This is a genomic window from Neobacillus sp. PS3-12 (assembly GCF_030915385.1).
Classification (GTDB): domain Bacteria; phylum Bacillota; class Bacilli; order Bacillales; family Cytobacillaceae; genus JAEVLT01.
Genome location: NZ_CP133268.1, coordinates 3,389,727 through 3,505,069 on the forward strand (window position 1 = coordinate 3,389,727; position 115,343 = coordinate 3,505,069).

At 37.1% G+C, this 115,343-nt stretch carries 96 protein-coding genes, 4 pseudogenes and 3 riboswitches (2 of these 103 cut by a window edge); of the genes and pseudogenes, 68 read left to right on the top strand and 32 right to left on the bottom strand.

All coding sequences use genetic code 11. The features are described from left to right. Nucleotides 1-98 carry the beginning of a helix-turn-helix domain-containing protein gene (locus RCG17_RS17215; RefSeq protein ID WP_308171359.1) on the bottom strand. The gene continues 229 nt to the left of window position 1, outside the view, so only the first 98 of its 327 coding nucleotides appear in the window; its start codon is at nucleotides 96-98; its stop codon lies off the left edge, out of view. A gap of 409 nt (nucleotides 99-507) precedes the next feature. On the opposite strand from RCG17_RS17215, the gene map reads away from it, so the two are divergent. Then, nucleotides 508-1,263, top strand: a complete 756-nt coding sequence (map, locus tag RCG17_RS17220; RefSeq protein WP_308171360.1) for a type I methionyl aminopeptidase — start codon at nucleotides 508-510, stop codon at nucleotides 1,261-1,263. 61 nt (nucleotides 1,264-1,324) lie between these two features. Here map and RCG17_RS17225 read toward each other — a convergent pair whose 3' ends face one another. After that, on the bottom strand, nucleotides 1,325-1,549 hold the full coding sequence (locus RCG17_RS17225; protein ID WP_308171361.1) for a DUF1128 domain-containing protein: 225 nt from the start codon (nucleotides 1,547-1,549) through the stop codon (nucleotides 1,325-1,327). Between the two features lie 184 nt (nucleotides 1,550-1,733). Here RCG17_RS17225 and RCG17_RS17230 point away from each other — a divergent pair, with 184 nt between their 5' ends. Together RCG17_RS17230 and RCG17_RS17235 are read left to right on the top strand one after the other, a co-directional pair. After that, a complete protein-coding gene (locus RCG17_RS17230; RefSeq protein ID WP_308171362.1) occupies nucleotides 1,734-2,096 on the top strand; it encodes a YtxH domain-containing protein in 363 nt (120 codons plus the stop codon). Between the two features lie 35 nt (nucleotides 2,097-2,131). Next, entirely contained in the window at nucleotides 2,132-2,950 is an 819-nt protein-coding gene (locus RCG17_RS17235; RefSeq protein ID WP_308175872.1) for a YihY/virulence factor BrkB family protein, read from the top strand. A 244-nt stretch (nucleotides 2,951-3,194) separates the two neighbouring features. Here RCG17_RS17235 and RCG17_RS17240 read toward each other — a convergent pair whose 3' ends face one another. Continuing rightward, nucleotides 3,195-5,108 carry a heavy metal translocating P-type ATPase gene (locus RCG17_RS17240; protein WP_308171363.1) on the bottom strand — a complete coding sequence of 638 codons (1,914 nt, stop codon included), beginning with the start codon at nucleotides 5,106-5,108 and terminating at the stop codon, nucleotides 3,195-3,197. A 290-nt stretch (nucleotides 5,109-5,398) separates the two neighbouring features. Here RCG17_RS17240 and cax point away from each other — a divergent pair, with 290 nt between their 5' ends. The 10 genes from cax to RCG17_RS17290 all read left to right on the top strand — a co-directional run bounded on the left by cax (nucleotide 5,399) and on the right by RCG17_RS17290 (nucleotide 18,186). Then, nucleotides 5,399-6,457, top strand: coding sequence for a calcium/proton exchanger (gene cax, locus RCG17_RS17245; RefSeq protein WP_308171364.1), 1,059 nt, complete (start codon nucleotides 5,399-5,401; stop codon nucleotides 6,455-6,457). A 438-nt stretch (nucleotides 6,458-6,895) separates the two neighbouring features. Further along, entirely contained in the window at nucleotides 6,896-7,660 is a 765-nt protein-coding gene (locus tag RCG17_RS17250) for a YfkD famly protein (protein ID WP_374120966.1), read from the top strand. 114 nt (nucleotides 7,661-7,774) lie between these two features. Then, nucleotides 7,775-7,972 carry an SE1561 family protein gene (locus tag RCG17_RS17255; protein WP_308171366.1) on the top strand — a complete coding sequence of 66 codons (198 nt, stop codon included), beginning with the start codon at nucleotides 7,775-7,777 and terminating at the stop codon, nucleotides 7,970-7,972. 195 nt (nucleotides 7,973-8,167) lie between these two features. Further along, nucleotides 8,168-9,712 (top strand): fumarate hydratase, encoded by a 1,545-nt coding sequence (locus tag RCG17_RS17260; RefSeq protein ID WP_308171367.1) that lies wholly within the window; start codon nucleotides 8,168-8,170, stop codon nucleotides 9,710-9,712. 147 nt (nucleotides 9,713-9,859) lie between these two features. Beyond that, complete coding sequence (pdaA, locus tag RCG17_RS17265) at nucleotides 9,860-10,627, top strand: delta-lactam-biosynthetic de-N-acetylase (protein WP_308171368.1); 768 nt, start codon at nucleotides 9,860-9,862, stop codon at nucleotides 10,625-10,627. 84 nt (nucleotides 10,628-10,711) lie between these two features. Then, a complete protein-coding gene (locus RCG17_RS17270) occupies nucleotides 10,712-11,590 on the top strand; it encodes a DNA-3-methyladenine glycosylase family protein (protein ID WP_308171369.1) in 879 nt (292 codons plus the stop codon). Between the two features lie 15 nt (nucleotides 11,591-11,605). Then, nucleotides 11,606-12,988 carry a 23S rRNA (uracil(1939)-C(5))-methyltransferase RlmD gene (rlmD, locus tag RCG17_RS17275; protein ID WP_308171370.1) on the top strand — a complete coding sequence of 461 codons (1,383 nt, stop codon included), beginning with the start codon at nucleotides 11,606-11,608 and terminating at the stop codon, nucleotides 12,986-12,988. Nucleotides 12,989-14,262: 1,274 nt separating this feature from the next. Beyond that, nucleotides 14,263-14,535, top strand: coding sequence for a chemotaxis protein CheX (locus RCG17_RS17280; RefSeq protein WP_308171371.1), 273 nt, complete (start codon nucleotides 14,263-14,265; stop codon nucleotides 14,533-14,535). A 343-nt stretch (nucleotides 14,536-14,878) separates the two neighbouring features. Beyond that, complete coding sequence (locus RCG17_RS17285) at nucleotides 14,879-16,453, top strand: EAL domain-containing protein (RefSeq protein WP_308171372.1); 1,575 nt, start codon at nucleotides 14,879-14,881, stop codon at nucleotides 16,451-16,453. A gap of 95 nt (nucleotides 16,454-16,548) precedes the next feature. After that, the gene (locus RCG17_RS17290) at nucleotides 16,549-18,186 is read left to right on the top strand and encodes a PAS domain S-box protein (protein ID WP_308171373.1); all 1,638 of its coding nucleotides are present in this window, start codon (nucleotides 16,549-16,551) and stop codon (nucleotides 18,184-18,186) included. 860 nt (nucleotides 18,187-19,046) lie between these two features. On the opposite strand, the gene RCG17_RS17295 is transcribed toward RCG17_RS17290, so the two are convergent. Both RCG17_RS17295 and RCG17_RS17300 read right to left on the bottom strand, forming a co-directional pair. Beyond that, the gene (locus tag RCG17_RS17295; RefSeq protein ID WP_308171374.1) at nucleotides 19,047-19,952 is read right to left on the bottom strand and encodes a chemotaxis protein; all 906 of its coding nucleotides are present in this window, start codon (nucleotides 19,950-19,952) and stop codon (nucleotides 19,047-19,049) included. A 3-nt stretch (nucleotides 19,953-19,955) separates the two neighbouring features. Next, complete coding sequence (locus RCG17_RS17300) at nucleotides 19,956-20,888, bottom strand: methyl-accepting chemotaxis protein (protein WP_308171375.1); 933 nt, start codon at nucleotides 20,886-20,888, stop codon at nucleotides 19,956-19,958. 250 nt (nucleotides 20,889-21,138) lie between these two features. Here RCG17_RS17300 and RCG17_RS17305 point away from each other — a divergent pair, with 250 nt between their 5' ends. The 4 genes and pseudogenes from RCG17_RS17305 to RCG17_RS28375 all read left to right on the top strand — a co-directional run bounded on the left by RCG17_RS17305 (nucleotide 21,139) and on the right by RCG17_RS28375 (nucleotide 25,787). Next, entirely contained in the window at nucleotides 21,139-22,827 is a 1,689-nt protein-coding gene (locus RCG17_RS17305; RefSeq protein ID WP_308171376.1) for a methyl-accepting chemotaxis protein, read from the top strand. Between the two features lie 844 nt (nucleotides 22,828-23,671). Further along, entirely contained in the window at nucleotides 23,672-25,276 is a 1,605-nt protein-coding gene (locus RCG17_RS17310; RefSeq protein ID WP_308175873.1) for an EAL domain-containing protein, read from the top strand. Nucleotides 25,277-25,300: 24 nt separating this feature from the next. Then, on the top strand, nucleotides 25,301-25,483 hold the full coding sequence (locus RCG17_RS28370; protein ID WP_374120839.1) for a histidine kinase dimerization/phospho-acceptor domain-containing protein: 183 nt from the start codon (nucleotides 25,301-25,303) through the stop codon (nucleotides 25,481-25,483). Beyond that, nucleotides 25,480-25,787: pseudogene (locus RCG17_RS28375) on the top strand (ATP-binding protein). Before RCG17_RS28370 ends, RCG17_RS28375 begins: the two are co-directional and overlap by 4 nt. Before the next feature lie 414 nt (nucleotides 25,788-26,201). Here the strand turns inward: RCG17_RS28375 and RCG17_RS17315 are convergent. The 6 genes from RCG17_RS17315 to RCG17_RS17340 all read right to left on the bottom strand — a co-directional run bounded on the left by RCG17_RS17315 (nucleotide 26,202) and on the right by RCG17_RS17340 (nucleotide 31,058). Next, complete coding sequence (locus RCG17_RS17315; RefSeq protein WP_308175808.1) at nucleotides 26,202-27,758, bottom strand: IS66 family transposase; 1,557 nt, start codon at nucleotides 27,756-27,758, stop codon at nucleotides 26,202-26,204. Nucleotides 27,759-27,871: 113 nt separating this feature from the next. Continuing rightward, entirely contained in the window at nucleotides 27,872-28,228 is a 357-nt protein-coding gene (gene tnpB, locus RCG17_RS17320; protein WP_308171377.1) for an IS66 family insertion sequence element accessory protein TnpB, read from the bottom strand. Next, on the bottom strand, nucleotides 28,222-28,548 hold the full coding sequence (locus RCG17_RS17325) for an IS66 family insertion sequence element accessory protein TnpA (RefSeq protein ID WP_308171378.1): 327 nt from the start codon (nucleotides 28,546-28,548) through the stop codon (nucleotides 28,222-28,224). The genes tnpB and RCG17_RS17325 overlap by 7 nt, the downstream gene beginning before the upstream one ends. Nucleotides 28,549-28,807: 259 nt before the next feature. Further along, nucleotides 28,808-29,332 carry a lecithin retinol acyltransferase family protein gene (locus RCG17_RS17330; protein WP_308171379.1) on the bottom strand — a complete coding sequence of 175 codons (525 nt, stop codon included), beginning with the start codon at nucleotides 29,330-29,332 and terminating at the stop codon, nucleotides 28,808-28,810. A gap of 544 nt (nucleotides 29,333-29,876) precedes the next feature. Beyond that, nucleotides 29,877-30,035, bottom strand: coding sequence for a Spo0E family sporulation regulatory protein-aspartic acid phosphatase (locus RCG17_RS17335; protein ID WP_308171380.1), 159 nt, complete (start codon nucleotides 30,033-30,035; stop codon nucleotides 29,877-29,879). 65 nt (nucleotides 30,036-30,100) lie between these two features. Continuing rightward, nucleotides 30,101-30,187, bottom strand: a riboswitch (cyclic di-GMP riboswitch). Between the two features lie 517 nt (nucleotides 30,188-30,704). Continuing rightward, nucleotides 30,705-31,058, bottom strand: coding sequence for a response regulator (locus RCG17_RS17340; RefSeq protein WP_308171381.1), 354 nt, complete (start codon nucleotides 31,056-31,058; stop codon nucleotides 30,705-30,707). 66 nt (nucleotides 31,059-31,124) lie between these two features. Then, nucleotides 31,125-31,211, bottom strand: a riboswitch (cyclic di-GMP riboswitch). A 216-nt stretch (nucleotides 31,212-31,427) separates the two neighbouring features. On the opposite strand from RCG17_RS17340, the gene RCG17_RS17345 reads away from it, so the two are divergent. Then, on the top strand, nucleotides 31,428-33,704 hold the full coding sequence (locus RCG17_RS17345; RefSeq protein WP_308175874.1) for an EAL domain-containing protein: 2,277 nt from the start codon (nucleotides 31,428-31,430) through the stop codon (nucleotides 33,702-33,704). A 552-nt stretch (nucleotides 33,705-34,256) separates the two neighbouring features. On the opposite strand, the gene RCG17_RS17350 is transcribed toward RCG17_RS17345, so the two are convergent. Beyond that, entirely contained in the window at nucleotides 34,257-34,610 is a 354-nt protein-coding gene (locus RCG17_RS17350) for a hypothetical protein (RefSeq protein ID WP_308171382.1), read from the bottom strand. Nucleotides 34,611-35,168: 558 nt separating this feature from the next. Here RCG17_RS17350 and RCG17_RS17355 point away from each other — a divergent pair. Further along, a complete protein-coding gene (locus RCG17_RS17355) occupies nucleotides 35,169-35,414 on the top strand; it encodes a hypothetical protein (protein ID WP_308171383.1) in 246 nt (81 codons plus the stop codon). A 678-nt stretch (nucleotides 35,415-36,092) separates the two neighbouring features. Here RCG17_RS17355 and RCG17_RS17360 read toward each other — a convergent pair. Then, entirely contained in the window at nucleotides 36,093-37,010 is a 918-nt protein-coding gene (locus RCG17_RS17360; protein WP_308171384.1) for a class I SAM-dependent methyltransferase, read from the bottom strand. 599 nt (nucleotides 37,011-37,609) lie between these two features. On the opposite strand from RCG17_RS17360, the gene RCG17_RS17365 reads away from it, so the two are divergent. From RCG17_RS17365 to RCG17_RS17445, 17 genes and pseudogenes are all read left to right on the top strand, one after another. Next, on the top strand, nucleotides 37,610-38,776 hold the full coding sequence (locus tag RCG17_RS17365; protein ID WP_308171385.1) for a Gfo/Idh/MocA family protein: 1,167 nt from the start codon (nucleotides 37,610-37,612) through the stop codon (nucleotides 38,774-38,776). Nucleotides 38,777-38,833: 57 nt separating this feature from the next. After that, on the top strand, nucleotides 38,834-39,931 hold the full coding sequence (locus RCG17_RS17370; RefSeq protein WP_308171386.1) for a Gfo/Idh/MocA family protein: 1,098 nt from the start codon (nucleotides 38,834-38,836) through the stop codon (nucleotides 39,929-39,931). Between the two features lie 192 nt (nucleotides 39,932-40,123). Next, entirely contained in the window at nucleotides 40,124-40,816 is a 693-nt protein-coding gene (locus tag RCG17_RS17375) for a GntR family transcriptional regulator (RefSeq protein ID WP_308171387.1), read from the top strand. A gap of 15 nt (nucleotides 40,817-40,831) precedes the next feature. Next, nucleotides 40,832-41,920: a mannonate dehydratase gene (gene uxuA, locus RCG17_RS17380; protein ID WP_308171388.1), complete on the top strand. Its 1,089-nt coding sequence runs from the start codon at nucleotides 40,832-40,834 to the stop codon at nucleotides 41,918-41,920. Nucleotides 41,921-42,068: 148 nt separating this feature from the next. Next, nucleotides 42,069-43,112, top strand: coding sequence for an MFS transporter (locus RCG17_RS17385; RefSeq protein WP_308171389.1), 1,044 nt, complete (start codon nucleotides 42,069-42,071; stop codon nucleotides 43,110-43,112). After that, complete coding sequence (locus tag RCG17_RS17390; RefSeq protein WP_308171390.1) at nucleotides 43,066-43,596, top strand: MFS transporter; 531 nt, start codon at nucleotides 43,066-43,068, stop codon at nucleotides 43,594-43,596. Before RCG17_RS17385 ends, RCG17_RS17390 begins: the two co-directional genes overlap by 47 nt. Nucleotides 43,597-43,659: 63 nt before the next feature. Then, nucleotides 43,660-44,664, top strand: coding sequence for a Gfo/Idh/MocA family protein (locus RCG17_RS17395; protein ID WP_308171391.1), 1,005 nt, complete (start codon nucleotides 43,660-43,662; stop codon nucleotides 44,662-44,664). A gap of 344 nt (nucleotides 44,665-45,008) precedes the next feature. Then, on the top strand, nucleotides 45,009-46,631 hold the full coding sequence (locus tag RCG17_RS17400) for a mannitol dehydrogenase family protein (RefSeq protein ID WP_308171392.1): 1,623 nt from the start codon (nucleotides 45,009-45,011) through the stop codon (nucleotides 46,629-46,631). Between the two features lie 36 nt (nucleotides 46,632-46,667). Then, nucleotides 46,668-47,723 (top strand): glycoside hydrolase family 31 protein, encoded by a 1,056-nt coding sequence (locus RCG17_RS17405; RefSeq protein ID WP_308171393.1) that lies wholly within the window; start codon nucleotides 46,668-46,670, stop codon nucleotides 47,721-47,723. Next, on the top strand, nucleotides 47,717-49,156 hold the full coding sequence (locus RCG17_RS17410; protein ID WP_308171394.1) for a glycoside hydrolase family 31 protein: 1,440 nt from the start codon (nucleotides 47,717-47,719) through the stop codon (nucleotides 49,154-49,156). Before RCG17_RS17405 ends, RCG17_RS17410 begins: the two co-directional genes overlap by 7 nt. 238 nt (nucleotides 49,157-49,394) lie before the next feature. Beyond that, nucleotides 49,395-50,453 (top strand): FAD-dependent oxidoreductase, encoded by a 1,059-nt coding sequence (locus tag RCG17_RS17415; RefSeq protein WP_308171395.1) that lies wholly within the window; start codon nucleotides 49,395-49,397, stop codon nucleotides 50,451-50,453. Between the two features lie 23 nt (nucleotides 50,454-50,476). Then, complete coding sequence (locus RCG17_RS17420; RefSeq protein WP_308171396.1) at nucleotides 50,477-51,013, top strand: (2Fe-2S)-binding protein; 537 nt, start codon at nucleotides 50,477-50,479, stop codon at nucleotides 51,011-51,013. Next, nucleotides 51,006-52,169 carry an FAD-binding protein gene (locus tag RCG17_RS17425; RefSeq protein ID WP_308171397.1) on the top strand — a complete coding sequence of 388 codons (1,164 nt, stop codon included), beginning with the start codon at nucleotides 51,006-51,008 and terminating at the stop codon, nucleotides 52,167-52,169. Before RCG17_RS17420 ends, RCG17_RS17425 begins: the two co-directional genes overlap by 8 nt. Next, nucleotides 52,147-53,364: an anaerobic glycerol-3-phosphate dehydrogenase subunit C gene (locus RCG17_RS17430; RefSeq protein ID WP_308171398.1), complete on the top strand. Its 1,218-nt coding sequence runs from the start codon at nucleotides 52,147-52,149 to the stop codon at nucleotides 53,362-53,364. The genes RCG17_RS17425 and RCG17_RS17430 overlap by 23 nt, the downstream gene beginning before the upstream one ends. A gap of 117 nt (nucleotides 53,365-53,481) precedes the next feature. Continuing rightward, the gene (locus RCG17_RS17435; RefSeq protein ID WP_308171399.1) at nucleotides 53,482-54,033 is read left to right on the top strand and encodes a glycerol-3-phosphate responsive antiterminator; all 552 of its coding nucleotides are present in this window, start codon (nucleotides 53,482-53,484) and stop codon (nucleotides 54,031-54,033) included. Between the two features lie 228 nt (nucleotides 54,034-54,261). After that, nucleotides 54,262-55,751 (top strand): annotated as a pseudogene (gene glpK / locus RCG17_RS17440) (glycerol kinase GlpK). Nucleotides 55,752-55,893: 142 nt separating this feature from the next. Next, a complete protein-coding gene (locus RCG17_RS17445; protein WP_308175875.1) occupies nucleotides 55,894-57,576 on the top strand; it encodes a glycerol-3-phosphate dehydrogenase/oxidase in 1,683 nt (560 codons plus the stop codon). 93 nt (nucleotides 57,577-57,669) lie between these two features. On the opposite strand, the gene RCG17_RS17450 is transcribed toward RCG17_RS17445, so the two are convergent. After that, complete coding sequence (locus tag RCG17_RS17450; RefSeq protein WP_308171400.1) at nucleotides 57,670-58,383, bottom strand: GntR family transcriptional regulator; 714 nt, start codon at nucleotides 58,381-58,383, stop codon at nucleotides 57,670-57,672. A gap of 307 nt (nucleotides 58,384-58,690) precedes the next feature. Between RCG17_RS17450 and RCG17_RS17455 the strand changes: the two genes are divergently transcribed. Both RCG17_RS17455 and RCG17_RS17460 read left to right on the top strand, forming a co-directional pair. Next, nucleotides 58,691-59,086, top strand: a complete 396-nt coding sequence (locus RCG17_RS17455; protein WP_308171401.1) for a VOC family protein — start codon at nucleotides 58,691-58,693, stop codon at nucleotides 59,084-59,086. Between the two features lie 106 nt (nucleotides 59,087-59,192). Next, nucleotides 59,193-60,041, top strand: coding sequence for a DUF72 domain-containing protein (locus tag RCG17_RS17460; protein WP_308171402.1), 849 nt, complete (start codon nucleotides 59,193-59,195; stop codon nucleotides 60,039-60,041). A gap of 46 nt (nucleotides 60,042-60,087) precedes the next feature. Here RCG17_RS17460 and RCG17_RS17465 read toward each other — a convergent pair whose 3' ends face one another. Beyond that, the gene (locus tag RCG17_RS17465; RefSeq protein ID WP_308171403.1) at nucleotides 60,088-61,050 is read right to left on the bottom strand and encodes a 3-hydroxyacyl-CoA dehydrogenase family protein; all 963 of its coding nucleotides are present in this window, start codon (nucleotides 61,048-61,050) and stop codon (nucleotides 60,088-60,090) included. Nucleotides 61,051-61,193: 143 nt separating this feature from the next. Here RCG17_RS17465 and RCG17_RS17470 point away from each other — a divergent pair, with 143 nt between their 5' ends. From RCG17_RS17470 to RCG17_RS17505, 8 genes are all read left to right on the top strand, one after another. Then, the gene (locus RCG17_RS17470; RefSeq protein ID WP_308171404.1) at nucleotides 61,194-61,853 is read left to right on the top strand and encodes a Crp/Fnr family transcriptional regulator; all 660 of its coding nucleotides are present in this window, start codon (nucleotides 61,194-61,196) and stop codon (nucleotides 61,851-61,853) included. A 128-nt stretch (nucleotides 61,854-61,981) separates the two neighbouring features. Beyond that, nucleotides 61,982-62,950: an NAD(P)-dependent alcohol dehydrogenase gene (locus tag RCG17_RS17475; RefSeq protein WP_308171405.1), complete on the top strand. Its 969-nt coding sequence runs from the start codon at nucleotides 61,982-61,984 to the stop codon at nucleotides 62,948-62,950. 207 nt (nucleotides 62,951-63,157) lie between these two features. Further along, nucleotides 63,158-65,539 carry a polyprenyl synthetase family protein gene (locus RCG17_RS17480; RefSeq protein ID WP_308171406.1) on the top strand — a complete coding sequence of 794 codons (2,382 nt, stop codon included), beginning with the start codon at nucleotides 63,158-63,160 and terminating at the stop codon, nucleotides 65,537-65,539. 139 nt (nucleotides 65,540-65,678) lie between these two features. Further along, entirely contained in the window at nucleotides 65,679-67,073 is a 1,395-nt protein-coding gene (locus RCG17_RS17485) for an MATE family efflux transporter (RefSeq protein ID WP_308171407.1), read from the top strand. A 397-nt stretch (nucleotides 67,074-67,470) separates the two neighbouring features. Then, nucleotides 67,471-68,775: an aromatic ring-hydroxylating oxygenase subunit alpha gene (locus RCG17_RS17490; protein WP_308171408.1), complete on the top strand. Its 1,305-nt coding sequence runs from the start codon at nucleotides 67,471-67,473 to the stop codon at nucleotides 68,773-68,775. Next, entirely contained in the window at nucleotides 68,772-69,251 is a 480-nt protein-coding gene (locus tag RCG17_RS17495; RefSeq protein WP_308171409.1) for an aromatic-ring-hydroxylating dioxygenase subunit beta, read from the top strand. Before RCG17_RS17490 ends, RCG17_RS17495 begins: the two co-directional genes overlap by 4 nt. A 113-nt stretch (nucleotides 69,252-69,364) precedes the next feature. Continuing rightward, nucleotides 69,365-70,279: a VOC family protein gene (locus RCG17_RS17500; RefSeq protein WP_308171410.1), complete on the top strand. Its 915-nt coding sequence runs from the start codon at nucleotides 69,365-69,367 to the stop codon at nucleotides 70,277-70,279. 21 nt (nucleotides 70,280-70,300) lie between these two features. Then, nucleotides 70,301-71,338 carry an amidohydrolase family protein gene (locus RCG17_RS17505; RefSeq protein WP_308171411.1) on the top strand — a complete coding sequence of 346 codons (1,038 nt, stop codon included), beginning with the start codon at nucleotides 70,301-70,303 and terminating at the stop codon, nucleotides 71,336-71,338. Between the two features lie 62 nt (nucleotides 71,339-71,400). On the opposite strand, the gene RCG17_RS17510 is transcribed toward RCG17_RS17505, so the two are convergent. From RCG17_RS17510 to RCG17_RS17520, 3 genes are all read right to left on the bottom strand, one after another. Then, nucleotides 71,401-72,294 (bottom strand): LysR family transcriptional regulator, encoded by an 894-nt coding sequence (locus RCG17_RS17510; protein WP_308171412.1) that lies wholly within the window; start codon nucleotides 72,292-72,294, stop codon nucleotides 71,401-71,403. 907 nt (nucleotides 72,295-73,201) lie between these two features. Next, nucleotides 73,202-73,738, bottom strand: a complete 537-nt coding sequence (locus tag RCG17_RS17515) for a chromate efflux transporter ChrA (RefSeq protein WP_308175876.1) — start codon at nucleotides 73,736-73,738, stop codon at nucleotides 73,202-73,204. Nucleotides 73,739-73,753: 15 nt separating this feature from the next. Then, nucleotides 73,754-74,317, bottom strand: coding sequence for a chromate efflux transporter ChrB (locus RCG17_RS17520; protein WP_308171413.1), 564 nt, complete (start codon nucleotides 74,315-74,317; stop codon nucleotides 73,754-73,756). A 343-nt stretch (nucleotides 74,318-74,660) separates the two neighbouring features. Here RCG17_RS17520 and RCG17_RS17525 point away from each other — a divergent pair, with 343 nt between their 5' ends. After that, nucleotides 74,661-76,220, top strand: coding sequence for an ATP-binding protein (locus tag RCG17_RS17525; protein ID WP_308171414.1), 1,560 nt, complete (start codon nucleotides 74,661-74,663; stop codon nucleotides 76,218-76,220). A gap of 71 nt (nucleotides 76,221-76,291) precedes the next feature. On the opposite strand, the gene RCG17_RS17530 is transcribed toward RCG17_RS17525, so the two are convergent. The 6 genes from RCG17_RS17530 to RCG17_RS17555 form a co-directional block, all read right to left on the bottom strand. After that, nucleotides 76,292-76,624, bottom strand: coding sequence for an STAS domain-containing protein (locus RCG17_RS17530; protein WP_308171415.1), 333 nt, complete (start codon nucleotides 76,622-76,624; stop codon nucleotides 76,292-76,294). Further along, entirely contained in the window at nucleotides 76,540-78,168 is a 1,629-nt protein-coding gene (locus RCG17_RS17535; RefSeq protein ID WP_308171416.1) for an ATP-binding protein, read from the bottom strand. The genes RCG17_RS17530 and RCG17_RS17535 overlap by 85 nt, the downstream gene beginning before the upstream one ends. Further along, the gene (locus RCG17_RS17540) at nucleotides 78,161-78,568 is read right to left on the bottom strand and encodes an ATP-binding protein (protein WP_308171417.1); all 408 of its coding nucleotides are present in this window, start codon (nucleotides 78,566-78,568) and stop codon (nucleotides 78,161-78,163) included. Before RCG17_RS17540 ends, RCG17_RS17535 begins: the two co-directional genes overlap by 8 nt. Before the next feature lie 138 nt (nucleotides 78,569-78,706). Then, a complete protein-coding gene (locus tag RCG17_RS17545; protein ID WP_308171418.1) occupies nucleotides 78,707-81,220 on the bottom strand; it encodes an EAL domain-containing protein in 2,514 nt (837 codons plus the stop codon). Then, nucleotides 81,204-82,628 (bottom strand): ABC transporter substrate-binding protein, encoded by a 1,425-nt coding sequence (locus RCG17_RS17550; RefSeq protein ID WP_308171419.1) that lies wholly within the window; start codon nucleotides 82,626-82,628, stop codon nucleotides 81,204-81,206. The genes RCG17_RS17545 and RCG17_RS17550 overlap by 17 nt, the downstream gene beginning before the upstream one ends. Before the next feature lie 1,129 nt (nucleotides 82,629-83,757). Next, the gene (locus RCG17_RS17555; RefSeq protein ID WP_308171420.1) at nucleotides 83,758-84,015 is read right to left on the bottom strand and encodes a YpbS family protein; all 258 of its coding nucleotides are present in this window, start codon (nucleotides 84,013-84,015) and stop codon (nucleotides 83,758-83,760) included. A gap of 199 nt (nucleotides 84,016-84,214) precedes the next feature. Between RCG17_RS17555 and RCG17_RS17560 the strand changes: the two genes are divergently transcribed. From RCG17_RS17560 to argH, 11 genes and pseudogenes are all read left to right on the top strand, one after another. Beyond that, a complete protein-coding gene (locus tag RCG17_RS17560) occupies nucleotides 84,215-84,445 on the top strand; it encodes a hypothetical protein (RefSeq protein WP_308171421.1) in 231 nt (76 codons plus the stop codon). A gap of 184 nt (nucleotides 84,446-84,629) precedes the next feature. Then, nucleotides 84,630-85,502, top strand: a complete 873-nt coding sequence (locus RCG17_RS17565) for a hypothetical protein (RefSeq protein ID WP_308171422.1) — start codon at nucleotides 84,630-84,632, stop codon at nucleotides 85,500-85,502. A 213-nt stretch (nucleotides 85,503-85,715) separates the two neighbouring features. Beyond that, nucleotides 85,716-86,753, top strand: a complete 1,038-nt coding sequence (gene argC, locus RCG17_RS17570; RefSeq protein WP_308171423.1) for an N-acetyl-gamma-glutamyl-phosphate reductase — start codon at nucleotides 85,716-85,718, stop codon at nucleotides 86,751-86,753. 29 nt (nucleotides 86,754-86,782) lie between these two features. After that, entirely contained in the window at nucleotides 86,783-88,012 is a 1,230-nt protein-coding gene (argJ, locus tag RCG17_RS17575; protein WP_374120967.1) for a bifunctional ornithine acetyltransferase/N-acetylglutamate synthase, read from the top strand. Nucleotides 88,013-88,018: 6 nt separating this feature from the next. Next, entirely contained in the window at nucleotides 88,019-88,828 is an 810-nt protein-coding gene (argB, locus tag RCG17_RS17580; RefSeq protein ID WP_308171424.1) for an acetylglutamate kinase, read from the top strand. Then, nucleotides 88,818-90,005 carry an acetylornithine transaminase gene (locus RCG17_RS17585; protein ID WP_308171425.1) on the top strand — a complete coding sequence of 396 codons (1,188 nt, stop codon included), beginning with the start codon at nucleotides 88,818-88,820 and terminating at the stop codon, nucleotides 90,003-90,005. The genes argB and RCG17_RS17585 overlap by 11 nt, the downstream gene beginning before the upstream one ends. A 17-nt stretch (nucleotides 90,006-90,022) precedes the next feature. Continuing rightward, the gene (locus tag RCG17_RS17590; RefSeq protein WP_308171426.1) at nucleotides 90,023-91,105 is read left to right on the top strand and encodes a carbamoyl phosphate synthase small subunit; all 1,083 of its coding nucleotides are present in this window, start codon (nucleotides 90,023-90,025) and stop codon (nucleotides 91,103-91,105) included. After that, nucleotides 91,092-94,324 (top strand): annotated as a pseudogene (carB, locus tag RCG17_RS17595) (carbamoyl-phosphate synthase (glutamine-hydrolyzing) large subunit). The gene RCG17_RS17590 and the pseudogene carB overlap by 14 nt, the downstream one beginning before the upstream one ends. Beyond that, nucleotides 94,324-95,301 (top strand): ornithine carbamoyltransferase, encoded by a 978-nt coding sequence (gene argF / locus RCG17_RS17600; protein ID WP_308171427.1) that lies wholly within the window; start codon nucleotides 94,324-94,326, stop codon nucleotides 95,299-95,301. The pseudogene carB and the gene argF overlap by 1 nt, the downstream one beginning before the upstream one ends. Nucleotides 95,302-95,417: 116 nt before the next feature. Further along, nucleotides 95,418-96,638 carry an argininosuccinate synthase gene (locus RCG17_RS17605; RefSeq protein ID WP_308171428.1) on the top strand — a complete coding sequence of 407 codons (1,221 nt, stop codon included), beginning with the start codon at nucleotides 95,418-95,420 and terminating at the stop codon, nucleotides 96,636-96,638. 81 nt (nucleotides 96,639-96,719) lie between these two features. Continuing rightward, a pseudogene (gene argH / locus RCG17_RS17610) lies at nucleotides 96,720-98,095 on the top strand (argininosuccinate lyase). 213 nt (nucleotides 98,096-98,308) lie between these two features. Here the strand turns inward: argH and RCG17_RS17615 are convergent. Next, a complete protein-coding gene (locus tag RCG17_RS17615; protein WP_308171429.1) occupies nucleotides 98,309-100,147 on the bottom strand; it encodes a glycoside hydrolase family 28 protein in 1,839 nt (612 codons plus the stop codon). A gap of 682 nt (nucleotides 100,148-100,829) precedes the next feature. After that, nucleotides 100,830-100,938: riboswitch (SAM riboswitch) on the top strand. A gap of 69 nt (nucleotides 100,939-101,007) precedes the next feature. On the opposite strand from RCG17_RS17615, the gene RCG17_RS17620 reads away from it, so the two are divergent. Next, nucleotides 101,008-102,006, top strand: coding sequence for a homoserine dehydrogenase (locus RCG17_RS17620; protein WP_308171430.1), 999 nt, complete (start codon nucleotides 101,008-101,010; stop codon nucleotides 102,004-102,006). Nucleotides 102,007-102,602: 596 nt separating this feature from the next. Here RCG17_RS17620 and RCG17_RS17625 read toward each other — a convergent pair. Continuing rightward, nucleotides 102,603-102,788, bottom strand: coding sequence for a YfhD family protein (locus tag RCG17_RS17625; protein ID WP_308171431.1), 186 nt, complete (start codon nucleotides 102,786-102,788; stop codon nucleotides 102,603-102,605). 91 nt (nucleotides 102,789-102,879) lie between these two features. After that, nucleotides 102,880-103,008, bottom strand: a complete 129-nt coding sequence (locus tag RCG17_RS17630; RefSeq protein WP_308171432.1) for a YfhE family protein — start codon at nucleotides 103,006-103,008, stop codon at nucleotides 102,880-102,882. 339 nt (nucleotides 103,009-103,347) lie between these two features. On the opposite strand from RCG17_RS17630, the gene recX reads away from it, so the two are divergent. Next, nucleotides 103,348-104,160, top strand: coding sequence for a recombination regulator RecX (gene recX / locus RCG17_RS17635; protein WP_308171433.1), 813 nt, complete (start codon nucleotides 103,348-103,350; stop codon nucleotides 104,158-104,160). 90 nt (nucleotides 104,161-104,250) lie between these two features. Then, nucleotides 104,251-104,583, top strand: a complete 333-nt coding sequence (locus RCG17_RS17640; RefSeq protein ID WP_308171434.1) for a YfhH family protein — start codon at nucleotides 104,251-104,253, stop codon at nucleotides 104,581-104,583. A 38-nt stretch (nucleotides 104,584-104,621) separates the two neighbouring features. Here the strand turns inward: RCG17_RS17640 and RCG17_RS17645 are convergent, their stop codons facing one another. Further along, nucleotides 104,622-104,795 (bottom strand): small, acid-soluble spore protein K, encoded by a 174-nt coding sequence (locus RCG17_RS17645; RefSeq protein ID WP_308175878.1) that lies wholly within the window; start codon nucleotides 104,793-104,795, stop codon nucleotides 104,622-104,624. 123 nt (nucleotides 104,796-104,918) lie between these two features. Between RCG17_RS17645 and RCG17_RS17650 the strand changes: the two genes are divergently transcribed. Further along, nucleotides 104,919-105,188 carry a YfhJ family protein gene (locus RCG17_RS17650; RefSeq protein WP_308171435.1) on the top strand — a complete coding sequence of 90 codons (270 nt, stop codon included), beginning with the start codon at nucleotides 104,919-104,921 and terminating at the stop codon, nucleotides 105,186-105,188. Between the two features lie 35 nt (nucleotides 105,189-105,223). Here the strand turns inward: RCG17_RS17650 and RCG17_RS17655 are convergent, their stop codons facing one another. Beyond that, a complete protein-coding gene (locus RCG17_RS17655) occupies nucleotides 105,224-106,201 on the bottom strand; it encodes a metal-dependent hydrolase (RefSeq protein WP_308171436.1) in 978 nt (325 codons plus the stop codon). Nucleotides 106,202-106,301: 100 nt separating this feature from the next. Here RCG17_RS17655 and mutY point away from each other — a divergent pair, with 100 nt between their 5' ends. After that, nucleotides 106,302-107,399: an A/G-specific adenine glycosylase gene (mutY, locus tag RCG17_RS17660; RefSeq protein ID WP_308171437.1), complete on the top strand. Its 1,098-nt coding sequence runs from the start codon at nucleotides 106,302-106,304 to the stop codon at nucleotides 107,397-107,399. Between the two features lie 108 nt (nucleotides 107,400-107,507). Here mutY and RCG17_RS17665 read toward each other — a convergent pair whose 3' ends face one another. Continuing rightward, a complete protein-coding gene (locus RCG17_RS17665; protein ID WP_308171438.1) occupies nucleotides 107,508-107,732 on the bottom strand; it encodes a hypothetical protein in 225 nt (74 codons plus the stop codon). Nucleotides 107,733-107,836: 104 nt separating this feature from the next. Here RCG17_RS17665 and fabL point away from each other — a divergent pair, with 104 nt between their 5' ends. The 5 genes from fabL (at nucleotide 107,837) to RCG17_RS17690 (ending at nucleotide 112,176) form a co-directional block, all read left to right on the top strand. Beyond that, nucleotides 107,837-108,586, top strand: coding sequence for an enoyl-[acyl-carrier-protein] reductase FabL (fabL, locus tag RCG17_RS17670; RefSeq protein WP_308171439.1), 750 nt, complete (start codon nucleotides 107,837-107,839; stop codon nucleotides 108,584-108,586). Nucleotides 108,587-108,656: 70 nt separating this feature from the next. Continuing rightward, nucleotides 108,657-108,980 carry a gamma-type small acid-soluble spore protein gene (locus RCG17_RS17675; protein ID WP_308171440.1) on the top strand — a complete coding sequence of 108 codons (324 nt, stop codon included), beginning with the start codon at nucleotides 108,657-108,659 and terminating at the stop codon, nucleotides 108,978-108,980. A gap of 189 nt (nucleotides 108,981-109,169) precedes the next feature. After that, nucleotides 109,170-109,427: a YgaB family protein gene (locus tag RCG17_RS17680; protein ID WP_308171441.1), complete on the top strand. Its 258-nt coding sequence runs from the start codon at nucleotides 109,170-109,172 to the stop codon at nucleotides 109,425-109,427. Nucleotides 109,428-109,757: 330 nt separating this feature from the next. Continuing rightward, entirely contained in the window at nucleotides 109,758-110,288 is a 531-nt protein-coding gene (locus tag RCG17_RS17685; RefSeq protein WP_308171442.1) for a nucleoside tri-diphosphate phosphatase, read from the top strand. 121 nt (nucleotides 110,289-110,409) lie between these two features. Then, nucleotides 110,410-112,176 (top strand): ABC transporter ATP-binding protein, encoded by a 1,767-nt coding sequence (locus RCG17_RS17690; RefSeq protein ID WP_308171443.1) that lies wholly within the window; start codon nucleotides 110,410-110,412, stop codon nucleotides 112,174-112,176. A 30-nt stretch (nucleotides 112,177-112,206) separates the two neighbouring features. Here the strand turns inward: RCG17_RS17690 and RCG17_RS17695 are convergent, their stop codons facing one another. Together RCG17_RS17695 and RCG17_RS17700 are read right to left on the bottom strand one after the other, a co-directional pair. Then, on the bottom strand, nucleotides 112,207-113,271 hold the full coding sequence (locus tag RCG17_RS17695; RefSeq protein ID WP_308171444.1) for an FUSC family protein: 1,065 nt from the start codon (nucleotides 113,269-113,271) through the stop codon (nucleotides 112,207-112,209). Nucleotides 113,272-113,458: 187 nt separating this feature from the next. After that, nucleotides 113,459-115,343 carry the 3' portion of a glutamate synthase-related protein gene (locus RCG17_RS17700; RefSeq protein ID WP_308171445.1) on the bottom strand. The gene runs 2,588 nt beyond the window's last position, so only the last 1,885 of its 4,473 coding nucleotides appear in the window; its start codon lies off the right edge, out of view; its stop codon occupies nucleotides 113,459-113,461.

Consider the following 115,343-nt stretch of genomic DNA (forward strand, 5'->3'; position numbering starts at 1 on the left):
GAGCTTAAATAAGATTTAGCTACGCAAGCTTGTTCTGCAAGCTCGGATAAGGACATCTTTTTTCCCAAGCGCAAACTTTTTACACGGTCACCAATCATTGTTGTTCACACCCTTACATTCTGTATTAGATTTATTTTATCAAATTAAATACAGTTGTTCCATATTAAGAACATTTCTATGTTACAATAATATGAATTTTTTGTTAAGAATAAACCTTTAAATTGAAAATAAAATATCATAAAAACCGATAACGAATTTTTCAAGATAAAGGTGCTTAGCACTTTGAAAAAAGTAATGGTTAGCGATAATATAAAAGAGCAGACAAATCAATTAGATCATTATTTGTTCGTAAATATATATGGATAGATAAAGAAAACTCGCCGATTGGCGAGCCACTAAGGGTGAAGACAGAGGCGTAGTTACACTTATGCAACATAGGAAAGTATAAATTTTGATAAAAAATTTATACTTTCCTATTAGCCAAAAAGATAAAAGGCAGGGAAGAAAATGATTGTATTAAAATCAAAACGGGAAATAGAGGCAATGAAAAAAGCAGGTGAAATTCTTGCTTCATGTCACAAAGAAATAGCAAAGTTAATTCAGCCGGGGATTACAACTTGGGAAATTGATCAATTTGTTGAAGAGTTTTTGAAAAAGCATGATGCCACACCAGAGCAAAAAGGATATCATGGATTCCAGTATGCCACCTGTGCCAGCATCAATGATGAAATCTGCCATGGCTTTCCTCGTAAAGAGCCCTTAAAAGAAGGGGATATCGTTACAATTGATATGGTTGTAAGACACAATGGGGCATTAGCAGATTCCGCATGGAGTTATGCTGTTGGGAATATTTCAGAGGAAAACCAACATTTATTGGATGTTACAAAAAAAGCACTTTATATCGGTATTGAACAGGCAGTTGTCGGGAATCGGATTGGTGATATTGGGCATGCCATCCAACAATATGTTGAGAGTGAAGGATTGTCTGTTGTACGTGATTTTATTGGGCATGGAATTGGAGCCGTTATGCATGAAAAACCGGATGTTCCCCATTATGGCTTACCAGGAAAAGGGCCTAGGATAAAAGAAGGAATGGTCTTTACAATTGAACCTATGGTAAATATCGGAAGGTATCAAACCAGAATGGAAGACAATGGATGGACCGCGCGTACAATTGATGGCAAAAATTCTGCTCAAAATGAACATACACTTGCCATCACCAGTGAGGGACCAATTATTTTAACTGAACAAGTAGAAGAGTAAAAAAAGGCTGACTTTTTAGTCAGCCTTTTTCAAAAAGTCTATTTGATGAATTCAGTCACATCTATTGTTTTCGAAGACTTCCAAGTTCTTCAACAATGGCCTGCATTTCATTCGGACTAAAAGAGTTTTTCTTCATAACCAGTTCATAAATTTCCTTTAAATCCTCATACATTTCTTCATCAAAATGTGAGGGTTTGATTGCACCAAGGTTTAACACTCTTAATTTTTCTTTTATCTTTTCAATCATATATTCAACATTCTCTGTAGATTTCTGTGATAAGTTCAACGTGTTCATCCTTTCTGTTTTTATAAAGTTTCACGCTCTTTTAGAAGATTATTCGTCTTTAAAATAATCTTTCCATGTTCTATTTCAAAAGTCAATGAAAAATGTTTGCTAAGAAATTGAATGGGGCAAGGATGAGAGCATAAAAAATAACCGAATTATACATATTGATTAAGGAGAGGTCACCATGTCAAATTTGAAAAAGTTTTGGAAAGGAATGCTTTGGGGGGCTTTGGCAGGAGGAGCCATAACCTTGTTGGATAAAGAAACCAGGGATGCAATGAAGGAAAATTGCCAAAAAGCTACTAAAAGTGTTTCCCATCTCATAAAAAATCCTGGTGAATTTACCAATCAAGTAAAAGATACCGCTCTAAAATTGAAAACAACAGTTGAAGAAATTGGGGAAGATATTTCTTTTATTGCAAGTAAAGTGGAAGAACTGAAGGAAACAACCCCACAGGTAACAAAAATGCTCAAGGAAACAAAGGATACATTTACTAAAGAAACAAAGAATATGAACGGTTTGGATAATGATGAAAATCTAAAATAGAAAGAGGTGAAGAGGTGGAGAAGCGAGGAAATAAAATGAAACATTCCTTATTAAAGATGCTTTGGCATCGAATTGATGAGGATGACCTGCCAGGATTATCTGCCCAAATGGCCTATTACTTCCTGCTCTCAATGTTCCCGCTTTTAATCTTTGTGTTCTCACTCCTCCCCTATTTGCCAATCCCCCATCAAGACCTGCTTGATGTCATAAAGGGGTTTGCCCCAGTAGAGGTAATGGACTTAATTGAAAAAACTTTACATGATATCATGAACCATCGCCATGGGGGGCTCTTGTCATTTAGTATTATCGGTACAATTTGGTCCTCATCAAATGGCATAAGTGCAGTCGTTAAAGCATTCAATAAAGCCTATGACGTAAAAGAAACAAGATCATTTATTGTATCCAGCGGCATGGCAATCCTGCTCAATATAGGAATGATTTTTGTATTTGTCATTGTTATCATTCTTCCTATCTTTGGGAAAGAAATTGGAGTATATATATTTTCGAATATGGGATTTAAGGTACAGTTTTTAAAGTTTTGGGCTGCATTACGGTGGTTTATCAGTGCAGTCATGTTATTTCTGCTCTTTACAGGATTGTATTGGATTGCGCCAAATACAAAGCTGCGATGCAGAAGTGCTTTTGCTGGTGCAGCCTTTTCGACTGTAGGTTGGATCGTTTCATCGGTTGCCCTTTCCTTTTATGTGGATAATTTCAGCAACTTTTCGATTACCTATGGAAGCATAGGCGCCATAATTGTGTTAATGCTTTGGTTATATATAACAGCCTTTATCATTGTTCTCGGTGGGGAGGTAAATGCTTTTTACAGTGAAAGAAATAAAAAAAACTGTTGATTTCCCTTTAGTTTCCTTCTTTGAAATTTTGCTTTTTCGCTGAAACTATAATCGGGAGCAAAAACCCACAATCGTAAGGGAGGTTTATACAATGACCAAACATACAAAAAAAGACGGCGGTACGAAACAAAAAGGAAAAGGCAGTAAGGGAAACAAGACTTCCGGTTCTGCAAACGGTTCGAACGGCTATCACTAAATAGGATTAAATATCGGTAAGGGACCGGAATATTTCCGGTCCTTAATATCATTTTAATAGTCTTAAACCGTTTAATATAACAAGAATCGTACTCCCCTCATGACCAATAACTCCAAGAGGCAAATCGAGTATTTTAAAGAAGTTTGAGGAAATTAAGATGACAATGACGATAATTGAAAAAATAATATTTTGTTTGATGATGTGGTTCATTCGCTTGGAGAGTTTAATTGCCTCAGCAATCCGCAGCAGGTCGTTTTTCATTAACACAACATCAGCTGTTTCTAGAGCAACATCTGTTCCTCCCCCCATGGCAATCCCGACATTTGCGACTGCTAATGCAGGTGCATCGTTTATTCCATCACCAACCATAGCAACCGTTTTAAATTTATTTTTTAATTCTTTAAGCTGCGCAACTTTTCCTTCCGGTAAACATTCAGCAATAGATTGATCGACGTGGCTTTCGGCGGCGATTACTTTTGCTGTAGGTTTGCTATCCCCGGTAAGCATAATGGTAAAAATGCCAATTTTCCTAAGTTCATCAATGGCCGTCTTTGTTTCTTCTCGAACAACATCTTTTAAAGCAAAAAGACCGACTAATTCATGATTCATTTTCACAAAAACAAGCGTGTTTCCTTGGTTTGCCAATATTTCAGCTTTTCCATTTGCGAAGGTAGCGGTTTGGTCCTCAATAAAGTCTGCCTTGCCAATCTTCCACTGTTTTCCATTCAGTTTTGCTTTGATTCCCCATCCAGGTATATCTTCCAGTTCTTCCGGTGTTAGTAAGTCTATCTCCATTTGGCTTTTGGCGAAGCTTACAATCGCCTGTGCGAGCGGGTGGGTAGAATAATTTTCTATTGATGCAGCTTTCCAAATTAGTGTTTCTTTATCTATTCCATCTTTGACAATAACCTCTGTTACTTCTGGTTTCCCTTTTGTAAGTGTCCCAGTCTTGTCAAAGGCAATGGCATCCACGTTTCCTAAATTCTCCAAATGTATCCCGCCTTTAAATAAAATGCCATGTCGTGCACCCTTTGATATGGCAGATAAGGTTGCTGGCATGATCGAGGCGGCTAAAGCACATGGTGAAGCGACAACTAACAAAATCATTGACCGATAAAAGTCTTCCGTCCAGTTCCAGCCAAGTAAAAAATGGGGAAGGAACATCATAAAGAATGTGGCAAATAAAACGGATTTTACATATCTTCCTTCAAACTTTTCAATGAAAAGCTGTGATGGTGATTTTTCACTTTGGGCCGATTGAACAAGCTCAATAATTTTATGGAATAAGGTCTCATTATTTTTCTTTGTTACAAGAATGGTAATGGAACCAGATAAGTTAACCGTTCCGGCAAACACCTCTTCTTGCCTATTTTTCGAAACTGGAATGGATTCGCCAGTAATCATTGATTCATCTATATTCGATTGTCCTCTTAAAATCGTTCCATCCGATGGGATCCTTTCTCCAGGTTTGACAAGAATATGGTCCCCAACTTCCAGCTCGGCAACAGCAATCCTTTTTTCAACTCCATTGTTAACCAATAATGCCTCTTCTGGCTGTATGTTCATAAGTGCTGAGATTTCCTTACGGCTTTTGTTCATTGTATATGTTTCTAATGCCCCACTTAGAGAGAAGATAAAAATAAGGATTGCTCCTTCAGTCCAATAACCGATAATCGCTGAGCCAATCGCAGCAAACAACATAAGCATTTCAACATTTAAATCTTTGTTTTCAATTGATGCTACAATACCCTGTTTTGCCTTGGCAAAACCGCCAATAAAAAAAGCTAATAAATAAGACATGACATAAAGGCTAATGAAATTATTCTTTTCTAAAAGCCATCCGACTGCAATGAAAATCCCGCTAAGGATTGCTGCAATTAATTCAATATGGGGTTTGACTTTTTTAATAAATCCCAGGTTCCCAGCTTCCTCTTTTTGAATGGTTTGAGCCTCGGAGCTCATTTTTAACACTTCCTTTTTTGGTATTGAGAAAAATAATCACTCTCACAACCCTTATAAAAGCACGAAAGCTGCCATCAAATTGATGACAGCAGCAACTAGAATAATGTTATTAAGTCTTGGCTTGGTTTATAACAAATTTGTTCATTTTGCAAAATGATTTCATCGACAAACCTTTTAATGAAAATTCTTGCGTTTCAATCTCTAATTAGGGAAAATATAGGAAGACTTAGGGATAGATGGAAAAATAATGAACTTTTATTCTAAAAATTACAATTGGTGGTGGGAAAAAGTTGTTAAATAAAATATTTGCATTTGTAATGGCAGTGGGTGTGCCGCTTTCCATTATTGGAACATTGATGCACTGGTCAAGTTTGATTTTATTTGTCATCTACTGTTTAACCATTATTGCATTAGCCAGTTTTATGGGTAGGGCAACTGAAAGTCTGGCGATTGTTGCAGGCCCCCAGATAGGAGGATTGTTAAATGCAACCTTTGGAAACGCAGTTGAACTGATTATCTCAATTTTCGCCCTGAAGGCAGGCCTTGTAGGGGTTGTATTAGCTTCATTAACGGGGTCAGTTCTAGGAAACTTATTGCTTGTTGCAGGATTTTCCTTTTTTATTGGCGGTTTAAAATATAAACGTCAGGAATTTAATGTTTATGATGCGAGGCATAATTCAGGACTCTTAATGTTTGCAGTGGTCATCGCTTTTTTGATACCAGAAGTTTTTTCGATGGAGTTGAAAAAAGCAGACACGATTACGTTAAGCACGGGAATTTCCATTATTCTTATCTTTCTATATCTTGCTGCACTTTTCTTTAAACTGGTTACCCATCGAGGCGTTTATCAACACGATAAAGAAACAGAAGGTCATCACGAAGAGGAGCCGGAATGGGGGAAAGGGAAAGCGATCGCTATTTTATTTATTGCAACGCTCATCGTTGCTTATATTTCTGAGCATCTGGTCCATACTTTTGAATTTGTCGCAAAATCTTTTGGCTGGACAGAGTTATTTATTGGCGTCATTATTGTTGCGATTGTCGGTAATGCTGCAGAACACGCTTCAGCGGTATTAATGGCCTTCAAAAACAAAATGGATGTCGCTATGGAAATTGCGATAGGATCCACGCTGCAAGTGGCCATGTTTGTTGCTCCTGTCCTTGTGATAGCATCCCTTTTCTTCGATCAGCACATGCCTCTTGTATTCAGTTGGCCGGAATTAATCGCCATGGCCTCTTCCGTACTCCTTATGGTGGTCATTTCTAACGATGGGGAGAGCAACTGGTTTGAAGGGCTTACTTTAATTGCTGCATATTTCATCATGGGAATTGGTTTTTTCTTGTTATAGAAAAGTCAAGAAAAGGCTCTGAGCCACAAGTGGTTCAGAGCCTTTTCTTTGTATTTAGTAAGTATTTTTTCGAAATGATTTATTTAGGGAAGATCAACCGCTTTCTTTTTTTGGGACATCAACCACCAACCTTCATGTTAATTTTAAAATCGAAAAACACGAGTGTTGAATACCATGAATGACGGAAATCCCAACCTCCTTAAAGTTGAAATAGAGCGAATTGATAACTACCCTCCTTTGTATTTGGATATCTTTATTATAATGTAAAGTTAAAATAATGTAAATATTTTGATTATTTATTTTAACGTATTTTGGGTAATTTTTTTTTTGAAATGGATAATATCATGATTCTCCGAAAAAACTAGAAAAAGGATGCCATCTTTGAAGGGAGAACTCACGGTGAAAAAATATTCCTCTGTATTCATGCTGCTTATTTTTATGTTTACATTACTACCAGCCGCATTTGCTGCTAATAATCCTGCAGACAAAGTGAAATATCAGGTACCTGTGTCGGTGAAAAATATAACGAAGGAAAATACGTATCCCAATCCGACCCAAGATTTGCCTTTACTACAGCCAAGCGATTTAACCAAAAAGCTTCTTAATTCTTCAAGAATAAAGATTGAGAATCCAGATTTAATCAGAATGTTAAATGAATCAAGTATTAATAGCACTCCCTTTGCTATTGGATATCGGGCAATTGTTTATTTGGGGCAATGGCCGTTAAACTATGAGTCCACCGAAACATCACCGAATTGGGAGTTCCAAAAAATTAATACCAACTATTGGGATAACCGCGGCGGGAATGCCCCTTATCAGATTCATTACGTACAGGAAACACAAAAAGTTATTAAAGGTGGTTTAACTGCAAAGATTCCTAATGCAGAAGATGTAAAGAAAATGATGTTATTAAAAGCAACCGAAAAGACCAAGCTGCCACTTGCATTTGAAACCGTGATTGGCGGGGGAACGAAAAATGAACATATTTATAATATCCCAATCAATCGTTTAGGCTATTTATATGCGTATGCTCCTGCAGTAAACGAAAAAGGGAAGGTTACGTATGGAGAAGTTTATTTGATGTTAAAAGGAAATAGGAAATTTATTGTCATAAAGAATGTAACTTCGCAAGGAATTGGAGCTTGGATTCCGGTTCAGGACTATGTTTCCTTCGGATTCGTTGCGGCTGAGAGGCCAAGGTAATGGATAATGGCTCCTGACTTGTCTCAGGAGCTTTTTCCATCTTTTAAAAGAAAGGATTGCATATGGTGCAATAGTTCGATAGGATGTTAACGGGTATAGAAAGGAGCGATAGGTTTGGGCAGTCCAGTAAATGATAAAAATTCGCAGGTTACGTTCTTAAAGCAACGTTTAAATATGTTTCTCGATGTTCTTGATGCAATTGATCCTGAAGAGACGGATCTCGATGATGTGGATCGTTTAATTGCCATCATTGATGAGTTAGAATCAAAATGCCGAGAATTTCAAAACCGTGAATGCGAAGAGTCTGTATGAACAGGCTCTTTTTTTGTTCTGAAATAATTTCGGGCGGTGGATTTTATGGCAAAAAACATGAAAATGTAACCGGTTTCGAGCTTATTCTTTTAATCCCGAGTCGTTAGGAGTATAATTGTAGCGAAAATAGTTGTAAAATTATAAATAAATCCATACTGGGATGATAGGATTCAACAAAGGGAGAGGGGTACAAGAATGAATTTAGCCAAGTTTGAAGAAAGCATGTACAAATTAGTTGTTGAAACATCAACAAAGCTTCCTAAAGATGTACGTCGTGCTGTAAAAGCAGCAAAGGAACAAGAAAACGCAGGTACAAGAGCAGCAATGAGTCTTGCTACCATCACGAATAATATCAAAATGGCTGACGATAATGTATCACCGATTTGTCAGGATACAGGACTGCCAACCTTTAAAATAAAAACACCTGTTGGCGTAAACCAAATTCAATTAAAACAAGCGATTTATAATGCAATTGCCCTTGCAACAAAAGAAGGAAAACTGCGTCCAAACTCCGTAGATTCCCTAACAGGTGAAAACAGCGGCAATAACCTTGGCGGAGGAACACCTGTCATTAAGTTTGATCAATGGGAAGAAGACTATATTCAAGTAAAGCTTATATTAAAAGGCGGAGGCTGCGAGAACAAGAACATTCAATACAGCCTTCCTTGTGAACTTGAAGGACTTGGCCGTGCAGGCCGCGACCTTGACGGTATCCGCAAATGTGTCCTTCACTCTGTATACCAAGCTCAAGGACAAGGATGTAGTGCCGGATTTATTGGAGTCGGAATCGGGGGGGACCGTTCTTCAGGCTACGATTTAGCGAAAGAACAGTTATTCCGTTCTGTAGAGGATGTAAATCCAAATGAAGATCTTCGCAAGTTAGAAGAATATGTTATGGAAAATGCCAACAAGCTTGGGATTGGTACCATGGGATTTGGCGGTGAAGCTACATTATTAGGCTGTAAAGTTGGCGTTATGAACCGGATTCCAGCAAGCTTCTATGTTTCTGTTGCTTATAACTGCTGGGCGTTCCGCCGTTTAGGCGTAGCGGTGAATCCTGAAACTGGCGATATTCAGGATTGGATGTATCAAGAAGGAGAAAACGTTGATTTTTCACAAACAGAAGCGGAAAAAGAAACAGCTGCTGCGTCATCTGAAGATGTGATCACTCTTCAAGCACCGGTGACAGAAGAACAAATCCGCAGCTTAAAAGTTGGCGATGTTGTTCAAATTAACGGAGTTATGCATACAGGACGTGACGCAATCCATCACTACCTGATGACACATGATGCTCCAATCGATTTAAATGGTCAAATTATTTACCATTGCGGCCCGGTTATGTTAAAAGATGAAGAAGGCGTATGGCATGTGAAAGCTGCAGGCCCTACAACCAGTATTCGTGAGGAGCCATACCAAGGCGACATCATGAAAAAATTCGGCATTCGCGCAGTGATCGGTAAAGGCGGTATGGGACCTAAAACTCTAGCTGCTCTTCAAGAGCATGGCGGCGTATATTTAAATGCCATTGGTGGTGCGGCTCAATATTATGCAGAATGTATTAAATCTGTTGATGGTGTCGACCTTACCCAATTCGGTATTCCTGAATCAATGTGGCATTTATCAGTTGAAGGCTTCACTGCTGTCGTGACGATGGACTCACATGGAAACAGCCTCCATGCAGATGTGGACAAATCTTCATTAGAAAAATTAGCACAATTTAAAGAGCGCGTATTTAACTAAGATAATGATTTTACAAAAGGTAGGCTCCGAAAGGGGTCTATCTTTTTTTGCAAATAAACAGTCACGCATGAATCCCTTATAATTCCAATCATGTTTTTCCAAATATAACAAACAATAAGAAAAAGCAAAAATAGGGGGAACATGGAAATGCGGGTATTAAGCTATCTTGTCATTTTTTTTGCAATGGTAATTGGACCTTCTTATGCACATGCCTTATCCAATCAGCCCATTCATTGGGGCTTTAAGAAAGGTGTAAATGAACAGCAAGCAGAAGCAGGACCGCAGCTTGATGCTGTTTTAGAAAAGTATGGCGGCTTTTATAAGGGTGACCCAAACTCGAAGACTTTATATCTCACTTTCGATAACGGCTATGAAAATGGCTATACGCCTAAAATCCTGGCGGTACTAAAAAAAGAAAAGGTTCCAGCTACATTTTTTGTAACAGGACATTACTTGGAATCGCAGCCGAAGTTAGTAAAACAAATGGTAAAAGAGGGTCATATCGTTGGAAATCATTCGTGGTTTCATCCTGATTTAACAACAAAAAGTGATGACAGAATCAGAGAAGAGTTAGATAAAGTAAAAGTTGCTACGAAAAAATTGACAGGTCAAAAGAAAATGAAATATGTTCGGCCTCCAAGGGGGGTTTTAAGTGAAAGAACTTTGAAAGTGGCAAAAGATGCAGGTTATACACATGTTATGTGGTCACTGGCTTTTGTCGATTGGAATATCAACCACCAAAGAGGCTGGAAGTATTCCTATGACAATATTATGAGACAGGTTCATCCTGGTGCAGTCATCCTTTTACATACCGTCTCAAAGGATAACGCCGATGCATTGGATAAAGTTATTAAAGATTTAAAGAAGAAAGGTTATAAATTCAAAAGTCTTGATGATTTTCCAAAGAAAAAATAATGCCTACACAAAGCCGATCCATATGGAATTCGGCTTTTCCTCTATCCTTGAAAACATGCTATAATAACGGGAAATACGAAAAGGATGGAAAAGTACGTGTGGCAGGAAAAAATTCAAATTGAAGGGCCTTATAATTTTGATCGGGTCTTGGAAAGGCATTCGCTTGACCCGCTAAACAATATTGATAAAAATAATCGTTTCATAAAAGTGCCGGTTGTGTTAAACGATGAACCGCATGTTGTTGAAATTAAGGCAGCTGGAACAGTCGATAACCCTATTTTTATATTAAGAGGGATAAATCAGACGTTACAATCCACTTTGATGGAAAGAGTGTCGGAAATTTTCCAATGGAATGTCCCCCTAAATCCTATTCTCGAACATTTTCAAAAAACAGATCTGAGTGAGCTTTTTAATGAACATATCGGGACTCCGCTTGTTCTCGATTTTGATGTGTTTGGTTGTTTATTAAAATGTATTATTCATCAGCAATTAAATTTAAAATTTGCTTACACCTTAACGGAACGGTTTGTAAAAACTTTCGGTTTTGAACAAGAAGGAGTTTGGTTTTATCCAAGCCCAGAAACTGTTGCAGGCCTTGAAGTGAGCCAATTGCGGGAACTTCAATTTAGCCAAAGAAAAGCAGAATATGTGATTGGCGTAGGCAAAGCGGTTGCAGAAGGTGAACTTAATTTAGAATCGCTTAAGCATGCAAGTGAGGAAGAAATATTTAATCGTTTAATTAAACTCCGCGGTGTGGGGAATTGGACAATCCAAAATCTTCTGCTGTTTGGTCTTGGGCGTCAAAATCTTTTTCCAACAGCTGATATCGGGATTCAAAATGCATTGAAAAAACTATATAAGCTTGAGCAAAAGCCAACCCTGGAGCAAATGGAGCAATACAAAAAAGAGTGGGAGCCATACTTGAGCTATGCTTCTTTGTATTTATGGAGAAGCATTGAATAATTTGGAGTGAAGAGAATGAAAAATGAACAAATAGTAAGAATTAAGCCAACACAAACCTTTCCGCTCACGATCAAACGTCTTGGAATTAATGGAGAAGGCGTCGGTTATTTTAAAAAGCAAGTGGTGTTTGTTCCAGGTGCGCTGCCAGGCGAAGAAGTGGTCGTTGAAGCCACAAAAGTACAGCCCAAGTTTGCAGAAGCAAAAATAAAAAAGATTCGTATTCAATCTCCCTATCGAGTTAAACCGCTTTGTCCTGTTTATGATATTTGCGGAGGCTGTCAGCTGCAGCATTTGCGATATGACCAGCAATTGAAAGAAAAACGTGATATCGTGATTCAATCACTTGAGCGGCATACAAAGCTCAATATTGATAGCTTAGATATCCGCGATACGCTCGGAATGGAAGAGCCATGGGGGTACCGTAATAAAAGTAGCTTTCAAGTTGGAGAAAAAGACGGTAAAGTCCTGGCTGGATTGTATGGATTGAACTCACATAAGCTGATTGATATTGACCATTGTGCGGTTCAGCATGCTCATACCACTGAAGCTACCGTAAAGGTGAAGCAAATTCTAGAGGATTTACATATTCCGATTTATAATGAAAAAACAAAAAAGGGAATTGTTCGGACAATTGTTACTCGGGTGGGGATCCAAACTGGTGAGCTTCAGGTCGTTTTAATTACTTCGCAAAAGGAAATTCCACAGGCGAACACTTTAATAGAAGAAATTCAAAAACGTTTACCAAATGTGAAATCAGTTATCCAGAATATTAATGGACAAAAAACTTCCCTAATTTTTGGAGATGAGACAAGGGCATTAGCTGGCGAGGAATTTATCCAAGAAACGCTGGGCGATCTCCAATTTGAATTGTCTGCCCGCACCTTCTTTCAGTTGAATCCAGTCCAAACAGTGGTCCTTTATAATGAAGTAAAAAAGGCAGCAGATTTGACAGGTACTGAAAAAGTGGTGGATGCTTATTGCGGTGTCGGTACAATTGGCTTGTGGCTGGCAGACCAGGCAAAAGAGGTTCGTGGAATGGACGTCATCTCGGAGTCGATTGAGGATGCCAAGAAAAATGCAAAACGTCATGGCTTCACTAATACCAAATACGTACCAGGTAAAGCAGAAGAGGTTCTCCCAAAATGGGTGAAAAAAGGCTGGAAGCCAGATGTTATCGTTGTAGATCCACCTAGAACAGGTTTGGACGACCAGCTGCTCCAAACCATCCTCCATGTGGAACCGAAAAAACTTATCTATGTTTCATGTAATCCGTCTACCTTAGCTAAGAATATACAAACGTTAAGTAAGAAATATGAAGTGAAGTACATCCAGTCAGTCGATATGTTCCCGCAGACTGCACATGTGGAATGTATCTCGCAACTCATTTTAAAATTGTAGCCCAAAAATGAACTCTTCCGAACCAAAATAGAAAATTCCGATTGCAGCCCTGATTTTGTGAAAAAATACTTTTCCGATTTCAGGGCTGTTCCATGCTCCATCCCTTGTCCTGACTGGCTTTTCCCGTTAGTTGCTCTTGACCAACTTTCGGAAGACTTTATTTTAAAACCGAAAAAAACGTGAAAAAAATGCGGAAAAACAGGCGAAAAAACGGCCATTTTTGAATCAAAAAACCTTCAAAATGGGGGTTCCATCGGAAAACTTTATTTTCATAGCGACGGTGGAATGCGGATTGGAGGCGGGGGATTTCGGAAATTTAAAAATTTGTTGAACATAGTAGGAAAGAAGATTCTAATTTAGTTTGTAATATTTAATCCATAAGATGGAAAATAGAGAAAAGAGTAAACAATGAAGTTAATTTTCGAATTAAAAGTTTGAATGTAGATACGCCATGGAATTTCATAAAATTAGTAATGGTAGAGTATGGTTTTCCACAAAGTTGTCTCTATTTTTATATAGCTGTTATTTTCCTCTGCCCTCTGCTACAAAGTTTTTCCTACTGTCACATAGTCGGTACAGGACCGCTAGGGAATCCAGGTGGAACGAGCAGCCAAGGAACCGTTATTCAACCTTTAATCAAACGTTTGATCAATAAAAAAATAATACAAGTTCGGGTGGATCCAATAGTGGTTAATCTTTTTTTCGTGTTCCAATACCGATCCAATTCCTTGCCCCGTAAGGGTTCATAACGTGTTTGAATGTTGCCTCAACATCGTTTCTATACAGTTCGAAAGAAAACACGGAAAAGAAGAAAAAGAGCCATGAGAAAAGAGGGGAATTCTGTTTCTTTTCTCATGTTTACCTCTTTATTCAGTTCCCGTTCAGGGAAAAACTATATTGCATAGTCAGAATATTCGATGCAAGCCGAGTAGAGGGGATAATGGAGAAAAGAAAGCCCTTTGAGGGAAGAACCTAATAACAGAAAAAATAGAAGAAAAAGAGGGCATGGAGCTTACAATTGCAAAGGCTTGATGGAGAGAGAAGGGAAAATCCTGACTAAATAACAGCAAATACCTGCAGAAATCAGAAAATAGGACAAAGGCAGGAATGGCAAGGGATTGAGGAAAAGGGGATACTATATTTATCCATCAAATTTTTGTCTTTACTAAAAAACTTTAGGTCATTCCACATCTATTTAAAGCCAAAGTAGTTTTCTAAACTTAAAAAGTAAAAGCCACTCATTTTAATACAGTAAAAAAACGGGAAAAATATTTTTGAGTATATTGACCTATTATCAGGAGACTCCTCCTGTAGAAGAACTAGATGAAATGAGTAAGAGTGCAATTTCAGAAATGGGAAACATGATTATGGGTAACACTGGCAGTATTTTTGCAAGTAAAGATATAAACATTGATATTACCCCTCCCTCTTTATTGATCGGGGAAAAAATTGAAATATCAAACAAGGTTCCTACTATTGTTATCCCAATTGAGCTTCAAGGAGTAGGAACTTTAACAATAAATGTGATGTCGGAGGATTTAATTTAGAGTTTTGAATGATTTAAAGTATTAATTATAAGAAGCCCACCAGATTGTTTTTATGACAGATTTTCTACCATAAACATAAATAGAGTCGTGCATACTGCAAAGCCGAAGACTTTCTGAAGCAATTCAGCTATCTTCGGTTTTTATTCTGAAAGGATAAATTATTAACAAAGTAAAAGGTGGTATTTAATATTCAAATTTTAGACATAAAATAACTTAAAAACTATGATTAACTTCACCATGATTAGAATTAATAAGGTATATAAATATAATTGTTTCCGAAATGGATGGCTTTTGATGATAATAAAAACTATAGGTTAATAATAAAATGCTGGGGGAAGGGAAAATGATTCTTGCAAAAGAGGATCAATTAGAAACGGATCTTCGAGAGGCACTTGAAAGAAATGAATTTAGAGTATATTACCAACCAAAACCAGATTTAGTTTCAGGAAGAATTATTGGTGTTGAGGCATTGATTAGATGGGAACATCCAAATAAGGGATTAGTCTTACCGGCGGAATTTATTCCTCTTGCAGAAAAAACAGGACTAATTGTCCCAATTGGTGAGTGGGTATTACGAACGGCTTGTTTAGAAACTTATTCTTGGAGGGAAGCAGGTCTACCCCCTATTATTTTGTCCGTTAATCTTTCCGTACGTCAACTTTATCAGCCAAACTTTGTCGAAAGAGTCCAAGATATTTTAGAAGAAACGAGATTTAATCCTGAATATCTAGCTTTGGAAATTACAGAAAGTATGATGATGGACAAAAATCAAGTTTTTCACACTCTAATGGGATTGAAACGACTTGGGGTACAAATTAGCTTGGATGACTTTGGAACAGGTTTTAGCTCTCTTCGTTATTTACGTGAATTTCCAATTGATAAAATTAAGATTGACCAATCTTTTGTTCGAAATTGTCCCACTGATTTAAACGATGCAAAGATTGTAAAATCAATTATTGCAATGGCACATCAATTAAAACTAAATGTTATTGCTGAAGGAATTGAATCAAAGGATCAATTGGTTTTTCTGCAGCAAAATCATTGCAATATAGGGCAGGGCTACCTGTTTAGTAAGCCCGTTCCTCAAGAGGAATTAATCCAACGTTTTAATCAGATTGAACAAATTATACCTCGTGAGGGAATTCCTCAAAAGGTTAATAAGCAAAAACGTTTGGAAGAAATGTTAGAAACCGCACGTCAAGATTTATATGATACCGTAAGATTACAACAAGGTTTGATCTTTAAGATAAAAAAAGAAAATGGTAAATTTATCCATTTACTATCTGATGGCAAGTTGATGTATAAAATGGGACTTACCCCTGAAAAAGTTGTCGGAAAAGAGCTAAGAGACTTTCTGCCAATGAAAGTTGTCGATGAGATTTCTTTATTTTACCAAAAAGCATGGGAAGGCGAAGAGGATGTAACATATGAAGGAGAATTAAATGGCATTTATTATAGTGCTTCGTTAAGCCCTATTTATAGGGGTGGACAAGTGGTTGAGGTAATTGGTTCCTGCTACGACATTTCTGAACAGAAGTGGGTGGTAGAAGCGTTAAGATTAAGTGAATCCAAATACCGCCTTATTGAAGAGAATATACTTGATTTAATTGCAACATTTGACATAGATGGCGCGGTACTCTATGCATCTCCTTCTCATAAAAAGGTGTTGGGGTATACTCCCAAAGAATATGAAACACACTGGGCTTTTGATTTGGTTCATCCAGATGATGTTCCCGCTATTCAATTACAATTTTCTTCTATGATCGAAACAAAAGAGTCTTGTCAAGTTGAATTTCGACATCAACATTCTCAGGGAGGTTGGGTTTATATTGAGGCTAAAGTTACCCCTATCTACGATGAAAGCAATAATTTTAAATATATACTTGCAGTAGGCAGAGATATTTCAGAAAGAAAGTAGAAGAGTACAGCATTGCACATGAAATCAGGAACCCACATATTACGATTAAAAACTCTAAAGTCCGTAATAGGTAACTTTTTTGGAGGGCTTTATTTATGAATGACATGTTAAAAGAATCATTTGCTGAGATATACCGATCTATTATTGAACATAATCCTGATGCTATATTCGTTTTTTCTAAAGATGGGAAAGTTGAGGAGGTTAATCCAGTAGTAACAAAAATTTTTGGCTACTCCCAAGAAGAGGTCAAAGGAATCCATTATCAAGAATTTATCGTTCCTGAACAAGTAGAAAAGGTAAACAATTACTTTGGACAAGTGTTACAAGGGACTTCGTGTGAGGATAGTATAGATGTTTTTCATAGAAGCGGAGATATCCTCCATTTGCATGTGAAGAGCATACCTTTAATGATTCAAAACAAAATTGTTGGTATTTTTTGCGTTGCGAAAGATATGACGAGGCAGAAACAATTAGAGGCATCATTAAAGGAAAGTGAAGAGCGGTATCGGAAGTTGGTGGAGTATTCGCCAAAAGGGATTCTGGTTCATCGAAAAGGAACCATTCTTTATGCCAATCCATCAGCATTAAGTATGTTAAACGAGGAGAATTTGATGGATAAACTAATTTTTTCCTATATTCATCCTAACGAACATGAAATGTACAAACAAAGGATTTCTGAAACAGATATTGGGAAGGAGCTGCCACTTACTGAAATAAAGATGATGCGGCGGGATGGGGAAGTGATTATTGTTGAGATGGTGGGAATTTGGATTTCCTTTAATGGGATTCCTACAATTTTAACTATATTTAATGATGTTACAGAAAAGAAAAAAATTGAAAATGCCTTAAAGGAAAGCGAAAATAAGTATCGCCTCTTAACAGAAAACTCTCTTGATTTAGTTCAACTCGTGAACCCCGATGGCATAATTTCCTATGCCTCACCATCTCATAAAATAATATTGGGTTATGAACCAGAAGAATATATAGGGAAGAGAGGACTTTGCCAGCTACTGGATGAGACCTTTACAGATACTTCTAATGATTCGGAGCACATTTCAAAATCCAAAACTTGCGAAATCATTCAGAAGCATAATATGGGATATGACGTTTGGTTGGAAGTGAAGGGAACGCCTGTATTTGATAGGAACGGGGAACTTCAACATATTTTATTTGCTGGTCGTGAAATTACAGAGCGAAAGAAACTCCAACGTCATTTGGAATATTTGAGTTACCACGATAGTTTAACTGGAATTTCGAATCGAAGATTTTTCAAAGAAAAACTGGAACAGTCACTTAAAGAAGCGAAGCAATATGGAAGAAAACTTACTGTAATGTTTATGGATATTGATGACTTTAAACAAGTCAATGATAGGTATGGTCATGATGTGGGCGATGAACTCCTCAAACAATTTTCAAAGAGGGTAGGTAATCAGCTCAGAGAAGGCGACATAATCACTCGACAAGGTGGAGATGAATTTACGATCCTTCTTTTAGAAATACAAGAGAAACAGGATGCAATAAAAATTGCTGACCGAATTCTTACATCTCTTCGTGAGCCTTGGCAAATTGGAAAGCATGTCTTTTTAACGACTTCCAGTATAGGTATTGCTTTTTACCCCAAAGATGGAATTTCCAGACATGAATTGATGAAACATGCTGATACCGCCTTATATGAAGCAAAGGAGAACGGAAAAAATAATATTAAAGTGTATTCTTCGAAAGGTGAATTCTAAGAAGAGAATTAGAGATATAGCAGGGTTACTTAAACAAGAACCGCAAGGATTTGAGAAGCTCTTTAGTTGTCATCATGTTGGATAGCTACCTTTAAAGAACACTTTTTTATTTCCGTGAAACTTAATTCTTCCCTACTGTAACTATGTTGGTACCGATGCAGGGAAAACAGGAAATGAATAGGAATTAATATAAAAGTCGGGAAGCATATCGACGGGTACGGCTTCTTGGTTCTTTTTATTTGATCAAAGGTTTGATTGAAGGTTGGAAAAGGCAGGATAAATCAAGGATTATGTATAGCTGATATTATCTCGGTTTTTGTGCTACAAAGTTCTTACCAACTGCAAATAGTTGATGCCCGAAGGAATGGATACTTGTAAGAACGAGTAACCACAGCGATATGTATGTAATCGTAGTGGTCTCAATTGAAATTCAGGCTGGATCTAAAAGTGGTCCAGTCCTTTTTCTTTGTTCAATATTATCCCGATTTCTTGCCCTGTAAGTGTTTCGACCATTTTTTCTTCGTTACCGCTGTATCTATTCTGTTGTTTTCCTCACTGTATTAACCCGTTGGTAGATTCAGCATTGGAACCGTATTTGTTGTTATAGAGATCCAGATACAAAATTACCTTTCCGACAAATTACCAGTGATGATGTTTGGTTAGATTATCCAACTTCAACACTTTACAACATATGGCAATCAGAAAGCCAAACACAAGATCAATGAGAAAGTGCAGAATATGGATATTGACGCTTACAATTTTAAAACAAAGAAGCCTACATTGGGTAAATCCTTTGTAGGCTTCTTTTGTATTTTTGATTGTATATCAGGTTTGTATTCCTAAATTTTGATAAAAGGTGGTTATTTCCCAATCAACTGATCGATTACATTGATCAATTCCCCAATTTCAGGTTTACTTACTTGTGCGTCTGCTCCAACATTTTCCCCTTTATGACGTAAATCATCAGTAATAAGGGAAGAGAAAATTACAACCGGAATATTGGATAATAACGGGTTTTCCTTGACCTGCTTTGTAAAAAATAGGCCATCCATAACAGGCATTTCAATGTCCGTAATAATTAAATCAACCGTTTTTTCTATATCTGTTTTATTTGTAATACCTGTACTTAAATAGTTTAAGGCATCTTTCCCATTTTCAAAAATATCTATTTTTTGGAAGCCCGCTTCTAATAATGTATTTGAGATTAGACTTCTTAGTAAACTGGAATCCTCAGCCACAACAATTTTATATTGTGAGCGGTCTTGTTTCTTTACCTTTTTTAATCTTTCAGTGTTTATTCCTACAAACGGATTAATATCAACAACAATTTTTTCAAAGTCTAAAAGTAAGATCAAATTATCCTCTTTGCGGACAATTCCAGTAATAAGATTATCTGCACTTTGAAGTAAATTTGTTGGTTTTTCAATTTCACTCCATGAAATTCGATTAATTTTATCAACGCCGTGAACATGAAGAATAACCTTTTGCTGATTAAATTCAGTAACAATATATTTATCGTGTATTGGCTGTTCAGATTCGGGATATCCCAACGCTTTGGCAATATTAACAACTGGTAGAACCTCGCCTCTGATTTCCATAATTCCTTCCATGCTTTCATGAGAATGGGGGACTTTTACAATTGGAATAGGATTAATGATTTCTCTTACCTTTATAACATTGATACCAAATTTAGAATTTGCTACAGTAAATTCAACGATTTCAAGTTCATTTGTTCCACTTTCAAGCAAGATACCTTTTTCCTTCACTTGTTATACCTCCGTAAATTCTAGCTTTCTATGTTCTAAAAGTTTCACTTGTTCCATTGCCTCTTTTAATTTATCGTCAACTACACTTGCATCCTCGATATGTTTTATAATCACTCCATTAGCTTGTTCAAAAAGATGTTTTGTATCACTGATTTCACTCATCACATTTTGGGAGGATTCCTTTTGTTCCTCGATTTTTTTATTAACACTATCTACTTCAGTTTTAACACTATTGATTATTTTCGATATGTAGTCTATTTTCTGTGATGTATCTGCACTTAAATGAACCCCATTTAGAACAAGTTCCGTACTTGCAGTGGTTGATTTTAATGTTTCTTGAATATCTAACCGAATGCTTCTTGTTAATTCACTAATGCTATTCGTACTATCCGCAGTACTTTCTGCTAACTTTCGGACTTCTTCTGCCACAACAGCAAATCCTTTTCCTTGTTCTCCAGCTCTTGCTGCTTCAATGGAAGCGTTTAGTGCTAATAAATTTGTTTGGTCTGCAATCTCCTTAATGACTTTAACAATTAATTCGATTTCCTTTGAGCGTTCATTAAGCTGATTCATTTTAGAATACGTTTCTTCTAGTTGTTTACCTAACAGTAAGATTAATTGTTCAACCTTTTCAACAGATTGCCGGCCTTCTTCTGTTTTTATCACCATGTCTTCTGCCGATTTAAGCAATGCTTCTCCTTTTTGGGAAAGGATAGCTGAATTCTCATATGAATGCTCACTGTGGATATTGACTTTAAGAAAACGTCCCTTTATTTTTTCAATCAAATCCCCCATCAAATGGTGCTGACTATTGACCAATTCATGTTGTTCAATAGTTCTTGATAACTCTATACTAAAAGATTCTATAAACTCCTTTGAAGACTGGTTACTTTTTTTTGCTTCTTCAATAACAAACTCTAGCTTTTTTTCATGCAATCTTTTTCTTCTATCAAACTTTGATATTTCTTTCTGGATAATAACATTTTTAACCCCCAAACGATTGATATCTTAGTTTTGTTAAAATGTGACTTTTGAACCTCTTATATAACATTAAACTATAATTTAATATTTGAAAGTGTGACTTTCTTCTCATAAATCTCATTTTTATAGTGATAAAATAATTGATAAAGTGTAAAGAGCTTTCTCATAACGTTAAAAAATACTTAAAGAAATCCGGGGGAGAAAATTGAGATTAACAATAGGGAAAAAACTATCTTTAGGTTTTGGTTCCGCTTTATTTCTAATGTTTATCATGGTAGGGTTTGCTTATTATGAAATGAATTCCATAAAAAATACATACGAGAATTTATTAAATAACTCTATAAAAAAAGCCAATCTTATTCATCAACTTGTGGAATCTGAAAAGGAGATTGAACTTGCCACACGTGGTTATCTACTTCTAGGAAACCAAAATTCATTAACTGTTCTAGCTGATTCTGAAAGTAAATATAACATATTAAATAAAAAAGTATCCACAATGGATAAAAGTACGAATGAAGGAAATGTGTTTTCCCAATTGCAGAAGTTTAGTGAGCAATATGCACTGGTTTCTGATAAAATGATTGCCTTGAAGAAGAAAAATGACCCGAGCTATGTAAGCGTGCTTTCCAAAGATGGCTATCCTCTTGTAACTGGTTTTAGGGCAAAAGCAAATGAGATGATTCAGATTCAGGATAAACAGACTGCCCAAATCCGCAATGAGGCCAATTCAAAAGTGGCGACCATTCAAATTATCCTTTTGCTATTCAGCGTTTTTGCCTTACTTATTAGTGGAATCATTGCCTTTTATATTGGAAACTCTTTATCGAAACGCATTAAAATATTCTCTAATGCTGCCAGAAAAATTGCTGATGGTGATTTAAGTCAAGAGAAGATAAAAATAAGGGCAAACGATGAAATCGGTGATCTTGGTATTTCTTTCAATGATATGACACAAAACCTTCGAAACGTTATTAAAAAAATTAATATAAGTGCAGAACAAATGGCGGCTGCATCGGAAGAACTGTTTGCCACAACGGAACAATCCACACAAGTAACAGAGCAAATTACTTCTGCCATTCAAGAAGTTGCAAGCGGTTCTGAAGTACAGGTAGAGAGCTCTGAGGAAAGTGCCATTGCGATGGAAGAAGTTGCAATGGGTACACAAAGAATTGCAGAATCTGCTTTAACCGTGAAAGAATCAGCAGAAAAAACTAGTACTTTATCGGAGCATGGACAAACATCTATAAACAAAGCCATTCTACAGATGACTACGATTGAAAAAGAAACAGAAAATATGGTAACTGCAATTCAACACTTGAAAGATCGATCACTTGAAATAGGGAAAATTATTGAAGTTATAACCAATATTACAGAACAAACAAATTTACTTGCCTTAAATGCAGCAATTGAGGCGGCACGAGCTGGCGAGCATGGAAAAGGATTTGCTGTTGTAGCTGATGAGGTTCGAAAATTAGCAGACCAATCTCGTACCTCTGCTTCTCAAATAGTAGAACTTATTGAATATATTCAAAAAGATACGGAAAAGGTAAATCAAAGTATTACTGAAAATTCAAAAGAAGTAGTACAGGGCAAAACAATCATTTTTGAAACTGGTGTGGATTTTAAAGAAATATTAATAGCTGTTTCAGATGTAAATGAACAAATACAAGAAGTATCTGCCGCATCTGAACAAATTTCAGCCAGTACGCAACAAGTGGCGGCCTCTGTATCGCAATTATCATCTATTGCAAAAGAAGCCTCTGCAAAATCACAAAATGTTGCAGCTGCATCACAAGAGCAATTAGCCTCCGTGGAGGAAATTACTTCTGCAACAGAATCATTAAGCGAACTGGCTCAAGAAATGCAAGAGATTGTTGCAAAGTTTAAGATTTAGTATATCCCTAACAAAAGCAATCGTATCACTAGCACACGAAAAAATAAAAGTGATCTGAGAATAGTAGAAAACTTTCTAAGTTTCCTTTTCTAATCTGTTACTAACCTCACTGTATAGAACAACGTCAGTCTATTTCGTTCAATGTAAAATGCGTTTGATGGAGTTATTGTGGAGTGGATGGAGACTATCAGCGTATTCACTATTTTCTTGCCTACTGTAAAACACTAAATTTAATAAGAAATCAAAATGGCCTAAATAAATTTTAATATAAATTAATAATATTTCATAAGCTCATATCCTAATTAAATAGAATGTGGGCTTTTTATTTTGGTAATAGATACAGATTAAAGGAGGGAAGGGGATTACTTAGCAAAGAGTAATTATCAATAAAAGGTAATTCGCATGAAACTGCAATTAAAAAGTGACGATATTACCAATGAAAGAGACTAAGGAGACATCTGAAGGCTGGCTGTGGAATAGTGATATATTACGTGTCTGTGTGGTTGCATGTTATACCGGAAATATTTCTTAGAAATGGCTTGTGCCCCTTCCAAATTGAAGTTGTAGGGTATTAAGGGTATTTCCTTATAGAATGAAAGAGTTTCATGAATTTGTCGAAAAAGTGAAATTTAATTAAATGGTAAATAAGCAAAAAAACTTTAGTATAATAGAAATAGAACTAAATACCTATATTTGAAAAGAAAGATTAAAAAATTACCGAAAATAAGCTACAGAGGAAAACATCAACTTGTTCATAAATTAGAGCGGAGACTAACCAGCCTTATTAGTTGGTCTCTTTTATGGTTCGGAAGTTTTACTGCGATAAGGTGGCGAAGTTTTGAAAATGAAAGAAACATTCGAAGTCTTCAAATTAGAGGAGGATTTAAAAAAGGCACTGAAACAGGGGGAGTTTCGATTATATTATCAGCCAAAGGTCGATTTAGTTTCAGGAAAAATTATGGGGGTTGAGGCTTTGATCCGATGGCAACATCCTGAAAAAGGAATAATTTCGCCATTAGATTTTATACCCATCGCCGAAGAGACAGGACTTATTATTCCTATGGGAGAATGGATTTTACGAACAGCCTGTTTACAAAATATGAAATGGATGGCTGCCGGGCACCACCCCTTACTTATGTCTGTCAATTTATCAGCACGGCAATTGTATCAGCCGAATTTCGCCGAAAGTGTAAAATACATTATAAATGAAACAAAACTTCTTCCTGAATACCTCACGTTTGAAATCACTGAAGGAATTATGCTTGATGCCTTTAATGCCCCTAAAGTGATAAGGGAACTAAAAAATATTGGTGTACAAATTAGTTTAGATGATTTTGGCACTGGTTTTAATTCTCTTTATTACTTACAAGAAATTCCAATCGATAAAATCAAAATAGATCAATCTTTTGTACAAAATTGTACCTCAGACTTGAACTCTTCAACGATTGTAAAGTCAATTATTGAAATGGCCCATCGGTTAAAATTTGGGGTTATTGCGGAAGGAATCGAGACGAAAGAACAATTAAGTTTTCTTCAGCAAAATCTATGTAACATTGGTCAAGGCTTTCTATTTAGTAAGCCGTTACCACCAAAAGTGTTAGAGAGGAATTTTTATACAATTGAGCAAGTAATCGTTCGTGAAGGTATTCCACCTGAAGCGAGCAATCAAAAGTTGATAAGAGAGAGTATCAAAAATAATCGTGAAGAATTACTTGATAGGATGGGAATGCAGCAAGGACTGATTTTTAGATTTAAAAAGGTGAAAGGAAAATTTATCCACACCTTATGTGATGGCAAATTATTATATCGAATGGGGCTTTCACCAGAATGTGTGATTGGAAAGGAATTAAGAGAGTTCGTACCCAGTTCCCTTGCTAAAGAGCTGGAGACCCATTATCAACGGGCATGGGATGGAGATGAAGATGTAACCTACGAGAAAGAATTTAATGGAATATTCTATATTACTAATTTAAGTCCGATTAGAAAAGGTGGGGAAGTAGTTGATGTTTATGGGTCAAGTATCGACATCACCAAACTGAAACAGACAGAAGAGGCGTTAAAGGTAAGTGAATCCAAGTATCGTATTATAGCAGAAAACACCCAGGATTTAATTAGAGTAGTAGACATAAATAACTTTATTGAATATGCTTCTCCTTCACATGAAAAGATATTGGGATATTCACCAAAGGCGTATATTGGCCGTCCGATTTTCGAAATGATGCACAAGGAAGATTATCCTCGTATTAAAAAACAATATGCTGATGCGTCTCTATCTAAAAAGCCTATTCAAGCAGAGTTTCGTTTAAAAAAGGTGAATAGAGACTGGGTGGATTTTGAAGCAAAGGTTACACCTGTTTTATCTGACAACAATGGAGAGGTAAAACATTTTGTGATAGTGGCCCGTGACATTTCTGAACGAAAGATTAGAGAAAAATTAATGCGAAAGTAGGAAAAACTTTCGGTCGTTGGACATTTGGAATCAGGTATTGCTCATGAAATACGTAATCCACTTACTACTATACAGAGATTTGTTCAGCTTTTACAAAAGGAAGTTGATAAGCCACTTTATGTGAATACCATGATGTCCGAAATTCTAATTTGCCGCTTATTCAGTGTGATAGTAATCAAATTAAATAATTATTCATTCAGATTATGAAAAATGCTGCTGAAGCAATGCAAGATGGAGGAACTCTCAAGATACAAATCCTTTATAAAGGTACAAACTTTGTAAAAATAAAGTTTATTGATCGGGGGATTGGAATAACTAAGGATAGGTTGGATAAATTAGGGAACCGTTTTATAGTATAAACGAAAAGGGAACTGGATTGGGATTAATGCTAAGTTATAAAATTGATCAAGAACATGGCGGTTGGATTGACATTAGGAGTACACCTCATCTAGGAACAACAGTGAATGTTATATTGCCTATCATTCAAGGCAGCATAAAGGGAAGGCCGTAGAAGGATATATATATAATAGCATTTTTTTAGTCATGCCGTGTGATTTAAACATGACCCAGATGCAGACAAGCATGGCAAGGAGTCTTTCGAGATTATTCTCTGATCTAAATCTATGGCAATTCGAGCTGGATCCAATAGTGGTCCAGTCTTTTTCCTTTTTTGAAGCCTATCCAATTCCTTGTCCCGTAAAGGCTCATCCTGTTTTTTCTCCATTATCTTCTTTCTATTCCGTTGTTTTCCTCACTTTATAAACCCGTAGGGTTTCAGTTCTTTTTCGTGTGTTTTTCAATAGAATTTTTTCTCTTGATCCCTTCTTTGATCCTAATTCTTTGCCCATTATGGGAAGAACTTAATTACAGAAAAAAGGTAAGCGTAAAATAATCCCCACCTGGTTGACAGGTGGGGATCGCGTTATTATTTAGGTAAGTTTTTAAAATCTATACAAACGGTTGGGAGTGTTTTTGACCAAGGAAGTACTTTATCTAGGTCATTTTTATCTGTCAGATCAATGTTGGGTAACTTCTCAAACAGATAACGAAGATAATAATATGGATTTAAACCATTTTCCTTAGCTGTCTCCACGATACTATAGATGATTGCACTGGCCTTTGCACCTCGTGGTGTATTTGAGAATAGCCAGTTTTTCCTTCCAATCACAAAGGGCTTGATTGAGCGTTCACTGCGATTATTGTCAATCTCTAAACGCCCATCCTCGAGAAATACCACTAATTTATCCCATTGATTGAGACAGTAGGTTATTGCCTGACCTAAAGCACTTTTTGGTAACACTTTTTGCTCCTGTATTTTTAGCCATGCCAAAAAAGCATTCAAGACTGGCTTGCTGCGTTCTATACGTTGTTCATAACGTTCTTTAGGAGATACCTCTTTTAGGTTGCGCTCAATGCGAAATAGTTGGTTACAGTAATGGAGACCTTCGTTTGCTGCTGCCCCAGATGTCATTCGCTTCGAAGAAGGCAATACTTTTAATGCCTCATCGAACTTACGACGTGCATGTGCCCAACAACCGACAAGTTTTACATCAGGTACCTTATGGTACCCAGCGTATCCGTCTACCTGTAAATATCCTTTAAATCCTGATAGGAATTTCTCTGCGTTTTTGCCGGATCTAGTTTCCTGATAATCATAAAGGATGGTTGGCGGTCCTTCTTTTCCAGATCGGTAAAGCCAGAGATAAGATTTTGATGTGGCTGGTCGTTCAGGTTCATGAAGCACCTGTAAGGTTGTTTCATCCGCATGTAATACATCATTTTCCAAAAGAATTTGATGCATACGATCGTAAAGCAAAATCAGCCATTGGTTTGCTCCGTGAATCATCCAGTTGGCAAGGGTTTGGCGTGATAATATCACTCCAAGTCTGGTAAACTGCCGTTCTTGTCGATATAATGGCAACCCATCTACATATTTTTGGTTCATAATATGAGCCATTAAAGAAGGAGATGCTAAACTCCCAGACTGGACAGGTTTAGGCATTGGTGCTGTGACAATGGGCGTTTCAATTTCTTCACGCTCACAATGACGACAAGAGTAAATATACTGAACATGCTTAACCACTTTCAATTCCGCAGGAATGAATTTTAGTTCTTGGCGCATTTGCGTGCTCATCTCATGTAATTTTCCACCGCAACACGAACAAACTTGCTCACTAGAGGATAAACGATATTCAATCGTCTCTACAGGCAAGTTTTCTAACATCGTTTCACGATGTCCGCGTTTTTTACGGCGTCGTTGATAGGTGATAGATTCTAAAGTAGGTTCTGGCAATTCAGGATTTGCTTCTTTTTCAATTTCATTGAAAAGTTCCAATTGATCGGGGTTGGTTTTTTCACTGGAAAAGCTGAATCTTTTTTGCTGCAGAAGGCGAAACTGTTCTTCAAACCATTTTACTTTTGCCTCTAATTCGTTCTGCTTTTTTAGCTTCGCCTCTAATTCTGCATTATGCTTCTCCAGCATTTCCAAGCGTTGTAGAAGATCTTCAATTGTAGGGGTTGTGGTAGTTGAATTCGCTGACTTTTTCATAATTTTATTATACGACAAAACAGGCTAATTCTACGATTTTTCATTATTTAAATAACAGTTCTTGCTGTTACTACAGGGTGTGCTTGTTTTTGATCTAATGATAATCCATCAAGAAGCCATCGTAGTTGTCGTGGGCTAATTTTCAAAGGAACTGTACTACTGTCGGATGGCCAATGAAATTTTCCTCGTTCCAGTCGGCGATAATATAGCCAAAAACCATTGTGTTCCCAATGAAGGATTTTCAATTTATCTCTCCCACGATTACAAAATACAAATAGACTTGAAGAAAAGGGATCTAAATCAAATTCTTCCTTAACAAGAACAGCCAATCCATCAATAGATTTCCGTAAATCTGTACTACCTCGTGCGAGGTAGACTCGATCTACAGTTGCTTCATTTAACATAAAGATTTCAGCTTCATTACTACATCAAGAAAAAGCATCGGGTCATAACCTGGCTTCACTTCAATTGTAACTCCCGCCACCTTTACAGATAAGGAGTTCCCAGTTCCTGTTTGATCATCAATATCATCAATTGATAGCCAGTTTGAATTTGATGATACCCTAGCTTTATTTAATTCAGATGGGTTAAATTTTCTTAACCAGTACCTAAACTGGTGGATATTTAGTTCGTGATCTGCACACCACTTAGTTTGGGTTTGACCACTAGCTTTAAAATCAGTAATTCGAAGCTCCCATTCCTTACGTAAATTTAACTTATCCAATTAAAAACCTCCCCAAATTATTATTTGAGGAGATTATCTCATAGAGGTTCTTCTGTTAATAGGTGGGAGCTATTTGACGCTTACGAAAAAAGGAAGAAACAAGAAATGAAAGTATGTTGTTCCTAACGTGGAGAAAACGCAAAGTCACATCTCAAATTACATAAGGTTTAGCCTCATAAATCACAATATAATTAGTACACAAAAAGCGGTTGGGTTTTCTTAAAACCCAACCGCTTCTGATTCTTTAGTTATACCCCTTTTAATAGAGTCTTCCACTTCTACACCATATAACAAAATTTTCACAATTATTTCCGAACAAGTTATAATTTTTTTCTCTCAATCTACTTCTGGCTCGAACTATTATCTCCGCATTAGAGTATATCTTTTTACTTTCTTTTTTATGGATTTTTGCCCCCTGAGTAAACACCTCAAGTGAATCAATTGTTACTCCTTCCTTCCCAAGGTAGTGAATAACTGAATTATTTCCAATAAAAACTCCATGGTGTGTATAACCTACTCGTTGAACGTATAAGTGGTCGCCCAAATTTATATCTTTTGTATTTGACAAAGCCCTTACTGTTGCGTTTATGGGGTCGTTTGCATCAAAAAAGTTATTTAGAGTGATATGTACATTTTCAGTTGTCTCGTTAAATTTTCTTACGGTTTGTCCCAGCTTTGGATGTATCTTTCTAGCTTGTTTTTCGATAACTCTATTAACTTTAGTAACTGAATTTTTAGTCACCTCATTCAACAAAATTGGTACGACAAACTTAAAAAGTTTCATTATTCTACCTCTACCTTATTCAAATAAAATTAGAGAATCTCTTTTTTTTTGGGGGGGAATTATTCTTGAGAGGTATGAGTTTTCTGCTATCTTAAACTGCAGCATAGTTGAAGTAAATAATACTCAAAACCCTTAACTACATTTTATCATAAAATAAAATTATTGTTTTGTTCTAAACAAACCAGAGTTGACATCACAAATAACAATTGAATTAGCAACCAATTCACATATTGACAATAGCCATTGGCAGTATACCTTTTGGTTGCAAATTGTACTTCTTTATTCTTTTTTCTATTGGGTCAAATAGGGCAGATCCAAAGAGAGAAGAAAAAATATATGAGAAAAGAGATATTCTGAACAGTGCGGGAGGGAGGAAAAGACGAAGTAAAAAGAGAGTAAGTTCTTGAAGTGTCTCAAATCATAAATCGTATATATTTCTTGAATTATTTCTTTTAACATTGTTTCCAAAAAAAGAGTTTCGATTTTAAGTGTGGCATTTAAAATTGCTGAGATTAATTCTTTATCAGATTGAGATTTGAATTTATTAACGTAAATATTTTTGATATAAATTAATTCTTTGGCTTATTTCCACTGCTCTTTCATTATTAAAACCTCTAACTGCTGCAATCTCAAATAATTGTTTTTTTAGTGTTTCGATTGATTCTTTTAGTTCACAAGAAGACATTAGTTCTAATAATAGCATTACTCTTTTCCCTCCTAAGACAAGGCAAATCAAGAAAGGAAAATTATGATAATTTCTCAAGCATTCCTGGCAACCCGGCTACCATGACAAGTATTTGTTTTAGGCCCGTGGCTTTGCGTCTTCTACTTTCGTAAAATTTGCCCATAGATAAATAGTAGCATACCTAATGTTGTCGGATATAGTAAAAAAATCTGGAACTTAATTTACTTTAAAAATGAATAAGGCAGTACTTTATTTCGTATTAGAGCAGTCCAAAAAAGAAAGGATAAGAAGATTTTATTTAAGTGGCGTTCTTTATATCTAAACGGATGTCTAAGATCAGTTGTAACGACAACATTGTATTCGATATGTTTGCAACTTATAGTATTTACTTATTGAGATGTAAAATACAACCTCTTTGGTGATTTTACAGAAGGAGTTATTTTTGTATTTGAAATTTACCCCGCAATCAATATCACATTTATAAATTTTCCCTTTTAATAAAAACATCGACCAAAAGTGTTTATATATTGGTGCCTGTCCTAACCTTTGAACTCTTTTTCTTATGGACCAAGTAGGATGGGAAAAATTGTGGTGTTTTGCATTAGAAATATAACTGCAAAACATGGATACAGGAAAATCTAAAGTAAAAGATGTTTTAGATTTTAATACTTGAATCCTTTTTATCCTTTAAACATGTTTATTTACTATTAAAACTAAATTTTGAAAATAGGGTTTAACTACAAAATCTTTTGCCCCCACACTTAATGCTTCCTTGATGAAGTGATGTCCTCCTAATGAAGTACACATAACAACCTTTGCCAGTGGATCAATCTTTATTATTTCTTTTAAGGCATCTACTCCATTTAGGAGAGGCATTGTAATATCCATTAACACAATATTGGGTGAATACTTTTTATACATTTCAACAGCATTTACACCATTGTCGGCTTCAATTATTTCTGTATAGTTTGAATTATTTAGAATGGCTTTTAAATGATTCCGCATAAAACGGGAATCGTCTGCAAGTAAAATACTTTTCAACGAGAAACACCTTTTCACTAAATTTAGGCAATTTAGGAAAGTGATTAATTTATAAACAGGAATATTCCTGGCAACCAGGCTACCATGACGATTATACGTTTTAGGTCCTTGGCTTTGCGTCTTTTACTTTCGTAAAATTTGCCTATGTCTATATTGTATCAAAAACTGTCGATATTTGTAGAAAAAATGGAATTTAGATATTTCCCAAATTAGGTGATTGTTACAGGTAGATAGAGTTAAAGTGCTAAGCCAGAACTCTATTTGAAGTATTTAGATATTTTCAATTACATATTTCGACATAAATTAACAATGTTTTGTTATATAATCTCTTTTATTACACGTTAGATATTGGTGGTGTGAAACTTGAAAGTGGATCATATAAATTCAGATGACATTTTACAAACGGAAAATAATCTTGGGAAGGCACTTGAGAGAAATCAATTCCTACTTCACTATCAACCAAAACTTGATTTGAAAACGGGAAAGTTACAGGGGGCAGAAGCGTTATTACGCTGGAATCATCCAAAAAAAGGACTTATATCCCCATTGGAATTTATTCCTATTGCAGAGGAAACGGGACAAATTATACCTATTGGCGAATGGGTTTTACGTACTGCATGTGAACAAGGAAAGGAATGGCTGAATATTGGGATAACTCCTATGGTTATGTCGGTTAATCTTTCAGCCCGTCAATTTTTTCAACCAAATTTGGTAGAAGTCGTACAGAAAATTATAGAAGAAACCGGATTTTCTCCTGAATATTTGGAACTTGAAATTACGGAAAGTATCATGATGAATGCCCCAGAAGTTCTCTATATATTACAAGATTTAAAACGAATTGGTTTACAAATTAGTTTGGATGACTTTGGGACAGGGTATAGCTCCCTTTATTATTTAAGGGAGTTTCCCATTGATAAAGTTAAGATAGACCAAAGTTTTGTACGTAATTGTATGGTAGATACAAAAGATGCCACTATTGTGAAAGCGATCATTGCCATGTCTCACCAATTACAGTTAGAAGTGATTGCTGAAGGCATAGAGTATAAAGATCAGTTAATATTTCTTCAACAAAACCTTTGTAATCATGGACAAGGCTATTTTTTTAGCAAACCTTTACCTCCGACAGAATTTATTCGATATTTGGTTGATTTTGAAAAAATCCTTATAAAAGAGGGAATTTCTCAGGAGCTTAGTAAACAAAAATGGCTAGAAGAAGAATTAGCTAATGCACGTCAAGAATTGCGAGATACTGTTAGACAGCAGCAAGCGATGATATTCAAATTTAAAGAAAAAGATGGGAGATTTATTCATACGTTATGTGATGGAGAATTGTTGTACCGTATGGGGTTTACTCCAGAGAGTGTGATTGGGAAGGAACTAAATGATTTTTTACCCCCGTCTATAGCAAAGGAAAAAACTGAGTATTTTTGTAGAGCGTGGAATGGTGAAGAAAATGTAAAGTACGAAGCAAAAGTGAATGGAATTTGGTATTTAGCCACTTTACGCCCAATTCGAAGAGGTGGACAGGTAATTGAGGTAATAGGTTCAGGTGTAGATATAACTCATCAAAAAGTGATGGAGAAAAGACTAAGGGAAAGTGAGTATAATTATCGACTTATTGCAGAAAATACCCAAGATTTAATTCGAGTATTAAAAACAAGTTTCATTATAAAATATGCTTCGCCTTCTCATAAATTCATTTTGGGATATTCACCAAAGTGTTTTCAAGGCAATGTTATTTTTGACTTTATTCATCCTGATGATGTCCAAAAAGTACGGCTTCACTATTCTCAATCGTTATATACGAAAAAGCCTTTCCAAGTTGAATATCGCAATAAACATATTAAAAGTGATTGGGTAGATGTGGAAGCGCATGTTACACCTGTATTAAATGAAAATGGTGAGGTTGAATATCTTGTTGTTGTAGGTAGAGATATTTCAGAGCGAAAGAAAACGGAAGAACAATTCCGGAAATCGGAAAAGTTATCTTTAGTGGGGCGATTGGCTTCAAGTATTGCCCATGAAATTAGAAATCCTCTAACAACTATAAAAGGATTTGTTCAACTATTGAAAAAAGAAGTTAAGAAGCCCCTTTATATTCAAACAACGTTATCTGAAATTCATAGAATTGAGGAAATTTTAGAAGAATTTATAGCATTTGCTAAGCACCAAAACCATAAAATTATAGAGTTAAATATTAATGAACTTTTAAAACAGGTACTTAACTTACTTTGTTCTCAAACAGTAATGAAAAATATCGAGCTTATTCAGGACTGCCAATCAGATTTACCAACTATTCATTGTGACGAAAGCCAAATTAAACAAGTGTTTATTCATATTCTTCATAATGCTACAGAGGCAATGCCTAATGGAGGAACTATTAAAATTCAGACTCTTAGCCAAGATGCTAGCAACATAAAAATAAAATTCATTGATAATGGCGTTGGTATGTCAGAAGATCGAATAAAGAATATTGGTGAACCCGTTTATAATTTAAAAGAAAAGGGATCAGGCTTTGGCTTAATGGTTTGTCATAAAATTATCCAAGAACATGCAGGGACAATTAACATCAAAAGTAAAATTAATCAAGGAACTACAGTTGAAGTGATATTACCCATTAGCAATATACTTATAGATAACAATTAAATTCAAGTGATGTTCAAAATTGCTTACATTATAAAGTACGTGAAGTATATTAATTTTGTGGGGGACTAACTCCTATTTTTTTGCCATTAAGCATGGGGAAAAAATCAATAATTTCTTTCCTACTTTCTAGTTCCGGTAAAACAGAATAATAATTATTGCATAAAAGCAAGAGCATAAAAGCTATAAAAAAATCAGGAACTATATTGTATCTATTGGATGAGAAAAAGGATTGAATTCTCTATTGGTTTAGCCTTGGATTTTTGTTGAATAGAGGGAGGATAAAATTTATAGAACTGTGAGTGTTCTCAGGGAATTGATTTCAAACGAAAAGCCACTCGAAATTGCTCTGGCAAAAGCAAGGGGGGCCCTTCTAAAACTACACTCGAAGCAATTGTTGCCTGGCGATGTATGACAGCACATCGACTCTTTATGTATATATTTAATGTTATAGCGTAAATATGCTAGGATAGGAAAATACCTGTAAATTCTTTTTACTTCCCGTTTTTCTATTGCTTAATAAAAAGGAGAACAATCTCTCCTTTATTGAGATTTCTACTCCATTTCGTATTCGGTGTCACTGAGAATTTGCATTTCTTCAGATAAAGCCTTCAAATCCTCAAGCCTTTTTTGATTCAAAAGCTCGGTATTGTTAGACTTTAGAATCTCGTTTAACCCTTCCTCTGGTGGTACAATCACCCCATAATCTTTTTCACCTTGCCATTGAGTACCGTATATAAGTACATAGCTGCCATCTTTGAGCTTGGTGATCCCCAAATGCCTTCCTACTCCGCCATTTGTCCAATTGCGACCATCCCAATAATCAAGATCTGCATTGTACTTGACCCTTGCTACTACTTTCGAATGGAATTCGTCTTCGAATACATTGATTCGATAAGAAGTTGTCATAACCACATCAACCCTTTCAGTTTTAGTACATTATCATCATATCGAATTGAAATTCCTATCATAACTGAAATGAGTTTGAGGTGGTTCTAGTAAATAGCAGTAACAGTTAATAAAAATTCAGACCAAAATAAAGAGAAAATCGCAGGTTAGAATGGAAAAAGTAATCAGTATTTTGCCCAAAGTCAATTTAATCTGTTTTATTCGTAACTTATCTTCTAATACTTAATCAAAAGATGATATGTTTCTGCCAACTTAAAAAAGGTTTATTCTGTAGTTTCTATTAAAAAATCAGGATGACCGAAACATAACCCTATACATATAATTCAACCTCATTTTGGCTGGCGGTCGTCCTCATAAAAAAAACAAAACCTTCTTTTCCGTTGAGTGGAAAATGTTCACTAGGGTTTTGTGAGTTAGGAACCCGATTTTACTGCATTTAAGCATTAAAATAATATTTTGGCTTAATCTTGTATTACTTAGGTTTTTAATAATATATCAAAGCGAGGAGGGGGTTCATTAGCGATTCGGGCTACGGGCTTTGTTGCAACAGAGACAGAGGTGAATTATTCCAATCTTCCTATTTTCTTAATAGATTGCCGTTCAAGACAAGGGCAGTCCGGTTCAGCAGTAATTTCTTACCGTCCAGGTGGAATGGTTGCTATGGAAGAGGGAGGATCAGCTATTTTTAATGGTCCAGTTAGTAGGTTCCATGGAATATATAGCGGGAGAATAAACAATGAATCTGATTTAGGAATTGTTTGGAAGGCATCAGCAATAAAAGAGCTAGTTGATCACATATCATAAACTTTTTTATCAAAAAGAAAATGGAGCCAGTCTTATACGAGGAAATGTTAATATTCAGAGAACAGGTGTGATTAATTAATTGTATATATAGTTTACTCTGCTTTTTTCTTATCTCTTAATTCTTCCTTCTTCCTATGTAGCCCAAAAATAGAAATTTCCTTACCCAAATAAACACTTCCGATTGCAGCCCTGATTTTGTGAAAAAATACTTTTCCGATTTCAGGGCTGTTCCATGCTCCATCCCTTGTCCTGACTGGCTTTTTCCCTTATTTGCCCTTGACCAACTTTCGGAAGACTTTATTTTAAAACCGAAAAAAACGTGAAAAAAATGCAAAAAAACAGGCGAAAAAACGGCCATTTTTGAATCAAAAAACCTTCAAAATGGGGGTCCGGGTAGGAAAACTTTATTTTCACTCCGACGGTCGAATGCGGGTTGGAGGAGGGGGATTTCGGAAGAGTTTTTTTGTGTTGTACAAAAATGAAATCAACTAATTTACTGGGCGGGGTAATAATTTGTATTAATAGTGATGAACCGTACCATAAATAGTTTCTAAAAAAGAGCCTCTCGCTTTTTTGAAAGAGAGGCTCTTTAAAATATGTTTAAAATCTTAGATAAAAGTATGTACAACCTCCCACTCATAGGGAAGATTGGGAGGAAGTCTGTAATTAATCGAAATATTATTCTTTTACAGCATGGATATAATGAATCGTTTCGAATGCAGACAAATAGTCTGTACGATTACGAAAGAATTGATTATTGATCGTGTCAGGGGATAAATGCTCATAAATCAGTAAACCTGATCTTTCTAACATTTTCTCCATTTCATCATAAGTAAAACTTGATTTCATTGGCTCACCACTGACAGAAGCCATGTGAAGCATATTTTGAACTCTATTGGACATTCCTTTTTCTTCAAAAAGTTTGTCGCCTGCATAATCAAAAACGATAGAACTTCCTGATGGAACTTTAGTAAATATCTCATTAATCAAATTGGCAATTTCCTCTTTTGTTAAATAATAAGAAACCCCTAATAGACTAAAGAAAGTTTTTTTGTTAGGCATAAACCCTTTATCAACAAGATTTTGAACAGTAAATTCTTTAGTGAAATCCATTGGGATAAAATGAAGATTCACAGGAATTTGAAAATTAGCATTTGCTAACCTTACCTTTTTTAAGTCTTGTGTGGCTGGATAATCAAGTTCAAATATTTCTAAGCTGTCGTTTAATTCCGGGTGCCGAAAACAAAAGGTATCTAATCCTGCTCCCAGAATTACATATTGTTTAGCCCCCAGCCACATTTCATGAAATAATACATTTTCACAATAGGCAGCACGTGCTAAAGGAGTTGGAGAAAGTTGGACTTGTGTAATCCATTTTAAAATTTCATCTGGTTGATCTTGAAACGTCTTTGCAATTTCATGATTAAAGAATTGAATTCCTTTAATCATGTTTTCACGAATATCTGTATACTCCTGTTGGGTAATTAAATCTTTTGCAATAAAATCATCAAAAATTTTGGGTGTGTCATATTTACTATGGTATGCTCGCCCAAAGGCTGATACTAAGGAAGTTAAACTTGATTCATTTTTTTTCATCCATTTATCCTCCTGTAAAACAAAAATAAGATTCCCCTGGCCAGGAGAATCTTATTATACACGCTAATGTTTTAATAGTAAATTATAGCATAAGTAAATTTTTTTGTCAATATATATATAATTTATTTTCCACAATAATAGCTTTTGCCTGCTTCTAATCAAATGTTGGAGAGGTAATTAGAAGTAAAGCAATACTTCTTTTAAAGAGTTTATTTTTCTATTGACAACCTTTGTAATTTGAAATATAGTAGATTTAAGTTAATAACTTGTGAGAGAACCCAGAGACACACTAATATTTGAACTATTCAATATTAGTGTGTCTCTTTTTGTATTCTCCTATATTTGTAACTTGTCTGTTTTTAATGTTGGAAAAGCATAAATATTAGCAAATATAAGTGTTTAAAGAATCATTCTATCTATAATAGACAATGATTGTACTAGTATGAACCCGAAACTACCATTCTAGTATGATTAGGATATTAGAAGACGCTAATATTTCTATTGAATTGTAACCGTTCTCTAGTCAAAGACTTATTCAAACATATCAAGCTTTGGCAGTAGGTAATCCTAAAAAAGAAATTTGAAAGGATGTTACTCGAATGATAAAGGTAGCGATCATTGGTACAGGAGCAATAGCACCTAACCATATAAAAGCGTATCAGGAATTATCGGAAAGATGTGAGATTGTAGCATTATGCGATATCTATCCAGAAAAGGCAGAAAAGGCAGAAAAGGCTGCAAAGGACTTTAATCTAAATGTAGATATCTATGATGATCACAAATTAATGTTAGACCGTTCAGATATAGATTTAGTATCAGTATGTACACCACCGTATACACATGCTGAAATTGCGATTAACTTTTTAAATGCCGGGAAAAATGTCTTGGTTGAAAAACCAATGGCTTCATCTTTAGAAGAATGTGATGCCATGATCCGTGCACAAGAACAAAGCGGAAAAGTATTATCGATCATTTCTCAAAACCGCTGGACCAATCCAATGATGAAATTAAAATCCATTCTTGATACCAAATTAATGGGTCCTATTGTTCACACTCAAGTAGATTCGTTTTGGTGGAGAGGCCATTGTTATTATGATCTTTGGTGGAGAGGAACATATGAGAAAGAGGGCGGCGGTTGCACATTAAATCATGCTGTCCATCATATTGACATTTTCCACTGGATGAATGGTATGCCTTCCGAAATAACAGCAATCGCAACCAATACATCGCATGACAATGCAGAGGTTGAGGACTTATCGGTAGCAATCTGCCGTTACCCAAATGGAAGTTTAGCTCAAATTACTAGTTCGGTTGTCCATCATGGAGAAGAACAGCAATTGATATTCCAGGGTAAAAACGCTCGTGTCTCTGTTCCTTGGAAGGTTACGGCATCCAAATCAAAACCAAATGGTTTCCCAGAGAAAGACGAAGAATTGGAAGCAAAATTGCAAGCAGCCTATGAGCAGCTAGCAGATCTTGAATATACTTTCCATACAGGACAAATCGATGATGTCTTATCGGTACTTGAAGGGAAGAAAGAAAAAGTGCTTGTCGACGGTAAAACAGGAAAGCAAACGATTGAAATGATTACAGCAATTTACCAAGCTTCAAGTACAGGTCAATCAGTAAAGCTTCCATTAGATGAAAACAGTCCGTTCTATACAAGAGCAGGTGCCCTTAAAAACGCCACTCACTTTTATGAAAAGACAGGTAATATTGAAAATTTCTCAGATAATACAATTACAACAGGCGGGAAATACGAATAATCGTAGCTCTGATATGACCACTTTTCGTCTTAATTCTAACAAAAAGGAGCGATTAATATGGATCGAAATGATGGAATGAATTATGCACCAAAATCTTCAGTAGAACGTGTTGTCGTCGAACCAGGTGAATTTCAATTTGCTGCAATAGGTTTGGATCATGGACATATTTATGCAATGTCAAACGGCTTAACGGAGGCGGGGGCACAATTGGTTGCTGTGTATGATCCAGATCCAAAGAAAGTACAGGCCTTTATCGAAAAGTATCCTCAAGCTAAAGCGGCTTCTTCTGAAGAGGAAATTCTGGATAATCCTGATATTAAGCTTGTTGCTAGTGCCTGCATTCCAAATAATCGTGGACCTCTTGGTCTTAGAGTATTAGATCATGGAAAGCACTATTTTTCCGATAAACCTGGTTTTACAAAAAAAGAACAAATTGAGCAGGCAAGGCAAAAGGTTGCAGAAACAGGTTTAAAATGGGGAATTTCTTACAGTGAACGTATCCATGTGGAAGGTGCGGTATTTGCCGGCCAATTAATTGAAGAAGGAGCAATTGGACGGGTTGTGCAAGTAATCGGAGTAGGTCCACATCGGATTTCTGCTGACCAGAGACCAGATTGGTTCTTCGACCCGGAATATTATGGCGGAATCCTGTGCGATATTGGAAGCCACCAAATTGAACAGTTTTTACACTTTGCTGGGGCAAAAGATGCAAAGGTAGTGCATAGTAAAATTGCCAACTATCATTTTAAACAATATCCGAAGTTTCAAGATTTTGGTGATGCTACTCTTGTTGCTGATAACGGAGCAACATTCTACTTCCGAGTCGATTGGTTTACACCGGATGGGCTTGGTACATGGGGAGATGGACGAGTAACTATTTTGGGGACAGACGGCTATATTGAAGTAAGGAAGTATATTGATATTGCCCGCAATGGAAACGGCGATCATGTTTACCTGGTAAATCATGAAGGTGAAAAACATTTTGAGGTAGCAGGAAAGGTTGGTTTCCCATTCTTTGGTGACTTTATTTTAGATTGTTTAAATGGCACTGAAAATGCGATGACACAGGAACATACCTTTAAAGCAGCTGAATTATGTATTGATGCCCAAGAAAAAGCAGTTTTAATTGAAGGTGCAGAGTTACCGGTTAGCTAATCATCATTCAAAAAAAATCGTAAATATATGTGTTTTTAAAATAAAAGGGCTGTGTTTAAATTTAATACAGCCCAAATAAAAAATATTATTAATCTATTGTTATTTTTCAGAGTTCATACTAGAATGGTAATATAACTACCATACTAGTATGATTAGAATATTAAAAAACAAATATATTTGCTCTGAAAAGAGATGATTCCTATCATTCATGTAAAATCTCGAATAAAAGGGTCAACAAGAGATTATGCTTATCAGGTGATTAAAAATCAAATTATTAATCTAGAATTAAAGCCTGGCGTAAGAATATCGGAAAAAGAAATGGCTGAAAAATTAGCCGTCAGCAGAACTCCTGTGAGAGAAGCCTTTCTTAAATTAGCAAAAGAGGAACTGATCGAAATCTATCCGCAAAGTGGAACGGTTGTTTCAAAAATTGATTTAGACCTTGTTGAAGAAGCAAGGTTTGTAAGAGAAAACATGGAAAAAGTAATCGTCAGACTTGCTTGTGAACAATTAAATGAAAGCACTTTATTCTTGTTTGAAAAAAATTTAGCTCTACAGGAATTGTGCCTAAGGAAAGGGACATACCAACAACTTTTTCTGTTAGACAAAGAATATCATAAGATCTTTTTCGAGTCAGTTGGGAAAAGCAGGATATGGAAAATGATTCGCCAAATGAATAGCCATTTTGATAGATTGCGAGTTCTTAGACTTTTAGCTAAAACAGATTGGAATGTCCTCGTGTCTCAGCATCGAGAAATATTTGAGGCGATTGTTGAGAAAAATGACAATTTGGCAGTAGAACTTATGGAAAAACACCTTAAGCTGGTAAATTTCGAAAAAGACGAAATTAAAGCTAGGTATCCAGATTACTTTACACAAAACTAACAGGAGGTACGGAACATGCAAATGACATTTCGTTGGTATGGAGTAGGCAATGACTCCATTACGTTAAAACAAATCCGCCAAATCCCTGGCGTCAAAGGGGTTGTCTGGGCACTTCATGATGTACCAGTTGGTGAAGTATGGCCTGCTGAAAAAATCGAAGAAGTAGTCAACCAAACAAATGAATGCGGTTTAAATACTGAGGTCGTAGAAAGCGTTAACATCCATGAGGACATCAAACTGGGGCTGCCAACAAGAGACAAATACATCGAAGCCTATAAAGAAACGTTGAAAAATTTAAGCCAATTTGGCGTAAAAGTTGTCTGCTATAACTTTATGCCAGTATTTGATTGGTTCCGAACAGACTTGTTTAAAGAAACAGAGGATGGCAGCACAGCATTATTTTTCGATGCCAAAAAAGTTCTCGCACTAACACCAGAACAAGTCGTTAAAAATATGGAAGAAAACGCAAAAGACTTTACACTTCCTGGCTGGGAACCTGAAAGATTAAAAGATTTGAAACTCGTATTCTCTCAATATAAAGATGTATCAGAAGCAGATCTTTTGGAAAACTTAACTTACTTCTTAAAAGAAATTTGTCCGGTTGCCGAACAATGTGGTATTAAAATGGCGATTCACCCAGATGACCCGCCGTTCTCAATCTTCGGGTTACCACGGATTGTCAAAAACAAAGAAGACATTGCGCGACTTTTAAACGCTGTTGACAGTCCATCGAATGGTTTGACATTTTGCTCTGGTTCCTTAGGAGGCAATCCAAACAACGATTTAGTTGATATTGTTAAAACTTTTACTGATCGCATTCCTTTCGCACATATTCGAAATGTTAAGCACTTTGAAGATGGCAGCTTTATTGAATCATCTCACCGAGTAGAAGATGGTTCATTACCAATAACTGAAATCGTTAATACTTTCTACGAAAACGGTTTCGACGGCTATATTCGTCCCGACCATGGCCGACATATTTGGGATGAAGTATGCCGCCCAGGTTATGGCTTATATGACCGTGCATTAGGTGCTATGTATTTAATAGGTGCCTGGGATACAAATGTGTTGTTGAAAAAGAAAGAATCGGTGGGCGCACTTTAATCCCTGATTGTCCCCCACCATGCTTGAAAAAAGATGATAGAAAAGGAATAATATTTGTTCCTTTTCTTATATGCAAATATTGAAAACGTTTCCCTTGTTTTTGTGTTATTAAAAGTAAAAAAACTATTTTCTTTAAGGAGAGAAACGAATGGAATCTGCAAAAAGAAAGTTAACATGGAAGAACTTTATTGGTTATGGTGCAACGGATTTATTTGGCGGTGGTTTTCTTGCTGTAATGAGTGCTTGGATGTTATATTTTTACACCACATTTTGTGGAATCAGCCCGATTGCAGCAGGATCGATTATTGCGATCGCTCGTATTGTAGATGCAATAGCTAGTCCGACTATGGGTTATATTACAGATACTTTCGGCAGGACGAAACTTGGTAAAAAGTTTGGAAAACGGAGGTTTTTCTTATTACTGGGAATGCCTTTAATGGCACTTTATGCTCTAATGTGGATTGCCGGCATGGGTTACTGGTATTACTTAGTTACCTATCTTTGCATGGAATTTATTGCAGCAATGATCTTAATTCCATATGAAACCCTTGCAAGCGAAATGACAGACAACTTTGATGAACGTACAAAGTTATCTGCAATCAGACTGATCTATTCAGGACTGGCATCAACTTTAGCAACTTATGTACCTAGTTTATTATTTGGACATTTCGGAAAAAATTCACCATCAGTATTCTTTTTTAACGGATTAATTTTCGCTGCCATTTTCTTCGTTGCATTATTCGTTACACATAGAACAACATGGGATCGTAAGGAAACAGAAAGTGAACAAGAACCAGAGAAAGTTCCTTTTCTACAGTCTATCACAAAGCCTTTTGTTAGCTTGGCATCAACCTTTAGAATTAAAAGTTTTCGCCAGCATCTGTTGATTTATATTTGTTCCTTTACCGCAATGGATATGTTAAGTGCTGTATTTGTTTATTTCATTGTTTTTGCACTGAATAAAGATGCCATTCTTGCAGCTAACTTATTGACGATTTGTGCGTTGCTTCAGATGATTTGTACACCATTATATGGTTGGTTGGTTCTCAAAATAGGTCCATCAAATTCAATGAAAGTAGCTTATACGTTTGTTGTAGCCGGTGTAGCCCGTAATTATATCATTATATTTCATACAGCCATCTTCAATGGTAACAGCTCTATATGCATTAGCCTTCATAATTGGATTAGGTAGAAGCGGCTTGTATTATATTCCATGGAATATTTATCCATTTATTCCAGATGTGGACGAGATGGTAACCCGCCAAAGAAGAGAAGGGATCTTTGCTGGAATCATGACCTTTGTTCGTAAAAGTACAACAGCTCTAGCAACATTTATAGTAGGTGTTGTTTTATCATCAGGCGGATTCGTTTCCAAGGCAACAACGCAATCTCCTGAAGCAATCCATACACTTATCGGAGTTCTGGTTGTTGGAAATATCGGTCTTCTAGTCATTAGTTTTATTGTTGCAACTGTATTTAAACTTTCTAAGAAAAACCACACCATTTTACTTGCTGAAGTTAATAGATTAAAAAATAGCGGTTCTATGAAATCAGTAAATGCAGAAACACGTGATGTAGTTGAAATGCTAACTGGCTGGAAATATGAACAACTTTGGGGAAATAACAATGTGTCACCCCAGAAGCCTGTCCAATCAGACTTGAAAAAAGTAAATTAATTAATAGAAGCGCACCCATTTCTACTATAGATATGGGTTGCGCTATTATAGGGAGATGTTCTCATGCTAAAAGTGGCGGTTATTGGTCTTGGAGATGTATCTAAAGTTCATCTGCAGGCAGTACAGGTAAACCCCAATGCCGAGTTAACAGCAGTATGCGATATTGACGAAACCTTAAAGGATACTGTTCCAAATGTTAACTTTTATACAGATTATCAGGAGATGCTAGAAAAGGAAGTGCTTGATTGCGTTCATGTTTGTTTACCGCACTACCTCCATTATCCGATAACAATGGCATGTGTTGAAAAGGGGATTCATGTACTTCAAGAAAAACCATTAGCGCTAAATGTGGATGAGGGAGCAGCTCTGGCAAGACTTGAGGAAGAAAACAAGAATGTGAAAATTGGCATTTGTCTTCAAAATCGCTTTAATGAAACCTTTGAAGAACTGCAGGAGATCGCCAGCAGTGGAGAATATGGAAAAGTAGTTGGTATAAAAGGATTAGTCACATGGTATCGTCCGATAGAATACTATCAAACGAAGCCGTGGCGTGGCCAAATGAAGTATGCTGGCGGTGGTGTGATGATGAATCAATCGATTCATACACTTGACTTAATGCAGCTTATTGGCGGCAAAATCAAGACAATCAAAGGTTCTATTACTAATCTATTAAACTATGATATTGAAGTGGAAGATACAGCATCTGCCAACATTCAATTTGATAACGGTGCATTGGGTTTATTTTTTGCGACCGTTGCCAACTCTGGTGATTCTAGTGTTGAGCTTCAGGTACTTTTTGAAAATGGAAAATTCACGATCAAAGACAGCATTCTGACCAGATTGAATGAAAATGGAAAAAAGGAAGAAATAATCGAAGATCAAAAACTTCCAGGTGCAAAGTTCTATTATGGCGCAAGCCATGCAAAATTAATTAATCAATTCTATTCTTGTATTATCAATAATGATACCAATTATGTTCACGTAAGGGATGCTCTGACATCACTTGAAATGATTGCTACTATTTGTGAATCTTCCAAACTGCAAAAAGATGTAAAAATGAAAAATTAGCGTATCCAGTAAAATAATTATAAGGATACTATGGTTTTGTATAGGGGCTCTTATCCAGAATTAAGGATAAGAGCTAATACCGACTAAATTCCAATTGATTACCTTTTTGTTTCCAAGATCACACAACAAAATAAAATGCAAATTATTAAAAGCGATTGAAAATTTGGACAACCAATACTATAATGAGCCTACAACTGCCATACTAGTATAGTATTGTACTGCTACTATGGTAATTGTGTGCAGGATATCCTATATAACAATGCTTTACAGTATTTTTGATTTTCAACTAAAGTAAACGGTTATTTTCTTAAACATAATCTTTACACAGCAAAGGGAGAATAAAAATGTTAAAACTAAGCATTGAAGAACTCAAAACGAAAAAAGAACAATTTTCTGACCTAGGTATTAAAACACCTGAATATGATTTTGAAAATATGTGGGATGGAACGAAAAAAGAGCCGATCTGGCTGCATTTCGGCGGCGGTAATTTATTCAGAGCCTTCCATTCCGTTTTACAGCAGCATTTAATTGAAAAAAGTGAAATAGATAAGGGAATTATTGTTGTATCAACCTTTGATGATGGTTTAATTCAAAATATCTATCATCCATATAATAACTTAAGCTTGGATGTTGTCATGAAGGCAGATGGCAGCTTGGACATGGAAGTGATTGCCAGTGTTGCTGAAAGTATTGCTACATATAGCGGTCCCGAATCTTGGGACCGTTTAAAGGAAATTTTCCGCAACCCATCATTGCAATTTGTGACTTTTTCTATTACAGAAAAAGGCTACGATTTACGTGATTTAAATGGTGAAATTCGTCAGTCTTTCCGTGATGAAATTGCGAGAGGTCTCAAGCAGCCAAACCATACCATGATTATGGTAGCTGCACTTTTATATGAAAGATATCAGGCAGGACAAGCACCGCTTGCACTCGTTAGTACAGATAACTTTTCCCATAATGGCGACAAGCTGAAAGAAGCAGTATTCACAGTAGCTTCGATGTGGAAGGAAATGGACATTGTCGACAATGATTTTATCAATTATATCAATGATGAAGCAAAAATTACGTTCCCATGGAGCATGATTGATAAAATTACGCCTCAATCTTCGAAAATTGTATCGGATAAACTAACAGAACTTGGCTTTGGAAGTGCTGGAATGATTTACACTCGTCCAAATGGCCCAGCTATCGCTCCATTTGTTAATACGGAAGAATCTGAATATCTAGTTATCGAGGATCGTTTTCCAAATGGAAGACCAGCTTTAGAAAAAGTAGGCGTATACTTTACCGAAAGAGAAGTTGTTGATCAAGTCGAAAGAATGAAAGTTTGTACCTGCTTAAATCCACTTCATACTGCATTAGCAATCTTTGGCTGCTTGCTGGATTATACTTCAATTGCTGATGAAATGAATGATGAAGACTTAAAAGCACTAGTTGAAAAGATCGGCTATGTTGAAGGCATGAAAACTGTGACAGATCCTGTTATCATCGACCCAATGCAATTTATTAAAGAAGTCATTGAAGTTCGTTTCCCGAATCCAAATAATCCGGATACACCACAGCGGATTGCGACAGATACGTCACAGAAACTTGGCATTCGCTTTGGAGAAACTATCAAACTGTACGTTGAAAGAGAAGATTTGAACGTTGCAGATTTAACATTTATCCCATTAACAATTGCTGCTTGGTGTCGTTACCTGATGGGCATTAATGATGAGGGTAAAGAAATGAATATTAGCCCAGACCCACTTTTAGATGAAGTACAGCAATATATTAATAAAATCGAATTAGGAAACACTGATTCAGTGGGTACAAACTTACAACCAATTTTGTCAAATCAAAAGATCTTTGGTATTGACTTATACGAGGCCGGTTTAGGCTCGAAAATAGAAGGATTCTTCAAACTGCTTATCACAGGACCAGGCGCAGTAAGAACAACAATAAACAGCCAAATCAATTTATGATTTTAAAGAAACTTATTTTTCAAAGGAGAAAACAGAATGAAAGTAAGCACTAAGATTTTAGCTATAAAAAATTACGATCAATACTTAGAACTTGATACAAATGCGGCTAAATATAGAATTTTTCTATTAAATGATGATATTGTCAGAATTCGCTGTACTTTCGATGAAGAATTTGAACAAGAAGCTTCTTATTCTTTAGTTCTGACCGCTTGGGAAGACAAAATGGATGATTTGTTAAAAGGGGAAAGAAAAAGAGTAGCCGCAATCACCCCGAACTATGAGGACTTAGGCACTCATTTTCAATTAACAACACAAAACTTAATAATCAATCTTTATAAAGAACCTTTTGCGATTGTAATTACCGATAAAGAAGGAAACATCCTGCATTCTGATTTGAAAGAAAGAGGGTATGTGCAAGACAAGCAGGGAAGGATTTATCATTATTCCTTCATGAAAGATGAAGATTATTTCTACGGATTTGGTGAAAAAGCTGGCTATTTAAATAAGAAGAAACGCAGAATGAGAATGCATAATGTGGATACGATTGGCTATGATTCAGAATATACGGATCCACTTTATAAACACATTCCATTTTATGTAAAATTTAACAATCAGAATAACATTGCAAGCGGAATCTTTTACCACAATTCTTATGATTCTGTTTTTGATATGGGCTGCGAAAGAAGCGGATACTTTGACAAATTCAGTTATTTTTCTGCTGAAGGAGGAGAAATGGATGTATTCTTTATTAACGGGCCAGAAATTAAAGATGTAATCAAAAATTACACCGAACTGACAGGAAAAACGGCGCTGCCTACAAAATATTCCTTGGGATATATGGGCTCAACCATGTATTATACTGAACTGGACAAGGATTCGGATGAGGCGATCCTTAACTTCTTGGATAAATGTAAAGAAGAAGGAATTCCTTGTGATGGTTTCTTTTTATCGTCTGGATATACGACTGGAGAAAATGGAAAACGATATGTATTTAACTGGAATTATGACCGCTTCAAAGACCCTAAGAAATTTGTGCAGGAAATGAAAAATAAGGGTGCTTCACTTGCTCCTAATATTAACCGGGTATGTTAACCACCCACCCATTATATAAGGAGTTCGATGAAGCAGGAGCATATATAAAGGATGAAAATGAAGATAAATCAATAACTGACCGATATTGGGGCGGACCGGCATCATTTGTCGACTTTACGAATCCAAAGGGCCGGGAATTATGGAAAAAGCATTTAACAGAAGCGTTAGTTTCTAATGGAATTACCTCCATTTGGAATGATAACAATGAATTTGAAATCAATAATCCGGAAGCCATTTGTTATTTTGAAGGTCTAAAGAAAGAAGTGGGTGCTTTAAGGCCGCTTCTGCCAAATCTAATGGCGTTTATGGCTAAAGAAACAATTGCTGAAGTGGCTCCGAATGTCAGACCTTATATTACAAACAGAGCAGGATTTGCAGGAATTCAACGTTACGCTCAAACATGGGCAGGAGATAATAACACGAGCTGGAAAAGTTTGAAATTTAATGTTCCTGTCATTCTTGGAATGGGACTTTCAGGAGTTGCCAACCAAGGATGTGATATCGGAGGATTTTTTGGACCTGCACCAGAGCCGGAACTTTTTGTGAGATGGGTTCAGAATGGAATTTTCCAGCCAAGGTTTTCGATCCACTCCTGTAATACGGATAATACCGTTACAGAACCATGGATGTATCCTTCCTACACAAAATATATTAAAGATGCAATCAAACTCAGATATAAATTAGTGCCATATTTGTATTCCTTGCTGTTTGAAGCTTCTACTGTGGGTTCACCAGTGATGCGACCTTTAGTCTATGAATTCCAAAATGATCAAAAGGTGCTGGAAGAAAGCTTTGATTTTATGCTTGGAAACTATATCCTAGTGGCAAATGTTCTGGAAAAAGGCCAAAAAACAAGACAAGTTTACCTTCCAAAAGGAGCAACATGGTTTGATTGGAATACAAAACAGGAATATCAAGGCGGGCAGACCGTTGATTTAGATGTTACATTGGACTCTATTCCAATGTTCTTCAGAAGTGGTGCCATTATTCCATTGAGTGAAGATTTGATGAATATTCACAATGATTCAATCGAAACACTCAAGTTTCTTATCGAGCCATCAGAAGATTCAAGCTTTGTTCTGTATGAAGATGATGGTACCACCAATAACTATAAAAATGGTGAATATCTAAAAACAGCTATAACCGTTAAGAAAGACAGCGGGGTTACCATTTCATTTGAAAAAGAAGGAAAATATGACCAACAGGCTAAGGATGTAGCGATCGATTTGATCTGCAGGGAAATCGCACCTGTCAATGTAAGTTTAAGCGGTAGACAAATACCTATGTTCCTGGATAAAAAGCAATGGGAAGCAAGCCAAGAAGGATGGTATTTTGATATCGAGCAAAAAACTGCAAAGATTAAGTATGCAAATATAAATAAAAGCTACGACCTTAAAGTTAACTTTGATGTGAAAGACTTAATATCTATTTAATGGTAAAATCCCTCTCTTTTGGAGAGGGATTTTTTAGCTAATAAGAAAATCAATTCTTCATAAAATAGCCATAAATTTGATAGGAGAAATATGTTAATCTAATAACATAAATTAATAGCGGGCTTAGAGTCTCGGAGAAAGCCATAAAAATGAACAGGAATGATAAGAAACCTTCCTGTCAGTTTTTATGGCTTTTTTGTTTGCCTAAAAAGAAAAAAATCCCTTGGAGGGAAACAAAATGGTAAAAATGATTGAAACCGAAGTAATCGTAATTGGCGGTGGGGCCACTGGTGCGGGTGTGCTCCGGGATTTGGCACTAAGAGGCATTAAGGCGATATTGATTGAACAACAGGACCTTGGGCATGGAACTTCGACACGTAACCATGGATTGCTTCATTCCGGTGCCAGATATGCTGTAAGGGACGAAGAAGCGGCGAGCGAAAGCTACTGCGAAAACTTGATCTTAAAAAAAACCATCCCGGGATCTATTGAACCAACAGGCGGATTTTTTGCAAAAGTAGTGGAAGATGAAGATGCCTACGTCAAAAAGTGGATCGATGGGTGTAAAAAGGTAGGTATACCTGTTGAGGAAGTTTCCATCGGCAAGGCTTTAAACGAAGAGCCTTTCCTTAATCCATATGTACAAGCAGTTTACAGGGTACCGGATGGTGCAGTGGATGGCTTTACCTTGGTTGTCGATGTTGTAGCGGACGCTGTGGCCCATGGTGCAAAGGCACTTACCTACCACGAAGCAACTGGAATCATAACGAGAGAAAGCCATGTTGCAGGTGTTAGGGTCCGTGATGTTTTTACCGGTGAAGAAAAAGAGATCTATTCGAAGTTGATCGTGAATGCATCAGGCCCATGGGGAATGAAAATTGCCCAATTTGTCGGAATTCCTTTAAAGATCATCAACAATAAAGGAATGTTGGCCATTTTTAACCACCGTTTTAATAAAAATGTGATTAATCGACTCCGTATGCCCGAAGATGCCGACATCTTTGTACCAGCCCATAATGTAACAATCTTTGGAACAACTGGAATCAACGTAGAAGATCCAAATGATTTTTCATTGGACAGACTGGAACTTGAGGAAATGATGAATGAAGGAAAAGCCCTTATTCCTTCGATAAATGAAATGCGCCTGATCCGTGCATTTAGCGGGAGTCGCCCGTTGTATCAAGAATCATCAGTCTCAGATTCGAGCGGTAGAAGGGTTACCCGCGGGATTGCATTATTGGACCATGGAAAACGGGACGGCCTTGAGGGTCTGATTACGATAACGGGGGGAAATTAACCACATTTCGTTTGATGGCGGAAATGACAGTGGACCTGGTTAGTGAAAAGCTCGGGGTCAGCGTAAAGTGTACGACGGCGGAAGAAATTGTCCCTGACCGTAAAGTGAGCGGCTATTTTAAAGAAATAGATTTGGCACCTGTGGCTAAACATAAATTGATTCATTGGGCAGGAACAAAAGCTAGTAAGATTAATACGTCTTTAAAAGAAGATGACTCTAGAATGGTTGTCTGTGAATGCGAGCAAGTTACATGGGGAGAGATTGAATCCGTTATTCCTGAAAATGGCCACTTCCATCTTGGGGATATCAGGAGAAGAACTCGCTTGGGAATGGGACCGTGTCAGGGGACGTTTTGCAGTCATCGGGCTGCAGCACTTGCGGTTCAAAAAGGAAAAGCAAGCATTGAAGAAGCAGAGTGGGCACTGCAAGAGGCTATTTTCGAAAGACAAAAAGGAATAAAGGTTGTCGCAACAGGAGAAACAGCCAAGCAGCTGCAGCTGATGGAAGCAATTTACGGTGTGTCACTGGGAATGAAAAAGGAGGAGTCGCAATATGTATGATGTGGTGATTATCGGTCAGGGTTTATCGGGAATGCTATCTGCTATATGGGCAAAAGAACAAGGATACCATACCGCCGTAGTTGCATCGGGCACTGGGAAAATCATTCAATCTACAGGTGTATTCGACTTCATTCCTGGTTCAAATGGAGATTGGAAGGCATGGAAGGACTTTTACCAATTAAACTCTTTAAAAAAATCTCAGTTTTCCAATACTTTGGAAAAGTTTAAAGAACTCACCGTTAAATTGGGATATCCTTATCGGGGAGATGTGGATCATCCGATTTCAATTGTTACCGGTTCCGGTCATCTTAAAAGTACCACCTTGTATCCGGAAACGATTAATCCTATACCAGATCATGGTCAGGTGGTCGTAGTAGGGTTTCAGGAGGTAGTTGACTTCCAGCCTGAATATGTCAAAGCAAATTTACAAAAAGAAAGGCCAAGTCTAACCATTGACACCTTTACAATTCAGCTCGGGCGGAAATCGCAGCGACCTTTAACTCAACTTGACGCCGCACGCCTCTTGGATCAGCCCGAGTTACGGAGACATTGCATCAAGCAAATTAAAAGTTACATGGAAGAGAAAAATATAAATAAGCCTAATCTGGTAATATTCCCTGCTTCTCTTGGAGTAGAAAACTGGAAAGAAACGATAAAAGAGTTTTCCACTTACCTTGGTGCGGCAGTGACAGAGGCTCCGGGTCTTCCGCCTAATACGACTGCCATTCGTTTACAAAACCTTTTGAAAAAAGAGGCCGTCAAACGGGGTGTCCGTTTTTACACTGACACTACTGTTATCGGCTGTGAGTTAGAAGGAAAGGTAATTAAATCACTAAGGATTAAAACTTCCAACCGAGTATCGACCTTGGAGGGGTATCAATTTATTCTTTCAACTGGGGGGATTTTAGGAGGCGGACTTGAAGTAACAGAAGCAGGCATCAAGGAAACGGCATTAAAGCTTGCCGTAAATGAATTTGGGGAAATTCTGTGCTCCCCGGATAACCTTTACTCAATAGGAGCAAGCCGTGGAACGAAAGTAACCCGATTTGGAATAACCGGAGGAATTTATTCGATTTATTCCAGCAGTGAAACGATACACAAGCTGCAGCAGTCAACGATAGGAGGAAGCCGAAATGCTCGAATTAAACTTGCTTGAAACTACGTTTGAAAAATGCCTGAAATGTAATTCTTGCGTTGCCAGTTGCCCGATTTCCAATACAACTCTTGACTTTGGGGGACCAAAGCACATGGGGCCTGAATTAAAGAGGCTAGTCGAAAATCAAGTGACGATTGATGATAAACGGATTGAATGGTGCACACTTTGCGGTAATTGTGACATGTCCTGCCCGGAAAATGTCCATGTATCCACATTAACTGCTTTTGCAAAAGCGATTCACTCTGAGCACAGTGGAACGAAATTCCGTGATTTCGTGCTAAGCAACGCAGAATGGGTGGGAAAACTTGCTTCGGCCTTTGCCCCAGTAACTAATCTCGCCATGGGCATGAAACCAGTCCGTCAAGTGATGGAGATGGTGATGGGCATTCCAGCAGAGCGTCAATTTCCTGCATACCGTTTTAAAAATTTTAAACAGTATTATAAAAAGAGGCATGCCGCCACGAAACGAAAAGTTGCCTATTTTGTTGGCTGCTATGCGACATATAATGCCCCTGAAGTTGCTGACAGTTTTGTTAAGGTCATGGCGAACAATGGAATAGAAGTGGCGATTCCTGCGCAAAAGTGCTGTGGTGTACCGATGTTTGCAAATGGACAAATGAAACAGGGTTTAAAAAATGCCAACTACAATATTAACAGCTTGCTAGAATATGTCAGACAAGGGTATGATGTAGTTCTCACATGTACAAGCTGTACACTTGCCTTAAAAAAGGAGTATGTTTCTTTTGTACAAACAGAGGATGTAAAAGAGCTTGCACACTCTGTATATGACGCTGACGAGTACTTACGGATGCTAAAGGAAAATGGTGAGCTTAATATGGACCTGGCTACTATGAAGGAAAAAGCAGGCTATTATGCTCCATGTCATATGAAAGCCCAGGGAATTGGAAATCCTGCCATGGATATTCTTGAGCTAATTCCGGGATATCAAATTCAGGATGTTGGAGCAGACTGCTGCGGGCAATGCGGTACCTTTGGATTTAAAACGGAGAAGTTTGATGTATCGATGAAAATTGGCCGTTCGATGGCTGAAGCAGTTAAGGCCACAGAAGCAGACTACACGGTTACCGAATGCGGCATGTGCAAAAATCAATTGGATCAATTAACAGACAAAACGGTCAAACATCCGATGCAAATTTTAGCCGAATCCTATGAACGGGCAAAAATTCTTGCATAAACATTTTTCTAACGGCAAAGAAAATTAATCTTTGCCGTTTTTAAATTCACCTTTTCAATTCAATTTGCACATAATAAAATAGGGGATAACAACCTATAAGAAGGGTGAATAAGATATATGAGTTTTTATGGTCAAGAGATTATACCGGCGATGCAGAGAATGGAAGACCTTGAAAAACTAATGGCAAGTCATTATACATATATTATAGTTCTTGAGATTCATGTTTCCAGATTAAAGCCCATTTTTCAAATGGCACAGGCTCATAACAAAAAGCTAATTCTCCATATGGACTTGGTGCACGGATTGAAAAGTGATGAATATGCCACCGAATTTGTATGCCAGGAGCTGAAACCTTTTGGCATAATATCCACAAAGTCCAGTGTCATATTAAAGGCAAAACAAAAAGGTGTGACGGCAATCCAAAGAATGTTTCTTATTGATAGCTACGCTTTAGAAAAAAGCTATAAGTTGATCGAGAAAACGAAACCAGATTATATTGAGGTCCTGCCAGGTGCAATTCCGCAAATGATTACAGAAGTAAAAGCACACCTCACAATTCCTATATTTGCAGGGGGATTAATCAGGACAAAGGAAGAAGTACAAAATGCCCTGAATGCAGGTGCGGAAGCAGTTACCACTTCGAGAAGGGAATTGTGGAGTAACAGCTAAGCACGAAGTAAGAGCAGGCTCTTTTAAATAAATGTATTTTATGATATAGTATTACCAAGTTAATAATATTGTCAGGAGAAACTAGAGAGACCAAAGCAAAACAGTGGATTTCATCCATTTGTACGTGTTATGGTCTCTTTTTTTGTTGACAGGAAGATCTATAGAAAAGTATTAACCTAAATAAAAATACAAGTAAGTTTTTAGTTTCATTTATTGGGGGATTATTTAATGGAAACATATATTTTAGCTTTGGACCAAGGCACCACAAGTTCACGTGCGATCCTTTTTAATAAAAAAGGAGAAATTGCTCACATTGTCCAAAGGGAATTTACACAGCATTTTCCCAAACCAGGCTGGGTAGAGCATAATCCTAATGAAATTTGGGGTTCCATTTTATCCGTGATTGCCGAATGCTTGGTGGAGTCCAATATAAAACCTACGCAAATAGCGGGAATCGGGATTACCAACCAAAGGGAAACAACGGTTGTCTGGGAGAAGGAAACTGGTAAGCCTATTTACAATGCGATTGTTTGGCAATCCAGGCAAACTGTGGAGATCTGTGAGGAATTAAAAGCAAAGGGGCACGAAAAACTTTTCCGTGATAAAACAGGATTGTTGATCGATGCCTATTTTTCAGGAACAAAATTAAAATGGATTTTGGATCATGTAGAAGGAGCAAGGGACAGAGCCGAACGAGGTGAATTGTTATTCGGGACAATTGATACCTGGCTGGTTTGGAAACTTTCGGGGGAAATGCACATGTCACCGACTATTCCAATGCTTCCAGAACGTTAATGTATAATATCCATGAGCTTAAATGGGATCAAGAGTTATTAGATATTTTGTCGATCCCTAAAGTAATGCTTCCTGAAGTTCGTCAATCATCAGAAGTATATGCGGAGACCATTGACTATCATTTCTTTGGCTGTAATGTTCCTATCGCAGGAGTGGCCGGTGACCAACAGGCAGCGTTATTTGGTCAAACTTGCTTCGAAAAAGGGATGGCTAAAAACACTTATGGAACCGGTTGCTTTATGCTGGAAAATACTGGTGAGCAGGCAGTTAAATCGGAACATGGATTATTAACCACTATTGCCTGGGGGATTAATGGGAAAGTAACATATGCCTTAGAAGGCAGCATCTTTGTAGCTGGGTCAGCAATCCAATGGCTTCGGGATGGCCTGAGAATGGTCAAAGATGCCGCGGAAAGTGAAGCATATGCCTCAAGGGTTACATCATCGGAAGGTGTCTATTTGGTACCGGCATTTGTAGGACTTGGTACTCCATATTGGGATAGTGATGTCCGCGGTGCTGTGTTTGGTTTGACACGCGGGACGAAAAAAGAACATTTCATCCGTGCAACATTGGAGGCGCTTGCGTATCAGACAAAGGATGTACTGATGGCGATGGAAGCTGATTCAGGAATAGCGCTAAAATCACTTCGCGTTGATGGAGGGGCTGTAGCTAATAACTTCTTGATGCAATTCCAAAGCGATCTCTTAAATGTGCCGGTAGAAAGGCCATTAGTAAAAGAAACAACGGCATTGGGGGCAGCGTACTTGGCAGGATTGGCCGTTGGCTTTTGGAAAAGTCAGGAAGAGATTACTGCTCAATGGAAGACAAACGGTGATTTTACAGCAAATATGAGTGAAGAGGAAAGACAGAGTCTTTATAAAGGGTGGAAAAAAGCGGTAAATGCAACAATGGCTTTTAAATAACCGTACTTTATGTTATAATAACTACAAGTTAATATTTGTCAGGAGAATGAGAGAGACCATAGCAAAACAGTGGACGTATGCCATTGTATTTGTTGTGGTCTCTTTTTTGTCGACAAAAAAGGGGGTAATCATAGTGAATAAGTTGAATTTTTCAAGTTTAAATAAAAAATCATTATTAAAGGAAATGGCTGCAGAAGAGTTTGATGTTTTAGTGATTGGAGGAGGAATTACCGGCTGTGGAATTGCGCTGGATGCTGCCACAAGGGGTTTGAAAACTGCTTTGGTAGAAATGCAGGATTTTGCTGCAGGAACATCCAGCAGGTCAACGAAGCTGGTCCATGGCGGCCTCCGTTATTTAAAACAATTTGAAGTGAAAATGGTAGCGGAAGTTGGTAAAGAACGTGCGATTGTGTATGAAAATGGGCCGCACGTTACAACACCTGAGTGGATGCTTTTGCCAATCCATAAAGGCGGCACATTTGGAAAATTTAGTACATCAATTGGCTTACGGGTTTATGACTTTTTGGCTGGGGTAAAAAAAGCAGAAAGACGATCAATGCTTTCATCTGAACTAACCAGCACAAAAGAGCCACTTCTTAAAAGAGATGGATTACTAGGCGGCGGGTATTATGTTGAGTACCGTACAGACGATGCACGCTTAACAATTGAAGTAATCAAGGAGGCTGTCTCCAGAGGAGTAAAAGCAGTTAACTACACAAAAGTTAGCGAACTTCTGTACAAAAACGGCAAAGTTGTCGGCGCAAAGGTAGTTAACCAGTTAAATGGTGAAGTTTACGATATATATGCGAAAAAAATAATAAATGCAACAGGTCCCTGGGTAGATACACTACGTGACAAAGACCATTCATTGTCCGGAAAAAGATTGAGACTTACTAAAGGAGTTCATTTAGTCATTGACCAATCAAAGTTTCCGCTTAAGCAGTCGGTCTATTTTGATACTCCTGACGGCCGAATGGTGTTTGCAATTCCAAGAGCAGGAAAAACATATGTTGGTACTACAGATACTTTCTTTGAGGGTGATCCGACACATCCTAAAATGACAGCTGAAGATCGGAGCTATATTATTAAGGCCATTCATTTTATGTTTCCTTCTGTCAAAATTAATGAAAAGGACATTGAATCAAGCTGGGCAGGTGTCAGACCACTTATTTATGAAGAAGGCAAGGATGCATCGGAAATCTCTCGCAAGGATGAAATTTGGGTATCCAATTCTGGTTTAATCACGATTGCAGGAGGCAAGCTTACCGGATATAGAAAAATGGCAGAAACAGTGGTTGATTTGACCACAAAGCAGTTAAAAGAAGAAGAAGGTCTCAACATTAAGCCATGCCAAACCAAGCATTTGCCTATTTCCGGAGGCCATTTAGGAGGATCTAGTCAATTTACTTCCTTCATTGAAAAAAATATGACAGAGGCTCTAGAAATTGGTTTTACAAAGGAACAATATTTGAAATTAGTAAAACGTTACGGCTCTAACATAAACCGAATTTTTGAACTTGCTAAAAGGTATATTCCAACAAACCAATATGGTTTGCCTTTGGATGTTTTCGTAGAGCTGGTTTATAGTCTTGAAGACGAGATGGTCATGAAACCTGTAGACTTTTTTATTCGAAGAACTGGAGCATTACTTTTTGATATTCAGTGGACTAAAAAGTGGAAGCAGGCAGTAACAGACATGATGGCAGACTACTTTGAATGGACAATAAAAGAAAAGAGTAAGCATATCGAGGAACTTGAGGTTCAGTTAAACGACGCAGTTAATCCCAAAAGTCCTGAAAAAATAAGAACATCGAAGGTTGTATGAGGGAAGAACTTGTGAGGTAAAGGAAAAGAAAATGCCCTCTTGTCCGTCTAGTAAGGCGGATAAGAGGACATTTTCTAACTCCTGTTCCTTCGATTACTTTTGAAAAACATATTTATTTTTGCTTTCAAAGTAATCAGGATACTGTTTAATTAAAATACTTTCTTCCGATAACATTAGCTGTAAGTGCTCGATTATGTTTTTCTCTGCCTTCAATTTATCTTTTTCCTGTATGGCGGTAAAAATGGATTTATGCTGGTCAATTAAAATATCCCAATCAAAACTTTCGGTAGATTTCAATCTTAGTATTCTATAACGATTTAAGTGTCCATTAATATTTTGCATCATTTGCCATGTGCGTCTTTTTCCAGTCATTTCAAAGAACTCTTTATGGAATTTTTCATCTAAATCGAAAAAATTCCCCTTCTGGGCTATACCATTTTTATCACAGGCTAATAGTTCTTGGATCTTTAAATTTGCTTCTAAATTAAATAAAGATTCTCTTGTACCAATGTCACATGCTAACAAGATGACAGCGGTTTCAAGTTTTTCTCGGACAAACCTAGCTTCTTCAGCATAATCCGAGTTAATAAGTGAAACGAATGTCCCACTTTGAGGAATGATTTCGAGCAATTCTTCCTGTGCTAATTTTAAAAACGCTTCTCTTATGGGTGTACGGCTAATCTGTAATTGGTCTGACATTGACTTTTCAGATAGTTTGGTTCCCGGGATTAATTTTAGTGTTAATATTTGCTCCTTGATTTCATTGTAGGCGAACTCTTTTGCATTTACTCCCCTATTTATAGCCATACAATAGCTCCCCTTTATTTAAATACTTTTTTATTTGTTATATTACTCCACTCTTAAAGGAAAAATAAATTTGCATACTAATATGTCACTATAGTATCATTTTCCTTCCTCATTTAGAAGATTTTAAAACCTACTTTGTAAATAAGTTTGAGAAAATGTAAGAAAGGCAACGATCCCATTAAATTTGCTTCTGGAAAAATATATTTTTGTGAAAATTGAATATATTTCCAGTTAACACTCTATAATAGAAAGAAAATATAAGGATTTTTCAATTGAAATTTCTATTAAATTATTGAGGAGGGTATAAATGGGTAGATTAGTTCATTTTGAAATTCATGTGAATGATATGGAAAGGGCGAAGAAGTTTTATGGAGAGGTATTTGGATGGTCGTTTCAAGATTGGAGTGAATATGCAGGGATGCCTTATTTTGGGGCAGTAACTGGAAGTGAAGATGAACCTGGAATCAATGGTGCTTTAATGCAGCGTCAAAGTGCACCTCCGGAGGAAGGTCAAAGTCTAAATGCATTTGCATGTACTATGGGAGTAGAAGATTATGATTCGACGGAAAGGAAAATAATAGAAAACGGAGGCAAGGTTGCCATGCCTAAGTATGCTCTTCCTGGAATGGCGTGGCAGGGTTACTATCTGGATACCGAAGGAAATATATTTGGAATTCACCAGCCAGATGTAAACGCCAAATAAAATCAATACATAGATGGACCCCTGCCAAACTCAAGTTAAAAAGCTTGAGTTTTTTCTTTAAGAAAAATAGGATGGTATTATTTAATCCTTAAAAAGGAGGGAGTTCATGATTTACGTAGGTCTTGCAGGGTGGGGGGATCATGATTCTCTTTATCTTGATGGAATAAAGGCAAAGGATAAATTAGCCGAATATGGCAGTCACTTTCTTGTTGTTGAAGTAGATACATCGTTTTATGCGATTCAACCCGTCCGTAATGCTGAAAAATGGGTAAGTGAAACTCCGAAAGGATTCCGTTTTGTAGTTAAAGCTTATCAAGGGATGACAAAACATCTGCGAAAAGATCATATCCCATTTCAGACTAGTAAAGAAATGTTTCAAGCATTTAAGGACTCATTAACACCGTATCTTAATAGTAAAAAGTTAGCCGCCGTTTTATTTCAATTTCCTCCATGGTTTGATTGCCGGAAAGAGAATGTGGCTTATATTAGGTATTGTAAGAAAATGATGGGTGCTTTTCCTGTAGCACTGGAATTTAGACACCAATCATGGTTTCGCAGTGACTATCGTGAGGGAACATTATCGTTCATGCAGCAGGAAGGATGGATTCATTCGATTGCGGACGAACCCCAGGCAGGGGAAGGCTCTGTTCCGCTGGTTCTAGTTGCGACGGATTCGAACATGACAATTGTTCGGATGCACGGCAGAAATGTTCAGGGGTGGAATAAACAAGAGGGTGTTGACTGGCGGGAAGTTCGCTTTTTATATAGCTATAGCACAGAAGAGCTTTTGGAATGGAAGAAGATCATTCAGGAACTCTCAACGCATACAAAAGATATCTATGTATTATTCAACAACAACTCAGGCGGGGATGCATCAGGGAACGCAAAAGCATTTCAAGAAATTTTAGGGATAGAATACGACGGACTTTCCCCGAAACAATTAGATTTATTTTAAAAAAGCAGCAGAGATCCATTCTGCTGCTTTTTCTAGCTTATGAATATTATTTAACAGCTGGTACTGCATTTTCCTTTTTTGCTTTTTGTTGCTGTAACTTTAAAAGATCTAAGAAATGATCATCACGTGTATGGATGGCTTTTGCTCCAAAATCATCATATTCGTAGAATCCTTTGTTTGAACGAATACCAAATTCCTCGTTTTCTACCATCTCTTTTAAGAATGAAGGAACTTCTCTTGTATTAGACAGCTCTTGTTCGATGTTGTGAACCATCGCTTTTGTTGTTTCCAGCCCGGCCAAATCCTGACTTTCCAATGGTCCGCAGAAAGCCCATTTAAAGCCCATGCTTCCTTTTACAGCAATATCGATATCTTCAGCTGTACATACTCCTTGTTCAATTAAGTTGAAGCATTCACGCAAGAAAGCTACCTGAACACGGTTCACGATAAATCCTGTAATTTCTTTTTTTAATACTACCGGAGATTTTCCGATTTCTTTCATTAATTCATAAGTTGTTTGTACAACATTTTCAGCAGTCTTCTCAAATCTTGCAATTTCCACAATTGGCACAAGCTGTGGCGGGTTAAAGAAGTGTGTAATGATAAATCTTTCCGGATTCTTTGCTCTTTGCGTTAATTCTTTTAATGGGAAAGTAGAAGTATTCGATGCAATGATCGTTTTGTCAGAGACAACGCTTTCAATAATTTCATAAGTGTCCAACTTTAACTCGAGTTTTTCCGGAATGGATTCAAGAATGAAGTCGGTATCTTGAATAGCTTCACGTAAATCAGTGGTATAAGTGATACGAGCTAATGCCTGATCCATATCGTTCCCGGTCAGCATTTCTTTTTCTACCATAATTTTTAAGCTGTTCGTAATAAGTTCTCTTGCTTTTTCCAGTGAAGACTCGCGTCTGGCTTGTATGCGTACATTCTTTCCTGCTTGGGCAAATAATTGAGCGGCACCATGCCCCATAATACCTGCGCCAAGGACTGTAAAATTCTTCATTTCCATTACCCCTTTATATTCATGACTCTTTTAGCGTAAAGCTAAGTGCCATCTAGCAATTTATTATTGTTATTTTCATAATAGCATATCTATTTTGAAAAGATTGTAACCTAGGTTACAATCTTAGTAAGGAGATGGGGCAAATGAACAATCAAGATTTTGTTTCAAACGAATCCAATTTATATAGTGCAATTGAAAAAATCGGAACATTAAGACGATACAATAAAAATGAAGTCATCTACTTACAGGATGATAGTGCAAATACATTTTACCTGCTTAAATCAGGCAGAGTCCGACAGTTTTTTACATCGGAAAATGGCAATGAATTAACCGTGAAGATTTTGGGAGCCAATAAAATTTTTGGAGAAGCTTCTTATTTTAGCAAAACACCAAGAGTAACATCGGCAAGCGCCCTTACTGATGTAGAACTGCTTGAAGTCGATTTGCAGAGTATTCTGCCGTTCATAACAGAGCATCCAAGTTTAATTGCTGAGCTCTTGGATATGATGGCTCAAACGATCCGTCTTTTTTCCATCCAGGTGTACAGTATGGCATTTTTATCAGCTGATAAAAAGGTTGCCCATATCTTAGTTCAACTTGGATCCTATTTTAAAAACAAAGAAACTGATCCCTCTTATTCTATTGATTATACCCATCAAGATATAGCAGAATTAATTGGTATTGCACGAGTGACCACCACAAAAGAGTTAAAGAGGTTTGAAAAACTGGGATGGATTTCATTGGCCTACCGAAATATTCAAATACTAAACGAAGCAGCTTTGAAAGAATATTTATTGTCTTAGGGATCCTTTGAAAGGTAAACACATAAAAACTTTGGCAGAATCGGTCCTGAATACCATTTAATTTGAATATCTTTTAACTATTGATTTAGGAAACCAAACGATCAAATCATGGTTAAAGGAGGCACGTTATGAAGGCAATCGTCTATGACAAATATGGCCCGCCTGATGTCCTTGAATTAAAAGAGATTGAAAAACCGATTCCTGAGGATAATCAAGTACTTGTAAAGGTTTATGCTTCATCTGTGAATTATGGTAATTTGGTTCTTTTGAAAGGAGAACCATTCTTAGCCCGTCTATTTTTCGGACCCATAAAGCCAAAATACTCAATCCCCGGAGGTGACATAGCAGGCCTGGTAGAAGCGGTTGGCAGAAATGTTAAGCAGTTTCAACCAGGAGATGAGGTGTTTGGAGACCTATCTGGCTGCGGCTGGGGCGGGTTTGCCGAATATGTATCTGTTCCTGAAAATGTATTAGCACCAAAACCATCCCATTTGTCGTTTGAGGAAGCGGCAGCAGTTCCAATGGCCGCAGTCACAGCCCTGCAGAGTCTCCGAAATAAGGGTAGGGTAAAGTCCGAGCAAAAGGTTTTGATTTATGGAGCTTCCGGCGGTGTGGGAACTTTTGCCGTACAGATTGCTAAAGCATTCGGGGCTGAGGTAACTGGAGTGTGCAGTACGAGAAATGTTGAGATTATACGATCAATTGGTGCGGACCATGCTATCGATTATACGAAGGAAGATTTTTCGAAAAAAGCCGATGTTTATGACCTAATTATTGGTGCTAACGGGTATCAGCCCATATCTGTTTACAAACGTGCATTAAGTCCTAATGGAATTTTTGTTCATGTCGGAGGTTCAGGTACGCAAATGTTTCAAGCAATGGTCCTTGGGCCTTGGATTTCAATGACTGGAAAAAAGAAGATAGGGAGTTTTTTGCAAAGACCAAATCAAAAAGATCTGTTTTTTATAAGGGAACTTCTTGAAACAGGCAAAATAAAGCCGGTTATTGACCGACAATATCAGTTAAGTGAAATTCAAGAAGCTTTTAGGTATTTTGAAAATGGCCACGCTCAAGGAAAAGTGGTCATCACAATGTAATGGCAGAGAATTCGTTTCAGTTTTTTAACTTAAAAAGTCGGCTATATACAGATTTCTTGTAATAACTTGTATATAGTGGGCTTTTTTCTATACTTTTTAATTACATAGAATTTTTGTATTTTTTTAAAATAAGAATGATATAGAATATAATATTAGTAAAGTCACGTTAAAGATAAGAAATGGCTGCAAATATCGATGTCAGGGGTAATGTATTGTATGAATAAGGAGCTGGTTATTAATGCCGACGCATGCTACAAGCTGTCGGAGCAAAAGGCTGAACATTATTTTCAAGCACTATATAACGAAGTCATGCAAAAGAGTTATGTCCCTACCCTAACAATAGATGTACAATCCTGGAAACAAAACCATATTCATAACCATCCATGGATAACCTTTTTTTTTCGCAGAAAAGGAAAAACTAGTCCACAAGGGTACCAAAATTATATCCATTGGCTAGATTATACAGGGAAATTGGATCATTACCTTGATCGAAGTATTTCCTATATTTTTATGCGGGATCTAGGCAAAGACTTACACTCACCTGCTGTACGAGCAAGGGTTCAACGTGTTGTTGCCAGTTTAAAAAGTTACTTGAAAACAGACAAGGGGAACAATTCGGACCCATATAGTTTGGCTGGATTATACCGAATGGCGCAAAAGGAACATATAGAATCCACCATGATCTGGTTGATAAAAAAGCTAAAGATTGTATCCTCTCATATTCCAGAGGGGATGGATGCAGTGCACGCTCAGAGGAAACTGATTAAAATTATCGGTGGAGTACTGATGCATGTCCTAGAAGGGCTGGAAGATGGGATATCACAAAAAGAACGTACCCGACTGCTGGATGAAGCGATTAGACTAGGTTATTCCTATGGACTGACATATCCTTTTATAGATGATCTACTTGATGCTAAAGTTTTGTCTGATGAAGAGAAAAGAAAATATTCAAATTTGATTCGTAACACCCTTACGACAGGTTTTGTTCCTAAATTGGGGAATTGGGAACCACAAACAACAGACCTGCTAAGGTTTGTTCATTCGGAACTCCGAGAAGCCTTTGAATATATTAAGTCCCATCAGAGGCCGGAAACAGTGAAATCATTCCTTGAGCAAGCCTATGTGTTTTTTAATTCTCAAGAAATTGACCGCATAAAGGAACTATCCAATGAACATTACACCAACGAAGAACTTTATATCCCGATTATTTTAAAATCCTCTTCATCCCGATTGATTGTCCGTTCCGTTATTAGTGCGGAGGAGGATGAAGGTTTTGATGACCGAACATTTTATTATGGGATCTATAACCAACTGGCGGATGACTTTGCAGATATGTTTGATGACATGAGGGATGGGGCCGTAACACCCTATACCTATTATCTAAAATATCATGAAAAACGTAAGGATCTTATAAACCCTTTTGAATTGTATTGGACGGTTATCAGCTATTTGATCCATAACGTGTACCGCTCTGATCCCAAAGCCTGTGAAGTGATTCTCGATCGTGCGATTAACGGTTTGAAACGATTTAAAGCAAGAATGGGAACAGAAAAGTACAATCAAGTGATGAAACTTTTCTTTTCTGAAAGTCCGAATTTTAAGCAGGTTATTCAAAATCTGGTCGATAAAGCGGATGATGTTGATTTTTTTGACAAGCTTCTTCGTGATCATATTATTACCATTTTGAAAAATGAACGTATGGAGCAAGAAGACTTTTTACATACGGTCGAAACAGTTCGAAATCAGATCAACCGTCTATTGATCATTCCCAAAAACGAGAATGAAGCTTTGGTGGAAAGTCCCATCATTGCTGCTGCTAACTATAGTCTTAATGGTGATGGAAAGCGACTCCGCCCAATTATCACTTGGGTTATGGGCGTTAATGTATATGGGTTAAAAAGTTCTGCCATTGTGCCCTTGCTAAGATCGCTAGAATTTATGCATACAGCATCCCTGATTTTTGATGATTTGCCATCCCAGGATAATGCTTCTACCCGAAGGGGTCGTCCAACCCTCCATCAGACTTATAATATTGCGATTGCCGAATTAACTGGTCTTTTTCTGACACAAAAGGCAACGGAGGAACAAGCATCACTGAGTGGGTTTGATCCGAAAACAGTGCTAAAACTGATTCAATATTCATCGAAAACGACTGAAATGATGTGTAAAGGGCAGGCAATGGACTTAGAATCAAAAGGGAAAAAATTAACACTGGAGCAATTGAATACATTGTCCTTTTATAAAACGGGCATTGCCTTTGAAGCTTCTCTTATTATGCCTGCCATACTTGCTCAGGCAACAGAGATTGAAATCGAAGCTTTGAAAAAATTCGCTCGTCATGCTGGCATTGCCTTTCAGATAAAAGATGACCTCTTGGATGTTGAAGGGGACCCAGCCTTACTTGGAAAACCTATTGGCATAGATGGGAAAAATAATAACTCAACATTTGTATCCATCTTAGGGCGTGAAAGGGCGAGTAAAGTAATGTGGGAACATTATTGTCTTGCAATAGAAACATTATTAGAGATCGAACAAAATACCACCTTTCTCAAACATTTATTGAACTATATTGTTAACCGCGACCATTAAGGAATTTGTTATGCACAAATATGGAGATGAATACCAATAACCTCGAAATGTTTTCACTGCATAATCGTGGTATAATGTTCCATGAAATTTAAAAGGACTGTTTATTTTTGACAAAATCCTTCGGAGAAGGGTGGCTGTAATGTATAAATTAGAACTAAATATTAAGCATCGGACTGTTTCTCTATTAGATAAGTATTTTACAGGAGAATCAATAGACTATAGGGAAATTATTGGGATTATTTTACCGGTATTCGTAGATCAGGCATTTTTAATCTTAATGAGTTTTTTAAATACAGCAATGATTAGTTCTTCCGGGGTTGCAGCCGTTAGTGCTGTAAGTATGGTAGATTCATTGAATATATTCTTAATCAACGTATTTATTGCTTTAGCAACAGGCGGTACCGTTATTGTGGCCCAATTTAAAGGCAGCGGGAACACCGCAATGGTATCCAAAACAGCAACACAGGCAATTACAGCCGTTACGATCTTGTCTGTGTTGGTCAGTGCACTTATGATTATTTTTAATATGCCTGTCTTAAACCTCCTATTTGGCAGAGCTGATGCAGATGTATTTCAAAATGCAAAGATATATTTAATCGGAAGTTGTATCTCTTATCCTTTCATTGCGATTTTTCAAGCTGTTTGTGGTTCTTTAAGAGGCGTGGGAGAGACTAAGCCATGCTTAAATTTATCGTTAGTAATGAATGTAACGAACACTTTGCTTAATGTATTGTTGATTACGTTTATGAGTATGAGTGTGAAAGGGCTCGTGATTGCTACTATTGTAGCAAGAGTACTGGGTATGATCTCTTCATTAATCTATATCATAAAATATAATGAAACGATTCGTTTTCAACTAAAGTCTACATTAAAAATAGATTTTGCTATTTTAAAGAAAGTGATGTTTATCGGGATTCCTTTTGCTGCGGAACAAATCTTTTTTAATGGAGGAAAGCTTCTTACCCAAACTTTTATTGTGCAATTAGGGACATTAGCGATGACGGCGTATGCAATCGTCAATTCGATCGCTCTTTTATTTCAGATTGGACCTAATGCCTTGAGTATTGCGATTGTACCGGTGGTTGGTCAATGTATCGGAAGAAGGAATATAACTGATGCAAAGAAATTCATTAAGTCGTTAATCGGACTTTCTACTATTCTCTTTTTGATTGCACCAGCAATATTGCTGCCTTTTTTTTCATTGATGATGAAACTGTTCCATCCGCCTGAAAAAATAATTCCAACAATATTTGCAATGACGATCATATCGGCCGTTGCACATCCGATTTTATGGTCATCAAGTTTTATTATGCCTTCAGCATTACGTGCTGCAGGGGATTCGAACTTTACCTCGGTCGCTTCTTTATTATCAATGTGGCTTTTGAGGGTGGTACTTGGCTATGTTTTAGGAATCACCTTCGGATATGGGATCATTGGTGTATGGGTCGCAATGATTATAGAGTGGGGTATGCGTGGATTGATCTTTGGATGGCGATTCAAAGGAAAAAAATGGTATGCCCATAGGTTAGTATAATGTAAACAAAACTCCCAATCCAAGAAGGATTGGGAGTTTTTATTAACTGAAAATCATTCGTTAAAAATATATTCATAGTGTAAATAGTATAAATAAAATCTTGTATTTTAGGCAAAAAACGAAGATTATTTCAATTAGAATTTTTAGAAAATTAGTATTATTATAAATGTATCCGATGGGATATTTAAATTAGTCATATATTTAAATATTCCATATTACAGGAGATTTTAGTTCTAATATAGTTTCTTTGGATTTTATGTTGGTTCAAAGATAAAAGGGCTTATTATGTAACAATTTTTTTAACAGATTTGTATACGGTTACATGAAAAGCGTAGCCAAAAGGGCAAAAGCGTAAGTTTAGCTAAGAACAATAAAATCACTATCAGGAGGGAATTTGATGGGTAAGTATGTTCAGGAAGATCAAGAAAAGTGCATATTTAGGGTTAATCGTAAGTCTTTTACTGATCAAGGAATTTTAGAATTAGAACGAGAAGCAATTTTTAGTAAATGCTGGCTATTTATCGGCCATGAATCAGAATTACGGAATAATGGTGATTTCCATCGAAGAAAAGTTGGCGGCCGTAACCTTATCTTTACTCGCGGCAGTGATGGAGTTATCAGAGCATTGTATAACACTTGTCCACACCGGGGTGCCTTGGTTTGCCGTGAAGGACATGGAAACACTAAAGTTTTCCGCTGCTTCTATCATGCATGGAGCTTTAATAACCAAGGGGACCTAGTTGGAATGCCAGATAAAGCAGGTTTCCCGGAAGACCACAATTGTGATGGTTCTAAAAATCTTGTTGAAGTAAAACGACTTGAAAGCTATCGCGGATTTGTATTTGTAAATTTCGATGATAATGCCATTTCTTTAGAAGACTACCTAGGAAATGCGAAAGAATATATTGATCTAGTTGCTGATCAGGCTGAAGCAGGGGCACATCCAGAGATGGGGATGGAAGTCTTAATGGATCCGCAAGAATACAGTGTGCGTGCTAACTGGAAGCTATTAGGTGAAAATAGTGTTGACTTGTATCATGGAATGCCAACACATAAAACATATTTTGATATTGTTGCTACTCGCGGTGGTTTGGCAGACAAAGATAATCTTATAGGTGTAGGTCGTGACCTGGGCAATGGACATGCTGTAATGGAGTATACTTCTGCTTGGCCAAGACCAGTTGGAAAGTGGATTCCAGGATATGGAGAAGAAGCAAAAGGAATCATAGAAAAGAACATTGAGAGATTAACAGAAAAGTTTGGTGAAGAAAGAGCAGAACGGATTGCCAAAAAGAACCGTAACATCTGGATCTTCCCTAATCTCATTATTAACGATATTATGGCGATTACAATCAGAACATTCTATCCAACTGCACCAAACTATATTGAAGTTACTGGATATGCTTTGGCAGCTGCAGAGGAAAATGAAAACTTTAGACAAGTTCGTAATGATAGCTTCCTAGAGTTCTTAGGACCAGGCGGTTTCGCTACTCCAGATGACAATGAAGCACTTGAACTTTGTCAGGAAGGCTTCTTAAATAACAAGGAAGTAGAATGGAATGACATTTCAAGGGGAATGAACAGAGAAGTTCCTCAAGCGACAGACGAAGCACAAATGCGTGCATTCTGGCGTGAGTGGAACGACCGAGTTACATTTCTTGAAGCTAAAAAAGAAGAAGAAGCTGGGAGGGTTGAGGTGTGAATATAACACGTCAGGAAATTGAGGACTTTTTATACCAGGAAGCAGAACTTCTGGATAGCTGGAAGATGAAGGAATGGGCGGCATTATTCTCGAGTAATGGAACATATGTAATCCCGCCAATCGGAAATCCTGATGCCGACTTTACAAAGTCTCTATTCTTAGTACATGATGATCGTGACCGTTTAGAGCAAAGAGCTTTAAGATTATTAAAAAAAGAGGCTCATGTTGAATACCCGCACTCAACCACTCTTCACAATGTGAACAATGTAAGAATTGTCAGCAATGATGAGAATTTAGTAAAGGTAAAATGTAACTTTGCCACCTATCGTACAAAGCGCGAAACGCTTGATTGTTATGTTGGTGTTAACGAATACACATTAGTGAATGAAAATGGAGAGTTAAAAATCCAAGATAAGAAGGTTGTTCTTAAACTTGATAGCCTTCGCCCGCACGGAAAAGTGAGTATCATTTTATAGAGTTGAACATATTTGAAAGCGCTCAGGTCACTGAAATGTGTGAATGGAAAATTTTACATATGTCAGTGATTTGAGTCGTTATATGATTATTTGAAAAAATAGGAGGTCATCTAATGATTCGCTATAAGAAATTAGGATATGTTGTTTTTAGTGTAACCGATGTTAATAAATCTGTTGATTTTTATGAAAATATTGTTGGCATGGAGTTTGTTGAACGGGTTGAGGATACCGCTTATCTTCGATGCAGCGGCGATCATCATAACTTAATTCTTGAACAAGGCAAAGAGCCTGGATTAAAAAGAGTTGCTTATGAACTTGAAAAAACAGACCAATTTCAAGGAGTTTTTGATTACTTAACAGAACAGGGCTTAAATCCTGTTGAATTAAGTGCAAAAGAATGCCAAAGCCTGGCTCAGGGCAGAACATTGCGCTTTAAAGACCCATATTTAGGTGTAACGTATGAATTTTACGTTGAAATCATGGAATTAGGAGAACCGTTTGTTCCTAAGCGTGCGAGAATTACGAGATTACTTCATGTAGTATATGAAACAAATAAATTTGAAGAGCTTTTCGACTTCTTTACGAATACATTAAACTTCAGAGTTTCTGATATTCAAGGCAGGGAAACAGGATGGGCTTGGCTAAGAGCGTTCCCTTCACCGTTCCATCATGACTTCGCTTTGACAAGAGGAAAAGAAAACAAATTGAATCATCTTGCTTTTCAAGCAGAAAGAGTAGATGATGTCGGCATTCAAGTAAACAAATTAAGAGATAATAATGTTCCAATCTTATTTGGACCGGGCAAACACCATCCATCAGGCAGTATTTTCCTTTATTTTGCTGATCCAGACGGCTTGACCATTGAGTACAGCCAAGGAATGGAAGAGTTCCCCGAAGAAAACCCAAGGGAAGCACGCCGTTTAGAACCTACGATGGCAACTCTTGATGAATGGGGCGGAAGACCGCAGCCTGGCTGGGGTAAAGTCGGTAAATTAATTACTGAGGAGCAAGAAAAGGTTAATCAATAAATTAATTAAGGTGGCGTAGATATGTCAAAAGAAAAGAAGTTTCGGGTAGACTTTCATACACATATTATTCCTGATAATTTTCCCGATCTTGAAGCAAAATATGGGGATGATCGTTTTCCTACATTAAAGCATACCTGCAGCTGCGGGGCTGAAATTTACAAGGATAGCAAGGTATTTAGAAAAATTGAGGATAATGCCTGGGATCCGGAAAAACGAATTGCTCAAATGGACGAAGAAGGAGTAGATGTACAAGTCTTGTCTCCAATTCCCGTTACATTTACGTATTGGGCAGATCCTGAAAAATGCTTAGAGCTTTCAAAGGCTCAAAACGATTTCATTGCTTCTTGTGTAGGAAAATACCCTGACCGTTTTGTAGGCTTAGGTACAGTGCCCCTGCAAGATGCTGATTTAGCCATTGCCGAAATGGAAAGAGCGATAAATGAATTAGGACTAAAAGGAATTGAGATCGGCAGCAATGCAAATGGTAAAACACTCGATGATCCTGAAATTCTCCGATTCATCGAAGCAGCAGCAAAAATGGATGTGCCTATTTTTGTACATCCATGGGCTACTATTGGTGTCGAAAGAATGCCAAAGCATAACTTTATGTATTCGATCGGAATGCCTTCAGAGACTGCACTTGCTGCAGCCAGTTTAATCTTTAGCGGCATTCTGGATAAATATCCAAACTTTAAAATCTGCTTCTCACATGGCGGAGGATCCCTTCCATATTTATTGCCGAGAATCGATCAAGCATGGGATGTATGGCCGCATATTCGAACTACCGAACAACCGCCAAGCTATTATGCGAAGAAACTCTATTTTGATACATTAGTCTACGATCCTCGTAATTTACAATTCATGCTTGAAAAATTTGGAGCGGATCACATTATCATGGGTACAGACTACCCATTCCTGCTTCGTGAAGTTCCGCCAGGAAAAGTAGTTGAACTGTTAGAATCAGTTACGGAAGAAGAAGTTAAACAGATGCTCGGTGAAAATGCCATCGATTTTCTAGGATTAAGCAAATCAAATTATATTAAGGAAACAGTTAAGTAGAGGTCAAAAAAAGAACTTTCCACGAAGGAAAGTTCTTTTTTTTAGAAAGCGATATGAACAGTTTATACATTCAAATGGTTTTGTAATTCTTTTAATGTTGATTCAAAAGATTGAAGAAGCAGAAGCAGTTTTTCAAATTTGGGGAAATCCTTTTTATAAACTCCGGTGATATTATAGGTGAGATCTTCAAAATCTGGAAAAGGAATGATATAAAAATCATTCTTGATATTTTTGGAAAGAATTAGTTCGGGTACTATACAAAAACCCCAGTTATTTTTGACCATAGACAGGAGCATTTCAAAACCACCGACTTCAATCCGCTTTAAATCCTTTACTCCTACCAATTTTTCATCAATCTTTTGCCATAAAGCAGATTCCCTTCTGTAGCAAATCATGGTTTGGTTCATTAAATCTTCTTTCTTAATTTCCGTTTTTGCTGCTAATGGATGCCCTTTTCCAACGATAAAAAACAGCTTTTCGTGAAAAATTTTCTTAGACTCCAGATTTGGGAAAGGGATCACGTCTCGAACTAAGCCGATATCGACCAGCCCCGATTCTACCATTTTTGAAACTTCAACGGAATCTGCTGCTTCCAGCATATCAAACGATTGTTCCTCACTTTCGCGCAGCAATGTTAAGGCATCTAAGACAAGGGAAACAGAGATTGCAGGTGATAAACCAATGGTTATGGTTGGAGTTTTTAATAGTTCAATTGTTTGCCTTGCCTCGTTTATATAACTAAGAATTTTTCGTGCAAATGGAAGTAAGGCTTTTCCTTCTTGTGTTAAAAGTATTTTTTTGCCATCGCGATAAAATAATTTGCATCCTAATTCTATTTCTAATTTTTGAATTCTTGCCGTAACAGCTGGCTGTGTTAAGTTTAAGTGGTCGGCAGTACGAGAATAATTATTTAATTCATAAACAGTAATGAATGTTAAAAGCTGTTCATCATCCAATCTGATACTCCTCCCGATTTCTATATGTGCCTGAAAATGTTAATTTGTGATATTCATATAATCAAAAAAATGAAAATTTTTATAATATATTATGATATCATAAATTAGAGATTTTGTAAGTGTTTTCATTTTATTATACCACTAAAATAAATTTTCTGTTTTCAAAGAATACTTCAAAGAGTCATTTCGACTTTGAAATGACTCTTTTCTCGGCAATTTTATTTTACTAGAATTTATATACTAAACCTTTTTGGATATTTCATGCAAATGGGCCTGTTGATTTCCTCTCCGGGCATTCGCTTTCCGCGGGGAGGTCCTGGAGCCTCCTCGGCGCTTTGGCGCCTGTGGGGTCTCCAGGACCTCTGATCCCGCAGGAGTCGAGTGCCCTCCGATCCAATCAACAGGAAGGCGAATCAACCTATTGTATTGCAACACACTTTTTTAGCTAACTTTGCTAAGTAGCCACTTACAAATTGGGCTCGTGAGATAACCAGAATCAAGCTGACAGCCTCTACATAAAAGTAATAGGTACAAATTCATATTCACTTTGGCTATAATCTTTTGGCTTAAACATTGGTTTCACCACTTTTTGATTTATAAGTTGAGCTGAAGGACTTTATTGTAACACTCGTTGATTGGCGTGGAAGGCACAAAGACTCCTGCGGGAGTACGGGGCTGGGGAGACCCCACAGGCGCTTTTTGCGCCGAGGAGGCTCCCTGGCACGCCCGCGGAAAGCGAAGTGCCTGGAGCGCCAATCAACAGACCTGTTTAACAGCCTATACACCAATACTATTACACTATATTAATACGGTGAACCATTAAAGTTAATGGATAAAATGATAGGCTGCCGAGTTTTGACAGCCTGAGTCATTTCGACTTTGAAATGACTCTTTTCTTTTAGAAAAATTAAAAATGAGGAAGGATGAGGCCGCCATATAGAAGAGCAGCACAAATCATAAAAGCTGGATGGATTTTATATTTAATTAGAGCAATTATAGTGACAATGCCGATTATTAAAGATTGGACAATCCCAATTGAGTGGATTGAATTTGCAGATATTTTCCAAGTTAGTGCAAGCATCATGATCGCAATTACGGGTTGCACTAAAAGAGTCATTCCCTTAACGACAGGTGATTGTCGATGCCGATGAAGCACTTTTAAAAGTAAAATGAGTGCCAATGCAGAAGGAAAGATGGTTGCAAACAATGCAATAACTACACCCCACCATCCCATTACATCATAACCAACATATGTAGCAATATTAGTGGCAATTGGGCCTGGTAAAGCATTCCCGATTGCAAGCATCTGTGAGAATTCAGTATTGTTTAACCATCCATAGTGTGTGACAATCTCGTTATACATTAATGGAATCGACGCAGGTCCTCCACCATATCCAAAAAGATTGGCCATAAAGAATCCTAAAAAAATATGGATCAATGTCATCATTGTAAATGCCCCTTATTTTGAAGTTTGCCTTACTCTAGCTTTAATCCTATAATGAAAAGCCCCGTAAATGAGGAAGATTAAAATGACTATTGCCGGATGAATGGGGAGCACATACAGCAGAATAAATGAGAGTACTAAAAAAAGAACCCCTAGTATTTTTCCTAACCCCTTTAATGCTTTAAAAGCAAATTCATAGGCCATTTGGCCAAGCATGACTGCAATTACAGGCATAATCGCATTGATCATATCAGTAAAAGATTTGGAGAATTGAAATTCACTTACAAGTGACAAGAGAACAACCGTTGCAATACAGGTAGGAGAGATATGGGCTAAAACTGCAACAATGGCTCCCATTGCCCCTTTTCCTCTATAGCCCAGATAGGCCGCCATTTTAGGAGCGATCGGTCCAGGTAATGCATTGGCTACAGCCCAAGTTTCTCCAAATTCCTCGTCATCAAGCCAATGATAGCGGGTAACTGCCTCGTAACGAATTAATGGAATAACTGATGGCCCACCGCCAAATCCTAATATCCCAGTACGAAGCATCGCCATGATTAATTCTTTATATAAAGCCATCCTTCTATATCCCCCTATGGTTTAAGAGTAAAGCAAAAATATTCATTAGTTTCAAACTGTCTTTCCTGCATTCTTCTTATAAAGTATATTTTATCAAGCAAGAAAATACGCTTGTGAAAATTAATGAGCTAATTTTGACAGTATAGTACGATTTTAACATTTTATGCGACAAAAATTTACTTTGAAATGAAAAGATTTGTAAATTATTTATCCAAAAAAATGGAATAAAAATGAATAGATTTACAGATGTACCAATTATTAATTTATAGTAGGATAGCAACAATAGTAAAATAATTCTAAATATTTACACATTAAAGTGTGGAAATGGAAAGGAGCAATACAAGTGAAGTCAGATGAGTGGATAGTTGAAGAGTCTTGGGATAATAGTCATTTAAGTCAACTTGCGTCGGTAGGACAAATTGCTGCTGGGATCGCACATGAAGTCAAGAACCCGTTAACTGCAGTAAAAGGTTTTTTACAGTTGTTGCAGAAGGAAGAAAAAAACGAATACCTTGATATTGCCCAGTCAGAGCTAGAAAATGCCCTGACAACATTACAAAATCTTCTACAGGTCTCTAAGCCTGATTTAGAGGATGAAGAGTATCAAACAATCTATTTGTCAGTAGAGTTAGAATCAATCCTAAATTTATTTCAAGACAAATTATATAAAATTCATACAATAACAGAATTTAATGATGTGGATGTATCCATTGTCGGAAAGAAAAACCAATTTAAAAAGGCATTCTTCAATTTGATCAAAAATGCCATTGAATCCATGGAGAACGAGGGGAAGTTAACGATCACTCATGATTTGGTCGATGATGAAGTGGTTGTTACCATTAGAGATACAGGGATTGGGATTCCTGCAAATCAATTATCATTGCTGGGAACGCCATTTTTTTCAACAAAGGCTCAAGGTACAGGAATGGGGTTAACTCAAGTATTTTCTGTTGTTTATCAGCATGGAGGAAAAATTAATGTAGATAGTAAAGAACAAAAAGGAACCATGTTTACCATTAAGATTCCGCTGCAGCCGCTGTTGCAAGTAAGCCCAAGAGAGGTAAAAAATATAAAATTAGATTTTGAGGAACATTATTCTATAAGAGATTTCTTTTTTGAAAATCGTAAGGCTTTTGAAGAAAGATTACTGGCTGAGGCCATTAATGTAAAGGATAAGATCAAGGAAATACATAGTATTGGAAATATTAATTTGGTAAATAACGCTCATAAACTTGTATTGTTTGTAGTTGAAAAACGAGAGCATGAATTAATTTCGTTTGCAAAACAGGAAGGAATAACTTGGGCGAAATTTTCATGGACTCTTGCATTTAAACTAGAATGGGTACAAGCGATACGAAGAACTTTGTGGGATTTCCTTTATAATTTTGACCAACTAAGAAATACAGAGGTGGATCGAAATAAATTTTATACGCTGGAAAAAAGTATAAACGAATTGATTGATCAGTTTCTCACCTACTTTTTTATCAGTTATTCAAAATACAAGGATGAATTATTGGAGGAGCAGCGAAAGCTGGTAGAAAATATCTCAGTCCCAATTATTCCAATTAATAGAGAAATATGTATTCTCCCTTTAATTGGAACAATTGACCGTCTGCGGATATCTACCATTCTTGATAAAGTACTTATAGAGATCGAAAATCATCATATCCAAACATTGATTATTGATCTTTCTGGGGTTGCACCATTAGACCAAGAAACAGCTTATGAATTTATCAGAATCATAGATGGTATTTATATGATGGGTTGTAAAACGATTCTAACTGGATTTAGGGCGGAGATTGTAAAAAGTTTGATTAACTCCGGAGTAGATTTGATGCATAAAGTAGAGTTCAAAGGAACATTGCAATTAGCATTAAATGATGTCTTTTTTAAGGGGCAATAAAGTATTTAAACTTGTTCCAGTTAAAAAGCTCGCCCTATCATATAAGGGCGAGCTTTGCAGACCTTTTTCTTTTACTTATTTCCGTTAAAAAATGGGCGAATATCTTGTAGAGCTTGTTGCAAATCAGATCTTGTTTTTAATTCATTATCGATTTCAATTCCCAATTCAATCATTGTATCAGCAATTTCCGGGCTAATTCTGGTTAATATGGTTGAACATCCAAGTAGTTTAATACCTTTTACAATTTTAAATAAATGATTTACAACAGCGGTATCGACAAATGGAACACCAGATATATCGATAATTAATTGCTGGGCATTTAACTCTTTAACACGTTGGAGAGTTTTTTGCGAATTTTTTTGGCACGATAGGTATCCACAGTTCCAACGATTGGAAGGATACATACTCTCTCAGCGATCGGAATAATTGGAACGGAAAGCTCGTCTACTGTTTCACGATGGCTTTTTAGCAATTCTTCCTTGTAGTTGGCAAAATAAGCGGTGTATGAATCAATGTAAAAATCAATAATGTCATTTACATGACGCTCTAATGTGAAAAACTCATCCACTGATAGAGTATTGTTGGACTCGACATAAAAAGCTTTAATGGCATTCCAGATAATTCCTCGTGATGATTGAAACAGCTCCCAAGCCAAATGGATTGGAAATTCTGTTTTCGCACTTCTCACACCACGTTCCCGGGCAACATCCATAATGTCTTCCATTTTTATTTGGCTGATATTATCTGCAACAAGATTCATAATTGGATTACCGTTTACTTTATAGTTTTCCAACTCACCATTTTCTTTTAGTAATGTGGTAATATAGCTTTTATTTTTATGAAGATATTGCATCCATTCTTCTGTATAAAAGTGGATATTATTCGTTAGGAAATTTTCAAGTTCAACTTTTGAATCAACTGCTTGAATCATTGCATTGCCCCCTAAAAATTGGTTAGAATGTGTTATTACCTTTGGAAATGATAGGAAAAAGGTAGTTCCTTTTCCTTCTTCACTTGTGACATGTATTTTGCCGTCATTCGTCTGGATGGCATTAAAGACTTGTGCCAACCCCATTCCTTTTCCATCCTGTTTTAATGTAAAAAATGGGGTGCCGAGTAATCGGAGCTTGTCTTTTGGGATACCGATCCCTGAATCAGTGATATTGATATGAATATCTTGAAAGTCTTCATATTGCTCAATCATTAATGTTCCGCCAGGAGACATGGCTTCAATTGCATTTTTAATTAAATTGAATAAAGCTTTCTTGATTTGATCTCTTCTGCCTAAGATAACTGAGCTTTCATTATCAAACTTTTTGATTACGGTAATCTCATAGAGCTGGTTTTGGAATAAAAGTAAGATAGATTCGATTTCTGAACAAAGGTTAAAGGTGGTTTGTTTTTCCTGAACAAATTCAGGTTTTGAAACACTCATTAAATCATTTAAGATATGAATTGCCCGATCTAATTCACTTTGGGCTATTTGCGTATACTCCTGGTTATATGTCTGATCTAACAATTGAAGAAACCCTTTTACTGCGGTCAATGGATTTCGAACCTCATGAGCGATGCCGGCAGCCATTTCACCAATTGAGGACAATAAGTGGTTATTCCAATTATTATGTTCATGTGAGTTCTGAAGATAGGCGATGTTGAACATATATACATGTATTTTTTCTAGCTTTTGTTCTTTAAATGTTCGGTGGAACAAGAAAAAGTAAGGCTGACTATCTATGGTTACGATAAAGTCATTCGTTCGGCCCATAAAACATTCGTGCAGTTTGGTCTTAATTTCATTATTTTTAATGCGGTGAAAAAGATAGTTCGTATCATTATCATCTGAAAGTAACAGTTTTTTTCCTTCATTGTTAACCTTTTGTATGGAGCCATCGGGATTAATTTCAATTAAACCATAAGAGATTCCCTGAGCGGTAGGTAAATTAACCAAAGCGACTAGCCTGCCCTTCATTTAACCATTTTACTGCCCTAACCTTCGTACCAAAGTTAACTGTGCTCGTAATTTCAAATTCATCCATTAAGCGTTTCACCCCTGATAAACCCAAACCTAAACCAGTTTTCGATCGGATCGTATTATTTAAAATCTGATCAAGGTTCGGAATGCCTGGACCTTGGTCAATGGCGGTTATTTCTATACCATAGGAGGGAATCGGTTTTATAAACAGTTCCCCTTTTTTTGCATAAAAGACAATGTTGCGTGTTAATTCCATAATCGATACAATTAACTTGGTCTGCTGACTTTTATTTAAACCATAATCTTCTCCAACTCTTTTTCCAATTGTACTAGCCATGTATACATCATCTTCTCGTTCAATTACAATCCTATACAAAATTTCTCCAATCCTTTTCCCGTTAACAGGTATATTTTCAAGTTCATTTTAGCATAATATGACATAATTTTGCTTATTATTTTTCATAATATTGAAAATTCATAATTATAATGGAAATTATCTAGTTCATACGAAATTTTATACTTGAATAAGGCGCCATTTTTCTGCTTCTATCATAATATCATGATATTGCTTGAAAAAATCCTCTGCTGGAATCGGTTTACTAAAGTAGAAGCCCTGAATTTCATCACAGTTATTTCCTTGTAAATGCCGTGCTTGTTCAAATGTTTCTACACCTTCAGCAGTCACGACTAAATTTAAATTATGTGCCATATTAATAATAGTGGAGACAAGTGTTTGATTACTAGGGTTTAAAGTCATATCTCTAATAAAAGATTGATCAATTTTAACACGGTTAATGGGCAATCTTCTTAGATAGCTTAATGAGCTGTAGCCGGTTCCAAAGTCATCTACACTTATTTGAACTCCTAATTGTTTAAGTTCGTCTAAAATTTCAAGTGAGCGGTCAATATCCATTGACATACTTTCTGTTATCTCCAATTCCAAGAGATTAGGATTTATGTTGGTTTCTATTAATATTTTTTCAATACTGCTTACAAGATTCGTTTGTAATAATTGTCGGGATGATAGATTCACTGAAATTGGTATAGGGGGTAAGCCCATGGATTGCCAAACCACGCATTGTTTCGTTGCTTCTCGTAAAACAAATTCACCAATAGGAACAATTAATCCTGTCTCTTCTGCCTGCGGAATAAAGTAACCAGGTGTAATGAGTCCTTTTGTCGGGTGATTCCAGCGAATCAAGGCTTCCAACCCTGCAAGAGAACCAGTCAGAATGTTGATTTTTGGCTGATAAAAAACAACGATTTCATTTTTTTCTAAAGCCTTACGAAGATCACTTTCCAGGCTAAGCTGGTCGATGGAATTATCATCAATTGGCTGCGTGTAAATTGCATAATTTTTCTTGCCATGTTCTTTTACTCGGTACATCGCCTGATCGGCATGCTTAATTAAGCTGTCTGCATCGAGGCCATCATTCGGATAATAGGCAATTCCAATACTTACAGATATAGTAATTTCATAACCTTTAATAATAACTGGTTCTTCCAGCTTTTTCATCACTTTCCGTGCTATCTTAACTGCATGATTAGGATCTGCTAATTTTGGCAGTAAAATTGAAAATTCATCCCCACCAATTCGTGTCACCGTCTCTCGATTTGATATGCAACTTAATAGTTTTTCACCGACATGAATTAATAAAAGATCTCCGGTAGCATGCCCTAATGTATCATTAACAGCTTTAAAACGGTCAATATCTAAAAATAAAACAGCAGCTAGTGAATGGGGCTGGTTTGTTAGCTCATCTATTGCTTCATTTATTCTAATCTTAAATAATCGGTAATTAGGAAGGTTTGTTAAAAAATCATGATACGCTGAATACTGCAAAGATTCATATGCTGCAACACGATCGATAGCTAAGGCAATTTGGTTAATAAATACTGAAAGATCATCCGAACTTTGCTTTGAAAAATAATTAGGAATAATGCTCGCAACATTTAATGTTCCAATGACTTTATTATTGGCGATGATTGGAAGAATTAATAAAGAGTGCATACCCTGATTAATCAGAATTTCTTCATAAATGGAATGGAAACTAATCGATAAATTATTATGGATAATAGGTTCTTTGTTTTTGATAACGGCATGAATAACAGAATCAGTTGCAGTAAGTTCAAGCTGATGGAGATTCCCGTTTAAGTCAAGTTCATATATGTCAAGTTCATCTTTATTACCTAAAAAAGCTAGTGAAATATGGTTCGCTTTACTATGCTTTTTTAAACTTTCTAATGTACTTTTCATTACTTGGAATCGTTGAATTTTATCTTCTAAAACAGAGCTTGAAATATTTGCTAATGCTTCAAGAATTGCCACTTTTTCTGATAAGTCCTTGGTCGCTTTGTTAATTTCACTTACAAGGATTTTTTCATGACTGTTGATCGTTTGAGTCATTTTGTTAAATGCAATCGACAATTCCTGAATTTCGATAATCCCTTTTTCTACCACCTGAACATTTCGTTCACCTACTGTTAATTTTTTTGTGGCAGTAATTAACTTACGTATTGGCGCACTCATTCCTTTACTGATAATAAAGGAGAAGAGCAGCGATATAAATGAAATAATAAGTGCAGTTAGTAAGGTATCTGAAAATAGGTCCTTTCTTTGTTCAACAAGGGAGTTTGTCTTTAGGGCGATCTCAATTGTTCCTACTTTTTCTTGAAAATATTCAAGTGATTCTTTTTCAATAATAATAAGATCTTTATCAATTGTGGTTTCGCCTTTTTGGTCTACCGTTATTCCTCCTTTATCCTTTACAATAACGAAGGCAATATTTGGCTCAGACAATAAGGAATAGGTGAGCGGAGAAATATGTGAATAATCTCCTTCTAACATATACAAGCCAATAGCTGAGTTTAACGTCTTGGCGGCCGCATATCCTTGGTTCCTTAATGAATTCTCTAAATTGGCTGACTCTCTTTGATAATAAATCCCGCTTAACAAGAGAACTCCTGTAAGAACAAGGCTATTGATTGCTAACCAAAAACGGAAAGCTAAACTATTGAGCCAATTCATTCGTTCTCACTCCCTCTAAAAGCTGCAGCCATTGTTTATATTCTTTTGCTTGACCGTCCCGGCCATAGCGATCAGTAATTTTGTTCCAGTCATCTGCTGTTTTCAAAAGTGCATCTTGAGCTGTTAATTTATGAATTAAAGCCAAATAGATGTTTTTATCAAGTGCCTGCATATAATCCCAGCCGCCTGGTATCATTAAATCGGCATTTGGATGCTCTAAGCTTTTTTGGACGGTTTTTAAAAAATGTTCATTTAATTCCTTGGTTGGAAAGGCCCCTTTGCCAGTTACAGAAAAATGGCTGGAACGAAAAGGATCATTAATGGTGCTCAAAGATGTTACGGCGTTTTTAGACATTTTCTTTGATGTAATATAAGAAATGACCTGCCAAGCCTTGTCTGGGTGGGAGGATTGACTTGATATCCCTAAGACGCGTCCAATCCAAACTCCACCACGAGGATTTTTTGGGTCTTCTGCAGGCACCAATGTCCAATCTACTTTTCCCGCCACAGTTGACTTCCAAGTTTTTTGGTCAAATTGAAATCTGGATGTGTCACTCCATTGAACAACCATGGCCGTATCCCCATGAAGAAAAGAATTATTTAAATCAATCCAATCATACATGGAATGGGGCGGGGTAGCCCCGCTATCATTAAGCAGGACTAAATCCTGCAATGCCTTTACTCCATCTTTTCCTTGGATCAATGGGTTCATATTATCATCAAAATATTGATCTCCCATTGATAAGTATCTTTCGGCAAACCAGACGTATCTCTTGGCATCCCCGCCAAAAATGGCCGTTCCATAAATGTCAATTTTCCCATCATTATTTGTATCTCTTGTAAGGAACTTCGCAATTTGATCATATTCCTCCCAAGTTTGTGGTGGTGTCAAATCTTTTCCATAAGTTTTTTTGTATTCATCGTTGTATTTTTTAAAGAGGTCTTTTCGATAAAACAATAGATGGGTATCACCATCATAGACCATTCCGTAATCATGACCTTGATATTTCATATAAAGATTGCGGTAAACAGGCAGGATGTCATCGATATCCTTTGTTTTTTGAATATAGTTATCTACTGGAAGAAGCATGTTTCTTTCGACATATTGAGGTATTTTTGCAGGAAACAAAACATAAATATCATAACGCTTTTTACTAGCAAACAAAAAATCTTCAAGATTATCGTTTAATCTACTTGGATAATGAAACTCTAAACGAACACCATACTTTTTTTCAATTTTCTTTTCTTGTTGTTGAAATAGTGCTAAAGCTTGTTTGGAATCAGCGATGATGGAAATGACAGGCAGTTTTTTTGATGGGGTGCTCTTGGTGGTAACTGATGGTCTGGAATTACAACTTGCTAGCAGGACGATAGAGATGAGAAAACTAATTAGGACGCTTTTTCTCATAATGTTTTACCTCCGTACATAGATAGGTATATTATACCATTATAAAAGTATTGTGTTCACGAAATATTAATAGTTTTCAAACAAAGTACAAACTTATCAAATAATAATTGAACACAAAAAAGCCCCTTTTATAGGGGCCGCATGCTGTCGGAAAACTCGGCAACCAATCATTTTATTCAACCACTTTAATAATTCACTGCGTTAATATAGTATAATAATATTGTGTATAGGCTGTTAAACAAGTCTGTTGATTGGCGCTCCAGGCACTTCGCTTTCCGCGGGCGTGCCGGGGAGCCTCCTCGGCGCGAAAAGCGCCTGTGGGGTCTCCCCAGCCCCGTACTCCCGCAGGAGTCTTCGTGCCTTCCGCGCCAATCAACGAGTGTATTCAATAAAGACCTTCAGCTCAACTAATAAAACAAAAAAATGGTGAAACTGAAGGACCCATTACCTTATCGCTCTGATACCCATTTATTTCCATGGTGTAGATATGTATGAGATAGGCGGAGAATTTCCGAGTATGTATATAGTGGAGGCCTAAGAAGCAGATATAAGCGGAGATATTCCGATTAACTGCTCTAAATAAGACAGAATTCAAAGATTTGGATAATATAAACGGAATTTTACCGTTTATTTTTTAACACAGTGAAATCAACAAACCGTTTATAACAAAGCAATAAATTTAGAAAGGAAAAAATTGAGCGAAGCTCCGCAGACTCAAATGAGGTGCATGGGCTTCGATACTGTAGGTTACGAGGATTGAGAAATGCAAGTGAACAGACTCTTCTTACTGCAGCCTAACAAAACATAAAAATGATATCAACACATTTAGCAAAGTTAGATAAAAAAGTGTGTTGCAATATAATTGGTAGATTTGCCTCCCTGTTGATTGGAGCGGAGGGCACTCGACTCCTGCGGGATCAAGAGGTCACTGGAGACCCCACAGGCGCAGAAGCGCCGAGGAGGCTCCAGGACCTCCCCGCGGAAAGCGAGTGCCCGGAGAGGAAATCAACAGGCCCATTTGCAGGAAACATCCAAAAAATTATTATTTAAATTCTGGTAAAATAAAAAATTGCCGAGAAAAGTTCCTCGACAATCTGAAGCCTCCCTTATTATGGGCGCACATTTTCCTTTAATTAATCCTATTAACGTATTCTCTAACCATATCAACTGTCACATTTTTTCGAGCAGGAACAATACCTTGTTTGGCTAATTCATTGATCTGATTTGTTACTTCATTGATCTTTTCGGTTGAGAATGCTTTGCCTTGCTTACATAATTCAACTGCCTCTTCAATATAAGACTCCCTTTTTTGATCGAGAGCTAAAAAATCAGTTATTCTTTTATTTGCTTGATTAACATGTGCGGTAATTTCTTTATGTACACTCATATTTTCACTCCTAAAGGCTGGATATCATGAATAGTTTTGAACTTAACTTCCGTAATCAATAATAACAATTTTTTTCAGGCTTTTATAAGGGATATCGAATTTTTTTGTTTCCATCTTGTTTTCAAAAGGAATATAATAAATTTAAATGATGTTCACGAAATTGTCAAAAATGCATAAATACGGTGGAGGATGGGTAAAAATGCTCAGAATTGGCTTATCGGGAGTAGTTAGTTTTATTTTGTTGTACATAGAGTCTCTTATTGTAATGAAGCTTAAAGGTATGTCTACAATTGAATTCGGCGAAATGACTCCTTTTATTAATGTTTGGGCTATGAATTTCTTTTTTGTTTTTGCAATTTTTACTCAAGTCGGAAACTGGTGTCTAAATAAAGGATTTTTCCAACAAAGCGACGAGCATAATATTTATTAAAATGATTAAAGACCCTTGAAGTATACAGCGCTTCAAGGGTTTATTTATTGATCAATACATTCATCGAAAGAAGAGTGTTAGAAAAGTGTTCACATGATCCGTGATAATTATCACATAAACACGGTAAAAACAAGAGTATATTTTGTTCCATAAACAAAATCAATTTTGCTTGGAGGAAATTCAAATGAATAAAATCATCAAAAAAGGTACGTTAGCAATAGCGTTAGTATCTGCTCTTTCCTTTTCCTTAGCAGGCTGTGGTACGACGAGTGCACAAAAGACTGCTTCCACAGCTTCTAAGACTAAAGCAGCTGCAAAAGCTGATGTCAAACAAACAACAGCGTTTAATCAATATATTGTCATTGAGCCAGGTTCAAAAGTTGGTCCCGATGGAAAAATGCATGATGCATTCATAAACGGAGATATCAAAATTACAGAAGGACAACCTGTAACATTGCATTTCCTGAACTATGATGGCGGCACACACACCTATACTTCCGCTGACTTAGGATTAAACGTAAAAATCAAAGGTTCAATGAAAAAAGGACAGCCTGCAGAAACAACTTATACATTTACACCTAAGAAAACAGGTGATTTCTCATGGTTCTGCGCCGACAAATGTGATGGAGATAACGGGCAGTGGGCAATGGCACAACAAGGTTACATGCAAGGGAAGATCACAGTATTACCTGCAGATAACAAAGTACAATACGTTTCAATGGTTATGAATCCAAGTTACAAACTAGGATCAGATGGTAAACTGCATGATGCCTATACTCCAGGAAATCTTACCGTTAAAGCAGGTCAACCAGTTGCATTAACTGTTTATGGTTTAGGGAAAGCTGCGCATCCAATTGCAATTCAAGAACTTGGCGTGACTGTTAACGAAATACCAAGAATTGCAGATGGAAATCCAAGTGTAACGACTGTACAGTTTACACCAGAAAAAACAGGTAAGTTTACATGGAATTGTACACTTCCTTGTGATGGTGATAATCAGGATTGGTCTATGATGCACAACGATTATATGATGGGTACTTTCAATGTTGTAAAATAATAATAATAGAATGAAGCGGGGCGCCCCATTTGCTGCCCCGCTTTTTTTTGCATAAAAGTTTTACATTAAGACATGCCTAGAATTGTAAGCGATTGCAAGTGGAAATATTAATAATTTTCTAGTTTAATTGAAAATTGGGTATTAAAATTATTGTATAATTATCAATAAATCAGTATAATAATTCATTAAGAGGGATACAGGGAGATGAATATAATGAAAGCAGCCATTATTGGCGGAACAGGTTACGGGTCGGCTGAACTGATTCGCTTGATCAATAAACATCCAATTCTTGAAGTTGGTACAGTAATTTCTAACTCGCAAGCAGGTACTCGGTTTAGTGACGTATACCCTCACCTTACAAATATTAATGAAAAACCTATGGAGTCTTTTGATGCAAAGAAAATAAGTGAGGAAAATGAAATTGTGTTTCTGGCTACTCCTTCAGGGGTAAGCAGTAAACTAATTCCTTTATTAGTTGAGACGGGGATAATATGCATCGACCTTTCCGGGGATTTACGTATTCGGTCGGGAAGTGAATATAAAAAATGGTATAAAAAAGAACCAGCAAAAGAGCAATATATCAATCAAGCAGTTTATGGTTTAAGTGAGATATACGAAGATGATATAAAAAGTGCTTCACTAATTGCAAATCCGGGTTGTTATCCAACTGCTACATTATTAGGATTGCTGCCCCTATTGAAAATGAATATTGCAGACTATAAATCTATTATTATTGATGCGAAGTCAGGTGTATCTGGAGCAGGACGGGGTCTTTCATTAACATCCCATTATGCTGAAATTAATGAAAATATTAGAGCCTATAAATTAGGAGGCCATCAACATATTCCAGAAATTGAGCAGGTTCTTCAAGATGAAAGTGGGGTTCCTTTTACAGTAACTTTCACGACACATCTTGTACCGATGACTAGAGGAATTATGTGTACAATGTACGTCAATCTAAATGAACAAATATCAACCGAAGATATTACTGAACAGTATAAGCAGTTTTATAATGGTAAGCCATTTGTTCGCATTAGACCTGAGGGAACATACCCTTCAACAAAAGAGGTATTAGGCAGCAATTATTGTGATATTGGATTGCACGTTGATAACCGTACAGGACGACTCACAATTGTTTCTGTAATTGATAACTTAGTAAAGGGTGCTTCTGGTCAGGCAATTCAAAATGCAAATTTAATAAACGGTTGGGATATTCGTACGGGTCTTTTGGATATTCCGGTTTATCCATAAATACGAATGATGAAGGAGAGGTTAATTTGATTCCGACAATGATGAATAACGACATGGTTATTCTTGAAAATGAAAGTGTAACATTACCAAAAGGTTTTAATGCAGGTGGAGTTCATTGCGGGTTAAAAAAGAACGGCAAACTTGACTTGGGATATATTGTTTCTGAAGTGCCTGCGACTGCTGCAGGAGTTTATACAACAAATATTTTTCAAGCAGCTCCATTATTGGTCACACAAGAAAGTATTTCCAAGGAAAAGAAAATCCAGGCGATCATTGTAAACTCTGGAAACGCCAATTCCTGTACAGGAGATCAAGGGTTGAAAGATGCTTATGAAATGCAAAAGCAATTTGCAGCGGAGCTCGGAATAAAAGAACATTACGTTGCCGTTACTTCGACAGGAGTCATTGGTGAAAAAATGCCAATGGACAAAGTGATCTCTGGTATTAAACAAATTCTAAAAGAAGAAAATGAAGCCGAAAGTAAATTTCAAGCAGCTATTTTAACAACAGACTTGGCTCCTAAAAATATCGGTGTGCAAATTAAAGTAGACGGAAAGATTATTAGTATCGGCGGGGCCGCAAAGGGTTCTGGAATGATCCACCCCAATATGGCAACCATGCTTGGTTTTGTTACAACAGATGCCAATATTGAGCAGGAGAGTTTATTAGCAGCCTTAAAAGAAGTTACCAACCAAACTTTTAATATGATTACCGTCGATGGTGATACAAGTACAAATGATATGGTATTAGTCATGGCTAATGGAATGGCGGGTAATAACACGTTAACCGTTGACCATCCAGAATGGAACATTTTCTTAAATGGGCTGAAGCTTGTGTGCCAAGAGTTAGCAAAAAAAATTGCTAAAGACGGTGAAGGAGCTACAAAATTAATCGAAGTTCAGGTAAATAGCGCAAGTTGTCAATCTGATGCAGGTGCTGTTGGTAAATCGATTATTTCATCTAACCTAGTTAAAACCGCTATTTATGGAACGGATCCCAATTGGGGAAGAATTGTTACAGCAATTGGCTATAGCGGTGTTCCTGTTGAGCCAAATTTAGTTAAAGTTTCGATTGGGTCTTTTGTCGTTTTTGAAGATGGCTTACCATGTCCGATTAATGAAGAGGAAGTTAAGCAATATTTAGAACAAGATACTATCCAAATCTTTGTTGAGCTAAATCAAGGTAACTATAGTGCGGCGGCTTGGGGATGCGATTTAACTTATGACTATATTAAAATCAATGCATCATACCGTTCATGAGGTGAAATGATGAAATATATTGTGATTAAATGGGGCGGCAGCGTCCTTGAAAAATTACCGAAAAGTTTTTATCAAGATGTCGTTTCACTCCACCAATCAGGTGAGTGGACCCCGATCATTGTTCATGGAGGCGGACCACTTATCACTGAACTATTGCAAAAGTTAAATGTTGAAACCACTTTTATAAATGGACTGAGAGTTACAAGTCAACCTGTATTAGACATTGTTGAAATGGTTTTAAGCGGAGCGGTCAATAAGCAGGTGGTTAGAAAGATCCTGGAAGCTGGGGGCAATGCTTTCGGAATCAGTGGTGTAGATGGAGGTTTATTACAAGCAAAGCCAACGGAGGCATCTGACACCTTAGGGTTTGTTGGTGAGGTTGTGAATGTTAACCATAAACTGATTGAGGGAGTCATTAACCAAGGTTATATTCCTGTTATTTCACCAGTAGGGATTGGTGAGGATGGTCAGCGGTATAACATTAATGGCGACGTTGCTGCATCGGCGATTGCGAAAAGCTTAGGAGCGAATCTTTGCTTTATCAGTGATATACCTGGAATCCTTGTGGAAAAAGATGGACAAAAGATAAAGCTCACGAAGGCTACGAAAAAGGAAGTTGAAGAGCTGATTGATAATCAAACGATTTGGGGCGGAATGATTCCAAAAGTAAAAGCTGCAATCGATGGTCTTGTCCATAACATTCCTGAAGTTGGGATCATAAATGGGCTGGAGGAAAATAGTTTAATCGATTATACGAATGGAAATGAAGTTGGAACTAAAATTGTTCTAGACGAGGTGTTTAGTAATGGCAAATAATCCTGAAGTCTCAACGGTCTCACCACTTATGGCAACTTATGCCCGCTTTCCTGTTACGATTGTAAAAGGGAAAGGGAGCTATGTATGGGATGATCAAGGGAAAAAATATTTGGATTTTACATCAGGGATCGCTACTTGTAACTTAGGTCACGTTCCTGATGTTGTGAAAGAAAAACTGGAAGAACAATTACAAAATTTATGGCATTGCTCAAACCTTTATCATATACCTAACCAAGAAAAACTTGCAGGATTGCTCGTTGCAAATAGCTGTGGTGATCAAGTATTTTTTTGTAACAGCGGTGCAGAAGCCAATGAGGCTGCAATTAAAATAGCAAGAAGGTATGCTCAAAAGGTAAAAGGCACGGATCAACATTTAGTGATTACCTTTAAACAATCATTTCACGGAAGAACAATGGCGACCTTGTCTGCAACAGGTCAGGAAAAAATTCAAAAAGGTTTTTATCCATTGGTATCAGGATTCCAGTATCTTGCTTATAATGATTTTGCCTCCCTAGATCTACTGGCTGACCTAAAGCCCGCCGCAGTGCTTCTTGAACTGATCCAAGGTGAAGGTGGAGTGATTCCAGCTGAACCAGAATGGGTGAAAAAGCTTGAAGCCATTTGCAAAGAGAATGATATTCTCTTGATGGTAGATGAAATTCAAACAGGAATGGGGAGAACAGGTAAATTGTTTTCCTATGAGCATTATGATATTGAGCCTGATGTAATCAGTCTTGCAAAAGGTCTTGGATCAGGATTACCAATCGGAGCAATAATCGCTAAGGAGAGAGTTGCAAAAGCATTTGACCCGGGAAGCCATGGCAGCACATTTGGCGGGAATCCGCTAGTAACCGCTGCCGGAGTTGCGACTGTTCAACATATTGTTACCAGCAATTTACTAACTCATGTAAACGAGATCGCAGAATATTTAGATGCCGAGTTAGCAGATTTGAAAACCAAGTTTAGCTTTATTAAGGACATTCGCGGAAAAGGGCTCTTAAAAGGAATTATTGTTGAAGTAAACGCTGCTGAAATTGTTCAAAAGGCGATTACAAATCAGCTGCTAATTTTAACCGCAGGTCCGAACGTAGTACGTATTTTGCCGCCGCTAACGGCAACAAAAGAGGAAATATTGCAATTCGTAAAGATATTGGAGAAAGTTTTCCAAAGTATATAGAGAAAGGCAGTGAAATTGTGAAACAAGGATATCTTACTTTGGAAACCGGAGAGATATTTGAGGGAGTTCTAATTGGTGCAAGTAAGGATTCTTTCGGGGAAGTTGTTTTTAATACAAGTATGACCGGCTACCAAGAAATAATCACAGACCCTTCATATGCTGGGCAAATTATTACTTTTTGTTATCCGATAATTGGGAATTATGGAGTAAATTCATTGGATGATGAGAGCATTAATCCGGCTTTATCAGGTGTCATTATCGGAGATTTATGTGAGACCCCAAGCCACTATCAATCAATGCAAAGGTTTTCTGAAAAATTAACTCAGGCTGGAGTATCAGGACTTGCCGAAGTAGATACAAGAATGCTTGTAAAAACGATTCGCTCAAGAGGGACAGTGAAGGGGATTATAAGCGCTGAAACAATCGAACAAACTGCTTTTGATTCTTTTGAAGAAAATCCTTTTTGGGTTAACAAAGTATCAACGAATAAGATTACTAATTATAAAAATAATGGCCCGCATGTTGTCCTAATGGATTTTGGTTATAAAAAATCGATTTTAACGGCGCTTTTAGCGGAGAATTGCTCCGTTACGGTTGTGCCATATAATACCCCATTTGAAAAAGTGAAGGCTCTAGCTCCTGATGGAGTATTGTTATCAAATGGACCCAGTGATCCAATGGAACTGAAACAATGGTTTCCAGAAATTAAAAGGATTACGCAGCATTATCCTACACTGGGAATTTGCTTGGGACATCAATTGATTGCCCTGGCATATGGAGCAAAAACAACAAAATTAGCTTATGGACATCGAGGCGGTAATCACCCTGTAAAGGAACTGATGACCGGCAAAGTGAAAATTACCGCGCAGAACCATGGCTATGTTGTCGTCGATGAAAGTATTGACACAAACGTATTTAAAATCACCTACCGAAATGTAAATGATCATTCGATTGAGGGATTAAAACACGTTAAATATCCAATCCAAACCGTGCAATTTCATCCAGAAGCACATCCGGGCCCAAGTGATACAGCCCATATTTTAACGGAGTTTGTCAGCCAAATTACTTCAATGGGAGAGACACGATATGCCATTACGTAAAAATTTGAAAAAGGTACTAGTAATTGGATCAGGTCCCATTGTCATTGGCCAGGCAGCCGAATTTGATTATGCAGGAACACAGGCATGCATTGCCTTAAAAGAAGAGGGCATTGAGGTTGTTCTCATTAATAATAATCCGGCTACGATTATGACTGATGAGACTGTGGCAGATAAAGTATATATTGAGCCGCTAAATATCGCTACAATTGAAAAAATTATTAAGAAAGAAAAACCAGACGGAATTATCGGAACGCTCGGAGGACAAACGGGGTTAAACTTAACTGTAGAACTATACGAGCAAAAAATCTTGCAAAAGTATAACGTTGAACTGCTAGGGACCTCTGTTGAATCCATTAAAAATGGCGAGGATCGCGAAAGATTCAGAAACCTAATGATTAAAATTGGTGAGCCAATCCCTGAATCAAGCATCATTACCTCCTATGATGATGGAGTAAAATTCGTTAAAGAAATTGGTTATCCTGTCATTATCCGCCCTGCTTACACGCTCGGAGGAGAAGGCGGAGGATTTGCCTATAATGATACAGATCTTGAGACCTTCCTTAAAAAAGGGTTAACAGCCAGTCCGATTCATCAAGTGTTGGTGGAGAGGAGTATAAAGGGCTGGAAGGAAATCGAGTATGAAGTCATGCGCGATGCCAATGATACGTGCATTATTGTTTGCAACATGGAAAATATGGATCCTGTAGGCGTTCATACCGGAGATTCCATCGTCGTTGCTCCATCACAAACATTAACAGATGTTCAATATCAAATGCTTCGTGATGCATCCATAAAAGTTATTAGAGAATTAAAAATTATTGGCGGCTGTAACATTCAGTTTGCTCTTAATCCCAATTCAAACGAGTATTGCATTATTGAAGTAAATCCAAGGGTAAGCCGTTCATCTGCATTAGCTTCAAAGGCAACGGGCTATCCAATTGCTCGTATGGCTGCAAAATGTTCGGTTGGCTATCATTTGGATGAAATTCTAAATCCAATTACTGGAAATACATTTGCTTCGTTTGAACCTGCGATTGATTATATTGTGGTAAAACTGCCGCGTTTTCCATTTGATAAGTTCCCTGAGGCAGATCGTTCGCTGGGAACCCAAATGAAGGCTACAGGGGAAGTAATGGCGATTGACCGTACATTTGAAGGTGCATTAAATAAAGCCATTCGTTCTCTCGAATTGAATGTTTACAGCTTAACAAATGCTGCTAACCATTCATGGGGTATGGATACTTTGGTTAAAATGCTGGAAAAGGCAAATGATCAGCGCTTATTCGTAATCGCTGAAGCAATGAGACGAGATATGCCATTTGAAAAAATTCAGCAGCTTACCCAGATTGATCCATGGTTTTTACACAAAATTAATGCAATCGTCGAGTTGGAAAAAGATTTATCAGCTTTTACGTGGACTAGTGTTCCAACATCGCTGCTTAAAACAGCTAAACGAAACAATATTTCTGATAAACATTTAGCAAAAATCTATTCATTACCCGAAAAAGAAATTAGAGACAAGTGGAAGGAATTAAATTGGAAGCCTGGTTATAAAATGGTTGATACCTGTTCAGCTGAATTTGATGCCGTCACTCCATACTATTATTCTACATGGCTAGGTTTTGATGAAGTAGAAGTAACAACAGGAAGAAAAATTTTAGTTATTGGTTCTGGCCCTATTCGAATTGGGCAAGGGATCGAATTTGATTATTGTTCTGTTCATGCAGCAAAGGCACTTAAGAAAAAAGGGTATGAAGCAGTCGTTATTAATAATAATCCTGAGACAGTCAGCACAGATTACTCAGTTGCAGACAAACTTTATTTTGAACCGTTAGCTGTAGAAGATGTTTTGCGTGTTATTGAAAAAGAAAAGGTAGAAGGAGTCCTTATTCAATTTGGCGGCCAGACTGCCATCAATATTGCACACGCCTTAGAAGAAGAGGGTGTCAAGATTTTAGGAACTACCGTTTCAGATGTGGATAAACTCGAAGACCGCAAAGAGTTTTATCAGTTGCTGGAAGAATTAAAAATACCGCATATTAATGGGGAAATAGCAAATCATGCAGAAGAATTACTGGCTGCTGCTGCAAAATTGGGTTACCCGGTTTTAGTTCGTCCGTCATATGTAATCGGCGGTCAATCGATGTTTACGATTTATAATGAGGAAGAATTAAAACGATATATCCATCAATTAGCGGAGAATTCTCAGGATCAAATGTGGCCTTTGCTTGTAGACCGCTATATGCCTGGACTTGAGTGTGAAGTAGATGTAATAAGTGATGGCCAGGATCTTGTCGTACCAGGGATATTTGAGCATATTGAAAGAGCCGGCGTTCACTCGGGGATAGCATTTCTGTGTTCCCTCCTGTATCTTTATCCAATGAGATGAAAGAAATATTAATTGATTATGCCGCTAGAATTGCTAAATCAATGCCGATTGTCGGAATTATGAATATCCAATTCGTAATTTATGAAAATGTAGTTTATGTGTTAGAGGTGAATCCTCGTTCCTCAAGAACCGTTCCGATTATCAGTAAAGTGACAGGAACTCCAATGATTGAATGGGCCATACGTGTTCAACTGGGCGAGGCGTTAAAAGACTTAAGTTTAAAGATTGGATTACTTCCTGAACCACATTATTATGCTGTTAAATCACCTGTATTTTCATCAGGAAAATTAAAAGGAGTCGATCCTGTACTAGGACCTGAAATGAAGTCAACAGGAGAGATTCTTGGGTTAGGCGTTACACTTGATGAGGCATTAAGAAAAGCCCTTCCATTTATGCAAGAGCAAACAAATGATGAAGAATATGTCTTATGCTCCATTTCTGATCGAGCAAAAGAAGAAAGCTTGCCAACGGTCAAAGAATTAGCTAGTAATCAATTCAAGTTTGCAGCAACAGAAGGAACAGCAGAGTTCCTTCAAAGAAATGGTATAATAGTTGAAGAGATTATAAAGAATTCGGATCAATTAAATAAATTTTATCGAAATCAAAAAATCAGAGCGGTTATTAACATTCCGAATGAAGGCCGTAACGATAGCAAATTTGGTTTTTACCTACGAGAACAATCCGTAAAATACAATGTCCCGTGTTATACCCATTTTGATACGGTTAAAGCAATTATTGAATTGAGAAAAAATAAGCCTTTAGAAACGGGTGTCTATACGGTAGGCGAATATTTTAAAATCGAAGAAAGTAAAATAGGAGGGACGCTATAATGGTTCAGGCAATAAAAACAACCGAAAGCAGTGATGTCATGCAGGCAAAATTGAAGGGAAAAGATTTCTTAAGTATTGCTGATTTTTCAACTGCTGAGATTTTATATTTACTCGAAGAAGCAAAGGAACTAAAAAAACTCCAAAAATCTGGAATCCCTCATCCATATCTTGCCGGGAAAGTATTAGGAATGCTTTTTGAAAAATCATCCACGCGCACCCGTGTTTCGTTTGAAGTTGGTATGCTCCAGCTCGGAGGGCATGCGATTTTCCTAAGCCCAAGGGATATTCAATTAGGAAGAGGCGAAAGTATTCACGACACGGCAATCGTTTTATCAAGATATCTTGATGCGCTAATGATTCGTACTTTTTCACATGAATCCATCCAGGAATTTGCTCATCACGCTGATGTGCCGATTATCAATGGATTAACGGATCCCCATCACCCTGTACAGGTAATGGCTGATTTGCAAACGATTATTGAATATAAAGGAAAATTAGACGGACTAAAACTATGCTATGTTGGCGATGGAAATAATAACGTAACACACTCATTAATTGAAGCTGCTGCGAAGGTTGGCATGCATATTAGTGTTGCCAGCCCTGAAAAATACAGACCAAATCAGGAAATCGTTGCAAAGGCATTGGAAGATGCGAAACTAACAGGAAGTACAATTTCGATTATAACGGATCCAATTGAAGCGATGAAAGATGCGGATGTCGTTGTAACAGATGTCTGGACCAGCATGGGTATGGAAGCAGAAGCGCAAGAAAGGCTGCAGGCTTTTCAAGCTTACCAAGTAAATGAGGAACTTTGCAGTTATGCAAAAAGCGATTACATCTTTATGCATTGTTTACCTGCCCACCGTGGTGAAGAAGTGACAGCTGACATTATTGATGGTCCACATTCAGTCGTTTTTGACGAAGCAGAGAACCGTTTGCATGCACAAAAAGCCATTTTAAAAGCTGTCATTTTATAAAAAACCAATAAAAGGCAAGTTTTTTTTAAAAAAATAGTGGCAATTTTTTTGTTGCTTATTGTATAATAATTCTATCGATTGAATTTTAATGCAATGGAATGTGAGGAGAATATAAAGTGGCGAAAGAAAAAATTGTCTTAGCATACTCAGGTGGTTTAGATACATCCGTTTCAGTTAAATGGATTCAAGAAAAATATGGTTATGATGTTATTGCTTTAGGATTGGATGTTGGTGAAGGAAAAGATCTTGAAGCGATCAAGAATAAAGCTTTAAACGTTGGTGCTATTAAAGCCTATATGATCGATGCGAAGGAAATGCTCGCAAAAGAGTATATTTTACCTGCATTGAAAGCAAATTGCCTGTATGAAGGTAAATATCCATTATCATCTGCCTTGTCTCGTCCGTTAATTTCGAAACTATTAGTTGATGTTGCGGAAAAAGAAGGGGCAACAGCAGTAGCACATGGCTGCACAGGTAAAGGTAATGACCAAGTTCGTTTTGAAGTTTCGATTCAAGCATTAAACCCAAGCTTAAAGGTGGTTGCACCTGTTCGTGAATGGGGAATGAACCGCGATGAAGAAATTGAATATGCAGATAAGCATGGGATACCAGTGCCTGCTAATTTAGAAAATCCTTATTCAATTGATGCCAACATTTGGGGCCGTGCCTGCGAAGCTGGTGTTCTTGAAAATCCTTGGAATGAAGCTCCTGAAGGTGCGTTTGCGTGGACCACTCCCGTTGAGTTAACACCAGATGCTCCAGAGTATATCGAAATTGAATTTGAACAAGGTGTTCCAGTTGCTCTTAACGGCGAACAGCTGCCATTGGTCCAATTAATCGAAACTTTAAACCTACTAGGCGGTAAACATGGAGTCGGACGTATTGACCATATTGAAAATAGATTAGTAGGGATTAAATCTCGTGAAGTGTATGAAAATCCAGCTGCCTTAATATTAATTAATGCACATAAAGAATTAGAATTTTTAACACTTCCTCGTGAGATTACGCAATTTAAAACACAAGTTGAGCAGCAAATGACAAAACTGATCTATGAAGGTTTATGGTATTCACCATTAAGAACAGCCTTGGATGCATTTGTTGAAGAAACACAAAAAACTGTTTCTGGAACAATCCGTATTAAACTTTTCAAAGGAAGCCATACAGTGGTTGCACGTAAGTCAGATAACAGCCTTTACAATGAAGAATTGGCTACTTACTCTAAAGGCGATGCGTTTGATCATCAGGCTGCAGAAGGATTCATTAAGATTTTTGGATTACCAACAAAGGTTTATTCAGAAGTTAACAAAAAAAAAGAAATAATGGTTGAATCAAAATAGTATACTATTACTTAAGGGGTGCCCTCGAAATTCATTTTCGGGGGCAATCTGCTTGATGATGATAATAAGGAGGAAATCGGCGTGGCGAAGTTATGGGGTGGCCGCTTCACAAAAGAAACAAATAAACTTGTCGAAGAATTTACTGCTTCGATTCCATTTGACCAAAAACTGGCTAAAGAAGATATTGCGGGAAGTATGGCACATGTTCAAATGCTAGGTGAATGCGGCATTATTCCGCAAGAGGATGCGGAGCAAATAAAAAATGGTCTCTTAACGATTAAAAAAATGCTTGATAATAATGAGGTAGAGTTTTTAATCGAAGATGAAGATATTCATATGAATATTGAAAGATTATTAACAGAAAAAATTGGCCAAGTAGGAGGCAAATTGCATACAGGACGCAGCCGAAACGACCAAGTTGCTGTTGATATGCACCTTTATTTAAGAACAAAAACAACTGAAATCATTAAATTGGTTGAGGATGTTCAATCATCACTTATTGAGCAGGCAAAAGCCAATATTGAAACATTAATCCCTGGATATACACATTTACAACGTGCACAGCCGGTTTCTTTGCCCACCATTTAATGGCCTATTTTTGGATGTTTGAACGTGACAAAGAAAGATTAGTGGATAGTTTAAAACGAATCAACTGGATGCCGCTTGGTTCCGGTGCTTTAGCAGGGACAACCTTCCCAATTAACCGCGAACGCGTTGCAGAAATTTTAGGCTTTGATACCATTTATCCAAATAGCATGGATGCTGTCAGCGACCGTGATTTTATTCTTGAATTTCTATCCATTGGATCTATCATCATGACACATATTTCTAGAATTTCTGAGGAACTTGTGATTTGGTCCTCCCAGGAATTTCAATTTGTTGAATTAGACGATTCATTCTGTACAGGCTCAAGCATCATGCCGCAAAAGAAAAATCCTGATGTTCCAGAGCTATTAAGAGGAAAAACAGGCCGTGCCTATGGTAACTTAATTGGTTTGCTTACTGTATTAAAAGGTTTGCCGCTCGCATATAATAAAGATTTGCAGGAAGATAAAGAGGGTATGTTTGACACGGTTGAAACACTAGAAGGATCACTTAAATTATTGGCACCAATGATTGAAACGATGACGGTGAAAAAAGATGTTATGCGTAAAGCAATTAATAACGATTTTTCAAATGCTACCGATATTGCCGATTATTTGGTAACTAAAGGCTTGCCATTCCGTGAGGCCCATGAAATTATCGGAAAAATTGTCCTTTATGCCATCCAGAATCAAAAGTTTTTATTGGATTTGTCCTTTGAAGAGTACCAGCAGTTCAGTTCATTATTTGAAGACGACATTTATGAAGTCTTGTCACCTGAGCATGTGGTTGCCGTAAGGAATAGCTTTGGCGGAACATCACCTGAGCAGGTTAAAAAACAAATTGAGCTTGCCGAATGCAAAATAAGTAAATAAATTACAAATAAGAAGTTTTCCTGAAAGCCACCAAATTGGTGGTTTTTTGTTTATACGGGGGTCTGATGCCCATCAGCGATTGGAAAGGGGGACGAAGGTAATCAGAATGCCGACATGATGCTTGAGTGCAAACAAAATGCCGAATCAGTAAATAACGAAAAAGAAAGTAAAAAACAGCATCAGTTTCTACTAATGCTGTTTTTTATAAAAGACCTATTTTGTTGGTTGAATTTCTGTCCAATCACCGTTATCAGGAAGAGATTGTCCGTCAAGAGTAAGATTCTTGTATATGCTGCCATCCTGGAACATATTACCGTTGTTAATGTTCACATTTTCCATCGTAATATTCTTTACGTATTGGAAATACAATGGTTTATCAGCTTGGATGTTAACGTTCTTTAAAGTTAGACCATCAACAGGGCTTTCTTGAAGTCCTTGGAAAAAGGACGCTTCTTTGGCACCTACACAGTTGATATTTTCAATCGTAATATTTTTAATATGAGGAGTTGTTTCATCAATTGTGCCATTGAACGGCAGTGGAACACCGTTTGATGTGTAGTTCGAGTTAATATTGAATGCATCGCCGCCAATATCCTTCATCATGATATTGTCAAATGTAAGATTTTCAATCGTACCGCCACGTCCGCGAAGGGTTTTCATTCGAATACCGATGTTGGTTCCATCAAAGATGTCGTCTCTGGCGATAACGTTTTTAACGCCCCCTGACATTTCACTGCCAATGGTAACGCCGCCATGTCCATGCTTCATGATGTTGTTTCTGATTTCGATGTTTTGGCTTGGAACGCCAATTTGTCGGCCTTGTGCATCTTTACCAGATTTAATAGCGATACAGTCATCACCAACGTTGAAGGTTGAGCCAATAATCTTTAATCCGTTAACTGAGTCTGGGTCAACCCCGTCTGTATTTGGTGCATCTACAGGGCTGGATGGATTCTGAACGTTTACACTATCGATAACCATATTGTTGGTGTACAATGGCTGAATGGTCCATGATGGTGAATTTTGGATTTTTACACCTTGTAAAAGAACATTGTCAGAATGAATAAAGTTTATCATTCTTGGACGAGCAATTTTATTTGCAGGGGTCGGAGCTTTGGGATTATCCCACCATAATCCCATATCAAATTGAACAGAGCCACCTGTATTTGGATCGTATGTTCCTTGATTATAGTTATAGTTGCCGCTGACATTTACCTTATTAAGAGGATATCCATAGGCATCTACTCCAGACGCTAGTTCTTGTGCATCCGCTTCTTTGATTGGGCCGGCATTTCCGTCAATAGTACCTTCACCGATCACTTTAAGGTTTTTAGCACCTTGTGAAGTGATAAGAGCTTCGTAAGAAGGGAATGTAGTACCTTCCCAGCGGCTTTCGATAACTGGATAATCTCCTTTATCGCGGCTTCCAAGAATAGTTGCGTCTTTTTCAATTTCGAAAGTGATATTGCTTTTTAGATTTAAAGGAGCAGTGTAATATGTACCTGCTGGAACAACAACAATATTATTAACAGCTGTCGAAGCTGAAGCGGCATCAATAGCAGCCTGAAGGAATGCTGTATCCTTTGTTACGCCATCACCTGTTGCTCCGAAATCTTTTACATTGAATACTTGTCCTTTTACATCTGTTCTTACAATAATGTGGGCGCTTTCATTCGAGTGGTTACCAGCTACATCTCTTGCAACTACTTTAAAACTATACATCGTATTTGGTTTTAAGTCTTTTACGGTAAAGTTTGTTTCAGCGACACCATATGAATTTGGCGTTGAACTTCCTACCAATTTACCATCTGCATAAACATCATAGGCTGTTATAGCTTTGTTATCAGTTGACTTATCCCAGATAAGACTGACAGATTTATAGGTTGTCGCATAGGCATTGAGATTAAGTGGTGATGTTGGAGCTGATTTGTCTACTGATACTTGTGGAGCACTAGTTGGTGGTGCAGCAAAAACAGCGTAAGGCACAACGGCTGAACTGCTGAGAGCTAAAGTTAGAGCAATAGTTGATAAAGCTTTTTTACGTAGTTTCATTAAATACCCTCCTAATTTGAGTGCGATGGAAATGCTTACATTATTAGGTGTAACAAAGTACTTGTTGCTTTGATTGGGCATTGCTGTTACAAATCTTTTGGACTTAACGATAACAACGTTTTCTTTTTTGATAACAACTAGGATTGAATATTTACATCTCCATGATGTAAAAAAGTCTTGCTGTCCTAAAAAGAGTAAAAACATGTAAAAAATCTAAATTTGTTCGAGTCGTGTTACCTGTGAACACTTTCTGGCTAAAATTCTTGCTGCACCTTCCTTCTCTCAAATTATTAACGTTAACATTATATAAAAATAAGTAATAATTCCCTGATAAATTTTATTCAGGGTAAGATAAAGTTTCTTTTTCAATAATAAATGTTAACGTTAACATTTAATCTCACTATTAATTTTACTATCTCTTTTTTTAGGTTCAACACAAATTTTGATTTTTTTGAAAAATAAGACTTTTAACCTATTTTTCAGGAAATTCATTCAGGAAAATATACTTGTTTTTCTTTTGTCACTCCTGGGATTTTGGGCAATTTAGATTATTCAAACGTTGTCAATTAGAAGGGCGAAAGACAAGCAAGTTTGTGAAAAAATAAAATTTAAAATATTGACACAATCCAAAAAAACACTTAAAATTCAAACTATAAACTTTGAACGAAATATTCTAATAATACTCTTATCCAGAGCGGCGGAGGGACATGGCCCGATGAAGCCCGGCAACCTTCAAGGTATTCCTTGAAAAGGTGCTAATTCCTGCAGGTTTTTAACCTGAAAGATAAGGGGAGGAAAAGACCCTCTTCTTATGAAGAGGGTCTTTTCTTTCTGATAACTAATTGAAAGGGTGCAGCAGCATGACGGTATTAAATGTAGCGATTTTAGGCTTTGGAACAGTTGGGGAGGGTGTTTATAAGACGATCGAATCACACCAAGAGGAGCTTACTGCTATTTTGGGGAAAAAGGTGAAAGTTGTTGCTGTCCTAGTTAGGAATAAGCAAAAGGCAAGAAAAATTTCTGATAAAATCCTTGTAACAAGTGATTTTAATGAAATTATCCAACTTCCCAAACTTGATATCGTTATGGAAGCCATTGTTGGCAGTGAACCTAGTTTTACCTGTTTGAAAAAAGCCATTCAAAAAGGCTGTCATGTCATAACTGCCAATAAACAGATGTTTGCGCACCATGGAAAAGAGTTAATGAAACTGGCAGAGGAAAATGCTGTCTCAGTGGGGTTTGAGGCAACTGTTGCTGGTGGCATTCCGATTATTCAAACACTTCGTCATTTACTAAAAGTGAATCAGGTTCAATCTGTACAAGGAATTCTTAATGGGACATCAAACTTTATTCTGACTGAAATGCGGGAAAATAAAGAGTCCTTTGCTGATGCCTTAACGCTGGCACAACAAAAGGGGTTTGCAGAAGCGGATCCGACTAATGATATTGAAGGTATAGATGCTTTTTATAAATTAATGATTTTGAGTAAAATAGCATTTGGCAAAGAGCCAGATTGGAAATCCGTCGAAATTCAGGGAATAAGTGACATTTCCTATGAGAAAATTCAAGAAGCTGAAAAATGTGGGCTAAGGTTTAAACATATTGCATCCATCAGTAAAAAAGGGGATGAAATATTCGGTTCTATTAAACCTGTTTTAATCGAGAAATTTCATCCTTTTTATAATATTGAAGGGGTGGAAAATGCGGTTAATGTGCAATCAGATATTGTAGGCAGTATTACGTTGCAAGGACCAGGAGCAGGAATGTTTCCAACGGCAAGTGCAATGATCGAAGATTTAGTATATGTTTCTCAGTATAAGGCTGAGCTGCAGCAACAGTCTCTTGCTAAAACAGTATAGAATATTAAGTATCTAATCTCCTCTGCCAGTAAAAGTAAGCAGGGGAGTAATGAAGCTTATCAACAAGACTTTGGAGCTTATTATAAGCTTATTAGGAAGATCAAATCCTCTAAGACTGTGTTATTAAGAATGTTATCCACAATCAAATCCTTGTTTTTTGAGTATTCCACAGACTTACACACACTATTCACAGATAGGCCAGAAGATATCCACAGAATGTTATCAACATTTATGTGCCTATAAAAACTTTTTAGGATAACCATTGCAAGACAATATCCACATAATCCACAATATCCACAGATTCGGGAATAAATAACCATTGTTCACATTCTATTCAACTTTCCAACATGAATATGTTAAAAAACTGTGAAAACCATTGAAGCATAGTGAAAAACCCAGTATATTAAAAGTGTAGAGAGGGTAGTGAATAAATTCACAAACTTTCTCATCTTGTTAATGAAAAGATTCTATCACGGCTTTACGATCATGAAATCTCTCAATAGAATCTGATTTTTTTAATATCCCCCTCATATCTTTTAATATGGAAAGAAGCAGGATTAACCTGCTTCTCTTTTTTTGCATAACATTCTAAGGGGTTACTTCCTTTTTACTTTCACGCGCTGATTCGCTGCGTTTGAACGTGCTTGTGCTTCCAAATCCGATTGATCAGCGAGTTCCTGAGAATATTCTACGTCAATCCCATCTGATTTAAGGTTCTTAGGTACTTGTGGAAGTGATGCTTTATTTTTATCACGAGTTTTATGTCCATGAGAACGACCCATTGCAAAAAACCCCTTTCACCGTTAAGTTAGTGGGAAGCGGATTTGCCTCCTTTAATATCTTTGCCTAACGGTTGTCTTTCATAAATGGAAATTAATGCTTCGTTCTTCGCTCATTAAAGCCGCCAGCACGGTCAGCTAATTTAAAATCTCGTTGATAACCAACTTCCTGTGCACTTGTTAAAGTAAATTTTGGTTTTTCCTTTTTCTTTTTCTCCACCATGATCCTCAATCCTTTCGAATGATTTTTTGAAATGGCTGTGTTAAATTTGCCTGTTGATTTCCGCTACAGGCACTTGCTTTCCGCGGGCGTGTCGGGGAGCCTCCTCGGCGCTTAGGCGCCTGTGGGGTCTCCCCTAACCCGCACTCCCGCAGGAGTCAATTGCCTTCCGCTTCAATCAACAGGGGTAAAAAATCAAAAATTTCCTTTCACACAGCCTTAAACAAAGAACTTCAGCACTTTATGTACTTATTTCCATTTTTACCTTTCGGAGAAAGAAAGATACCGTCTTATCATAAATTTCCTGTTAAATATGGTACATTAGTACATGAGGTGAGGAAGATGGCTATTATTACGAAGATCACCACTCAGCAAAAAAATCAGGACCGATATAATATTTTTATGGATTATGGCAAAGGGGAAGAATTTGCTTTTAGTGTCGATGAAAATGTTCTCATCAAGCATCAATTAAAAAAGGGATTAGAGCTTGATGAATTCTCTTTAATGGAAATACACTATCATGATGATATTCAAAAAGCATACAATTCAGCCATTTCCTACTTAGCAAGGAGAATTAGGTCTGAAAAGGAAATAAAGGATTATTTACTGAAAAAAGAAATGGAAGAGCCAGTTATACAGGAAGTGATCCACAAGTTAATCGAACAAAAATACATAGATGATCGAGAGTACGCGTTTGCTTACGTTAGAACTCAAATCAATACTACCGACAAAGGACCGGGATTAATTGGAATTGAATTAAAAGAACGTGGTATTGACCAAAAGTACATTGAACACGCTCTTGAACAGTATACTTTTGAGCTCCAAGTAGAAAAAACAACAATCTTAAGCGAAAAGTTTTTTCAAAAATACTCGAAAGACTCAAAACGAGTTTTAAAACAAAAGCTTGAGAATTTGTTAGTAAGGAAAGGATATAGCTTTGAGGTAATCAATATGGCTCAAAGTACAATTGATATGGACAAACAAGCCAATAACGAGCTCGAGGCAATTAAATATCAGGGAAATAAGGCACATCGTAAGTTTTCCCATTATACAGGTTTTGAATATGAGCAGAAAATGAAACAATTTTTATTTCGAAAAGGCTTTTCAATCGAAGGCATTGAAAGATATCTTTTAGAATTAAAGGAACTGGATTAAGGACTTCTTAAATTCGTGAACTTAATTTCTTTCATATTTTGACAATATTCACTATACTAAAGTTAACATATTATTAATGGGGATGAATGTATGCAGCAAGATAAACGTTATAGTCTAATGACAGAGCATGAACTCCGACAGGAAATATCGAAGTTACAGGAAAAAGCACGCAAAGCGGAGCAGATGGGTATGGTTAATGAATTTGCTGTTCTTGAAAGAAAGGCAGTGATGGCTAAAGCATATTTACTTGACCCGGACTGGTTTAAACCAGGCCAGATCTATGAATTAGATGGGGCCCCTGGAACGTTTTTCAAAATAGATTATCTTAACGGTGTGTTTGCTTGGGGATACCGATTGAACGGTGATGGAAAAGATGAGGCATTGCCAATATCAATGTTAAAAATAGATATAGAAATTAACTGAAAAACCAGAGAATAGGATCTCTGGTTAAAAAGGATTGCTTACGTTAAACCAATCGAATCATTCTCACGTTCACCGGAGGCACGCATACGCTCTTGTGGATGAGTATTGGTGGTTCCATCAGCCCTCTTTGAAGCATACTCATCATTGGCCCGAGGTTCTCCCTCAAATTTATTATGCGGCTGATTTGGGAATTTGCTTGCTTTATTTCTCACCATTGGAATACCTCCATTTAATCGGAATGAGAAACTGTGAAGAGCAGTGCTTTTCACGTAAGTTTAGTATTTGGCTTAGTGCTATTAAATATGTTGAAACAAATTACCAATGGGGTGTATTGGATGACCGATTATCACGAACGACTTACAAAGTTTTTATTAGATAAAAATGACTACTTATCATCAGCGCAGGCTAAGATATGGGTTGAATTACTTTGGGAAGACTTTGAAGCGACTTACGCAAAAGCGGGCCGTCCTTATCAGGGGATTGAAATGACAGAAAGAGTTGTCAAACAATGGATTCAGCAATATGGAGAAAAGCTGCATGAATTTGTAGCTCAAAATCCTAAATATAAAGATTATTTTTTATTGGATAAAAATACATTACATTAAAAAGCGATGACTATGGTCACCGCTTTTTAATGCTTTCAGCCAGGAATGACATCTAGTTTTTTACGGAGCTTTTCTTCGCTAAATATCCATCCTGTATAGGAATTGATAATATTAAGGTCCTGATCTAATTGAACAACTGCAACGAAAGGGTAGCGGTTGTTGCTTCTATACCGTAAATCGATAAAACGCACTTCATAGGCATCGTCAAATTCATCCACTTCCCATCGGTACACAGGTGAAAAAGAGAGGAAGGCGGATAAGTTTTTATCCTTTTTGGCTGCATCAAGAACGGGTGTGTCAGGTACAGGTACTCGATTAAATTGATCTAAAATAATGATTTGATTATTCACTCCCCGACCAACAAAAAATTGTTGAGGATTCGTGATGGCTATTCTCCATTGATTGAATCTAAGTGTAGGAGCAATAATTATCTCTGTTGCATTTGGTACAAGTTTAAGTACCTTTTGTCGGATACTCCGCTGTGCAAGTGTTCTAAAGATATAATAGGAAGCGACCACTGCATAGACAGCAAGGAAAGTGTATCCAGGATTTGCCCCTGCAATCCAGAGAATAATACCAACGACATGGATTGCAAATATGAAAGGATCAAATGTATTGATAATTCCTAGAGCAACCCATTTTGACGAAAATGGTCTAAGTGCTTGAGTTCCATAGGCATTGAAAATATCTACAAACACATGGAGGAAGACGGCGAAAAAAGTCCACAACCACAAATGTAATAAATTGGCGTCTGGGAAAAATGGATAGACAACTGCTAAAATAACGAGAGGCCATAAAATAACAGCCGGAATGGAATGAGTAATTCCTCGATGATTTCGAATATATACCGCGTTATTTCTAAGCTTTAAAACGGTATCAATATCTGGAATTTGTGAACCAACGATTGTTCCTATAAGAACGCTTTCCGTCATATGATTGCTTACGACGGCAGGATCTAGTGATGCAAGTCCACCTAAGGCAATTCCCATCACAACATGAGTTCCCGTATCCAAAAGGAAAGGACCTCCTTTTTAATTTAAAATAAAAACTAATGTCCTCAATATTATATTCCCACAAACTTTAGTGTTTAACAACTTGGAGGCCCAAAAAGAAATGGAAAATCAATTAAGTAATCTTGAAAAAATAGATATTGAAACTTTTCAAAATGATTTAATTTCGTGGTTTAAAAATGAACAGAGGGATTTGCCGTGGAGAAAAGATCAGGATCCCTATAAAGTTTGGGTGTCGGAGATTATGCTGCAACAAACAAGAGTGGACACGGTTATTCCCTACTTTAATCGTTTTCTTGAGTGGTTTCCTACATTAGATGATCTGGCAGAAGCTGAAGAAGAAAAGGTCTTAAAAGCTTGGGAAGGGTTAGGGTATTACTCCAGAGTCCGAAATCTTCAATCAGCAGTTAAAGAGGTACGTGAAAAATATAACGGTGTAGTTCCCAATAACCCGCAGGATATTTCTTCCTTAAAGGGAGTTGGCCCTTATACTGCAGGAGCCATTTTGAGTATTGCATATGGTGTTCCTGAGCCTGCAGTGGATGGAAACGTGATGAGAGTTTTAGCAAGAATCCTGTCCATTTGGGAAGATATTGCAAAACCGTCAACACGGAAAGTTTTTGAACAAGCTGTTAGATTGATGATCTCTAAAGAGGATCCATCTAGTTTTAATCAGGCGCTAATGGAACTAGGGGCATTAGTATGTACACCAACATCGCCTTCTTGTTTATTATGTCCTGTTCGCGAACATTGCCAGGGTTTTTATGAAGGGATTCAAAACGAACTGCCAATAAAAACGAAAAAAGTTAAACAGAAACAGGTTCAAATGGCAGCTTTTTTTCTAACCAATCAAGAAGGGAAGGTCCTTATCCATAAACGCTCCAGTGTGGGATTACTAGCAAATTTATGGGAGTTTCCAAATGTTGAAATTGATTTTCCTCTTCAAAATGAAAGAAGACAATTGGCTGGGCTTAGTGAAGATACATTAGGTGTCATAATCGAATCATTTAAGCGAATGGGCCAAATTCAACATGTGTTTTCCCATTTGATTTGGAATATTGATGCATATACAGGAACGGTATCAGCTTTTCCGAAAGAGGAGCAAGATTGGAAGCTTGTTACGATTGAGGAATTAGAAGACTATGCTTTCCCTGTACCTTATCAAAAAATGAAAAAGCTTTATCTGGATCGTAATTATTAGGTATGAAGGACAAAATCATGGTAAAGAACAGGCAAAATGTCCTTCATAAAGGTTATGAAGGACAAGATCATAGTTAAATCATGTAAAATTTCTTTCATTAAAAAATCATTAATCATAAACCATTTTAGTTCCATGAGTATAGTCAGCACCATCGCGGCCCAAACCGCCGCGATTTTCTATCTCTTCAATTATTGCGCAGTGAATACTAACCCCTTCACTATTTAAGTAAGGGGCCATTTGCTGAAGCGAATGGTGGAAAAAAGCAAGTTCACTTTTGTTCCATTCTGATTTTGGTATCATTGATAATTCGGTCATATCACGCCCTACATACATGTCAATCTTCCTCTCGAAAAAGTATATAGATTATTGTTTTGTTTAAAATTAACTTCTATGCATGCTAAAATGAATTCAAAAGGAATAAGAAAGGAATAGAAATCATGTCACAAAAAGTAGCACTTGTAACAGGCAGCAGCAGAGGAATCGGTAAAGCAACTGCACTGCGTTTAGCCAAAGAAGGATATGACATCGTTATTAATTATGCGAGAAGCAAAAAGGCAGCCTTAGAAACAGCAGAAGAAATCGAGGCCTTAGGAAGAAAGGCCTTTGTAGTAAAAGCGAATGTTGGTGATGTTAGTAAAATTAAGGATATGTTTTCACAAATTAACGAAGAATTTGGCCGCTTAGATGTATTTGTAAACAATGCAGCATCTGGAGTTCAACGTCCAATTATGGAGCTAGAGGAAAATCATTGGGATTGGACCTTAAATATAAACAGCAAGGCCTTACTGTTTTGTGCACAAGAAGCTGCAAAATTGATGGAGAAAAACGGGGGAGGAAAGATTGTAAGCATTAGTTCCCTTGGCTCGATCAGGTATTTAAAAAATTATACAGTTGTTGGGGTTTCAAAAGCAGCTCTTGAGGCATTAACTCGGTATTTGGCAGTTGAGCTAGCTCCAAAAGGAATTATTGTTAATGCCGTTTCTGGAGGCGCTGTTGACACGGATGCTTTAAAACATTTTCCGAATCGTGAGGAGCTTTTGCAAGAGGCTAAGGAAAAAACACCTGCCGGAAGAATGGTCGAGGAAGAAGACATGGTTAATTGCGTCATGTTTTTATTATCCGACCAATCAAGTATGATCAGGGGCCAAACCATTATTGTTGATGGCGGTATTTCTTTACTGGTTTAAAATTTCCAAATTTTAGTTGGATAACCTCCACGGTGCAAGGATACATTATTATCGTGGAGGTGATTTACAAATGGCAAATTTCAATAATCAGCCAAACAGAACATCAGCTGGAACAAACATTCAACAAGTAAGACAACAGAATGCATCGTCCTCTCAAGGCAGTGCTGGAGCATTTGGTACTGAGTTTGCGAGCGAAACAAATGCTCAACAAGTGAGACAGCAAAATGCTCAATCTGCTAGAAGCAAATCTGCAGGTGCAGCAGGAGCTGCTGGATCTACAGGAGCATTTGGTACTGAGTTCGCTAGCCAAACCGATGCTGCTGAAGTAAGAAAACAAAATCAGCAGTCTCAAGCGAACAAATCGCAAAACTCTGGTCAATTTGGCCAAAGCTAATTAAACTAAGCGAAAAAGGCACTTCATCATAGGGATGGAGTGCCTTTCTTTATGAACTTACACATTGTTAAGCGGACACATTCTTTTTTTGTCGACAAAACCTCCTGTTAATCTACAGAAGAAGTCAAAGGAATTTAGCTATGATTCAAGAATACATATAGAAGAATTTTAATAACAGGCGGTGGTTGAATGAGTGATTTTAACCGTTTAGTATATGAGCAAATGCTTACGATGGAAAAGTTATTGTGGATCCAAGGAGAACTTGAAAGATGCCAAGAAATTGAGGAGGAACTACATAACCTGCAAAATCAAACAAAGGTGGAAAGTATTCAATTTGAGATTGAACGAATGAAAAAAGAGCTCGCAGAAATCCAGCAAATGTTTGAAAAGCAAACAGAAGAAGTCATCCAATCGTACCATCGGATGGAAACAACTTCCTGTAGGTGAGGATGTCTTTTCGAAATTTTTTAGCTAATAGGAAAGAGTGAATTTCTAAAAATTTACTCTTTCCTATATCGCATTAGTGCAACTACCCTCTGTCTTCGCCCTTTAGGGCTCGCCAATCGGCGAGTTATCTTTAAAATAAAACTAAAAAATCTTCAACTTTTCGGTAAGAGTCATTGAAAACAATGGCTCTTTTGTTTTAAATTCTTGGCCAAACCGTTATAATAATAATAAATATCAAAATTTTAGAATTGTACTTTGTTTCCTATTGTTATAATAAAATGAAAGAATCGATTGGTTACAAAGCGTTCGGGAATGAAAGTAGGGGAAAACATGGGCGTACCCATAGAAGGAGCACCAATACAAATACACAGCTATAAACACAATGGGCACATCCATCGTATCTGGGATGAAACAACAGTTTTAAAGGGAACTCAAACTTTAATCATTGGTGCAAATGATCGGACACTTGTTACGGAATCAGATGGCAGAACATGGGTTACACGGGAACCTGCAATATGTTATTTTCATTCTCAATATTGGTTCAACGTAATCGGAATGATCCGTGAAGATGGAATTTATTATTATTGCAATATTAGCTCCCCTTATATATTTGACGGGGATTCAATTAAATATATCGATTATGACCTTGATATTAAAGTTTTTCCCGATATGACTTTTAACTTGCTGGATGAGGATGAGTATGAGCGGCATCGCAAAGAAATGAAATACCCTGATGTTATTGATCAAATTCTTAAGAAAAATGTTGAAAAGCTAATTCGTTGGATTCGTCAGCGCAAGGGACCTTTTTCACCAGACTTTATCGATATTTGGTACGAGCGGTATTTAACTTACAGAGGTTAATCAAAAGGCCGAACATTGATTATGGCTCCTGTTGATTTTGATCAACAGGTTTTTATTTGGCTTTAATGCAATAAAGACATGCCACTTGGTTAGTTTGCTTAGAAAGAGAGGGAAAGTCAATTTGGGCAGCATTCGCAGGTATCTACAATTTGTAAAACCTTATCGAAGGCAAATTTATTTAACAATCATCATCGGACTTATTAAATTTTCCATTCCTCTTATCATACCTCTACTTATTAAGTATGTTGTTGATGACATCGTCGGGAATAGTCATTTAATCCAGCATGAAAAAATTACAAAATTGCTCTATATAATGATATCTATGGTGGTTATATTTGTGATTTTAAGACCCCCAATAGAATATTTCCGCCAATATTACGCACAGTGGACAGCAAATAAAATCCTTTATGAGATTCGTGACAAGTTATATTCACACATTCAAAAGCTTAGTTTTAAATTTTATGCAAATAATCGGTCTGGCGAAATTATTTCACGAATGATTAATGACGTAGAACAAACAAAGGACTTTGTTATCACGGGGTTAATGAACCTTTGGCTGGATATGTCGACCATTATTATCGCTATTGCCATGATGGCTTCGATGAGCATAAAGTTAACGATTATCTCCATTTTGCTTTTCCCGCTCTACGCTTTTTCAGTGAAGTACTTTTTTGGGAGGCTTAGAAAACTGACAAGGGTCCGCTCCCAAGCGCTTGCAGAGGTACAAGGATATCTCCATGAACGGGTACAGGGAATGCCAGTTATTAAAAGCTTTGCGATTGAAAAATATGAGCAGTCCCAATTTGCCAAACAAAATAATAACTTCTTAAATAAGGCTCTCCAGCATACAAGTTGGAATGCTAAGTCATTTGCTGCAGTTAATACAATAACAGATATTGCGCCATTGCTTGTCATCGGTTATTCCGCTTATCTTGTCATTAACCATAGTCTTACGTTAGGAACAATGGTTGCCTTCTTTGCATATATAGATAAACTTTATGATCCGTTAAGAAGGTTGGTTAATTCATCGACAACGCTCACTCAATCTTTTGCATCAATGGACCGTGTTTTTCAATTATTGGATGAAAAATATGATATTGTCGATTCGCCAGATTCCATTGATTGCAAGGAAGTAAAAGGTGACATTACTTTTGAAAATGTACAATTTGCCTATGAAGAAAAGGGAGAGTCGGTTTTAAAGGATATTTCCTTGAATGTAAAAAAAGGGGAAACGATTGCCCTTGTGGGAATGAGCGGCGGAGGAAAATCAACATTTGTGAGTTTAATTCCCCGTTTTTATGATGTAACCTCAGGAAGAATCCTTTTAGATGGGATCGATATTCGCCGATTTAACGTGCAAACACTGCGAGACAAAATCGGTGTCGTTTTTCAAGATAATGTCTTATTTAGTGATTCCGTAAAAGCTAATATTCTGCTTGGAAAGCCTGATGCAACGGATGAAGAGGTTATCGAGGCAGCTAAAGCGGCTAATGCTCACGAATTTATTTTGGGCTTAACGGAAGGATATGAGACAAAAGTGGGAGAGAGAGGGGTAAAGCTTTCAGGCGGACAAAAACAACGGATTGCCATCGCCAGAGTATTTTTAAAAAATCCTCCACTACTGATTTTGGATGAAGCCACTTCTGCGCTTGATCTTGAAAGCGAACATTCCATTCAGGAATCATTGAATATTTTGGCACATAATCGTACGACTTTTATTGTTGCTCACCGATTATCGACCATAACCCATGCTAATCGTATTGTTCTGATGGAAAATGGAAAAATAAAAGAAGTAGGAACACATGATGAGTTGATGGAAAGACAAGGTAGTTACTTTAAATTATTTCAAATCCAGCAATTGGAACAAAAAGAACCCGGTGCAGTATGAACTGAACTGGGTTCTTTTTGTTACTTTTTTCTACTTTTTAATAGAAACTTCATTTTCATGATGGGAAATAAAACTAGTGATCAACCGATCTAAGTGTTCGACATGCTCTCCATATTCAAAAATTCCCGTAATGATTTGGATTGTATGATATAGACCTTGATCACTCTTGTCATTTGCTTCTTTTTGATAATCCAAAAAGAAATCAAGCAGTTCTTTTTTATCTAAATTTACTTGATCTTGTTCCAAACTGGAAGGTGTAGGAACCTTTCCTATATATCTCAACATGATCTGTTCATGATGATAGATGAGGATATCCAAATGGGCTTGAATAGATTGCTGAAAAGTTAAGGGTAAATGAAGCAGTTCATTTTCATATCGATGCAATCGTTTTAAGGTATCCAGCCCCTTTTTAACAGCGTTAATCATTTGGCGGTAAATGACTAGCTTACGTGACTTTTCCAGATGGTACTTTTTAAAATAACCACGTTCTTCTTTATACATTAAATAAAATTGCTCTGTTTGTATTCTATTTTCTTTAAGCTTCTCAATATCAAGCTTTAAGTGATTATGATCAAAAGCATGCCTAGAGCTTAAGCGAATCCATCTGATCATTTCCTCTGTTGTACTTGAAATCGCGGTGTACAGTTTTTGTTCATATTTAGGAGGCATGAATATAAGATTGACAATAAAGGCAGATAAAACACCAAGCATAATCGTTGAGAATCGAATGAAAGAAAATTGAAGAAAGTTCCCCCCAGTGGATTCCATAATAGCTAATAAAGTAACAAGAGAAAGCCCAATTGTATTCTCAATTTTAAGTTTTAAGTTAATGATAATAACGATGATCGCAGCAAAGCCAATGACAATAAAGGAGTTTCCGAGCACAAGTACTGCTAAGATGGAAACCAATGCACCAATAATATTTCCTTGAACTTGCTCAATGATAGATAAATATGATCGGTAAATGGTTGGCTGAATTGCAAATATCGCGGCAATGGCTGCAAAAATTGGTGAGGGTGAATGTAAAAGTTGTGCCAGATATAGTGATAAAACAATTGCGATTCCCGTTTTAAAGATGCGGGCACCTAGTTTCATTCTTTGTTTGTCCTTTCAGTATAATAAGATATTTTGAGAACGATAATGTACTATAACATCTTTTAAACTAGGGAATCAAGATATTTTTTTTAAGGCTGTATTAAAATTGGCTGTTGATTTATCTTTTAAACGATCAAAAAAAGAACGTCCGTGAATTTTTTACGGACGTTCTTTTTGCTTTAAAAAATCATTCTGTTGATACAGATGGATCTGCTTGTTCTTTAACAGGAGAGATTTGAACAAAGTGTTCTTCTGGGTTGTCTAATAACCTTTTTAGATTTGTTGCTTCTTCTGTTTGCCCATCTTTTTCAAGCAGTTCAATGTATTGATTTAATAACTCTTGAATATCTTGCTTACCACGGGTATTTAACTCTGAAACAAAGACTTTAGCGCCTTTTGCAATCCTGCGGCCAATCGCATCTTTCGTTAAGCCCATTTCCGGCTGATGGCGAATGTAAACAGCGCCTCCGGTCATACCAGCACAGATCCATGGCCCTGGGTCTCCCAAAACAAGACCGCGGCCATTTGTCATATACTCAAATGCAAAACCTTTAATGTTTGCATTTGCTCCAATATTTCCATGTTCCTTGTTAGGAATTGGTTTAGTTACTAAGCCGCCGATAACGATATCAGCTCCAGAAAGTCGGATTCCCGCACGTGCATCAGCGTTTCCTTGAGCAACTAACAATCCTTTCTGTGCACCATAACCAAAACCTTTTCCTACTGAACCATTATAGTATTTGCCATTTTTTCCTTTAGACTTAAGGATTTGAATGCTGCCGCCAAATGAAGTTTTACCAACACCATCCTGGCCGCCGCCATTAACAGTAATCGTAATTCCTTCACTATTGTATGCTCCTAAGCCATTTCCAGGAATAGAACCCTCTTTGTAATCTAAGTGGACGTTTGGAAGCTGGCGATATGAGCCATCCAATCGGCCTCTTACTCTGTGGCAGGATACACGGCTTCCAAGAACCCTTTGATCAGATGTCACGCTGACAAACTCCCTTGAAGAGTTTAACTGTTCAACACTAGCATCAAGGTATTCTGCACCTGCAGCAACCTGCATTTGAACCTGTTCAAGAGACTCATTCTTCTCCATGGAAGTCACTTTACCCATATCAATTGGTTTAAGAAGGTAGGAAAGGTCAAGTTTACGATTTCCTCCTACTTGCTCTAATAAATCAGAACGTCCAACTGCATCTTGCAATCTGTTGATACCAATGGATGCGGCAAGTTCTTTCAATTCATTTCCGAATGCTGTGAATAGGTTCGTAATTCCATTGACAGCTAAATCCAATTGACGAGGGACAAAACGTCTTAATCCGTGATCTTTCGCTTGTGCTTCTGTTTCAATTTGCGTTGCAATTCCGACATGGCATGTATCTAAATGACAGCCGCGGCAGGTAGTACAGCCAATTGAAAGCATAGCTAATGTACCGAAGCCAACGCGGTTTGCTCCAAGAAGCATAACCTTGATTACATCTAGAGCACTCTTTATACCGCCGTCTGCCCAAATTTCTACTTTATGGCGCAGGCCGCTTTCAAGAAGGGCATTATGTGCCGCCTTAACCCCAATTTCAACAGGAAGACCAACGTGTTGAAGGGCATGAATCCTTGCTGCTCCAGTACCGCCATCGAATCCGCTTAGTGTGATAATGTCTGCACCAGCTTTTGCAATTCCAACCGCGATTGTTCCAATATTTGGAACAACAGGCACTTTTACAGCAATTTTAGCTTGGTCGTTTGCTGTTTTTAATTCAAGAATCATTTGGGCAAGATCCTCAATTGAATAAATATCATGGTTGTTGGAAGGTGATATTAAGTCAGAACCAAGTGTTGCATTACGTGCAGCAGCAACCTTAGCCGTTACTTTTGAACCGGGCAAGTGTCCGCCTTCTCCAGGCTTTGCACCTTGCCCAATCTTAATCTCCAACAGATTTGAAGAGTTTAAAAGTTCAGCATTAACCCCAAATCGTCCAGATGCAACCTGCTGTCCACGTGTTCTAGGATATTTACCTAACATATCCTTAATTTCTCCGCCTTCACCATTTAAGCTAACCATATTTAAG

Excerpts from the sequence above, each read along its gene's own strand:
- map (WP_308171360.1), top strand. The coding sequence starts at position 508 with ATGATTGTATTAAAATCAAAACGGGAAATAGAGGCAATGAAAAAAGCA.
- RCG17_RS17235 (WP_308175872.1), top strand. The coding sequence starts at position 2,132 with ATGAAACATTCCTTATTAAAGATGCTTTGGCATCGAATTGATGAGGAT.
- tnpB (WP_308171377.1), bottom strand. The coding sequence starts at position 28,228 with ATGTTAAATGAAGCAACTGTAGATCGAGTCTACCTCGCACGAGGTAGT.
- RCG17_RS17500 (WP_308171410.1), top strand. The coding sequence starts at position 69,365 with ATGATTCGCTATAAGAAATTAGGATATGTTGTTTTTAGTGTAACCGAT.
- RCG17_RS17310 (WP_308175873.1), top strand. The coding sequence starts at position 23,672 with ATGAAAGAAACATTCGAAGTCTTCAAATTAGAGGAGGATTTAAAAAAG.
- RCG17_RS17390 (WP_308171390.1), top strand. The coding sequence starts at position 43,066 with ATGGTAACAGCTCTATATGCATTAGCCTTCATAATTGGATTAGGTAGA.
- RCG17_RS17285 (WP_308171372.1), top strand. The coding sequence starts at position 14,879 with ATGATTCTTGCAAAAGAGGATCAATTAGAAACGGATCTTCGAGAGGCA.
- uxuA (WP_308171388.1), top strand. The coding sequence starts at position 40,832 with ATGCAAATGACATTTCGTTGGTATGGAGTAGGCAATGACTCCATTACG.
- argB (WP_308171424.1), top strand. The coding sequence starts at position 88,019 with ATGATGAAATATATTGTGATTAAATGGGGCGGCAGCGTCCTTGAAAAA.
- RCG17_RS17375 (WP_308171387.1), top strand. The coding sequence starts at position 40,124 with ATGATTCCTATCATTCATGTAAAATCTCGAATAAAAGGGTCAACAAGA.
- RCG17_RS17615 (WP_308171429.1), bottom strand. The coding sequence starts at position 100,147 with ATGAAACTACGTAAAAAAGCTTTATCAACTATTGCTCTAACTTTAGCT.
- RCG17_RS17520 (WP_308171413.1), bottom strand. The coding sequence starts at position 74,317 with ATGGCTTTATATAAAGAATTAATCATGGCGATGCTTCGTACTGGGATA.
- RCG17_RS17365 (WP_308171385.1), top strand. The coding sequence starts at position 37,610 with ATGATAAAGGTAGCGATCATTGGTACAGGAGCAATAGCACCTAACCAT.
- RCG17_RS17475 (WP_308171405.1), top strand. The coding sequence starts at position 61,982 with ATGAAGGCAATCGTCTATGACAAATATGGCCCGCCTGATGTCCTTGAA.
- RCG17_RS17455 (WP_308171401.1), top strand. The coding sequence starts at position 58,691 with ATGGGTAGATTAGTTCATTTTGAAATTCATGTGAATGATATGGAAAGG.
- RCG17_RS17585 (WP_308171425.1), top strand. The coding sequence starts at position 88,818 with ATGGCAAATAATCCTGAAGTCTCAACGGTCTCACCACTTATGGCAACT.
- RCG17_RS17315 (WP_308175808.1), bottom strand. The coding sequence starts at position 27,758 with ATGCTGGAGAAGCATAATGCAGAATTAGAGGCGAAGCTAAAAAAGCAG.
- RCG17_RS17685 (WP_308171442.1), top strand. The coding sequence starts at position 109,758 with ATGGGCGTACCCATAGAAGGAGCACCAATACAAATACACAGCTATAAA.
- RCG17_RS17415 (WP_308171395.1), top strand. The coding sequence starts at position 49,395 with ATGGTAAAAATGATTGAAACCGAAGTAATCGTAATTGGCGGTGGGGCC.
- RCG17_RS17430 (WP_308171398.1), top strand. The coding sequence starts at position 52,147 with ATGCTCGAATTAAACTTGCTTGAAACTACGTTTGAAAAATGCCTGAAA.
- RCG17_RS17335 (WP_308171380.1), bottom strand. The coding sequence starts at position 30,035 with ATGCTATTATTAGAACTAATGTCTTCTTGTGAACTAAAAGAATCAATC.
- RCG17_RS17665 (WP_308171438.1), bottom strand. The coding sequence starts at position 107,732 with ATGTATGTAGGGCGTGATATGACCGAATTATCAATGATACCAAAATCA.
- argC (WP_308171423.1), top strand. The coding sequence starts at position 85,716 with ATGAAAGCAGCCATTATTGGCGGAACAGGTTACGGGTCGGCTGAACTG.
- RCG17_RS17240 (WP_308171363.1), bottom strand. The coding sequence starts at position 5,108 with ATGAGCTCCGAGGCTCAAACCATTCAAAAAGAGGAAGCTGGGAACCTG.
- RCG17_RS17695 (WP_308171444.1), bottom strand. The coding sequence starts at position 113,271 with ATGAAACTAGGTGCCCGCATCTTTAAAACGGGAATCGCAATTGTTTTA.
- RCG17_RS17410 (WP_308171394.1), top strand. The coding sequence starts at position 47,717 with ATGTTAACCACCCACCCATTATATAAGGAGTTCGATGAAGCAGGAGCA.
- RCG17_RS17555 (WP_308171420.1), bottom strand. The coding sequence starts at position 84,015 with ATGAGTGTACATAAAGAAATTACCGCACATGTTAATCAAGCAAATAAA.
- RCG17_RS17260 (WP_308171367.1), top strand. The coding sequence starts at position 8,168 with ATGAATTTAGCCAAGTTTGAAGAAAGCATGTACAAATTAGTTGTTGAA.
- RCG17_RS17350 (WP_308171382.1), bottom strand. The coding sequence starts at position 34,610 with ATGACAACTTCTTATCGAATCAATGTATTCGAAGACGAATTCCATTCG.
- RCG17_RS17460 (WP_308171402.1), top strand. The coding sequence starts at position 59,193 with ATGATTTACGTAGGTCTTGCAGGGTGGGGGGATCATGATTCTCTTTAT.
- RCG17_RS17270 (WP_308171369.1), top strand. The coding sequence starts at position 10,712 with ATGGAAAAGTACGTGTGGCAGGAAAAAATTCAAATTGAAGGGCCTTAT.
- fabL (WP_308171439.1), top strand. The coding sequence starts at position 107,837 with ATGTCACAAAAAGTAGCACTTGTAACAGGCAGCAGCAGAGGAATCGGT.
- RCG17_RS17470 (WP_308171404.1), top strand. The coding sequence starts at position 61,194 with ATGAACAATCAAGATTTTGTTTCAAACGAATCCAATTTATATAGTGCA.
- RCG17_RS17250 (WP_374120966.1), top strand. The coding sequence starts at position 6,896 with ATGTTTACATTACTACCAGCCGCATTTGCTGCTAATAATCCTGCAGAC.
- recX (WP_308171433.1), top strand. The coding sequence starts at position 103,348 with ATGGCTATTATTACGAAGATCACCACTCAGCAAAAAAATCAGGACCGA.
- pdaA (WP_308171368.1), top strand. The coding sequence starts at position 9,860 with ATGCGGGTATTAAGCTATCTTGTCATTTTTTTTGCAATGGTAATTGGA.
- RCG17_RS17395 (WP_308171391.1), top strand. The coding sequence starts at position 43,660 with ATGCTAAAAGTGGCGGTTATTGGTCTTGGAGATGTATCTAAAGTTCAT.
- RCG17_RS17550 (WP_308171419.1), bottom strand. The coding sequence starts at position 82,628 with ATGAGAAAAAGCGTCCTAATTAGTTTTCTCATCTCTATCGTCCTGCTA.
- RCG17_RS17530 (WP_308171415.1), bottom strand. The coding sequence starts at position 76,624 with ATGTATCCTTCCAATCGTTGGAACTGTGGATACCTATCGTGCCAAAAA.
- argF (WP_308171427.1), top strand. The coding sequence starts at position 94,324 with ATGGTTCAGGCAATAAAAACAACCGAAAGCAGTGATGTCATGCAGGCA.
- RCG17_RS17625 (WP_308171431.1), bottom strand. The coding sequence starts at position 102,788 with ATGGGTCGTTCTCATGGACATAAAACTCGTGATAAAAATAAAGCATCA.
- RCG17_RS17630 (WP_308171432.1), bottom strand. The coding sequence starts at position 103,008 with ATGGTGGAGAAAAAGAAAAAGGAAAAACCAAAATTTACTTTAACAAGT.
- RCG17_RS17480 (WP_308171406.1), top strand. The coding sequence starts at position 63,158 with ATGTATTGTATGAATAAGGAGCTGGTTATTAATGCCGACGCATGCTAC.
- RCG17_RS17370 (WP_308171386.1), top strand. The coding sequence starts at position 38,834 with ATGGATCGAAATGATGGAATGAATTATGCACCAAAATCTTCAGTAGAA.
- RCG17_RS17485 (WP_308171407.1), top strand. The coding sequence starts at position 65,679 with ATGTATAAATTAGAACTAAATATTAAGCATCGGACTGTTTCTCTATTA.
- RCG17_RS17400 (WP_308171392.1), top strand. The coding sequence starts at position 45,009 with ATGTTAAAACTAAGCATTGAAGAACTCAAAACGAAAAAAGAACAATTT.
- RCG17_RS17505 (WP_308171411.1), top strand. The coding sequence starts at position 70,301 with ATGTCAAAAGAAAAGAAGTTTCGGGTAGACTTTCATACACATATTATT.
- RCG17_RS17290 (WP_308171373.1), top strand. The coding sequence starts at position 16,549 with ATGAATGACATGTTAAAAGAATCATTTGCTGAGATATACCGATCTATT.
- mutY (WP_308171437.1), top strand. The coding sequence starts at position 106,302 with ATGGAAAATCAATTAAGTAATCTTGAAAAAATAGATATTGAAACTTTT.
- RCG17_RS17565 (WP_308171422.1), top strand. The coding sequence starts at position 84,630 with ATGAATAAAATCATCAAAAAAGGTACGTTAGCAATAGCGTTAGTATCT.
- RCG17_RS17675 (WP_308171440.1), top strand. The coding sequence starts at position 108,657 with ATGGCAAATTTCAATAATCAGCCAAACAGAACATCAGCTGGAACAAAC.
- RCG17_RS17640 (WP_308171434.1), top strand. The coding sequence starts at position 104,251 with ATGCAGCAAGATAAACGTTATAGTCTAATGACAGAGCATGAACTCCGA.
- RCG17_RS17680 (WP_308171441.1), top strand. The coding sequence starts at position 109,170 with ATGAGTGATTTTAACCGTTTAGTATATGAGCAAATGCTTACGATGGAA.
- RCG17_RS17385 (WP_308171389.1), top strand. The coding sequence starts at position 42,069 with ATGGAATCTGCAAAAAGAAAGTTAACATGGAAGAACTTTATTGGTTAT.
- RCG17_RS17435 (WP_308171399.1), top strand. The coding sequence starts at position 53,482 with ATGAGTTTTTATGGTCAAGAGATTATACCGGCGATGCAGAGAATGGAA.
- RCG17_RS17560 (WP_308171421.1), top strand. The coding sequence starts at position 84,215 with ATGCTCAGAATTGGCTTATCGGGAGTAGTTAGTTTTATTTTGTTGTAC.
- RCG17_RS17230 (WP_308171362.1), top strand. The coding sequence starts at position 1,734 with ATGTCAAATTTGAAAAAGTTTTGGAAAGGAATGCTTTGGGGGGCTTTG.
- RCG17_RS17450 (WP_308171400.1), bottom strand. The coding sequence starts at position 58,383 with ATGGCTATAAATAGGGGAGTAAATGCAAAAGAGTTCGCCTACAATGAA.
- RCG17_RS17425 (WP_308171397.1), top strand. The coding sequence starts at position 51,006 with ATGTATGATGTGGTGATTATCGGTCAGGGTTTATCGGGAATGCTATCT.
- RCG17_RS17405 (WP_308171393.1), top strand. The coding sequence starts at position 46,668 with ATGAAAGTAAGCACTAAGATTTTAGCTATAAAAAATTACGATCAATAC.
- RCG17_RS17490 (WP_308171408.1), top strand. The coding sequence starts at position 67,471 with ATGGGTAAGTATGTTCAGGAAGATCAAGAAAAGTGCATATTTAGGGTT.
- RCG17_RS17360 (WP_308171384.1), bottom strand. The coding sequence starts at position 37,010 with ATGAAAAAAAATGAATCAAGTTTAACTTCCTTAGTATCAGCCTTTGGG.
- RCG17_RS17330 (WP_308171379.1), bottom strand. The coding sequence starts at position 29,332 with ATGAAACTTTTTAAGTTTGTCGTACCAATTTTGTTGAATGAGGTGACT.
- RCG17_RS17420 (WP_308171396.1), top strand. The coding sequence starts at position 50,477 with ATGACAGTGGACCTGGTTAGTGAAAAGCTCGGGGTCAGCGTAAAGTGT.
- RCG17_RS17515 (WP_308175876.1), bottom strand. The coding sequence starts at position 73,738 with ATGACATTGATCCATATTTTTTTAGGATTCTTTATGGCCAATCTTTTT.
- RCG17_RS17650 (WP_308171435.1), top strand. The coding sequence starts at position 104,919 with ATGACCGATTATCACGAACGACTTACAAAGTTTTTATTAGATAAAAAT.
- RCG17_RS17465 (WP_308171403.1), bottom strand. The coding sequence starts at position 61,050 with ATGAAGAATTTTACAGTCCTTGGCGCAGGTATTATGGGGCATGGTGCC.
- RCG17_RS17545 (WP_308171418.1), bottom strand. The coding sequence starts at position 81,220 with ATGAATTGGCTCAATAGTTTAGCTTTCCGTTTTTGGTTAGCAATCAAT.
- rlmD (WP_308171370.1), top strand. The coding sequence starts at position 11,606 with ATGAAAAATGAACAAATAGTAAGAATTAAGCCAACACAAACCTTTCCG.
- RCG17_RS17620 (WP_308171430.1), top strand. The coding sequence starts at position 101,008 with ATGACGGTATTAAATGTAGCGATTTTAGGCTTTGGAACAGTTGGGGAG.